Below are 111,730 nucleotides of genomic sequence, written 5' to 3' on the forward strand. Positions count from 1 at the left end.
TGGCACTCGTCCATCCGCTCGGAGGTGATCGTGTGAGGACGATCAGGAACATCGGCTACATCCTGGGGCTGCCCGTGCTGCTGGTCCTGGCCTGGTGGTTCTCCACCTTGGGCTCGGTCAATTTTTTTGTTCCCAAACCGGCCGACCTCGTGGAGACATTCGGTGAGGTCTGGTTCGGTGACCGCTTCTTTTCCGATGTCCTGCCCAGCCTGGGCCGGCTGGTGGTGGGCGTTGCCGTCGCCATCATCATCGGGGTGGTCGGCGGAATCCTGATCGGGTCCGTCCGCTGGCTGCGGGCCCTCCTGGAACCGACGCTCGAGTTTTTCCGCGCGATCCCGCCACCGGTCCTGGTGCCGGTCCTGATGCTGCTCATGGGCATCACCGATTCCATGAAGGTGATGGTGATCATTTCCGGCTGCGTCTGGCCGGTACTGCTGAACACCATCGAAGGCGTCCGCGCCGTAGACCCTGTCCTTTCCGACTCCGCCCACACGTACGGCATCGGCGGCTGGGCACGCGTCCGGTACCTGGTGCTTCCCTCCGCAAGCCCGCAGATCATGGCCGGCGTCCGCCAGTCGCTGTCCCTCGGGCTGATCCTGATGGTGATCTCCGAAATGTTCGCCTCGTCCTCCGGGCTGGGCTTCACGATCGTCCAGTTCCAGCGGTCCTTTGCCATCCCCGAGATGTGGTCCGGCATCGTGGTCCTGGGCCTGGTGGGCGTGGCCATGTCCTTCATCTTCCAGTGGGCCGAGCGGAACATCCTGCGCTGGTACCACGGCCAGAAAGAGGTAGAAAATGCAGCCTGACCCAACCCAGGCAGACACGGAGGCCACACTCTCCGTCAGGGGGCTGAAGAAGGTCTACCAGACCGACGGCGGAGACGTAGAGGCTGTCCGGAACCTCACCTTCGACCTGCGCGCGGGAGAGCTGGCCTGCCTGGTGGGGCCCTCCGGGTCAGGCAAGACCACGCTGCTCAAATGCATCTCCGGGCTCATGGCGCCCACCGAGGGAGAAGTGCTCCTTGACGGCAAGCGCGTAACCGGCCCGCCCAAGAAGATGGCGGTGGTCTTCCAGGAATACGGGCGTTCGCTGTTCCCGTGGATGCGGGTGCGGGACAACGTGGAACTGCCACTGAAGAACCAGGGTGTCCCCAAGGGCGAACGCGACCGTCTGGTGGACGACGCCCTCGAAGCGGTAGGCCTCTCCCACGTGCCGCGGTCCTACCCCTGGCAGCTTTCCGGCGGCATGCAGCAGCGCGTCGCAATCGCCCGGGCCATCGCCTACCAGCCCGAGGTCCTGCTGATGGACGAGCCCTTTGCCGCGGTGGATGCGCAGACCAGGGCCGACCTCGAGGACCTCATCCGGGTTGTCTGGAAGAAGCTCGGCGTGACGGTGCTGTTCGTGACCCACGACATTGACGAATCCGTCTACCTTGGCGAGCGGGTCATTATCCTTTCGAGCTCTCCGACGGTGATCCAGGAGGATATCCGGATCGACCTACCGGCGGATCGCGACCAGCTGAACACCCGTTCCCTGCCGCGCTTCACCGAGCTGCGCCACCACGTCTACGAACAGATCCAGCTGGCCAAGAAGGGGCACCGGCCAGCGGCCGCATCAGCGGGGGAGGAAACACGGCTCAAGGGGCAGCATGCCGGCTGACCCAGTCCACCAAGGGGCGCAGGTCCTCCCACAGCTCCGCGATTTCGTGGGCCGCGCCGGCGGTGGAAAGCCACTCCGGCCGGCCCAGGTGGACGCCGGCTGAGAGGGATTTGTGCTTCAGGAGTTCTGCCCGCGGATGCTCGCGTGAATAGCCCCGCGGCACTGTCTTCAGTTTCTCGCCCTCCACCGAAAAGCCGGCAGCGGCCACGTTCTCCACAATGTGGCGGAGTGCCTCGCCGGTGCCTGATGCATCCACCGAGTTGCGGTAGCGGGCCAGTTGCGCCGGGGTGTGCGAGTGGCAGCCGCCGCCCACCACCAGGCCATCGGCGCTTATCTGCAGGTAGTAGCCAACGCCCTCCTGGACGGACGCCACCGCACCCTGGGCCGTCTTGTACGGGGACTTGTCTTCGGAGAACCGGATGTCCCTGTTGGGCCGGAAGAGCTTCGCCGGTCCGAACCGGGGCTCAAGCTCTGCGAGCAGTGATGCCAGGGGTTCCTTGACCAGCGACTGGTACCCGGCCTTGTGCTCCTGCCACCACTGCCGGTTGTTGTTGTCCTGAAGCTTTTCGTAGAACCCGAATGCGCCGGACGGGATGCCCTGGAAAGTTGTCATGGTGCGAGCCTAGGGGCGTCCTGCAAGGGAGGACAGTTCCTGCACGCCCTATGTGCAAACAGTCCTCCATGTGCAAAAGAGTTCCCTATGCGCACATAGTCCCCTCTGCGGACGCGGAGGCGGAACCTGTGCGGAAAAAGAACCACCCCGCCACGGAATCCGTGACGGGGTGGTTCTTTGGGGCAAGCCCCAGGACAGGCTGGATCAGCCGATCTTGTTGGCCGATTCAGCGTCCGAAGTCGGAGCGGACGGTGCGTCAGCGGTACCGAGGTTGGCGCGCAGCTTGGCGCCGAGGTCGGCGTCAACGTTGGTCCAGTACTGGATGGCGCGTTCCTTGATGTCGGAGCGCTTGACGCCGCCCACGGCGCCGGTGATGGTCTCCAGGAAGCGTGCCTTGGCCGCTTCGTCGTAAACCTCGCGGTACAGGGCTCCGGCCTGGACAAAGTCGCTGTCCTCGGCGTGGAGGGAGTGCGCGGCGAGGGTCAGCTCGCCGTCGTTTTCCCAGCCGCCGGCCGGGTTCTGCGGCTCAAGCGCAGCCGGACCGCCGAAGGTGTTGGGGGCGTACACCGGAACGGACGGAGCGTTGAAGTGGTAACGCCCGGCGCCGTCCTGGCTGTAGTTGTTGACCTGGTTCTTGGGCTGGTTCACCGGGATCTGGGCGTGGTTGGTGCCCACGCGGTAGCGGTGCGCGTCGGCGTAGGAGAAGATGCGTGCCTGCAGCATCTTGTCCGGGGAAGCGGCGATGCCGGGCACGAAGTTCGACGGCGCGAAGGTGGCCTGCTCGATCTGCGCGAAGTAGTTCTCCGGGTTCCGGTTCAGCTCCATGGTGCCCACCTTGATCAGCGGGTAATCGCCGTGCGGCCACACCTTGGTCAGGTCGAACGGGTTGAAGCGGTAGGTTTTGGCGTCCTCGTACGGCATGACCTGGACGTGCAGGTCCCAGGACGGGAAGTTGCCGGCTTCGATGTTCTCGGACAGGTCGCGGATGTAGTAGTCCGCGTCCGAGCCTGCCAGCTGCTCGGCCTGCTCGCTGCTCATGGAGTTCACGCCCTGGTTGGACCTGAAGTGGTACTTGACCCAGAAGCGCTCGCCCTCGGCGTTGATCCACTGGTAGGTGTGCGAGCCGTAGCCCTGCATTTCACGCCAGGAGGCGGGCAGGCCGCGGTCACCCATCAGCCAGGTGACCTGGTGGGCGGATTCGGGGGACAGGGTCCAGAAGTCCCACTGCATGTCGGCGTCACGCAGGTGCGTGCCCGGGAGGCGCTTCTGGGAGTGGATGAAGTCCGGGAACTTGATGCCGTCGCGGATGAAGAAGACGGGGGTGTTGTTGCCCACGAGGTCGTAGTTGCCCTCGGAAGTGTAGAACTTCACGGCGAAGCCGCGGGGATCGCGCCAGGTGTCCGGGGAGCCGTTTTCGCCGGCCACGGAGGAGAAGCGGATCAGCATTTCGGTTTCGACGCCGGGCTGGAGGAAGGCTGCCTTGGTGTACCTGGACACATCCTCGGTGGCCTTGAACGTGCCGAATGCGCCGCCGCCCTTGGCGTGCACTACGCGCTCCGGAACCCGCTCGCGGTTGAACTGGGCGAGCTTTTCCACCAGGTAGTGGTCAGTCAGGATGATGGCACCGTCGGCGCCAACGGACTTGGAGTGCGCGTCGGACGTAACGGGGGCACCTGACTGGGTTGTTGAAATGGCAGTCATTGTTCTCCTATTTCTTTTATTTCTGTGTTTCTTCAGAGGGACGATTGGAAGGAAGTTGTTGGGACTGCTGGCAGTCCTGGCAGATGCCCTGGTACATAACGTCGGCGATCTGGATGGTCATCGGCTTGGCGTTCTCATCCCAGTGGGGAGTGAGGCAGGGGGCATGGCCCACTGCGCAGTCGACGTCCTCCACGCGGCCGCAGCTGATGCAGATTGCGTGGTGGTGGTTGTCTCCCACCCGTGTTTCGTACAGGGCCGGGGAGTGCGGGGGTTCAAACCGGCGCAGCATATGCAGGTCCGTCAGATCGCCCAGCACCACATACACGGACTGGGCCGTCAGCTCGGGCAGCTCGGCGCGGGCTGCGCTCAGGATGCTTTCGGCGGGGGAGTGGGGGTGGCGTTCGACGGCGGCCAGGACCGCCAGCCGCTGTTTGGTCACCCTGCGGCCGTGGGCGCGCAGGGCGGCAGCCCATGCTTCGTGGCCGTCAAGGTGTTCCGTCATGACACCATTGAAACACTTATTATGAACATCTCACAATAAGGCTGGGCTAACCTCTCAGGACCCAGCAGCCTCATCCGCACCACTAGGGTGGCAGGGTGGGGAAACTGCTCGCTGATATCACGCCGCTCCGGGAGAGTCCGGCATTCCGCAGGCTCTGGCTGGGCTCCGCCGTGTCCGCCGTCGGAAGCCAGCTCACCCTGGTGGCCGTGAGCCTGGAGGTCTACCGCCTGACCCAGGACAGCTTCTACGTGGGCCTGCTGGCAGTCTTCGCTCTGGTGCCGCTGGTGATCGGCGGGCTGCTGGGCGGGTCCATCGCCGACGCCCACGACCGCCGCCTGGTGGCGCTGCTCGCCACCTCTGTCCTGTGGCTGACCACCGGCGCGATAGCCCTGCAGTCCTGGCTCCAGCTGGGCAACGTCTGGGTCCTGTACCTTCTCGTGGCTGCACAAAGCGGGGCGCAGGCGATCAACCAGCCGGCCCGCAGCGCCATCCTTCCCATGCTGGTACGCAAGGAACTCCTGCCCGCTGCCAATGCCCTCAGCATGATGTCCTTCGGCCTTGCCATGACCGCAGGACCCTTGCTGGCCGGGGTACTGGTGGCCTGGGTGGGATTCGCCTGGACCTACACGCTCGATTTCGCGAGTTTCGGCTTTGTCCTGTGGGCCGTCTACCGGCTGCCGCCACTACCGCCGTCGGGAACCCCCCGCCGGCCCGGACTCCGCTCCGTCGTCGAGGGCTTCCGCTTCCTGGGCACCCGGCCCAACCTGCGGATGACGTTCATCATTGACCTCATCGCCATGATCCTTGCGCAGCCGCGGGCGCTGATGCCGGCCATTGGCGCGGTCATGATCGGCGGCGGCGAGGCCACCGTTGGCGTACTGCTGGCTTCCACGGCCATAGGCGCCTTCCTGGCCGGGCTGTTCTCCGGCCCGCTCGGCAATGTCCGCCGGCAGGGGAGCGCCGTGGTCTTCTCGGTGATGGGGTGGGGAGCGTCCATCGCCGGGTTCGGGCTGGTGGTGCTCCTGTCAGGGCGCGCCCCGGACGGGGCGGTGACGCCCTGGCTGCTTCCTGCGGCACTGTGCTGCGCGCTGGCCGGGATTGCCGATTCCATCAGCGGCGTCTTCCGCCACACCATCCTGCAGGCAGCAACGCCCGACCATCTCCGCGGGCGCCTCCAGGGGGTGTTCATCGTGGTGGTGGCGGGAGGCCCAAGGATCGGCGACCTGCTGGCCGGCGGCGCCACCAAAATCGTGGCCGAGGGCTGGGTACTGCTGGCCGGCGGTTTCCTCTGTGTCGCCGGCGCGTGGGTGGCCGCAAAGCTGCAGCCCGGCTTCAGGGAATACGACGCGCGGAACCCTGTTCCCTAGACAGCCGTTCCCATAGTGAGTAAGGAGGAGACGTGCACAAACACTACAACGGCCTCAAGACGGCGGCGCTCTTCGGTGTGCTGTGGGCGGTGCTCCTTGGCCTCGGGGCGCTGATCGGAATCAGCACCCGCAGCTCCGCACCCATCTGGATCATGGCCCTGGTGGGGGTGTTCACCACCGCCTACGGATACTGGAACAGCGACAAGATCGCCATCCGCTCAATGCAGGCAATCCCCGTGGCCGAGGCGCAGGCGCCGCAGCTCTACCAGATGGTCCGCGAGCTCTCCACCCGGGCCAACCAGCCCATGCCGCGCATCTACCTTTCGCCCACCCTGAACCCGAATGCCTTTGCCACTGGCCGCAATCCCCGCAACGCCGCCGTGTGCGTAACCCAAGGCATCCTGCAGCTGTTGGACGCCCGCGAGCTTCGCGGCGTCCTGGGGCACGAACTGATGCACGTCTATAACCGGGACATCCTCACCTCGTCAGTGGCCGCCGCCGTCGCAGGCGTGATCACCTCGGTGGGGCAGATGCTGCTGTTCTTCGGCGGCGGGGACCGCCGCAACTCCAATCCGCTGGCCATGATCGCCATGGCGCTGCTCGCCCCCTTCGCGGCGTCCCTGATCCAGCTCGCCATTTCGCGGACGCGGGAGTACGACGCCGACGAGGACGGTTCGCAGCTGACAGGCGATCCGCTGGCGCTCGCCTCAGCTTTGGCCAAGATTGAGCGCGGCGTCAGCTTAGCCCCGCTGCCGCAGGACCAGCGCCTGGTGAACGCCTCGCACCTGATGATCTCCAACCCGTTCCGCGGCGGCGCCATGAACAAGCTGTTCGCCACGCATCCGCCCATGCGGGACCGGATTGCGCGGCTGGAGCGGATGGCCGGCCGGCCGCCGGCGTAGCAACGACGCCGACGCGCACATTCCGCAGCGACGCGCAAAAAAGCCGGCGCGGCCCATATCCGGGCCGCGCCAGCTTATTTGCGTGGCGGCATAGTTGCTGCGCGTCGAGAAACGACGGGAAGGGCTAGCTGCGGAAGTTCACAAACTGCAGGTCGGCTTCGTCGAAGTCCTTCAGCAGGGCCATGGTGGCCTGCAGGTCATCACGGGACTTGGAGGTCACGCGCAGTTCGTCGCCCTGGATCTGTGACTTGACGGACTTCGGAGCTTCGTCACGGATGAGCTTGTTGATCTTCTTCGCCAGGTCCTGAGCGATGCCCTCCTTGATAGAGGCCTCGAGCCGGAACTCCTTGCCGGATGCGTACGGCTCGCCGGTGTCCAGGGACTTCAGCGAGATGCCGCGGCGGATCAGCTTGGACTGCAGGACATCCAGCACCGCCAGGACGCGTTCCTCAGAGTTGGCCTTCATCAGGATTTTTTCGCCGCTGAAGTCAACCTCGGCTCCCACGCCCTTGAAGTCGTAACGCTGCGCCAGTTCCTTCTGCGCCTGGTTCAGCGCGTTGGCCACTTCCTGCTTGTCCACTTTGCTTACGACGTCGAACGTTGACTCGCCTGCCATGACTCTCCTTATGCCGGTGGGACCCTGTGCGGGAACAGGGCTTGATCGCTGCCTAAAAGCCTAATACGGATGCCGGTGTTGGTGGGGGAGCGGGTTTCACAGTTCCCTCTCAGCGGACACCCGGAGGGAACGAAGGAGGCCGCCGCAGAGTTGGAACAGTTGGGAAACTGCACGAAGGGAACACCATGCACCGCAAGGCCGTCCGGTACGCCACACGGACCACCACTGCAGCAGCCGGCGCGGTTGCGGGCGCCGCCAGCTCCGTCGCCGCCGCCGCCGTTGCAGCGGCCATAGTCTTCAGTCCCGTGCCGGACGCCTCGGCCCGGATGGAAGGTGTCCACGAGGACCTGCTCCGGGCCGTCCAGCTGAACCAGATCACGGAGGAGCAGGCTTCGAAGTTCGAAGAACGGCTCGCCGGCAGGATCCTCGGCGGCGCCTGATTCCGTTAGTTTTCCCTGGAATTGCGGGGGTTTTGGCGGCGTCCACGGCCCGATTCGATTCTTCGGCGGAAGTTCTGTAAAGTTGTCTTGCCCGCGGTTACTGGAAGCGGAACGGCCCGGAAACGGACGGTTCGCAGACTGCATCGGCGGGTACTTCTTTTGAAGTTCGGCAGATTACCCGAGCGGCCAAAGGGGGCTGACTGTAAATCAGCTGGCAACGCCTACGGGGGTTCGAATCCCTCATCTGCCACCCAAGGAAAAGCCTCCGGAACCTTTTGGTTCCGGAGGCTTTTTTGTGCCCTGCACCGGATCCTGCCGTCCCGTCAGGGCCTTGTTCGCAGATCCTGCCCTTGAACGTTCTGAGCCGCGAAGAAGGCCAGGAGTCCCGGAAAACGGGCCGGCGCCCGGGCAGGAAGTTCGTCCTGAAGCCGTGGAAAACCGCCGTCGACATCAGCAGGGGCCCGGCGTAGGCTGGCAGCATCGGCGCATGTGCCCCGGTACCCTGCGTCGATATCCCCATCGATGAAGGAGGATCAATGAGTGCCGTACGTGAATTCATGACGACGGACGCGCAGTGCATTAAGGAAGACCAGTCCCTGGTGGATGCCGCCCGGATGATGATGGACCTGGACTGTGGGTCGCTGCCCATCTGCGGTGACGACGGCAAGCTGAAGGGCATGATCACCGACCGTGACATTGTGCTCAAGTGTGTGGCCGCGGGACGCGATCCCCGCGACATGATGGCCCGCGACCTCGCCTCGGGCAAGCCGCACTGGATCGACGCGGACGCAAACGTTGACGCGGCGATCGAGATGATGGAAGCCCACCAGGTCCGCCGGCTCCCGGTGATCGCCGACCACAAGCTGGTGGGCATCATCAGCCAGGGCGATATTGCCCGGAACTACTCCGAACAGCGTGTCGGTGAGCTCGTGGAACACATCTCGGAGCGCAAGCCGATGAACGCATAGGTGGGGTTTCCCGGCCAGGGAGCTCCCGCCATCAGCGCCACGGGGTCCCCTCCGTGGCGTTTCTTTGTGCCCGGTCATGGCCTTGTCCGCGGCTCCCCGCCATCAAGGCTAGGAACCGCGGACAAGCTTGGGAAACCTGGGCGCCCCCTGAACCGCACCAGCCAGGGGCCACCAAGAGTGCCGGTCAGTTCAGCGCAATCAGGAGCATCTGGCTGGTGCCGGGGATGCAGGTCTGGAGGATCGCGCGGGGGAACCCGCCGAAGACAGCGATGACGTCGTTGGTGGTTCCCGGGTTGGGCACCTGCCCCCGTGCTGAGACCGTGTAGGTTCCGTAGCCCGGGATGCTGACTGTTTCCCCCACCCCTATACCGGAGAACCGGGCCCAGCCGCCGCAGAAATCGTGCTCGGTGATAAACAGCGAGTAGCCATCGTTGGGGGTGTAGTGGATGGGCCCGATGCAGGCGTCCACCATCGACTGCCCGCCGGCGCCCGCCACGTAGATGGTGCGGATGGCCGGGGCGGCAGGGACAAAGGCGGGGGCGGGCGCCGGAGCCGCGGCCGGTGCGGGGGCGGCCGGCGCTGGAGCAAAGGCCGGTGCGGGTGCCGGTGCCGGTTCAGCGGAAGCTACCGCCACCGGTGGTCCCGTGAGGACCAGCGTCTGGCCCGGAACGATGATGCTGTAGTGGCCCAGGCCGTTCGCCGCGAGCATGGCGTTCATGTCCACACCGTGGCTGGCAGCGATTGCCCCGACTGTATCGCCCGGAACCACGGTGTACAGGTTCGGGTCGCCCGCCGGAGCCGGGGCCGGAGCCGGTGCCGGCTCAGGTGCAGGCGCTGGTTCGGGTGCAGCTGGTGGCGCCGCTTCGGCCGCGGGTGCTGCCGGGGCCTCGGAAACAGCCTGGGCAGCAGGCAGTCCTGCTCCGGAAGCGGCCTCGGCAGCAGGCTGCGCGTCGGTGCCTGCTGCGGCGTTCGGCACCTCCGGCAACGCTGCGGCGGCAACCTGCCCCACCGTCGTCGTGCCCTGGTCCACTGACGCGGGAGGCCCCGCCAGGGCGCCGACGCCAACCGCCGCCACCACGGCGGCCGTTGCCATGCCGGCCCACAGCCTGTTGCTGATAACCGGCCGTCCAGTGGTGATCTCGGTGCGGGGTTCATCCGTGGCGAAGCTCCTGCTGGGGCCTTCGGGGATGGAAAGGTATGGCTGGTTCATGGGTAGCCCGTCCAGGCTCGGTCCAGCCAGGCCGATGCAGTATGCTCCGGCGGGCGGGACGGATCGAGGGGAACGCGCCATGCGCCTCCGCTAATGCGGGGCCGCAGGAAAGGCGCGGGATGGAGGCATCCGCATACCCAGAAGATACGGAGGCTCCGCGAGGGACGGGACCCCGGGAAGCAACCCCCGGGGGACCGCCGGCACATATGTTCGGTCCTAGGAATCCCGAGTCTAGGAAGGGCGCACGGCAGGCGGCACCAGTAGGAATTACCCGAATATTTGAGTGCGGTACTTGGCGAGCGCGGAGCAGGCTACTCAAACGACGGTGGCCCGGTACTTGCCCGCAGGCAACGCTTTTTGGGCAGCCCGTGAACGGGTGTCCGGCTAGGGCGTGCGCCGCTCCTGGAGCGCGGCGATTTCACGCCTCAGTGAGGCAATTTCAGCGGTCAGTTCCGCCACTTCAGCGCGGACCGGCTCCTCGGCCTCGGACACGGCCTCGGCAGTGTCCTCCACCCGCTGAACCAGCCAGGAGGCGATGGAAGCCGTGACCACACCCAGGACGGCGATGCCGCTCATCATCAGGGCGGCCGCAACCATCCGCCCGATCGGCGTCACCGGGTACATGTCGCCGTAACCCACGGTGGTGATGGTGGTCATGGCCCACCACAAGGCATCGCCGAAGGTGATGATCTTCGCGTCCGGGGCCGACTGCTCCACGTCCAGGACGGCCAGGGCGCCCACGAACACCAGCATGGTGGCCGAGCCCGCCACATAGGTGACCACCCGGCCCCTCAGGGTGTCACCGAGCGTCCGGTGCAGCACGGACAACAGCGTCACGAGCCGCAGGAGGCGCAGCGGCCGGAAGAACGGCAGCGCCACAATCACCAGCTCGTGCAGGTTCCGGATAAACCAGCTGCCGCGGTTGGCCGCCAGCCACAGGTTGGCCAGGTAGTCCACGGCAAAGATGCTCCAGGTGGCCCACATAACAGCCTCAAGCGGGAAGGCTGCGCTGCCCTCGATCCGGCCGATCACCTGCCACGCGTAGGCTCCCAGGAAGACGAGTGCCGTCACCGTCAGCGGCCAGTCCGCCAGGTCCCGGTAGCGTTGTTGGGTCATGCAGGAAATCCTACTGTCAGCGCCAGGTACCCCAATGTTACTGACGGGTAGCATGGGGGGATGCACCTGCTCCTGAGAACCCTCCTTATGCTGGTCCGTTCGTCGCGCCGCCCGCCCCTGACCGTCTGGGACAGCTCCTCGCTCCCGCTGCGGGTCCTGCCCACGGACATCGACATCGCCATGCACGTCAACAACGGAATGTACCTGTCCCTCATGGACCTGGGCCGGTTCGACCTGATGGTGCGCAGCGGCGTTTGGAAGCGGATGCGCCGGCGGGGCTGGGGCCCTGTGGTGGCAGCGGAGACGGTTGCTTTCCGGAAGTCCCTCCAGCTGTGGCAGCACTACACCATCGAGACCCGCATCATTGGGCTGGACGCTAAAGCCATCTTCTTTGAGCAGCGTATGGTGGCCGACGGCGAGGTGTACGCCCGCGCGTACATCGCCACCCGGCTGGTCAGCAAAGGACGCCCGGTCAGCCAGGCGGACATCCTGAAGGAGTTCGGCGAACCGCCGGCTGACCTGGTGCTTCCCGACTGGATCCACGAGTGGCGGGCCTCCAGCACGCTGCCCGGAAGCCGGACCCCGGCGCCGCACAGCTGGGCGTAGCGGCCTAAGCCCCCACGTCCCGCCGTTCCAGGGCGACGGCGGCGAGCACCACCAGCGCGGCCGAGATACCCCAAAGCCACGCCGCTGCCGGCCAGTCCGCCCCGTTCGCCACCGGTGAGTTTCCATACGCCCAGTGGTAGGGGCTCACATCCAGCAGCCACTCCACGTCCTTGCTCTGCCGGCCCACCGCGTTGAACACATACCCCAGGACGGCAACGGCGGCGCCGGCGGCCAGTCCGTACGTGCGGCGGCCGGTGACAGCACCGACGCAGAGGGCAGCCGTTCCGCTGAGCAGTGCCAGCCCGGCGAACAGCACGGTGGCGCCCAGCAGGTTGCCCAGCTCGATGCCCAGCTGGGCAGGACCGTTCAGCAGCCACACCAGGACGCAGACTACGGCCGCCAGCAGCACCACGCGCAGCAGCAGGGCAAGGGCCCGCTCCAGCACCACCTGCACCCGGCGCACCCCGTGCGCCAGGGTCAGCTCAAGCTGGCCCGATTCCTCGTCTCCGCCCACGGCAGCGGCGCCCCAGGAAACAGACGCGATGGTCATCAGGAGGAAGCCGAGGAGCCCGAACAGCGTTGCCTGCGTATAGCCCGGGCCGGTGGCTATCTGGTCATAGTTCAGTGCCTTGGTCATCTCCGGGGGGAGGGCGTCGATCATGTCCTGCATCTGCGCGCTGCCCCCGATGGACGGGTACAGCGGCAGGTAGAGGAAGATCGCAGCGGACAGTCCCAGCGCCCAGCCCACGGTGGACCGCCACGTGTCAAAAAACGCCCGGCGGAACAGCGGCAGGGCCGTCACCGTGCCTCCTCCTGCGGGGCGGCGTACATCGTCAGCACTGCTTCCTCCAGGTCCGGCTCTTCCAGGACGAGGTCGGTCAGCCGGAGGGAAGCCAGCATGCGGACCAGCGGCTGGATGTCCCCGCCAATGGTGGCGGACAGCGTTGCCGTGCCGTCGGCCTCCAGTACCTCCACGTGTCCGACGCCGGGCACGCCAGTGAGCCGGGCAACGGCGTCGTGCGCTGCAATGCCGGAGGTGGTGAAGCGGACGCGGCGGACGGCACCTTCGCGGAGGCCGCTGACGGATTCGACGGCGATGATCCTGCCGTCGCGGAGGATGGCCACCGTGTCCGCTGTCTGCTGGACCTCGCTCAGGACGTGCGAGCTGAGGAAGATCGTCTGCCCGCGGTGCTTCGCCTCCCGCACCATGGCGTGGAACTCCTGCTGGACCAGCGGGTCCAGGCCGCTGGTGGGCTCATCGAGGACCAGCAGTTCGGGCTGGTGCATAAACGCCTGCACCAGCCCCAGTTTCTGTTTGTTGCCCTTGGACAGTTTCCTGATGTGGCGGGTGAGGTCCAGTCCCAGGCGCTCCGCCAGCTGGTCCACCCGGCCCGGCGGCACCGGCCCGCTGATGGCCTCATAGTGGGCCAGCAGGGTGCGGCCCGTTACCCGGCCCGCCAGGAACAGCTCCCCGGGAAGGTAGCCGATGCGGCGCCGGAGTTCCGGACCGCCCGCCCGGGGATCCGTACCCAGCACCCGGATGGTCCCGCTGGTGGGGCGGATGATGTCCAGCAGGCAGCGCATGGTGGTGGTCTTTCCCGCACCGTTCGGGCCGATCACCCCAAACACGGAGCCGGTTTCCACCTCGAAATCGACGCCGTGCAGCACCTCGCGGCGCCCGAATTCCTTGGTCAGGGACTTCGCTGAGATAGCGGTTGCCATAAGACCTCCTGGATGCGCACGCACGGCGATGACCCCAGACTAGGCGCCGCGGGCCGCGCTGTACATTGCGCCTGCCCGCGTTATTCCCGATGACGCGCGGAGCGAACAAAGCGGCTCCGGGCAGGACAGGCCGGGGGAGCGCCGCGTAACGTTGACACATGGCTACCCTAGACATCACAGGTGAACAGTTCGCATCCACCATCGAAGGCAACGACATTGTCCTGGTGGATTTCTGGGCGGAATGGTGCGGCCCCTGCAAGCAGTTCGGCCCCACGTACTCGGCCGTCTCGGAGAAGCACCCGGATGTCCTCTTCACCAAGGTGGACACCGAGGCGGAGCAGCAGCTCGCCGCTGAGGCCGGCATCTCGTCCATCCCCACCCTGATGGCCTTCCGCGAAAAGGTGCTGGTGTTCTCCCAGCCCGGCGCGCTGAACGCCCAGCAGCTCGAACAGGTTGTGGACGCGGTAAAGGCGCTGGACATGGAAGAAGTCCACGCCCACGTGGCGCGCCAGCGGGAAGAAGCCGCCGCAGCCACGGGCAAGCCGGCCGGCCCCCAGGACGGCACGCAGATCCCGGACGCCTAAGGCTTAGGAAATCAACAAAAATGCGGGACCTCCCACTGGGAGGTCCCGCATTTTCTGTTTCCGCGTCTTTTGGTCAGGCAGTCAGATCCGTTCCACCTTGACGGGCTCAGCCAGCAGCGCGCTCAGTGACTCGTTGAGGTCCTGCACTGCGATGCCCTTGGAATGCTTGGCCAAGTCCTCCTCCGACGCCCACTGCTCCGTCAGGACCAGCTTCTCTTCGCTGGCTTCCGTCAGCTCGTACCGGATGCAGCCGGGTTCGTTCACCACCTCGTCGATGGCGATTTCGAGGGCCAGCTTGACGCGGTGAAATTCGCCGTCGTTGGGGATGAACGTTGCCTGCAGGTCAATGGGTGAAGTCATGGATTTCACAATACCGGCACTTGCGGACGGCTTGCGTTCTGTCGGGCCGGACACCGCTTACGGTGGTGCTTTCATTGCCGGAAGCCACTTGGTAGCGTGCCAGCATGCGCGCCTACACAGCCGGGGACACTGACGTCCCGCTGCTCCATGAAACCATCGGCCGGAACTTTGAGCGGGTGGCGGCCCGGTTTCCCTTCCACGACGCGCTGATCGAGGCCGCGCCTGTTCCGGGCGCCGACGCCCGCCGCTGGAGTTACACAAAGATGAACGACGACGTCGACAGGCTGGCGCGTGCGCTCCTCGCCCTGGGGGTTGCCAAGGGGGACAGGGTGGGAATCTGGAGTCCCAACTGCGCCGAGTGGACCCTTCTCCAGTACGCCACCGCCAAGGCCGGGGCCATCCTGGTCAACGTCAACCCCGCCTACCGCAGCCACGAACTGGAATTCGTGGTGAAGCAAAACGGCATGCGGACGCTGGTTACCGCACCGTCGGACACCAACAGCGACTACGTGGGGATGGCACGGAAGGCGCTCGCGGAGTGCCCGGACCTGCGCGAGCTGGTTTTCCTTCCCGCGCCCGGCGGCGAGGGGTCCGGCGAGGACGGGTTCGACGCCGGCGTTCCCCTCGGTGATGCGGAGCTGACGTACGCCGAGCTGCTTCGGCGGGCGGACGACGTCGGACATTCCGGACTGCAGGCCCGCATGGCGGAACTCAGCCCGCACGATCCCATCAACCTGCAGTACACCTCCGGGACCACGGGGTTCCCCAAAGGGGCCACGCTGACCCACCACAACATCCTGAACAACGGGTTCTCGATCGGCGGACTGCTCGGATACACGGAGCACGACCGGGTGGTGATCCCGGTGCCGTTCTACCACTGTTTCGGCATGGTGATCGGCAACCTCAATGCCCTCAGCCACGGCGCAGCCACCATCATCCCCGGCCGCGGATTCAGCCCGGCTGCAGCCCTGGAGGCCGTCCAGGATTTCGGCGGGACCTCCCTGTACGGCGTGCCCACCATGTTCATCGCCGAGCTGGCGCTGCCGGACTTTGCCTCCTACGACCTGTCCACCCTGCGCACGGGGGTCATGGCCGGTTCGGTCTGTCCCGTCGAGGTGATGAACCGGGTGATATCGGAGATGAACATGTCGGACGTGGCCATTTGCTACGGCATGACCGAAACCTCGCCGGTCTCCACCATGACCCGGCAGGGCGACACCCTGCAGCAGCGCACGGAGACGGTGGGGCGCACCATGCCGCACCTGGAAAGCAAGATCGTTGATCCCGGATCAGGGGACGTCCTGGAGCGGGGGCAGATCGGGGAGTTGTGCACCCGGGGATATGCCGTGATGGAGGGGTACTGGAACCAGCCGGACAAGACGGCTGAAGCGGTCGACGCCGACGGCTGGATGCATACCGGGGACCTGGCCCGCATGGACAACGACGGCTATGTCATCGTCGAGGGCCGGATCAAGGACATGGTGATCAGGGGTGGCGAAAACATCTATCCGCGGGAAATCGAGGAGTTCCTCTTCGGCCACCCGTCCATCCAGGACGTACAGGTCATCGGGGTACCGGATGCCAGGTACGGCGAGGAGCTGATGGCGTGCATCATCCTCAAGCCCGGTGCCCAGCCGCTGGACGCCGGCTCGCTTGCCGAGTTCTGCCGGGGGAAGCTGGCCCACTACAAGATTCCCCGCTACGTCGAGGTTCGGGAGCGGTTTCCCATGACCGTGTCCGGGAAGGTCCGCAAGGTGGAGATGCGCCAGGAAGCCGTGGCCAGGCTGGGGCTGTGAAGCCAGCAGCCGTACCTAGCGGATGTTGCGGCTGATGGCCTTCACCCCGACAGCAAGGCCGACGGCGGCTGTCACCAGGGCGGCGGCCAGGCCCAGGAGGGTGTCAGTCCCGACGCTGCCGGCGAACAGTTCGCGCTCGGCGTTCACCAGGTAGGTCAGGGGGTTGAACAGGCTGGCCGTCCGCATCCAGCTGGGTCCGGCCTCGATGGGAAGCATGATGCCGGAGAGGATCATCAGCGGGAACAGCAACGTCTGCTGGACACCCCAGAAGATCCACTCCTTGCTCTGGGAAACCAGCGCCAGCGCATACGACAGGGCTCCGAGTCCTATACCGAAGATCCCCAGGATGACCAGCCCGAACAGCACGTGCAGGGGATAGAACACGAAGCCGAACGGGATGCAGACCAGTGCGATGAGAAGCCCCTGGACCACCAGTGGCGCCCACTCCTTCAAGGCCCGCCCGATCATCAGCGAGGACCGGGACAGCGGCGTTGCCAGGATGCGTTCGTACGAGCCCGTCATGAGCTCGTACTGCAGGTTTGAGCCGGTCATGGACGTTCCGAAGAGCGCGATCATCACCACCACGCCCGGGAGGAACCATTGGAGCGTGGACTGCCCGCCGAACGCCGGCGCGCCCACGGCCGCGCCCAGCAACGGGCCGAACAGTCCCAGGAAGACCAAGGGTTGGAGCAGCGAAAAAACCAGCGAGAACGGGTCCCGAAGCGGCAGCAGCATTTCCCGCCAGAACACGTACCGCGTGTCATGCAGGATCCTGGCCAGCCCGGGCTTCTCCCGGGTGCCGGCAGCGGTGCTGTGGGTAGCCATCAGCGGTTCGCCCCTTCCCGCAGGTTGCGCCCGGTCAGTTCCAGGAACACATCGTCCAGGGTGGGCGGCTTCAGCTCCAGGGACTGGGCAGGGGCCCCGGCGTTGTGCATCTCCAGCAGCAGCGCAGGCGCCAGCCGTGCACCTTCGGGGAGCCGGAGGCGGAAGCGCACAACGCCGTCGTGCGCATTCTCGCTGACCTCCCCGCCCGCCGCGGCGCGCCCCAACAGCCCCCGCACCCCGGCCGCGGAGGCCGCAGCTACTTCCACGCCCAACAGGTCGCCCGCGAGGTTCGCCTTCAGCCGCGCGGCGGTGTCATCGGCGATGATCCTGCCGTGGTCGATGATGATGACCCGTTCGGACATGGAGTCCGCCTCGTCCATGTAATGCGTGGTCAGCACAATGGTGGTGCCGTGTTCCTCGCGCATCCGCATGATGTGCTCCCACAGGTTGGCCCGGTTTTGGGGATCCATCCCGGTGGACGGCTCGTCCAGGAAGAGCAGCCGCGGCGAGTGCATCAGTCCCAGCGCCACGTCCATCCGCCGCCGTTGCCCGCCGGAGAGCTTGATGACTGTCCGCTTGGCGAGGTCCGTGAGGTCCAGGGATTCCAGGAGTTCCCCGGCCCGGGCAAGGGCGTCCGCGGAGTTCATGCCGTAAAAGCGGCCCTGCATGACCAGCTCATCGATCACGCGGAAACTGTGGCCGCCGCCGTTGCCCTGGCCGATGTAGCCAATCCTTGCCCGCACGCCGGCCGGATCCGCGGTGACGTCCACGCCGGCAACCCTGGCTGTCCCCGAGGTGGGTGTCAGCAGGGTGGTGAGCATCCGCAAGGTGGTGGACTTGCCGGCCCCGTTCGGGCCGAGGAAGGCCACGAGCTCGCCGGGCGCAACGTCGATGTCGACGCCCTTGACGGCTTCCACTGTTTCTTTTTTCACCGTGAACGTCTTGGTCAGGCTGTCCGTGTGGATCATGGGTGACTCCAGAGGATGCGGCGGGCCCGGGGCTCTGGAACGGGCTCCCTGGCGCCACGCTATACCCATCCCCGGCACGAGTCCACGGAAAGATCGTGCGCTTCCGTTGGGGGCCGTGTGCCCGGCGGGCGTCAGTGCCGGCGGTGGTCCTGGATGGTCATCCGCGGGCCGAACGTGGGTTTGCGGAAGCCGCTGCTTTGGATCATCCGCACCACGCGCTGGCGGTGTCCCTGCCACGGCTCCAGCAGCCGGAGCATGCCGGCGTCATCGGTCCGCCGGCCGGTCAGCGCGGCCCCGACGTAGGCGGCAAGGTGGTAGTCGCCCACCGAGATCGAGTCAGGGCAGCCGTGCGTGCGCTGCACTACCTCGGCGGCCGTCCAGATGCCGATGCCGGGGATCGTCTGCAGTTTTGCTGCCGCCTCCAGCGCCGGAAGCGCCGCCAGCCGTTCAAGCGCGACGGCGGAACGCAGCGCCCGCATCACCGTAGCGGAGCGCTGCGGGCCCACCCCGGCCTTGTGCCACTCCCAGCTGGGAACCTGCAGCCACTGCGCCGCCGTGGGCGGCAGCACCAAACCGGCGGGAGCCAACGTGCCAGCCATCGGTGCGGGGGAACCGTAGCGGTGCAGGAGGTACCGGTAGCCGCGGCGGGCCTCGATGACCGTGACCTTCTGTTCCAGGATGATGGGCACCAGCTGGTCCACCATGCGGCCGCTGGAGGGAAGCCGGACGGCCAGGCTGCGCCGCCGCGCTTCCCTGACCATGCGGGGGAGGGTGGCATGGAACGCCGGCTCGTCGAATCCCGACCAATCGTCGTGCGCCCCCAGGAGGCGCGGAACTGCCGCTACCGCCGCCGCGGCGCCCGGACCCCAGGCCTGGACGTCCACCCGGTGCTCCATCTCCGCGCTGCCGGCCGGGCTGAGCCGGAGGGTCGCGGGGCCCTCCGCTGTTGTGAACGCGTTCCAGATGACGCCGCCTTCGGCCGCGAAGGACGGATCGCTGTTGCCGCGCAGGAGGGGCCGGAGAGTCCGCGCAAGGTCGTAGGGGCCGCCCGGACACCACCGGAGGGAGGCGTCCGCGGCGGCTGCCAGCCGTGCGGGAACCTCTGCGATCGTCATGCCACCATCGTCCCACGGTGCCCCGACAGTCCGCCCGCCGGGTCCGCCGAGCCGATTTCGGGAGCCGGAGTTTTTGTCCACGTATGGCGGGTTGCGCGGCTCGGAAGTCTCCAGATCTGGACAAAAACTCCGGCTCGTTCGCGGCTCTTACCGGGCAGCGGAGAGAGGACTAGACTCCCAGGTGTGGCGCGGGGCGTCCGCGCTGTTCCCTTCGAGATTCCAGAGATTCCAGGTGAGCGCAATGGGTGGAGTAGTACATTTCGAAATCCCCGCGGACGATCAGGAGCGGGCCAGGAACTTCTACCAGCAGGCCCTCGGCTGGCGGATAGAACCTGTGCCTGGAATGGACTACAACATGGTGATTACCACGCCGATGGACGAGACCACCGGCCAGCCCACAACCGCGGGTGCCATCAACGGCGGCATGATGGCCCGGGAGGACCAGATCACCAACCCTGTCATCACGGTGGACGTGCCGGACATTGATGCCACGCTGAAGACCATAGAGGAACTGGGCGGTTCTGTTGTTATGCCCAAGAACGAGATTCCCGGGATGGGCTACTTCGCCTACTTCAAGGATCCTGAAAACAACATCATGGGACTGTGGGAGAACCTTCCCGCGGACCAGCAGGCCCAGTCCGCCGGGTAGCTTCAGGGCGTCCCGGACGCCAGCACAGAGCCACAACAGCGAGGGGGACGGTCAGGGCTGCCACCAGCAGCCCGGCCAAGGCGCGCTCCATTGGAGATCCGGTGCCCATGGCGGTGAAGCGGTAGCTTTGTATCCATGAAGTACGCCCAGTCCATCCTGGACCTCATTGGCAATACCCCGCTCATCAAACTCAACCACGTGACGGAGGGCATCAAAGCCGCCGTCCTGGTCAAGCTGGAGTACCTGAACCCGGGTGGGTCCATCAAGGACCGCATTGCGGTGAAGATGATCGAGGACGCCGAGCGGGACGGCAAGCTGCAGCCCGGCGGGACCATTGTTGAGCCCACCTCCGGCAATACCGGAGTTGGCCTGGCCCTGGTGGCCCAGCAAAAGGGCTACAAGTGCGTTTTCGTGGTTCCGGACAAGGTGGGGGAGGACAAGCGCGCCGTCCTCCAGGCGTACGGGGCTGAGGTGGTGGTGACGCCCACCGCCGTGCCGCCGGACAGCCCGCAGAGCTACTACGGCGTCTCGGACCGGATTGTCCGGGAGACCCCCGGTGCGTACAAGCCGGACCAGTTCTCCAACCCCGCGGCGCCCGGCAGCCACTACCAGACCACCGGCCCGGAGATCTGGCGCGATACGGACGGCAGGATCACCCATTGCGTCATCGGCGCGGGAACGGGCGGAACCATCACTGGCACCGGCCGCTACCTGAAGGAAGCATCGGCGCACCGGCCGGAGTCCGACGGCGGCGTGGTCCGGATCATCGGCGCGGATCCGGAAGGCTCGGTCTACTCCGGCGGCACCGGCCGCCCCTACTTCGTGGAGGGCGTGGGGGAGGACATGTGGCCCGGGAACTACGACAAGTCCATCCCGGACCAGGTAATCGCCGTGAGCGACGCAGATTCCTTCGCCATGACCAGGCGCCTGGCCCGCGAGGAGGGCCTCCTGGTGGGCGGCTCCTCCGGCATGGCCGTGGTGGCCGCCCTGAAGGCGGCGCGGGACCTGCCCGAGTCCGCCGTCGTCGTCGTGATCCTGCCGGACTCCGGCCGGGGCTACCTGGGGAAAATCTTCAACGACCAGTGGATGCGCTCCTACGGTTTCCTCTCCGGCGGCGAGGAAACCTCCGTGGGGGAGGTCATCAGCTCCAAGAACGGCGAACTGCCGGACCTGGTGCACATCCATCCCAACGAGTCCGTGCGCGACGTCATCAACATCATGAACGAGTTCGGCGTCAGCCACATCCCGGTCCTGTCCCAGGAGCCGCCGGTGGTGATGGGCGAGGTGCTCGGTGCCGTGGACGAACGCACCCTCACCGCCAAGCTGTTCCGCGGCGAAGCCAAACTGACGGACAAGATCTCCGAGCACATGGGCCCCAAGCTGCCCGTCATCGGATCGCTGGAAACCATTTCGGCGGCCAGGGAACTGCTCTCGGACGTGGACACGGTCATGGTCACGTTCGTAGGCGCGCCCGTGGGCATCCTCACCCGGCACGACCTCCTGGCCTACCTCAGCAACTGACCTGCTTCACCCTGATACGGCTTCACCCAGACAAGGAGCATCATGTCCGTCCCCGAAAACCAAGGTTTCAACACCCGCGCGGTCCACGCCGGACAGGCGTTCGAGCCCCGCACCGGCGCCGTGGTCCCGCCGCTGCACTTCAGTTCCACCTACGCCCAGGACGGCATCGGCGGGCTCCGCAGCGGTTATGAGTACGGCCGCGGCGGCAACCCCACCCGGGACGCCCTGCAGGAACAGCTCGCCGCGCTGGAAGGCGGCACCCACGCTTACAGCTTCAGCTCCGGGCTGGCCGCCGAGGATTCGCTCATCCGGGCGCTGACCCGCCCGGGCGACCACATCGTGCTGGGCAACGACGCCTACGGCGGCACCTACCGGCTCATCAGCCGGGTCCTCGGCGGGTGGGGGATCGGCAACACTCCGGTGGATATGGCGGACCTGGACGCCGTCCGGGCCGCGGTGGCCGCCAGCAGGACCCGCTTCGTCTGGGTGGAGACCCCGTCCAACCCGCTGATGAAAATCACGGACATCGCGGCGCTTGCAGGAATAGCGCACGACGCCGGGGCCCTCCTGGTGGTGGACAACACCTTCGCGTCCCCCTACCTGCAGAACCCGCTCGCCCTGGGTGCCGACGTCGTGGTCCACTCCACGACGAAGTACATCGGCGGGCATTCGGATGTGGTGGGCGGCGCCGTCGTGGTCAATGACGCGGAACTCGCGGAGAAGATCGGCTTTGTGCAGTTCGCCGTGGGCGCCGTCTCCGGTCCCATGGACGCTTTCCTCACCACCCGCGGCCTGAAGACCCTGGGCGTCCGCATGGACCGGCACAGCTTCAATGGCCAGGCCGTGGCTGAGTGGCTCCTGGAACGCCCCGAAGTGGAGGCCGTCCTGTACCCGGGCCTGCCGTCCCATCCGGGCCACGAGCTGGCGAAAAAGCAGATGCGGAGCTTCGGCGGCATGGTTTCGGTGCAGTTCAAGGGCGGCGAGGCTGCTGCCCGGAAGGTGGCGGAATCGACGTCCGTGTTCACCTTGGCGGAATCCCTGGGCGGCATCGAATCGCTGATGAACTACCCGTCCGAGATGACACACGCCTCGGTCAAGGGCACCGAACTGGCGGTCCCGGTAAACCTCCTCCGCCTGTCTTGCGGCATCGAGGACGTGGAGGACCTGCTGGCGGACCTGGACCAGGCGTTCGCCGCCATCCCTTAGCCCGGCCGTTAAACCGGGGACGGCACGTCCCGGCAGTCCCCGGGGCGGGGTTGCCGCGACGTGCCGTCCTGCTTGGGGAAGTTCCCTACTTCACGGAACCCTCGGTGAGGCCGCCGCGCCAGAAGCGCTGCAGGACCACCATGGCGATGCTGAGCGGGATGATCGACAGCAGCACGCCGCCGGTGGTCAGCTCGTAGAACTCGGGCAGCCGGTCCACCTGGCTCAGCCAGTTGTTCAGGCCGAGTGTGATCGGGTACAGCCCGGAGTCGGACAGCATCACGAGCGGCAGGAAGTAGTTGTTCCAGATCCCCACCAGCTGGAAGAGGAACACGGTGACCAGGGCCGGGGTGAGGACGCGCAGCCCGATGGTGTGGAAGATCCTGAGTTCGCTGGCGCCGTCCAGCCTGGCCGCTTCGATGAGTGAGCTGTCCACTGTGGCCTGCGAATAGATCCGGCACAGGAACAGTCCAAACGGCGACACCAGGGACGGCAGCAGGACGCTCCAGTACGTGTTGGCCAGGCCGAGCTGGCTGAAGAGCAGGAAGAGCGGCAGGGCTGTGGCCGTGCCGGGCACCAGCACTCCGCCCAGGATGGTCCCGAACACCAGGTTCCGGCCGCGGAACTCGTACTTGGCCAGCGCATAGCCGCCTGCCGCCGCAAAGTAGGTGGCCACGAGGGCGCCGACGCCGGCGTACAGTACCGAGTTCAGGAACCACCTGATGAAGATGCCGTTGTCGTAGCTGAGGACCTGGGCAAGGTTGTCCCACAGTGCCACCGTGGGGGCAAACCAGAATCCGTTGGTGGAAAACAGGTCCTCCGTGGACTTGGTGGCAGCGACAACAACCCAGTAGACGGGAATGAGGAAGTACAGGGCCACCACCACCAGCAGTGCGGTGACGATGATGGTGGACGGGGCGCTCTTGCCGCCCGGACGCCTGGACGCGGCTGCGGAAGAGCGGGGCGCGGTAGCTGATGCCGACGGCGGTGTCACGGTTGCGGTCATGATGACTTCCTGTTCGTGAATTTGAGGAAGGCGAAGGACAGGACGAAGGCGGCCACAGCGATCAGCACGGCCTGGGCAGCGGCCACGTTGTAGTCGTTGTAGGCGAACGCGGTGGTGTAGGCGCTGAGGTTGGGGGTGTACTGGCTGTCGATGGCGGGGGCGACAGTCTTCAGGACCTGGGCTTCGGCGAAGAGCTGCAGGGTGCCGATGATTGAGAACACTGTTGTCAGGACGAGGGCGGGCCGGATCAGCGGGAGCTGGATGCTGAGGGCCACCCGCAAGGTGGAGGCGCCATCCACCTTTGCCGCCTCATACAGTTCCCCGGGGATGGCCTTCAGCTGGGCCACGATGATCAGCATGTTGTAGCCGGTGTAGCTCCAGGTGACGATGTTCGCGATCGACCACAGGACGGTGTTCGCTCCCAGGAAATCCGGTGTCAGTCCCACCAGCGCCGCGACGTCGAACAGGGGACTCAGCCCGGGGACGTACAGGAAGGACCACAGGATGGTGGCAATCACACCCGGCACGCCGTAGGGGAGGAAGTACGCGGCCCGGAAGAAACCCGGCCACTTGGCCGACGCTGATTCCAGCATCAGGGCCAGCACCGTGCAGAGGGCAATCATCAGGGGCACCTGCACTATGCCGAACAGCAGCATCCGCCCGATCGAGGCGACGAAACTCCCGTCCGCCAGCGCCTGGGCGTAGTTGCTGAACCCGGCGAATTCGCTGGTGACCCCGGCCTCCCCGAAGAGCCCGCTCCGGGTCACTTTGGTAAAGCTCGATCCCACCGCAACGAAGATCGGCAGGATGAACGTGAGGATAAACAGCGCCAGGAAAGGGGCAAGCAGGATCCAGGGGGCACGGGCCGCGGCTCCCGTCCTGCCACCGGCCTTACGGGGGCCGGCATCCTGCCGGGCGGCCGCCGGCGGACCGCTTGGGACTGTTCGTGACGGCGTTGTCATGACGCTTCCTTTCGAATGCTGAGGCCCTTGTTCCTGAAGACGGTCATGATCTGTTGTTCCGCCGTCGCCACCGAATCCACCAGGCTCGTGCCGGACGCCTTCTTCCGGAAGCCATCGCTCAGGATGTTGAAGGACTGCTGGGTGACGGGCCACCAGGACCAGTCCTTGTTCTGCTGCTGTGCCGCCGGCACGAGGATCTCCTGGTGGTAGCTCTGGCCACTGAAGAAGTCCGAGGGCGCCTGCCGTGAGGTTCCGATGAAGTCCGGCGTGGGGGACCAGCCGATGCCGCTGTTGGAGATTTCGGCGTCGATGCCTTCCCTGGACGTGGTCATCCACACCGCGAACTCGAGTGCTTCACGGGGGTGCCTACTGTTGGCCAGGACCGCCGCGGTGGAGCCGCCAAGGTAGCTTGACCCGTACCCGGTGCCGCCCCACGTGGGCATGGGTGCCACCCGCCATTTGCCGCTGCCGCCGCTGACCCCTTCGATCAGGGCATCACCCCAGCTGCCCGTAACGACCGAAGCGATCGACCCTTTCGCAGCAGCCGCGAACCAGCCGGGGGAGTAGGCGCCGAAGGCAGTCTGGACAAGGTCCTCGTTGATGGCCTGGTCAAAGAAGCGGGCCACCTTCAGGGTGGCGTCGTCAGTCATGTTGATGACCCAACCGTCCTCCTCCGGGCGCAGCCACCGCGCACCTGCCTGCGTCGCGAAAGCAGTGAAAACTGACGCGTCAGCCAGCGGGAAGCAGTCCAGGTAGACATCATTGCGGCGGAGCTCACGGGCCAGCGCTGCCCAGTCGTCCCAGGTGCCGGGGCTGGTGCCGCCCACCTGGTCGAGGATGGCCGGCTGGTAGAACATCGCCATGGGCCCGGAGTCCTGGGGAATTCCGTAGACACCGCCGGAGAAGCTGACCTGGCCCCACAGGGTCTCGTCGTAGAGGCGGGCGTAGTCCTGGGCGCCATATCGCGCTACGTCGACAAGCCCGTTCACCAGCATAAATTCCGGAAGCGAACGCATCTCCACTTGGGCGAGGTCAGGTCCGCCACCCGCTGCCAGGGCTGAGTAGAGCTTCTGGTAACCCCCTGAATTGCCGCCGGGGATCCATACCACCTCCACCTGCACCTGGGGGTGGGAGGCGTTCCAGATGTCCGCGACCTTCTGGGCGTCCTTGAGCCAGCACCAGTACGTGAGGGTGACTTTTTCCCCGCTGGCGGCTGGGGCGAGCACCGGTGCAGTGTTGACGGAGCGCATGCCCGGGGTGGCGCAGCCGGACAGGAGCCCCATCGCTGCGGTGCCCAGGCCCACACCCAGGAGTTGTCTTCGCGTGAATTGGGACATTTGCCTTCACCTCGTTGTGTCGGTTATGTGCCTAAAAGTGTGAAGCATGGCACTTTTTGTTCGGTTCGAGACAGGCTAACACGAAAAGTCGAGTGAGCACTCGAGTTTTGATTCCCCGGGTAATACGGCGGGTACACTGGCTTGCCATGAGCACCAAGGAGGGGCCCCAGGCTTCCCGCCGGGGACCCTACGCGAAGTCCGCTGAGCGCCGCCAGGCCATCCTGACCGCAGCCCACGCCGTCTTCGCCGCCCGCGGATACCGCGGGGGCTCGCTGCAGGACGTTGCCGACCGGGCCGGCATGAGCCAGACGAGCCTCCTGCATTACTTTCCGTCCAAAAGCCAACTGCTGCTGGCGGTGCTTAACTGGCGCGACTCCATTACTGGAGACGGTACCGCGCCGCCGGACCCGGAGGAATCGCTTGTTGATGCCGTCCTCCGCCAGGCGCGCTTCAATGAGGACGTGCCGGGAGTCCTGGAGCTCTACACCGTGCTGTGCGGGGAAGCAGTCACGGAGGGGCATCCCGGGCGCCCGTACTTCACCAACAGGTTTGAAGAGCTGCGCCGCAGCTACACCCGGCAGTTACGGGAGCTTGCGGGGGAAGGGCGGCTGCGCCCGGGCGTGGACCCGGAGGTCGCCGCAGCGTCCTTGATCGGGCTGTGGGACGGGATCCAGACCCAGTGGCTCCTGGCGCCGGACAAGGTGGACATGGCCGGGTGCCTGCGCGGGTACCTGGAGCTGATCCTGCTTCCCGACTAACGGGGGGCCGGCGGTTTCGCGGCAGGGGTGCCTGCGCTACTAGGCTGACCCCATGGAATCTCCCCAAGCAGCCGTCCGCCCCGTCGCCCTCATCACAGGCGCCGGCAGGCTGGCCTCGATCGGCGCCGGCATTGCCCGGCAACTGGCCGCCGAGGGCTGGGACCTGGTGCTGGCCTACTGGCAGGACTACGACGCCCGGATGCCGTGGGGGACTGAACCGGACGACGTCGTACGCCTTACTGCCGAGCTCGAGGCCATCGGCGCCCAGGTCCACGTGCTGTCCGCGGACCTGCAGGACCCCGCCGTGCCCGGCCAGCTGGTGGCGGAGTCCATGCGGCTGGGCGGCCCGCTGCAGGGCCTGGTCCTGAGCCATGCCGAGTCTGTGGACTCGGGCATCCTGGACACCAGCGTGGAATCCTTTGAGCGGCACTTTGCCGTGAATACGCGGGCCAGCTGGCAGCTGATTGCCGCGTTCGCGCGGCAGGCAACGGACGACGGCGGCGCAATCGTTGCGCTGACCAGTGACCACACAGCGTTCAACCTTCCTTATGGCGCCTCGAAGGGCGCGCTGGACAGGATCGTGATTGCCGCCGCGCGGGAGCTCGGACCGCAGGGCATCTCGGCGAACGTACTGAACCCGGGCCCGGTGGACACGGGCTGGATGGACGATGAAATCCGGGAAGCGCTGACGGCCCAACAGCCTACCGGCCGGCTGGGAACACCGGCCGATGTCGCCGGGACTGTGGCGTTCCTGCTCTCGCCCGCAGGCCGCTGGGTCTCCGGCCAGCTCATCAAGTCCGACGGCGGCTTCTCGGCGTAGCCCACCTCAGCGCCCCCAGCCCAACTAGATAGCAGCAGATGCTGTTATGAGCCGCCAAAACGACATCAACTGCTACCCAGTTGGGAGGGGAAGCCAGGGTCAGCGGAACGCGTTGATGCCGGTGATGTGCTGGCCAAGGACCAGGGTGTGGACTTCGTCGGTGCCCTCATAGGTGCGTACCGATTCCAGGTTGGCGGCATGGCGCAGCGGGGAGTAGTCCAGGGTGATGCCGTTTCCGCCGAGAATGGAGCGTGCCTCCCGGGCCACGGCGATGGCCTCGCGAACGTTGTTCAGCTTGCCCAGGGAAATCTGTTCCGGCCGCAGCCTGCCGGCGTCCTTGAGCCGTCCCAGGTGCAGCACCAGGAGCGTGCCTTTCTGGATTTCCACGAGCATGTTGACCAGCTTCTCCTGGGTCAGCTGGTATCCGGCCAGCGGTTTGCCGAACTGCAGCCGCTCCTGCGAGTAGGCCAACGCCGCCTGGTACGAATCCCGGGCTGCGCCCATGGCCCCCCACGCAATGCCGTACCGGGCCTCGTTCAGGCAGGTAAACGGGCCGCGCAGGCCACGCGCCGCCGGCAACAGCGCCTCAGGTCCCAGCCGGACGTCGTCGAACACCACATCGCACTGGATGGACGCCCGCATCGACAGCTTCTGCGTGATGGGGACGGCAGTGACGCCGGGCGTTCCCGCCGGCACCAGGAAGCCGTGCACGCCGTCGTCGGTCATGGCCCACACCACCATCACCCCGGCCGCCGAAGCGAGGCCAATCCAGCGCTTGGCACCGTTGAGCACCCAGCCGGCGTCATCTCCTGGGCCGTCGCGGCGGGCAAAGGTGGTCATGGCCGCGGGGTCGGACCCTGCAGTCGGCTCGGTCAGGGCGAAACAGCCAATGACTTCACCGGCCGCCATCCGGGGCAGCCACTCCTGCTTCTGGTCCTCGGAGCCCCACTTGTGGATGGCGGTCATGGCCAGCGAGCCCTGCACCGAAACAAACGTGCGGATCCCGGAATCGCCGGCCTCAAGTTCCATTGCAGCCAGGCCATATTCGACGGCGGTGCGGCCGGGGCAGCCGTAGCCCTCCAGGTGCATTCCGAGCACCCCCAGCTCACCCAGTTCCTGCGCGAGCTCCAGGGGAAAGACAGCTTGGTCGTACCACCGCGCAATGTCCGGTTTGATCCGCTGGTCAGTGAAATCGCGGACCCGCTGCCGGATCCTCAGTTCCTCCGCGCCCAGGAGGCTGTCCAAGGCCAGGATGTCGGAAGGGTCGGCCGGGAATTCAGCCGGTGTAACAGGCGCGTTGGTCATGGGAGAACCCTAGCTGGACGTTCCCGGGGCTGCCGGGTGCGCAGGCTGCCGGCCGGTGAAGTAACCGGAGGTTGCCGGCAGGAACCGGCAAACCACAGCCAGCACCACACCCAGGGCCAGCAGCAGCACGCCGCTGACAAATGCCCCGCCGATCCCAAAGATCTGGGTGTCGCCGTAGGCCGGGTCCCACATCTGCACCGCCGAGATGAAGAAGGCGGCTGTCAGCAGGAGGGCGCCCACGAGCGGCAGGATGCCCCGGAACCACAGGTTGCGTGCCGAATCCCGCAGGGTGCCGCGGAAGAACCAGAAGCACGCGAAGCCGGTGAGTGCGTAGTAGAAGGCGATGAACAGGCTGATGGCGCTGATGGAATCGGAGAGCAGGTTCTCGCTCAGGAAACTCATGGCCACGTAATAGGCGATTGCGGCCGCGCCCATGACCTGGGTGGAGAACCCGGGGGTCTGGTTCTTCGGGTGCACCTCCCCGAACTTCGGCGGCAGGGCGCCGTGGACGCCCATGGACAGGGTGCCGCGTGCCGTGGGGAGGATGGTGGTCTGGGTGGAGGACAGGACGGACGCGAGGACCGCGACGACGATCAGCCAGCCCCAGGGGCCCAGCACCACGTCCCGCATGGCCAGGAAGACGTCGTCCTGGTTGGCCTCGTTGCCCAGGCCGATGCCTTCCGTGCCCACGGTGGCATACATCATCACCAGCAGCGCCACGGAGACGTAGATGGCCACCAGGATGAAGGCGGAGATCACCGCGCCGCGGCCGGGAGTGGTTGAAGGATTCTCGGTTTCCTCATTAACTGCCAGGCACGTGTCCCAGCCCCAGTAAATGAAGAGTGCCAGGAGCACGCCGTGCACCACGGCCCCGGGGTCCGCAAAAGCACCCGCCGGGTTGAACCACTCAAAGGAGAAAGCCTGGATGGTTGTGTCTCCGGCGGCAGCACCGGCAACGATCCGCACCACGATCGCCAAGGCAAAGACGCCCAGGGCGATGTACTGCACGTACGTCAGCACCCGCTGGACGTGTTCACCCAACCGGATGCCCCGGTAGTTGACCAGCGTCATGACGGCGATGAACAGCACGCCGGTGGCTGTGACCACTGCCTTGTTTTCCGCCAGGGAGCCGTCGCCCGCCAGGAGCCACAGGTACTGGCCCGCCACCTGCGCCAGGTTGGCGAGCACCACGATGCCGGCGAGCGCCACGCCCCAGCCTCCCAGCCAGCCCGCCCAGGGCCCGAACGCCCGGCGGGACCAGGTGAAGGTGGTGCCGCAGTCCGGAATGGCGCTGTTCAGCTCGCGGAACGCGTACGCGATGAACAGCACGGGGATGAAGCCGAGCAGCAGGATCAGGGGAGTGTAGTTCCCGTTCACGGCCACAATGAGGCCCAGGGTCGCAGCCAGCGAATACACCGGCGCAGTGGAGGCCAGCCCCAGCATCACGGAGTCTCCGAGGTCCAGGATCCCGGCCCGGAGCCCCTTGGCCGGGACGGTGGTGCCCGGCGCGCCGCCCGGGCCGCCCGTCGTCGTGGTTCCTGTGCTCATGCTGTCACCGGGTTCATAGTGCAATACCTGCTTTGTTGGAGGAGGCCTCAGCCGAGAGCGGCGCCGGCGCGTCAATAGTGTTGGGCACAAACCGGCAGAAGTAGTCCGTCACCGGACCGTCCGATTCCCGGATGCCGCAGCCGACAGACTCACCGTCCACCACCCACAGGCCCAGGACGGGATGGTTGCCGTCGAAGTCGGGCAGTTCCTGGTACTGCTGGTAGCACCAGCCCTCGCGGCCGTACCCGCCGGGCTGCTCCAGGCTGATTCCCTGGGCGTGGATCTTAATGTTGTCGCCCTCGCGGCCGTGCAGCGGCTTGGCCACCCACTCCTTGAGGGGGCCCGGCTCGTTGAGGTAGGCCGGCAGCAGGTTGGGATGCTGCGGGTACAGGTGCCAGAGTGCGGCGAGGAGCGCCTTGTTGGAGAGGAGCATTTTCCAGGCCGGTTCAACCCAGCGCGGATTGTGGGCGCGTTCCAGGAGCCGGTGCCCGAAGGGTTCCTTCATCATCAGCTCCCAGGGGTAGAGCTTGAAGATGGTGCTGATCATGAAGTTGTCCAGGTCCACAAACCGGTTGAGGTTGGGGTCCCAACCTATGTCCGACATGTTGATGCCGATGGTGGTCCAGCCTGCCTGGCCCGCCACATCCCGCATGTACGCGGCCGTCATCCAGTCCTCGCCGGATTCCTCCACCTCCGAGTGCGCCACGTGAAGGGTGCTCATGCCGGTGCGGTACTGCACCTTTTTCCACTGCCGGATCAGGGCCTCATGGATTCCGTTCCACTGGTCCTTTTCCGGGAAGACGTCCTGCAGCCAGAACCACTGCGCCACGGCCGCCTCGATGAGTCCGGTGGGGGTGTCCGCGTTGTATTCGAGCATCTTGGCGGGACCGCCCTGCCCGTCATAGATGAAGTCGAAGCGGCCGTAGACCTCCACGTCCCCGGCCTGCAGGGACTCCGCGGCGAGCTCCAAAGCCTGCGGACCGATGCCAATGTCTCCCATGGCGCCGGTGGCAAGAAACTTGGCCGCTTCCAGGCACATCCGGTGCATGTCCTCGGCTGCCAGCTCGAGAACCTCCACCTCGTCAGCGGTGAATTCGTAGTACGCGGACTCGTTCCAGTACTCGATCCGCCGCCCGTCGTCCATGGTGGTGGTGGAAAAGACCAGGCCCTGTTCCTGGATTTTCTGCTTCCAGTCGGGCCTGGGCTCAGACAACAGCCGCTTCACGCTCAGCCCCCCACTTTGCTGCCGCCGCCGCTTGTGCCGCTCTTCGCGGTGGTACCGAAGCCGCCGCGGCTGACGGTGCCGCCCTTGGTGCTGTACCCGGTGGAGGCTTCTGCCCCGCTGGGCACGGTCTTGGTGTAGGTGGGTGCCGTTGAGCGGTTCTGCCCTACGGCGGGGACGAATGCGCCGCGGGAGAAGAAGTACCAGGCGTAGATGCCGCCGCTACGGCCGGCGGAACTGTTGCACTTGGTGTCCTCCACGCGCTCGCCGGTTTCGTCGTTGAAGCACACCTGGGCGTACTCGGGGTCATCCTGGTTGCTGGCCACCACGGCCGTGATGGTGCCGGCGAGCAGCGCCGTCACACCGAGGCCCACCACCACGGTGCGCCGCTGCGAGCGTTTCTTCTTGGCCGCCGCCTCGTTGAGCTGCCTCTCCCGGTCGCGGGCAAACGGGTCCACCGGGGTGACGGGCTCGTTGAGGAGTTCAGGGCGCAGCTCCGGTTTGGGCACCTGCCAGGGAGGGGGCTTGGCGCCGGCCCCGCCGCCGGCGTTCCGGCCGGTGTCCCCGGCAGTGCCGTCACCGCCTGGCCGGTTGCCGCTTGCCCGCCCGTTATCCGGGTCTTGGTTCGGGTCCATGGCGTCCCCTTCAGTAGTCCACGTGAATTGGGCACAGCGCTGCACCCCCAATTGCAATCCTGAACTCAGCGTAGTGCCTGGCAGGGCCGGCTGCGAGTACCGCAGGGGATCGGGAACGGGGAGAAGTCCCCATGCCCGCAGCGGCCGCCTGCAGGGGATCGCGGCCCCTACACTGGTGCCATGGAAACCGCCTCCGTTGTTGCCGTCTGCCGCGTCCACCAGCTCCTGCCGGACGCGTCCAACGTGGGCGTGACTGCCATCGACAAACGGCCGGCAGAGGGCCCTGTCAAGGTTCACCGCCTGGGACTCCAGGGCGACATCCAGGCGAACCGGGTGCACCACGGCGGTCCGGACCAGGCCCTGTACGCCTATTCGCAGGAGGACGCGGAGTACTGGGCCGGCGAGCTGCAGCGGGACCTGCCGCCGGGAATCTTTGGCGAGAACCTCAGGGTGGCCGGCATCGACGCCACGGAAGCGGTGATTGGCGAGCGGTGGAAGATCGGCCTCAACCTGGAAGTCGAAGTCACCTCGCCGCGTACGCCCTGCGCCACCTTCCAGCGCCGGATGCGGGAGCCGCACTTCGTCAAGAGGTTCACGGCGGAGGGCCGCGTGGGCACGTACCTGCGCGTCATCAAAACCGGCAGCGTCCAGGCCGGGGACCATATCCACCGGATCTACGTTCCGACGCACGGCGTTACCGTGGGCAGGTGGTTCAGCGAACCGGACCGGGAGTCGATGGAGGCGTTGCGGGACGCGGACGCCGACGGCGAGATCCGCCTGCAGCAGCCCGAGTTCAAGCAGAAGTTCGAGGCGCTGGAACGGCAACTGGGCCGGTAGCTGCAGGCTGAAGCGGCTGGAAGGGGAGTGGTGTGCGCAAGCTCACCGCCGTCGTCGTACGTTCAATTTCCGCTGCGGCAGGTGCGTACCTTACACTTGAAACATCCCCCACTCCGGAAATCCCTTATTCCTGCCCAATTTTTGAGGCAGGACTGGCAAGTGTTGGGGCCCGCACAAGCGATGCGGGCATTTTCATAGGGAGAGCCGGCTAAAGAAAACGCTGTACAGACTGCTGGGATAGCAGCCAAGAGATGCAGCGGGAAGTCCTGCCACGGGATTGCGAAAGCGCCGGACTTCTGTGACCGGCCGGTCAATGTTTGCCCGGCACCCACGGCACACGTACTGCGGCTCCGCTCACCTCGGGTAGTGCCGCCTGGCCCCCTATGGATGAGGAATACTTCCCTATGCCCGAAAATCACAACGACGCCAACGCTGAAGCAGCAACTGCCAGCATCGAGTTCACCGAGCCCGCTGCCCCCGCAGCCGAGGCCGCACCGGCACCCGCCGAAGCTCCTGAAGCCAAGGCCGACGAAGCGCCCGCCACCACGGCTGAGGAAGCGCCTGCCGCTCCCGCCGCCAAGGCTGAGGAAGACGAAGAAGAAGGCATCAAGTTCGCCGATCTCGGCATCGACGGCCGCGTCCTCGCCGCCCTGCAGGATGTCGGCTATGAAAAGCCTTCCCCCATCCAGGCAGCAACCATCCCGCTGCTGCTCGAAGGCCGCGACGTCGTGGGCCTCGCCCAGACCGGCACCGGTAAGACTGCAGCATTCGCAGTACCGGCATTGTCCCGCCTGGCCGAGCTCCACGACCTCAATGGCCCCTCCCGCAAGACCCAGGCCCTGGTTCTGGCTCCCACCCGCGAGCTGGCACTCCAGGTTGCCGAGGCCTTCACCTCGTACGCCAAGCACATCGACGACTTCACGGTCCTGCCCGTCTACGGCGGCTCCGCTTACGGCCCCCAGCTCGCCGGCCTGCGCCGCGGAGCCCAGGTTGTCGTCGGTACCCCCGGCCGCGTGATCGACCACATCTCCAAGGGTTCCCTGGACCTGTCCGAGCTCCAGTACCTGGTGCTGGACGAGGCCGACGAGATGCTGCGCATGGGCTTCGCCGAAGACGTGGAGCAGATCTTCCAGCAGACCCCGTCGGACCGCCAGGTCGCGCTTTTCTCCGCCACCATGCCGAGCCAGATCCGCCGCATGTCCAAGCAGTACCTGAACAACCCGGCCGAGATCTCCGTCAAGTCCAAGACCACCACCGGCGCCAACACCCGCCAGCGGTACCTGCAGGTCATGGGCCCGCACAAGCTCGATGCCATGACCCGCATCCTCGAGGTTGAAGAGTTCGACGGCGTCATTGCCTTCGTGCGCACCAAGATGGCCACCGAGGACCTGGCTGACAAGCTGAAGTCCCGCGGCTTCCAGGCCGCCGCCATCAACGGTGACATCCCGCAGCAGCAGCGTGAGCGCACTGTGGACGCGCTGAAGGAAGGCCGCATCGACATCCTCGTGGCCACCGACGTCGCGGCCCGTGGCCTTGACGTGGAGCGCATCAGCCACGTCATCAACTACGACATCCCGCACGACACCGAGTCCTACGTGCACCGCATCGGCCGCACCGGCCGTGCAGGCCGCTCGGGCGACGCCATCCTGTTCATGACGCCGCGCGAGAAGTACCTGCTGCGTTCCATCGAGAAGGCCACCCGCCAGCCGGTGGAGCAGATGCACCTGCCCACGGCCGAGACCGTAAACACGCTGCGCCTGGGCAAGTTCGCCGAGAAGATCACCGAGACCCTGGCCTCCGAGGACGTTGCCCCGTTCCGCGACCTGATCGCCTCCTACGAGGAAGAGCACAACGTGCCGGCGGCGGAGATCGCCGCAGCCCTTGCCGTGATGGCGCAGGGCGGGCAGCCGCTGCTGGTGAAGGAACTGCCTGCAGCTCCCGAGTTCCAGAAGCGCGAGCGCTCCAAGGACGGCTTCGGCTCCCGTGGCCCCACCCGTGCGCTCACCGAGGGCAACGCTACCTACCGGATCGCAGTCGGACGCCGCCAGCGCGTCATGCCGGGTTCCATCGTGGGTGCCATTGCCAACGAGGGCGGTATTTCCTCGGCCCAGATCGGCGGCATCGACATCCGTTCGGACCACTCCCTGGTGGAGCTCCCGGCGGACCTGAGCCCCGAGCAGCTGCGCGCCCTGTCCCGCACCCGGATCGGCGGCGAGCTGATCCACCTCGAGCTGGACAACGGCCGCAAGCCGTCCGGCGACCGCGGCTCCTACCAGGGCAACCGCGGCGGTGACCGGGGAGGCAACTTCAAGGGCAACGGCGGGTTCAAGAAGGAATTCCGCAAGAACGACGGCGAGCGCTCCTCCGCTGACCGCGGCGGCCGCTCCTACAGCGAGCGTTCCTTCAGCGCCGACAGCGGTGCCAACCGCGGCCAGGCCAGCGACTCCCGCTTCGGCGGCCACGGAGACGGCTCCCGCAAGCCCCGCCACGGCAACGAGGGCGGCCAGCGGGACTTCAACCGCAAGGGCAAGTGGTAAACCCGTCAGCTAGCTGACACGTTCCCCTGGTGGGCCGGCTTTCGAGCCGGCCCACCGGCGTTTAAGGCGTGCTTTCAGTGAACGTCCGACGGCGGCCGGCGGCGGGGGAGTCTCTGGAACCTCCGGCCCGCCCCCCCTGCCTGCTCCGTCCTGTGAGTTTTTGTCTAGATATGCAGACTTCAGGTGCCTCGAAGCCTGCATATCTGGACAAAAACTCGACGGGGAGTGTGGGGATCGACACATCCTTGGCGCGGGTCCTCTGGAAAGGCCCTGGCCCGGGGCGCCCTTAAGGGCTTAAGGGGTTTCATTTTCCTTGATTTTCCGGCCTTTTCGGGCTGGTAGGGCGCCTGTCGGAGGCCTGTTCCAGCCCCTCCACGCCTGCCTGGACGCCGATTTGTTGGTGGGTAAATCTTCCGGTAGAGTATTTACTCGTTGCCCCCCTAGCTCAGTGGTAGAGCGCGTTCTTGGTAAGAACGAGGTCACCGGATCGATTCCGGTGGGGGGCTCTGGATGAGGGCCTGTGTCAAGGCGGTTTTGACCGGCTTGACACAGGTTTTTCTCATTCGTGGCGGTGTAGCTCAGTTGGTTAGAGCGCACGACTCATAATCGTGAGGTCGGGAGATCGAGCCTCCCCACCGCTACAGGCTAAGCCCCCGGAAATCCCTGTGATTCCGGGGGTCTTTTGCTTTAACTTCCTGGGTCCAGGCAAGCCGGCGCGCTCGATTACAGGATGGCGCCCCCAGGCAGCATCCACCCCGAGTCTCTTATCCGAGACTGCTGTGGCGTGCAGTCCATTGTTCCTGCCCGTGATTCACGGTGCGATGGATCTGTTCACAAAACGCCGGCCCGCACGGACCGGCCGCAGTCAGGAGACAGACCTTGGCCATCACCTCGCAAGCCCCGCGCACAGCGTCGCGCCACATGTGGAAGTTGTTTGTTTACAGCGGCATCGGTGCATTCATGTTCTTCGTGCCGGTAACGATAGTGGGCAAAAACACCATCATGCTGGACCACATCGTCTCGTTCCTCCAGGCGAACATCGGTCCGCTCCTGCCCTTCTATGCTCTGGCCGTGATTATTGCCGGTGCCGGGTACCCCTTCGTCGCGGGCACCTGGAAAAGGTCCGCGGTTGAGGTGGTCTTCTCCCTGCTGAAAGTCGTGGGGATGGTGGTGGGCTTCATGATGGTCTTCAAGGTAGGTCCCGCATGGCTGTTTGAACCGGGCATGGGGCCGTTCCTGTTCGAAAAGCTCGTCATTCCCGTGGGGCTGCTTGTCCCCATTGGCGCGGTGTTCCTGGCGCTCCTGGTCAGCTACGGCCTGCTGGAATTCATCGGAGTCATGGTCCAGCGCGTCATGCGCCCCATCTGGCGAACTCCCGGCCGGTCCGCGATCGACGCCGTCGCCTCCTTCGTGGGCAGCTACTCCCTTGGCCTGCTCATCACCAACCGCGTCTACAAGGAAGGCAAGTACACCGCCCGTGAGTCGGCCATCATTGCCACCGGGTTTTCGACCGTGTCCGCCACGTTCATGGTGATCGTGGCCAAAACCCTGGACCTGATGGGCCAGTGGACCGCCTACTTCTGGATCACCTTCCTGGTCACGTTCGTTGTCACCGCCATCACCGTCCGGATCTGGCCCTTGAACAGCATCCCGGACGAGTACCACCCCGAGGCCGTGCCACAGCCGGAGGAGGACGTTACCGGCCGCAGGCTCGCCGTCGCCTGGCGTGAGGCCCGGCAGACTGTGGAAGCAGCGCCCTCGCTGGCAGTGAACGTGTGGACCAACGTCCGGGACGGCGTCCTGATGGCCATGGCCATTCTCCCGTCCATCCTTTCCATCGGCCTGCTGGGACTGGTCCTTGCCACCTACACTCCCGTGTTCGACTGGCTCGGCTTCCTCTTCTACCCCTTCACCTGGGCGCTGCAGCTGCCCGAACCCATGCTGGTGGCCAAAGCCAGCGCCGTTGGTGTTGCGGAGATGTTCCTTCCCGCGCTCCTTGCAGCGGAGGCAGCCCCGGTGGTCAAGTTCGTTGTGGCTGTTGTGTCCGTATCCGGGATCATCTTCTTCTCCGCGCTGGTGCCCTGCATCATGGCCACCGACATCCCCATTCCGGTCTGGAAGCTGGTGGTCATCTGGTTCCAGCGCGTGGTCCTGACGTTGGTCCTCGTGACGCCCATGGCGTTCCTGCTGTTTCCCTCCTAAAAACCCGGCCGGGGAGGCAGAATGGGCGCATGGCTGACCTCATCTACACCGGCATCACCTCCCTGGACGGCTACCTTGCGGACAGCAGCGGGAACTTCGACTGGAGTGCGCCCGATGAGGAAGTGCACGCCTTCGTCAACGACCTGGAGCGCGACGCCGGGACCTACCTTCTGGGGCGGCGCATGTACGGCGTCATGTCCGTGTGGGAAACGCTGGGAGGGCCGGACGATCCGCCCGTGATCCAGGACTACGGCCGGATTTGGCGGGCGGCGGACAAGATTGTTTTCTCGGAAACCCTGCAGCTCCCGCCGACTCCGCGGACGGCGCTCCGGCGCTCCTTCGATCCCGCGGCCGTCAGGGAACTGAAAGCGGACACCAACAGCAGTATCGGTATTGGCGGTGCCACCCTGGCCGCCGCCGCGCTCCGGGCCGGGCTGGTGGACGAATGCCGGATCTTCCTCAACCCGGTGGCCGTGGGAGGCGGCCTGCGTTTCCTGCCGGACGGCCTGAACCTCCGGCTCGAACTCGTGGAGGAGCGCCGGTTCGGAAACGGTGTCATGTACCTGCGCTACCGCATTGCCGGCTAGGACGGGCAGCCGCCGACGCGCCGGTGGCGTGGCATCGGCGGGCCGGGGGAGCAGAATAGGGCCATGACCCGAATCGCAATCATTGGCGGCCACGGAAAAGTGGCCCTGCACCTGTCCAGCCTCCTCACGGACGAGGGACACGGCGTCACCTCGTTCATCCGCAACCCGGACCATGCCGGCGACGTTGCGGAAACCGGCGCAACGCCGTCGGTCCTCGATGTGGAGAACGCGACGACGGCGGAGATCGCCGCTGCGCTGAAGGGACACGACGCCCTGGTCTGGTCCGCAGGCGCAGGCGGCGGGGACCCGGAGCGGACCTACGCGGTGGACCGCGATGCTGCCATCAGGTCGATGGATGCCGCAGCGGAGGCCGGCGTGGGGCGCTACGTGATGGTCTCCTACCTGGGAGCCCGCAGGAACCATGGCGTGCCGGAAAGCAACAGCTTCTTTGCGTATGCCGAAGCGAAGGCCGCCGCCGACGACTACCTGCGCACCACGGGCCTCGCGTGGACCATCCTGGGCCCCGGAGCCTTGACGGACAAGCCGGGGAGCGGCCTGATCGACGTCGACCCCTCCCCGGAGGGCAGCCGCGAAACCTCCCGCAGCAACACCGCAAGCGTGGCCGTGGCCGTCCTGGAAATGCCGGAGACCGCGGGCAGGACCATTGAGTTCTGTGACGGCAGCCTGCCTATCGCCGCCGCCCTGCAGCCGCCCGCGTAACGTGAGGCTCTTCTAGGTAACGGGCTGGGCGGGTTTCGGGAACGAAGCGGGATACAGGTCCAGTGCGTGCTCTTCGACGTAATCCAGGGCGAGGCGGATGGCTCCGATGGAAACGATGCCGTCGCCAAGGGAGGAGGCCGCCACACGCGGCGGAGTGAAGGTAAAGTTCGGCAGCTGCTCTTCGATGGCGGGGATGAGGGTGCGCGCAGAGGCTGCGACGGCTCCCGCGAGGACGACGAGTTCAGGGTTTACCAGCGTGCTCACGGAACCGATCACACGGGCCATGCGGTGTGCCACCCGGTTGAGGACGTGCTGGGCGGCCTGGTCACCGTTCGCGGCCGCGGCAAACACCATTTCGGCCGTGAGGCGTTCCGCTGCGCCGCCGCAGAGCTTGTCGAGCTGCGTTTTGGCGCCGCCGGCGAGCGCTTCCTGGCCCCACAGCGCTACGTAGTGCGCGATGCCGAGGGTGTCGCCGACCCCTTCGACATTGCCCAGGTAGCCCAGCTCGCCGAAGCCGCCAAGCTGCCCGTGCAGCAGGCGGCCGGATTCCAGGATGCCGGCGCCAAGACGGTCCCCGGCAAGCATAACGACGAGGTTGTCGACGCCCTGGGCCATGCCCCGCCAGCGTTCAGCCAGCGCGGCAAGATTGGCATCGTTCTCCAGCAGCACGTGCCAGCCGTGCCGCTCGGACACCAGCCGGCGGACATCAAAAGACTTCCAGAATTCCTGGACGGTGAGGACTTCGCCGTCGCGGCTTACCGGTGCGGCGACCCCCACGGATACAGCCAGCACAGAGTCCGCGGACACCGCCGCCTTCTCCAGGGCCTCCGCGGCGATGCGGTCCAGCACGTCGGCGCGCTCATCAGCGGGCACGTTGTAGGCGCGGAAGGGCGTGGTCACCCTGGAGAGGGCCTTGCCCGCCATGTCGGCGACGATGGTCGTGATTTTGTTGGCCCCGATGTCGATGCCGAGAACGCTGGCCGCGCGGTCGTCAAAAACGAACCTGCGCGCCGGCCTGCCTTTGACATATCCCTCGGCGCCCCGCTGGTTTTCCAGTTCCTGGAGCCATCCGAGCCGGACAAGCTCATCGCAAATCGAGATGACCGTGGCCCGGGAGAGCCCGGTGGCCGCCATGAGGTCCGTGCCCGTCATGATGCCGGCCCCGCGCATTGCCTTGAGCATCGCACTCGCGTTGACCCGCCGCACCAACTGTGTTGACGGTGCAGTATCAGTCATCATCGCGCGCTCCCACTTCGGCCTGCTACAGGATGTATCCGCAGGTGATTCTAAATTTAGGTCATAAATATAGCCGAGGAAACTATTCCGCAGTCCTTGACCTCTGCGCGGTCCGCCCGCCATACTAACGATAGGAGCTAAATTTACCTCTTATATCAACTCGCGGTGACGCATCAGCCGTCCCCGCCGTGATCATGCGGCGTTCTGCCGCACCACGAAAGGACGAGGGTGTCTTTGAAACTGACTCGCACACCACGCACAGCAGTGCTGGGGCTATGCCTGGCCTTGCTTGCAGGCCTCCTCTCAGGCTGCACGGGAGACTCCGGCAAGGAGACGATCCGCTTCACGTTCAGCAAGCGGGAGGCCATCGGCTTCATGACGAAACTGGTGGCCGATTACAACGCCTCGCAGGACAGCACGGAGGTCGTCCTGGATACCTCCGGCGTCGACGTCGTCTCAGCGAGTTTTGTGCGGGGCAATCCGCCGGACATCGCCCTGGCGAACTACAACATGGAAACGGCAAGGTTTGTGCAGCGCGGTGCGTTGAGCGACCTGTCCGGAACGCAGGCCGCCACCCGCATCCGGAAGGACCTGCAGCCGCTGATGGATCAGTACGGCTCTTATCCAGGCCGGACCAGCGCCCTGCCGTACTCAGTGATGGCGTCCTCGGTGATCTACAACAAAGAGATCTTCGCCGCCCACGGTATCGAGGTGCCCAAGACCTGGAGCGAGCTGCTCGCAGCGTGTGAGGCCCTCAAGGCCGCCGGTGTGACGCCGTTCTATGCCACTTGGAAGGACGACTGGACGGTTGCCCAGGGGTGGTTTGACTACTCCGTGGGCGGCCAGGTGGACACCATCGACTTCTTTGGCAAACTTGCCGAGGCGGGCACGGATGTGGGACCGGACTCGACGGTGTCGTTTCAAAAGGACTTTGAACAGCCCGTCGAAAAGATGCTGAAGCTGGCGGGCAGCTATGTCAACAAAGACGCCGCCAGCAGGGGCTATGGCGACGGCAACCTCGCTTTTTCCCAGGGCAAGGCGGCCATGTACCTGCAGGGCCCGTGGGCATTCAGCGAGATCGCGAAGACCGCTCCCAATCTTCAGCTGGGAACCTTTCCGCTGCCGGTGACGGAGAACCCCGATGACCTGAGCGTGCGGGTCAATGTCGATCTCGCGGCGTGGATTCCGGAGGAATCCAAGCACAAGGACGCAGCGCGCGACTTCCTCGAGTATCTCTACCGGCCGGAAATCATTGAAGAGTACAACAAGTCGCAGCTGGGCTTCACGCCCACCATCGATGCCGCCGCGGCTCCGGACCCGCGAATCGAGGGCATGGTGGAGTACTACGAAAACGGCGATGTGTACCAAGGTCCGTCGGTGCTGGTGCCGCGCACCATCCCGATCATGAATTACACCCAGGCGCTCGTGTTGGGCGCAGATCCTGCAGCCACCTTCCGCACACTCGACGCAGACTGGGCGCGGCTGGCGTACCGCCAGTAGCGCAGAACAAGGGAGCCAGACACATGTCCACCACCACAGCAACCAGACGGGGGCAGGCCCGCCCCGAAAGCCGCCGCAGGCGGCGGGTCGAACCGATCTTCTACCTTTTCCTCTTGCCCAGCCTCGTTCTCTTTACCCTGGCGATCACGGTCCCCGGCCTTGTTGGCATCTTCTTCAGCTTCACGGACTCCATCGGAATCGGCGACTGGGAGTTCGCCGGCCTGACGAACTACATAGCAATTTTCAGCGATCCGGCCATTCTGCAGAGCTACCTGTTCACCTTCGGCTTCTCCATCGTCACCGTGCTGGTGGTGAACGTCATCGCCTTCCTCCTGGCGGTGGGGCTCACTTCGCAGATCCGCATGAAGACAGCGCTGCGGACCATCTTCGTCATCCCCATGGTGGTCTCCGGCATCATCATCGCCTATGTCTTCAACTTCCTGTTTTCCAACTCGCTGCCCGCCGCGGGTGCGGCGGCAGGCATCTCCTGGCTGGAAACGAGCCTCCTGGCAAACCCTGACCTTGCATGGATCGCCATCGTGGTGGTTACCGCCTGGCAGGCGGTGCCCGGGGCGCTGCTGATCTACATCGCCGGCCTCGTCTCGATCCCGGGGGACGTGTACGAGGCTGCGGAGATCGATGGCGCGAGCAAGTTCCAGCAGCTCCTGAAGATCACCGCTCCGCTTGTGGCCGGCTACGTGGTGATCAACATCATTCTCGGATTCAAGGGCTTCCTCAACGCTTACGACATCATCGTTGGACTCACGAACGGCGGCCCGGGAACCTCAACAAGAAGCATTGCGATGACCGTCATCGCCGGCTTCAACGGTGGCGATTACGCCTACCAGATGGCCAACGCGACGATCTTCTTTGTCGTCGCTGTCCTCATCTCTCTCCTGCAGCTGTCGCTGACTCGCGGACGGAACACACTCTAATGACCACTCCATCAACCCTCACCGCCGAGGAACTCCACCACGCCGAATCAACCCCTGCCGGAAACGGACGGCGACGCCCGGGCCTGAAGGTCGAGCGGGTGAACTGGCCGGGTACCACCATCCTGGTCCTCTGCGCTGTCACGGTCCTGCTTCCGCTCTACGTGACGGTGTCCATGGCCTTCAAAACCCAGGGGCAGGCCGTGGACGGCAATGCGTTCTCGTTCCCGGCCCCGTTCAGCATCGACGGCTTCGTCCAGGCGTGGACGCTGACGAACTTCCCCGTCGGCGCAGCAATGTCGCTGCTGGTCACGGCGGGCACCGTGGTGGCAACGATCGTGCTGGCCGCCTTTGCCTCGTATGCGATTGTGCGCAACTGGGAACGAAGGTTGTTCCGGTACTCCTTCTACTACCTGCTCGCTGCAATGTTCATTCCTTTCCCGGTGGTAGCGCTGCCGCAAATCCAAATGACCGGCCGCCTGGGCCTGGACAACCCGCTGGGCGTGATCCTGCTGGCCACCATGTTCCAGTTGAGCTTCAGCGTGCTGCTGTTCACCGCGTTCCTGCGGTCGATCCCCATGGAACTCGAAGAGAGCGCACGTATTGACGGCGCCAGCACCTGGCAAACGTTCTGGAAACTGATCTTTCCCCTGCTGGCGCCGATGAGCGCCACGGTCGGCATTTTTGCCTTCCTCTACGCCTGGAATGACTTCATGATGCCGTCGCTGATCATCTCCGATCCGGCACTGCAAACCCTGCCAGTGCGGCAGAACCTGTTCCAGACCCAATTCAGCAACAACTACCACGTGTCCTTTGCGTCCTATCTGATGGCCATGGCACCGGCTATCGTGGCTTACCTCTTTACCCAGCGGTGGGTCATGGCCGGCGTCACGCAGGGTGCCGTCAAAGGCTGAGGACAGCCGGCATGCACGCCATCAACAACTCCAGCACCCCGGAAAGGGGAAACCGCTTGTCCATCCTCGCCAGCCAGACGCACCACGCCGACAACGGACCCACGGACGCCACCAACTGGTGGCGCCAGGCCGCTGTTTACCAGATTTACCCACGCAGCTTCGCCGACTCGAACGGCGACGGTATCGGGGACCTCAAGGGCATTACCGCGAAGGTGCCGTACCTGAAGAGCCTGGGGATCGACGCCGTGTGGCTGAGCCCGTTTTATCCGTCCGCACTGGCTGACGGCGGCTACGACGTCGACGACTACCGCGACGTCGACCCCAAGATCGGCAGCCTGGCAGATTTCGATGCAATGGCCGCGGCCCTGCATGCGGCAGGCATCAAGGTGATCGTGGACATTGTCCCGAACCACTCCTCCAACCGGCACGCCTGGTTCCAGGAGGCCCTGGCCGCCGGCAAGGGGTCACCGGCCCGGGAACGTTACCACTTCAGGGACGGGAAGCGTGAGCACGGCGAACTGCCGCCGTCGGACTGGACGGCCGCTTTCGGCGGCCCGGCCTGGTCCCGGGTGGACGACGGCCAGTGGTACCTCCACACCTTCACTCCCGAACAGCCGGATTGGAACTGGGACAACCCGGAGGTCCGTGCGGACTTCCTCACGACGTTGCGCTTCTGGGCTGACCGTGGCGTGGACGGCTTCCGCGTGGACGTGGCCAACCTTCTGGTCAAGGACCTCCCCGCCGAGCTTCCCAGCAAGCAGGAACTGGACGCCATGGACCGCACCGCGGGGACGCACCCGCTCATGGACCGCGATGAAGTCCACGAGATCTACGCGGAGTGGCGCAAGGTCTTCAATGAATACAACCCGCCGCGGTTTGCCGTGGCGGAGGCCTGGGTGGAGACCGCAGCCCGGCGGGCCAAGTACGCCTCCCCTGAGGGGCTGGGCCAGGCTTTCAGCTTCGACCTGCTCCTGGCCGACTTCAACGCTTCCCAGTTCCGCACCATCATCACGGACAACCTCGAACAGGCCCGCCTCACCGGCTCCACCACCACCTGGGTCTTTTCCAACCACGACGTCACCCGCCACGCCACACGCTACGGTCTTGAACCGCTCAACGGCAGGCCTGGAAAGCCGGGGGTGGACTGGGTCAAAGCGGGCGGCCCCCGCGAGGCGCTGGACGTGGAAGGCGGCCTCCGCCGCGCCAAGGCCGCCACGTTGCTCATGCTCGCCCTTCCCGGCTCCGCGTACCTCTACCAGGGCGAGGAACTGGGGCTGCACGAGGTGGCGGAAATCCCCGCTGACCGGCGCCAGGACCCGTCATTCTTCCGGGGGGCGGAGTACGACGGACTGGGCCGGGACGGCTGCCGCGTGCCCCTGCCCTGGGAGCCCTTGGGACCATCCTTCGGCTTCGGTGCCAACGGCGCCCACCTGCCCCAGCCGGACTGGTTCGCAGAGTACGCAGCCAGCAGCCAGGAAGGCAGCAACACCTCAACCCTGAACTTCTACCGGCAGGCCCTGGCGCTGCGCCACGAACTCCAAGGCGCCGAAACCCTGGAATGGAGCGGCAGCGAAGACGAACAGGTGCTGCACTTCGTGCGCCCGGGAGGCTGGCACGTCGTCGCCAACTTCGGTCCCGCCGCCGTCGAACTTCCTGCCGGCAGGGTCCTGATCTCCAGCGGCGGGATCACAGGCGGCAAGCTCCCGGGAGAAACAACCGCCTGGCTGAAGGCCTGAGGCGGCGTCCACACGACGCCTGAAGCGCTGCTGTTGACCTTCCGCGCCCGGCCGGAGCATACTGGTCGGAAGAAAATTTAGATCCTAAATAAAGGAGTGTTGTGAGCAACACCGCCACCTTGGCAACCCTGTCCGAGTCCGACCCACTGTCCGATCCGAACTGGTGGCGCCAGGCCGCCGTCTACCAGATCTACCCGCGCAGTTTTGCCGACTCCAACGGCGACGGCATTGGCGACCTGAAGGGCATCACCTCGAAGGTGCCGTACCTGAAGGCACTGGGTATCGACGCCGTGTGGCTGAGCCCCTTCTACCCGTCGGCGCTCGCCGACGGCGGCTACGACGTCGATGACTACCGCGACGTCGATCCCAAGCTGGGCACCCTGGACGACTTCGACGAGATGGCCAAAGCGCTGCACGGGGCCGGCATCAAGCTCATCGCGGACATCGTCCCCAACCACTCCTCCAACCGCCACGAATGGTTCAAGGAAGCACTCGCCTCGCCCAAGGGCTCACCCGCCCGGGACCGCTACATCTTCCGTGACGGCAAGGGCCCAAACGGCGAGTTCCCGCCGTCGGACTGGGACTCCGTGTTCGGCGGGCCCGCCTGGGAGCGCATCACCGAACCGGACGGCACCCCCGGCCAGTGGTACATGCACATCTTCGCCAAGGAGCAGCCGGACCTGAACTGGTCCAACCGCGAGGTCCGCGACGACTTCCTCAAGACCCTGCGGTTCTGGTCAGACCGCGGCGTGGACGGCTTCCGGGTGGACGTGGCCCACGCCCTCACCAAGGACCTCACCGAACCGCTGCTGTCCAAGCTGGAACTGAGCGCTGCCAACACCGGCGTGGACGGGTTCGACGACGGCACGCACCCGTTCTGGGACCGCGACGAGGTCCACGAGGTGTACGCCGAGTGGCGTGAGGTCTTCAACGAGTACAACCCGCCACGGACCGCCGTGGCCGAAGCCTGGGTGCACGCCACCCGCCGGGCCCGCTACGCCAGTCCGCAGGGGCTCGGCCAGGCCTTCAACTTCGACCTGCTGCAGGCAGATTTTGACGCCGACGAGTTCCGCGAGATCATCACCCGCAACCTGGCTGAGGCCGCCGCCACCGGGGCCTCTTCCACCTGGGTGTTCTCCAACCACGACGTCGTCCGGCACGCCACCCGCTACGGGCTGCCGCAGGTTTCCAAGACCAAGGCAGGCGCCAAGGGCCAGGACGGCAAGGACTGGCTGCTTGCCGGCGGCCCCAAGGACCAGCTGGACGTGGAGCTGGGTGAACGCCGTGCCCGCGCGGCAACCCTGCTGATGCTGGCAGTGCCGGGGTCTGCCTACCTTTACCAGGGTGAGGAACTGGGCCTGCAGGAAGTGGCGGAGATCCCCGAATCCGAACGCCAGGACCCCTCCTTCTTCCGGAACAGGGGAGTGGAAATCGGCCGCGACGGCTGCCGCGTGCCCTTGCCCTGGAAGGTGGAAGGCACCTCCTTCGGCTTCGGCGACGGCGGGGCGCACCTGCCGCAGCCGGACTGGTTCAGCAAGTACGCCGTGGAGGCGCAGGACGGCACCGAAGGCTCCACCCTGGAGCTGTACCGCACCGCCCTGAAGCTGCGACACGAGCTGCAGGCGGATGAGGACCTGGAATGGGTGGAGAACGCCAACCCGGAGGTCCTGCACTTCCGCCGCCCCGGCGGCTGGCAGTCCGTGACCAACTTCGGGGACACCGCCGTCGAACTCCCCGCGGGGACCGTCCTGGCCAGCAGCGCACCGCTGGAAGACGGCAAACTGCCCGGCGGCACCACCGCATGGCTGCGCTGATGCCTGCACGCGTCCCGGAAGGGCGGCCAGCTTGATGCAGGAACTTATTTACGGGTGCATGGGCCTGGGCGGCAGCTGGTCTGACGAGCCGCATGGAACGGAACATGTGGACCAGGCCGCCGCCGCCGTCGAGGCAGCGCTGGATGCCGGGATCACCCTGTTCGACCACGCGGACATCTACCGCAGCGGCAAGTCTGAGGCAGTCTTTGGTGAGGTCCTGGCCGCTCAGCCGGGGCTGCGGGACCGCATCAGGCTCCAGACCAAATGCGGCATCCGGCTCAACGAACGCGGGCTGCAGACGCACTACGACCTCAGCCGCGAGGCCATCCTGGAGAGGGTCAACGGAAGCCTGAAGCGGCTGCGGACGGACTATGTTGACATCCTGCTGCTGCACCGGCCGGACCCGCTGGCGGACCCGGCGGAGGTGGCCGCCGCCGTCGGGCAGCTGATGGCGGAAGGCAAAGTCAGGCAGCTGGGTGTGTCCAATATGTCCGGGGCGCAGATCGAGGCGCTGCAGGACCGGCTGGAAACCCCGGTTGTTGCCAATCAGCTGGAGATGAGCCTGCTCAAGCGGGCGTGGCTGGAGAGCCAGGTGCTGGTCAACCACGCCGAGCACCTGGACTACAGCTTTCCGCACGGCACGCTTGAGTACTGCGTGCGCAACTCCATCACGCTGCAAGCCTACGGCTCGCTGGCGCGCGGCCTGTATACGGGGGCGGAGCCGGAAGGCCCGGCATCGGCCGATGCCGCCACCGCCGAGCTCGTGGCCCGGCTGGCGGGGGAGTACGGCAGCTCCGGGGAGTCCGTCCTGCTGGGCTGGCTGATGAAGCACCCGGCAGGCATCGCGCCGGTAATCGGGACGGTCAACCCGGAACGGATCCGTGCCTGTGCCGACGCCGCCCGCGTGGCCGGCACCATGACCCGGGCCGACTGGTACAAACTCTGGGTCACGGCGCGGGGCAGCAACATCCCCTGACCCGCCCCAACCAGGTAGCAGCAGGTGTCGTTTTGGGCCCCCAAAACGGCACCTGCTGCTACTTGCTTTCCGGCAAGTCCGGTCATATGGGGTTTAGTTCGTATTGATCCCCACAAGCAGGCCATTTTCTTCGGCGTCCGGGTTGCGGGGCGGATACGGTAGATACATGACGTCTACCATCGCCACCGAGACCGTAAGGCCGGAACGCAATATCCCAGCAGAAATCGCCCGTTCCTGGCTTCTGGTCAATGCCATGAAGACAGAGCTGTTCGACCAGTCCGCGGTGTCGCGCGCTGACTCGATCATCCTGGATATTGAAGATGCCGTGGACCCGTCGCAGAAGGACCACGCACGGAACAACGTTGTGGACTGGCTGACCGCCGGCGGCAAGGCCTGGGTCCGCATCAACGATGCCACCAGCCGCTTCTGGGCGGACGACCTGGCGGGCCTGCGCGGCACCCCGGGCCTCCTGGGTGTCATGCTGGCCAAGACCGAATCCGCAGACCAGGTGACCGAGAGCTTTCACCGCATGGACGGCAAGACGCCCGTCATCCCGCTGGTTGAGTCCGCGCTGGGCATTGAGGAAGCGAACAACATCGCCAAGGCACAGGGCGCCTTCCGCCTGGCATTCGGCTCCGGCGACTTCCGCCGCGATACCGGCATGGCTGCCACGCCCGAGGCCATGGCTTACCCCCGCGCCAAGCTGGTCGTCGCCAGCCGGGTGGGCAACCTTCCCGGCCCCATCGACGGTCCCACTGTGGGCACCAACCACCCCATCCTGCGCGAGCAGACGGGCATCACCGTGATGATGGGCATGACCGGCAAGCTCTGCCTGGCCATCGACCAGACCCCTGTGATCAACGAGGTCATCAGCCCCACGCCGTCGGACGTCGCCTGGGCCACGGACTTCATGGCGGACTTCGAAGCCAACGGGCGCGTTATCCGCGACGGCTCCGACCTGCCCCGCCTGGGCCGCGCCGAGAAGATCATGAAGCTCGCGGTAGCCTTTGGGGTGCAGCCCGCGCTGTAACACCCGCTCTTTCACTTCAGGAGACCCCGTGACCGATACGCGCTATCTGGTCCACGGGGTCTTCTGGCCTGCGCCTCCGGATGCAACCGTTGGCGCGGACGTCCAGACGCACCCGTTCCTCCGCCTCCAGGCGCCGGAGGGCACCTTCCACAACGTAACGCTCGACGCCGGCACGCGCCTGGGCTTCCGGCTCGCCGCCGAGGGGAAGTACTGCCTCGGCCACCACGTGGTGCACGGTCCGGCCCACCGGGACCACGTCCTCTGCGCCCAGCGGGCGCCCGCAGTCCGCGGACACCAGTGCGAACGGTGCTTTGTGGTGGACGAGTCCCGGCTCATCCACGACTTCCACCGGGACGGCCGGGTCCCGCCGGGGCTGCGCAGCTACCTGATGCAGCCACACTGGCTCTACGTCGCCACCTTCGCCAACGGCGCCAGCAAAGTGGGCACGGCCGCGGAGCTCCGCAAATGGCAACGGCTTGCCGAGCAGGGAGCCGTGGCTGCCAGCTACGTAGCGCATGCCGCCGACGGACGCGTGGTGCGGATCCTCGAGGACCTGGTCACGCGCGAGGCCGGTCTTCCGCAGCAGGTCCGGTCCGCAGCCAAGGCTGCCGCGCTGGCTGCCCCGGCCCCGGCCGGCCGGCTCAGCGGGCATAACGCGGCCCTCGCCGCTTCCGCCCGCGGAGTAGTCTCCCGGTCCGGGGCTGGGGGCTTCCAGGTGGTGGAGGAAGTGTGGAACAGGCCGGGACTGGCCGGCCCGCTGTGCTCTGCGAGCCCCCGGCACCCCTATCCGCACGCCCTCGGTGCCGGCTCGCACGGATTGACGCTTGGTTCCCTGTGCGGCAGCTTCGCCCTGGCAACCATCGACGGCACCGACCTGGAGTTCGTGGTGGATCTTGGCCAGCTCAAGGGCCGCAGCATCGAACTGGGCCACTTCACTTCCGAGGTCCCGGCCGTCCAGGAGGCGCTGTTCTGAGCCTGCGCCCCGGCAGCCGGCCCGTGCTGCAGGCGCACCCCCCGGTAGACTGGCAGGGTGCTGAACGAATTCTGGGCCACCGCGCCGACCCGCTATAAGGTCCTGGTTTTCAGTGCGATGGGGCTGATCGCCGTCGGGATTATCCTCAACCTGGTAGGCAACACCAGCGGCAACTCCGGCCTCGCCACCGCATCCCTTCCGGTAATCGGCCTGGGCCTCGTCCTGCACATCGCGGGAATTGTGGTCCGCGGCCAGGCGATCCGGAAAGGCTACAAGCGGTAGGCGGCGTTTCGGCGGACATGGCTGCGGGCGTGCTCCACAGCGTCACCGAGGTGCCCGAACAGGTGCTTGTGGTGCCGCAGGGAACGGATCACTCCCACGTTCGTCACCAGCTGCAGATGGTCCGGCCGGACGCCCTTGAGCAACACCGTGATGCCCCGGAGTTCGAGGGCGGAGACCACCTCCACCAGTGCATGCGCGCCCGTGGCGTCGAGCATCCGCAGCTGGGAAAGCCTGATGATGGCCACCTGGACGTCCTTGACCTGGCTGATCTCCTGCAGGATCCGTTCGGCGGCGCCGAAGAACATGGCCCCGTCCAGCCGGAGGACTGCGATGTGCTCGTCACCCTCGGCCCGGGGCCCGGGGATCTCCTCCCGCTGTACGCTGCTCAGCGAGGCGAACGTGCGGAGGGCAAAGAGGGCTGCGGCCGCGAGCCCGATCTGGATGGCAACGATCAGGTCGAACGCCACCGTAATGACCGCCGTCAGGATGAAGACGGCGGCGTCGGACCGGGTGGAGCGGAGGATCGCCGCAACGGTCCGCCGGGACACCATCCGCACCGCAGTGACCATCAGGACCCCGCCGAGGGCTGCCAGCGGAATACGGCTGACCATCCCTGACGCGAGGTAGACAATAGCCAGCAGCACCACAGCGTGGACAGCGGCAGCCAGGCGCGTTTTTGCACCCGAGCGGACGTTCACTGCCGTCCGCGCGATGGCCCCGGTGGCGGGCATGCCGCCGAACAGGCCTGCAGCGATGGACGCCAGGCCCTGGCCCGTCAGTTCCCGGTCCGGGCTGTACGGGCCTCCCGGCCTGCCGTCGGGGCCGGTCATTCCTGCCGCGACCCGGGCAGAGAGCAAGGACTCGATGGCTGCAAGGCAGGCGATCGCCACGGCGGGCATGGCCAGGCTGCCCACCAGCTCCACGTCAAAGGCCGGCACTGCCGGGGCAGGAAGCGAATGGGGCAGGGGGCCGATCCTGGGGATGTCCAGCGCGAACAGCTCGGCGGCCGCTGCGGCGAGCAGCACCGCGATCAGACTGGCCGGCAGGGCCCGGAACAGCTTCTGCACCAGGACCATCACGACGGCGACGCCCGCCACGAGCCCGAGTGTCAGCAACGCCGTCGGAACAGTTGCGGCGGAGGCAGCTTCCACGGCAGCGACAAGGGTGTTGTGTCCCGGGACGCCGGACGTGCCGGTGGCGAGCGGAACCTGTTGGAGGAAAATAATGGCGGCGATCCCCAGGGTGAAGCCTTCCACCACAGGCCACGGGATAAACGCAACGGCCCGGCCCAGGCCGCTGAAGCCAAGGACGCAGACCAGCAGCCCCGCCATCAGCGACAACGGGGCCACGCTGCCGGTGCCATGGACTGCCACCACGGGGGCAAGGACCACAACCATGGCGCCGGTGGGGCCGGACACCTGAACGGGTGATCCGCCCATCACAGCTGCCACGAGGCCGGCGACAATCGCTGTGATGAGCCCGGCCTCCGCACCAACCCCTGAGCTGACGCCGAATGCGAGCGCCAGCGGCAGGGCCACAATGCCCACCGTGATGCCGGCCAGCAGGTCGGTCCGCCATGACGTTCCCAGCCCTGCGTAGTCCAGTTTCGTTGGCAGGAACCTGTTGAAGTGCCGCCTTGGGGTGGTTACGCCCGTGTTCACGAGGCAGTCCCGCCAGCCAGGTGCCCTGCAGGCAGTTGCCGGGCCAGCCGGAGCTGTTCGTTGGAGTCGGCAAGGTTGTCCAGGAGGAAAGTCCGCGCGATGGCAAGCAGTTGGGAAATCCCGGGGTGCGCCAGCCGGTAGGTCACGGCATTGGCCGTGCGCACAGAGGTCACCACTTTGTGCTTGCGCAACGTGGCCAGGTGCTGGGAGAGGTGCGAGGCTTCAAGCCCTGTCTCCGCCAGGAGGTAACTCACAGCCGCGGTTTCCTCCGGCGCCGCTGCCAGCAATTCAAGGATGCGGATCCTTGCCGGGTGCGCCAGGCCCTTGAAGAGGTTGGCCTTGATCTCGTACAACGGAGCCTGGGCGGAAGGCAGCATGGAAAGCTCCTGGAAGTGGCGTTGGTAGCCGATCGCACGATGAGTGATAGGCAAGCGGCATGATGGATTGATGAATTCATCATATCAGGGCGGCACAAGCCCCTGGCCGGTACGGCAAGGATAGGCTTGAGGCCATGACTATCAATCCGGACCTGCAGGGCCGAAGCTTCCCTGCCGCAGAGGTGTACGACGTTGGCCGTGAGAAGATCCGCGAGTTCGCCCGCGCCGTGAAGGCAACCCATCCCGCGCACTTCGACGTCGACGCAGCCAAGGCCCTGGGCCACGATGACCTGGTGGCACCGCCGACCTTCGCCATCATCATTGCGCAGCGTGCCGATGCCCAGCTCATCGAGGATCCGGACGCCGGCATCGACTTCTCCCGCGTGGTCCATGCAGACCAGCGCTTCACCCACCACCGGCCGATTTTCGCCGGAGACCGCCTCGTGGCGGAGCTGCACGTGGACGGTGTCCGGGCCATGGGCGGCGGTGCGATGATCACCACGCGTTCGGAAATCTTCGCCCTCGGCGCGGACGATTCCCGCGAGCCCGTCACCACCACGTCGTCGTCCATCCTGGTCCGCGGAGAGGGACAGTAACCATGAGCCTCAGCATCCATGACATCAGCGCCGGCCAGGAGATCGGCAGCCGCACCATTGAGGTCACCCGCACCGACCTCGTCAAGTACGCCGGCGCCTCCGGCGACTTCAACCCCATCCACTGGAACGAGGCCTTCGCCACCAGTGTGGAGCTGCCCGGCGTCATCGCCCACGGCATGTTCACCATGGGCTCCGCCGTCCAGCTGGTCACCGACTGGGTAGGCGACCCGGCCGCCGTCGTCGACTTCCAGACCCGGTTCACCAAGCCGGTCCTGGTCACCGACACCACCGGCACCCCTGGCGCCGGCGCCACCATCGAGGTCAGTGGCATTGTTGGAAAGCTCGACGCCGAGGCGAACACTGCGCGGGTGGATCTTACCGTTATGGCCGCCGGCCAGAAGGTCCTGATGAAGGCCCAGGCGGTCGTCCGGCTTTCCTGAAGCCCCGCCGGCATCACGCCCGGCTGCCTGGAAAGTTGAGGGAGGCCGCCCCAAGGGGAAGCCTCCCTCAACCTTCTTAGTGGGTTGCGGCCGGGTCAGTAGGACGAAGCGGCGGCGTTGTAGGTCGACTGGATGACGGAGCCCCAGTACGGGCCGTACATTTTGGTGGAATTGCTTCCGTACCCGTAGCTGTTGACCGAGTTCTGGTACCCGCCTGAGGAAGTGCCGATGAACCAGGGGCCACCGGAGGAACCGCCTGTCATGTTGCACGGGATTCCCTGGCTGTAGAACTGCGGGTTGTAGGGATCGTTCGTTGCTGTGCCTGTGCAGCTTTTGAGTGATTCTCCATTGAAGGGTGAAGCTGCCGGGTAGCCGAATGCCTTGTAGCTGAGGCCGCGGGCGGCGTTGAACCTTACGCCGGAGGAACCGACGACGTCGGCCAGGTTGCGGCCGTTCAGCTGGGACATGACGGCGAATCCTGTGTCGTACTGCATGCTGCCTGACGAGCTCCACTGGGTGGGGGCGTAAAGCGCTTTGGCTGTCCACTTGCCATAGGGTGCGGCGCCGTTAAGGTAGGCCGGCACAAAGGTAAACCTGGTCGCGAACGCCCCAGGGCCTTCATTGAGGCAGTGGCCTGCCGTCGAAACTGTATTCCTGTTGGTGGACGCGACGGAGTTCGCCGAGCAGACATAGTCCGCTCCGCCCAGGGTGAAGAACACCTTGCCGATGTGGGGTACCGGATTTTCGCTGGCATTCGCCAACGGCTGGATGAACGGATCCGAGCCCTTGATCCTGGTTTCAGCTCCCTTGCCCGCTTCCTCCCCGGCGTGCGGGGCGGTGGCTGCTTGCCGTTGCAGTGCTTTTTTTGCCAGAACCTCGCCGGGTGTGGCCGCCCGCATCCGTTCCGGCGTCCAGTAGCCGGCGTCAACGGTACCGGAAATCCTGGTGCTGCTGACTCCGCGAACGTCCGTGTCCTCCGGGGCAGGCGGTGCCGCCATGGATCCCCCTGCCGAGGCGAGGGTGAACAATGCGGCCGTGGATAGGCTCATCAGGCTTGTGGCCAGAGTCCTGGAAATGGTCATAGCTGTCCTATGCGTTTGCGGGGAAGCGGACCCATATGTGAGATCCGCTGGGGTTGAAGGTACGCATGTATGACAGATTTGTAAATATCTAAAACAAATTTTGTTAGTTTAATTGTCGAAGTTGTTAAATGCGGGTGGAGTGGCAGGTGGCGGCGGGCTCCGCCGGGCCCCTCTGGTTTCACTAGTAAGGTGGTCTGGTGACACCCACGATGCTTTCCGAACTGACCACGGCCGCCGTTGGAGGCCCCGCCGGCACGTATATCGAGGCTCGCACCGAGACTGAGATCATCGACGCCGTCCAGGCGGCCGACGCGGCGGGGGAGCCACTGTTGATCATTAGCGGTGGCTCCAACCTGCTGGTTTCCGACGACGGGTTCCCGGGAACGGTTGTCAGAATCGCCTCCGAGGGGTTCACGGTCAACGCGGAGGACTCCTGCGGCGGCGTGGCCGTGGTGGTGCAGGCCGGGCACAACTGGGACAGGCTGGTGGACCACGCTGTCCGCCATGCCTGGTCTGGCCTGGAGGCCCTCGCCGGGATCCCAGGGTCAACCGGGGCCACGCCGGTGCAGAACGTGGGCGCCTATGGAGCCGACGTGTCCCAGACCATCGCGGCAGTGCGCACCTGGGACCGGGAGCGCAGCGCTGTCAAAACCTTCACCAACTCGGAGCTGAAGTTCGGTTACCGGGACTCCATCCTGAAGCAGACCACCGTGAACGGCTCCCCCCGCTATGTGGTGCTGACTGTGGAGTTCCAGCTGCCTTTGGGGCGGATGAGCGCGCCAATCCGTTATGCGGAGCTCGCCCGTGCCCTCGGGGTCGAGGCGGGCAAGCGTGCCTACGCGAACGATGTGCGCCGCGAGGTGCTCCGGCTGCGAGCTTCGAAGGGCATGGTGTGGGACCCACAGGACCGGGACACGTACTCCACCGGATCCTTCTTCACCAACCCGATTGTTCCGGCCGAGGTGGCTGCGGCCCTGCCGGAAGGTGCGCCACGCTACCCGGCAGGCCAGGACGGGCTGGTGAAGCTGTCCGCCGCCTGGCTGATCGACCAGGCCGGCTTTGCCAAGGGTTTCGGGCTGGAACCGGGCAGCGTAAGCGGCGGAAGGGCCTCCCTGTCCACCAAGCACACCCTCGCCATCACCAACCGCGGCTCAGCCACCGCCCAGGACGTGGCGGCGGTGGCACGCGAGGTGCGCGCCGGCGTCGAACAGCGCTTTGGTATCCGGCTGCACCCGGAACCGCTGCTTATCGGCCTGGAGCTGTAGCACCGGCGGGATCGGCCGCCAGGCCCGGGGCGGCGGCCCGGAAGGCGGCCGCCTGGCCCAGCAGCGCGGACGACCAGCCGGCGAGGACCAGGTAGATTCCCGTGAAAAGCCATACCAGCTGGCCCGGCAACAGGGGATTTGCGAGGCCTGCGAGGATGCAGGCCACCAGCCCGCCGAGGGCGACGGCGAGGGACAGGACCCAGAGGACCTTCGCCGCGGGCGGGTGGTACCGCCAGTCCCGGTACAGCCTGACTCCCTGGCGGCTGATGCTGATGCCCGGAAAAAGGACCGCATAGCCGCCGCCGAGGCTCAGGACGAGCGAGGGGAGCTGCAGCAGGGGATCGGACCGGCCATCCCCGAGGACGCTGGAGAACTGGAGCATCCCCAGGCCCGACCCTGCCAGGACGCAGGCCGTGCCGCCGGCCATCCACCACCTCGTTTTAAGCGCGAGCAACTGCCACAAACTCCCCAAAGTCATGGTTCTACCCTAGCGGTCTGTGACCGATGGGCAGTGGCGGCCCTAGGATAGGGCCATGGCTGCAGGCATGGGCCGTCCCGACGGCAGGATTGTGGGCAGGCTGAGGCTTGCCTCCCAAGGGCTTGCCGGTGGAACGGACGGCTTCGGATCCGTTGCCGAAGCTGTGCGCTGGATGACGGCGATGCAGGCCCAGGATCTGCAGGCAGCGATGTGGGCCGTGGGCGTGCGGGTGCCGGGATGCGGCCTCGCCGGTGTCCGCTCCGCCCTTGACACCGGTGCCGTGGTGCGGTCGTGGCCCATGCGCGGCACGCTGCATCTGGTGGCCCCTGAGGATCTGCGCTGGATGCTTGACCTCACGGCTGAACGGCTCACCAAAAGCATCGCGGCCCGGCACCGGGAGCTCGGCATCACGTGGGCGGACATTGAGAAGTGCCGGGACATTGCGCTGGAGCATATTGCCGCCAGCGGTCCCGTGAGCCGTGCCGGGCTGTTCCAGGTGTTTGACGCCGCCGGGCAGCCGACACAGGGGCAGCGGGGCATCCACATCCTGGGGACACTGTGCCGGCACGCGTGGCTGGTGCAGGGGCCGCTGGCAAAGAACCAACAACTGCTGATGGCCTTTGACGGCTGGATCCCGGTGTCACGGAACCTGGAACGGCAGGAGGCCCTGGCGGAGTTCATGTTCCGGTACTTCCGCAGCCACGGCCCGGCCACCCTTGCGGACTTCGCCTGGTGGACCCAGCTCCCGCTGACGGAGGTGCGGGCCGCGTTCGAAAACGTCCGCGGCCGGCTTGTGGAACACCAGTTCGGCGGCGCGGGGTACTGGATGTCGCCCGAGACCGCGGCCCTGCTTGATGGCGGGGTTCCTGGAGCCCGGTCCGTCCTGCTGCTGCCCGGGTTTGATGAGTTCCTGCTGGGGTACAAGGACCGGTCCGCCGTGCTGCCCCTGGAGCACTCGGACAGGATCGTGCCCGGCGGGAACGGGGTTTTCAAGAAGACCCTGGCGGCCGGGGGAGAGGTGATCGGCACCTGGGCCGTCGAGCGCGGGAGCGGGCCCGCCGCCGTCGTGCCCGAACTCTTTGAATCCGCCAGGCACCTTGGCCCCGCCGCCCAGGCCGCCTTGAGGAAGGCCGCAGGCCGCTACCTCAGCTTTCTGGAGAGCTGACATTGCCGCTCCCTCACTTAATGTCGGTTTTTCACGATGGCTCTTTCACATTCGCCGCTCAAGTGAAAGAGCGTCCCGGTTTAGCCCGCATCAAGTGAGAGAGCGTCCGTGCCAAGCAAAACGGCCCCGGCCCGCATGGACGGTGCCGGGCAGCACCGTTCGTGCGGGGCAGGGCCGCCGAAGTGAAAGCTGGAGGGTTACAGGTTCCCGGTGGCGATGTTCAGCATGCGGCGCAGCGGCTCGGCAGCACCCCACAGGAGCTGGTCACCTACGGTGAAGGCGCTGATGTACTCCGGGCCCATCTCCATCTTGCGGATGCGGCCCACGGGGATGTCCAGCGTGCCGGAGGCCGCCACCGGGGTCAGGTCCGCCATGGACGCTTCCTTGGTGTTGGGAACCACCTTAGCCCACTGGTTGTCTTCGGCCAGGAGCTTCTCGATCTCGGCCACGGACAGGTCCTCGCGAAGCTTGAGGGTCAGGGCCTGGGAGTGGGAGCGCATGGCACCGATGCGGACGCAGAGACCGTCCATGATCACGCGGTTTTCCGCGGAGGTGCCCAGGATCTTGTTGGTCTCAACCCCGGCCTTCCACTCTTCCTTGGACTGCCCGTTACCCAGGTCCGCGTCGATCCAGGGGATCAGGGACCCGGCCAGCGGCACGCCGAACTGTGTGGCATCGATGTCGGTGCGCTGGTGGGCCAGGACCTTGCGGTCGATGTCCAGGATGGCCGATGCGGGATCGTCCAGTTCCGTGCTGACCTCGGCATTGAGCGTGCCGAACTGGCTGAGGAGCTCACGCATGTGGCGTGCGCCGCCGCCGGAGGCAGCCTGGTACGTCATGGAGGTGCCCCACTCCACCAGGTTGTTTTTGAACAGCCCGCCGAGGCCCATCAGCATGCAGGAGACGGTGCAGTTGCCGCCGATGAAGTCCTTGGTGCCGTTGACCAGGCCCTTGTCAATAACGTCGCGGTTGATGGGGTCGAGGACGATGATGGAGTCGTCGTTCATGCGCAGGGTGGAGGCGGCGTCGATCCACAGGCCCTCCCAGCCGCGGCTGCGGAGCTCGCCGTGGACCTGCTTGGTGTAGTCGCCCCCCTGCGCGGTGACGATAATGGGCAGCTTTGCCAGGGTGTCGACGTCGAACGCGTTTTCAAGCTTGCCGGCGCCATCAGCAAAGGATGGCGCGGCACCTCCCGCGTTGGAGGTGGAGAAGAACACCGGGTTGATGTTGGCGAAGTCGCCTTCGTCCTGCATGCGTTGCATGAGGACGGAGCCGACCATGCCGCGCCATCCGACCAGGCCGACGGAAGGGGTAGCTGCTGTAGTCATTCGACTATTTTAGACGGCGCGACCGGAAGGGCGCAGTCGGTTACGTCACGCTGGACGGGTTACGGAAGGTACGACGGCGGCACGCACCTGGGGCGTTTAGTCCACAGGCCGCGGGAGGTTCTTGGTCCTGCGGAGCTTTTCGGCTTTGCGTTCCTTGGCATAACCGGCCCAGGCCGCCAGGAAAGGAAACAAGGTGGCGGGGAACACCCACCACACTTCGCCGAGAATATGCCACTGGTCTGTGAGGGCTACCTGGACTAAGGCATAGACGAGCCCACCCACGCAGGCCGTCAACAGGATGGCGAGGAACAGGAGGCCGCGGGACGAATTGACGGGTTTGGTGATGCCCGCGCCGCCGTCCTTGCGGACGCCATACTCTTCGTCTGTCTATGGAGTAATTTCGCCGTTCTCCGCCAGCCGGTGAATCAAGGGTTGTTCCGGCGGCCGGGAGGGGACGTAGCCCGGCTCCTGGGGCACGTCCCGGCTACGCCTGGTCATTATGGTCCTGACCCCCGTCGAGCTAACGAGCGCTGGGTTCAGGGATTCCACGTTCGGCGCGCAGACGTTTCGCCTTGGCTGCCACTGCGGCCATCCGCACGGCGTACACCGCGCCTCCCATTCCGGCGGCTGTCAGGAGCAGGGCAGCCCGCAACGGCTCATGACCACGGGCGGCCAATCCACCAGTTGCGTGCCCGGATCGCGGGTTGTTGGGGGATACCATTCGTTTCCTTTCTGCTGGCCCGGAAGTTGGATCTGATACCAGTCTTGGCTGCTCGAGCGGGCAAAAGTTCAAGGGTTCTTCCATTCGCTTTCCGAAGGCGCACGGCTTGCGTTCCTCTAGGTAGTAAGCCCATGAGCAGACCCAGTACAACCGCGCAGCCGAAAAAAGCTGCGGCCAGTTGGTGACCCGTTCGCCGGAACAGCTGAAGTGATCGGTTTGATGACGGGACCGTTTCCCATCATGATGGTTCGTCTGGGAACGAATGGCTGCTGTTCGGGAAGTTCTCCCGGGTGATCTCCACCGTTCCCGGACGTTCTTCGAACCAAGTGCGCGCCTGATCGTCCGTGACCGCGTACCAGGGCTTGGGCAGTCCACGGGCCCGCCTCAGCTTCCGTGCTCGAAGTTCCTGCCGAATGGTTTTCAGGATGAAAAACCAGCCACCTGTGAAGAGGACGGTGCAGAGCAGACACAGGAAGACAACGCCGATATTCAGCCGGATAGCCCCGATGACCAGCCAGATCGGGGCAAGAAGTGCCGGGACGGTGATGACGGCCCCAACAAGGATAAGAATCGCGAGGCTGTGGGTCGAGTTGCTGGCACTTGACGCCGACGAGCCTCCCAGGCCCCACTCTTCCGGGGTATAGGCATGAATGGCGTCTCCCTGCCCAAATCCGTAAAAGTAGGGACGCGACGGCGTGAAGGTCTTCTCAGTGGCTCTCATGGGCCAGGCCAGTCCTGTCGATGGAAAGTAAGAACTACTTCTTTGGGTCGAACGGTGTCTGCTTCCGGAAACCTGTGTGGCGAACGAGGCTTACGTGTCACTGGGAGACATGGCCAGCGCCAGGCTCAGGGGCGCCCCGCTCTTTGCGCAATTGATTGGCGCGGTGCTCGTCACGGGCCAGGCCAAAGGTGTACCAGGCGCCGAAACCACCCAGCACGATGGCGAACAGTGCGCCCCACTCCGGGTCTGCGCCCTGACCGAACGAGGCAAGAAACATCACCGAAGAACCAAGGAACAGGAGCCCCAAAAAGGCAGACACAATTCCCATGCCCCACCAGGACCGGACCTGTACCTGGCCTCGGCCGGGAGAAAAGCCGATTTCGTCACCAGGGTAGCTGTGTAGTTCGCCGGTGTCGGTTCGCCGTAGGACGCGCTTCTCTCCCCGGGCGAGCGCCGCCTTGTGCTCGGCATATACATCATCGTTGCGGCGTTCACGATCGCGATCGAATGTCATAGTCAGTCCTGACGGATGGTGCGGATCTGGTCAAGCAGGGCAGCGTCGTCAAGGCCTGTGGTTTCAACAATGTCCTTCTGCTGCGCGTTGGCGGTGCCGATGGTCCATGATCCGCCTCCGCCATTTTTCACGTAAAGGGTCTGCCCCGTGAGCTCCTCGCGGCGACGAATTGTTGCGCCCCCCTGCGGGTTATTGTGCAGGTGCTGCCTGATGACCGCGAAATTGGCCTCGGCAGCTGTGACGTCCGGTCTCTGCGCCATGGCCCACCAGGTGAAGTAGGAGCGCGGCTGGAACAGCAAGTGGATGTCCTCATTTTCCATGGCGATCACGCTGTCGCTCCCTTCTACGGTGAGCAGTGAGATCTCCATGCGGCGACTGGCTGAAGAGAGGACGGCGGCAACTGCCGCGGTGGGGCCTGCAACCGCGAGAAGCCCGTCGCTTTCGGCCGTTGCCAGGCCGCGGGCAACTAGGGAGGATGCCCCCGCGCTCACCATGTCCGTATCGCCAAGGTAGTTGCCCACCCGCAAGGCCTCCGCGCTGAGTACTGCTGCGTCACCGCCCCGCAAGCTCGCCAGGGCGGCCATCTCGGCAAATCCATAACCGATGGCGTCGGGGATGGCTTGTGATGTTGTTTCAGTCATCGTGAGTACCTCTCGTTGTGTGCTCAGAATCCGAAGAAATCGCCGACGTTTTCGGCCGCGTCCCCGGCACTTTCCCAAGCCGCCTCGGCACTATCAGCGATGGATTCGCCGATAGCATTGACAGTCTCCTTGACGATGGGGACGTTGTCGTAGATGGCCAGCGCGCCCGATGCGACCATTGCAGCAGTTCCAACGGGCGGCGGCACGAAGCCTGCTACGCCCAGTCCCGCCTTAACCGCCGAATACCAAGCGCCGCCGTTGTCATCCGGGTTGCCGTTGGTGAAGTTGTTAAACGCGTCGAGGGTATCGAGTCCAACCCCCACCACTCCGAGGGCCTTGCCGCCGAACTCGAAGAACGTGGCGGCTTTCCCGCCGTCGACGAGGTTCAGGGCTGTATCCCACCTGCCGTCGAACAACTCCGAGGACGTGTTGAAATACTGGCTCAGCATGTTGGTGTCCTGAAATGCCTTTGCCACGTCTCGGAAGTCCTTGGAGAAGAACTCGGCGAAGCTGTCTGCCCTCTTGATGAAGTGTGGCAGATCGAAGAGACCAGCCCGGAGGTTGGGCAACGCCTTGGTGAGGTTGTAGATGTCCCAGCCGTCCCGGAAGGGCGAGTCTGGGTCAGCAAGCCAGTCGAGCCCCCAAGGATTGTTGAATGGCGGGCGGCCCGTGCCTTGGCCACCGAGGCTGCCGGGCACCCCCGTACCGGGTCCGCCCCTGCCAGGCCCGGCGCTCCCGCCAGCACCGCCGGTGCTGCTCGCCCTGTCCTGTTCATCAGCGTTGGCGAGCAGGAGCTTGGATTCCTGCTTAAGACGGGTAGCCGTCTGCTGCAGGAGGGTCCGATGGTTGCCGTTCCAGTCGGACCGGAAATGTTCGGCGTCGCGGCCTTTCCAGGCAGGGCTGTTGTTGATCTGACCACTCAGCTGCGTGGACTGCTGCTGCAGCAGGTCCGCCGTCTTGCTGAACTGCTGCGCAAGAGTACGCAGCTGTGCCACGTCGGCGCCCCATACGTTTCCTGACACCAGGCTTCCCCCAAATATTCGAACAGCACCTGACTGCTGCAGCCCTAGCCTAAGTCCGGATCAGGCCGGTCCGCGATGGGGTGTCCTCCCCATGTCCCGGACGGTTACGCACGCTAGCCGCGCTCCGATTCCTCCAGGACCGCAGCCTTGCGCGCCCGCAGGGCGAAGAGCGCGCCGAAGGCAAACACCTGCGTCACCACCACCAGCACAATCGCTCCGGCGATCTTGTTGCCGCCCAGGATCATGGTGAGCCCAACAATCGCAGACAGGAGGGCCAGCAGTGGCAGCAGCATGTAGCCCAGCACAAAGAGGGTTTCCGGTTTTTTCAACATTCCTAGCCCTCAGTCCTTGACCATCTGGTGAATCGGTAACGCGTGCCATTGGCGGCCGTCAGCCAGCCGTCCGGCGGAACGGAGGCGGAGGCCTCCCAACTGGTGCCAAGCTCGGGGGCGAACGTGTCGCCGTCGGCCTTCACGTCGATCGTGGTGACCACAGCGACGTTGGCAAGTTCCGTGGACTGGCGGAAGATCTCCCCGCCGCCCAGGATCCAGACCGTGTCACCGCCGTCCACGAACTGGGACTCCAGCAGGGCGTCGTCCAAAGAGGGAACCACGACGGCGCCCTCCGCCTCAGGGGTATCGGCCCAGCTTTTCTGCCGGGTAATGACGATATTGGTCCGCCCGGGCAGGGGGCGGTACTTGTCCGGGAAGGACAGCCAGGTCTTCCGACCCATGATGACCGGATGCCCGGTGGTCAACCGGGTGAAGTGCCTGAGGTCCTCGGGAAGGTGCCAGGGCATGTCCCCGTCCTTGCCGATGACGCCGTCCGGGGTCTGTGCCCAGATGAGGCCGACGCCGGTGATGGAGGCGGCCAGTTCTTCGGTGAAGGACTGTGGATCCGTGGAGTTTTCGGTGCTCATACTGCGATCGGGGCCTTGATGGTGGGGTGGTGCCTGTAATCCACGACTTCGAAGTCTTCCAGCCTGTAGTCGAAGATGGACGCGGGCTTCCGGGTGATCCTCAGCTGCGGGTACTCGTAGGGCTCGCGCTCGAGCTGCTTGAGGACCTGGTCCATGTGGTTCTCGTAGATGTGCACATCGCCGCCGGTCCAGACGAATTCGCCGGGCTCCAGCCCCACCTGCTGGGCCACCATGCAGGTGAGCAGCGCGTAGGAGGCGATGTTGAACGGGACGCCCAGGAACATGTCCGCTGAGCGTTGGTACAGCTGGCAGGACAGTTTGCCGTCGGCCACGTAGAACTGGAAAAAGGCATGGCACGGGGGGAGGGCCATGTCCTGCAGTTCGGAAACATTCCAGGCCGAGACCACGTGCCGGCGCGAGTCCGGGTTGGACTTCAGGTTGTCGACCAGCTCCGCGATCTGGTCGATGTGGCCGCCGTCGGGGGTGGGCCAGCTGCGCCACTGGACCCCGTATACCGGTCCCAGGTCGCCGTCCGCGTCCGCCCACTCGTTCCAGATGGTGACGCCCTGGTCCTGCATCCACTTCACGTTGGTTTCACCGCGCAGGAACCACAGGAGCTCCACGGCCACGGACTTGAAGTGGACCCGCTTGGTGGTGATCAGCGGGAAGCTCTTCGTCAGGTCAAAGCGGATCTGGCGTCCGAAAACGCTGGTGGTTCCGGTGCCCGTGCGGTCCGATTTGTGCGTGCCGGAAGCCAGGACATCGCGCAGGAGGTCTTCATAAGGCGTTGGGATGCTCACGGCTCAAGTCTACTTGGACAAGGCCGGGAGGCTGGGCTCCTCATGGCGATGCGTCCCGTCGCAGTTTGCCGCGAAGCACATCAAGCAGGACCTCGTCGCTCAGGCGCGCTGCCCGGCCGGCTGCAATGTAATGGTCGACGGCGGCCTGCACCGCTGCAGGGACGGGAACCGTTCCCCGGCCCCCCGGCGTGCCGGCGGCCGGGGCGGTGACCACCGTTCCGCCCCGCCGCCGGGAATCCACGAGCCCGGCGGCCTCGAGCTCCTTGTAGGCCCGGGCGACGGTGCCCGTTGCAATGCCGAGGTCGGCCGCGAGGCTGCGGACTGTGGGCAGGCGGGTTCCGGGGGCGAGTGCACCCAAGGCGACCAGGGAGCTGATCTGGGAGCGTATCTGCTCGTACGGAGGTATCGCGGAGCGCAGGTCCACGGTAATCCCCGTACTCACGTGGCCGGTTCCTTTGCGGGCGTGCGGGCGGAGCCGGTGCTGCGGGCGAAGCTGCGCACGGGAATGACGGCGATAACGATCCCCGCGGCGCAGAGCAGGGCGCCGGTGAAGGGTGCGGCATCCCAGACCCAGGCCCAGGGGGCAGGTTCCAGTTCCAGTCCCCGGCGGATATCCGGCCCCGCTGCCAGCAACAGCACCCCGGCCTGCGCGGCGAAACAGGCCGCCAGCGTCCGGACAACCCTGTGCACGGTGATGGCGCGGAGCGCCGCGTCCAGGCCGGCGACCGCCGTCGAAATGCCCTTCCGGGCCTTCGCCGCACCCGCGGGAAGGACCGCGACGAGCACCACGGCAGCGCACGCCCAGAGAGTCGGGGACCACGAGGGCAGGATGCCGAGGCCGGCCTGGACGGAGGAGGTCACAATGACGGCTGCTGCCAGGATGGTGAGGGCTGCGATGCCTGTGGTAAGCATTGCGGGGCTCACCGGCTGGTGCGGCCATTCCCGCGGCGCTCCGGAGGTTCCGTAGTTGCGCTGGACCAGCAGTTCCCCCGCCGCGGTGACCAGCAGGACGGATACGGCGGCCAGCGCCACCACACGGGCGGGATGGCCGGCCAAGGCCCCCGGAACGAACACCGCCGCCAGGGCTGGAACGAAAGCGGCAAGCCCCGAAACTGCGCCCAAAGACACGGAAAGCCGCGTGGCGGGATGGGATGCCGCTGCAGGTCCACGGCGCCCTGGCATGGTGCCGTCTGCCCGGAGAGCAGGGAGCTTGGGTGGCGCCCACCACCACATGGCCAGCAGGACGGCGAGATTTACCGCCCCGGCAGCGTTCACCCAGCCGCCGGCAACAACGGAAGGATCGGGCCGCGCTGCGTGGTTGCCCGCGATTGCCGCCAGGCCGGAGGCTATGGTGGCCACGGTTCGGAGCAACCTGTTCATGGCGATGGTCCTCAGGAGGCTGTTCTCCACGGAGTCCAGCGCCTCAAGCCGGCGGCGCCGGGTCATCAGCACCAGCACCAGCCAGGTTCCCGCCGCCAGGACAAGAAGGGCAGGGCCGAGGTAGGAAGCCAGCTCGATGCCGGGGACCCGGCCGTCGCCGCCGTACGGCACAAAGCCGGCGGCGGGGTCCGGGCGGGACCCGTAGGGGACTGGTTCGTAGCCGGGAAGGGTTGCCATCCAGCCGATTTGCAGGGCGGCACCCGCAAACACAGCAAGGACGGTCCAGGCGAGCGGCCGGGGCAGGAAGTCGCGCATCCGCCGCACCTCCAGGTCCGCCTGGCGCCGGGGGAGGCGGGGGCCGGGATAACTCACTTGGCCGATGGCATGCACGGCCAGGGGCCCGAGTATCGGCCAGGCCAGGGCCGGCACGATTGCTGAGGTGCTGATGAGCGGCTGCGAATCCGGACTGGCGTAAAGGATGCCGGCATTTCCGGCCGGCTGCAGCGAACTGGCCAGCCACCCCATGATGCCCACCCAAAATGCGTGCTGGGAGGCAGTGGCCGCAGAGCCGCTGCCCGGTCCCCAGATGACCCAGCGCAGCAGGAGGTAGCTGCCCGCCGCCAGCAGGAACGGCCACACAAGGGCCATGGCCGGAATGTTGATAAAGACAGCGGCATCGGTAAACGGCACTTCATCCCCCCAGAATCGTGCATCAATGTACTAAGTCTTTGATACAAAACCTCTGGGGTCAAGCGCCACGGCAGAGCCGTTCCTAGTCGTCAAACGGCTTGAACTGCTCCACGGCCACGATCCGCCGTTTTCCGCCGGGAGCCACGTGGCACACCACCAGTTCGCCGGGCGAGAGGTAGGGCTCCTTTCCCGGCAGGAGCGCACGCAGGTGGTGCGGCATATGCTCCGCCAGCTGGCCGAACACGGTGGGCAGGGCCGGGCGGTGCGTGCAGACCGCCACCGCGCGCTGCTTATCGAACAGGCCTTCAATGACGGCGGCTGTCTTCTTCGGGCTGCGGGCATGCCGATGCTCCGTCAGCGCCTCCGCGAGCTTCACCTTGGCACCCGCGGCCTTGGCATAGGGCGCGACGGTTGCGGCGCACCGCAGCCAGGGGCTGGTCACCACCCGAAGCGGCTTCCAGGCGTGCAGGAGCCGGCTCACCGCCAGCGCCTGCCGCGTCCCCGTGGCCGCAAGCGGCCGCTCACCCTCGGCCTTGCTCCAGGACGAGCGCGGTTTCGCTTTGGCGTGGCGGAGCACCACGAGAGGCCACGTGTCCAGGTGCCCGCGCCCGTGGGCTTCCTGCAGGTATTGCAGGGGCACGACGTCGGACGGGTTGGACAGCAGCGCAGCGGCCTTTTCGGGGGCGCACCACATGACGCTGTCCACCTCCTTGCCGTCCGGAAGAAGCTTTGCCCCGTTGGCCTTGACGGCCCAGTAGTGGACCACCTTGAGGCCGGAGGCCACGTGGTAGTGGATGGGCGGCAGCGGGATGCCCAGCTGGGCGGTGAGGCCGATCTCCTCCTGGACCTCCCGGACCGCGCACTCGGGGATGGTTTCGCCGTCGTCGATCTTGCCCTTGGGCCAGGACCAGTCGTCATAGCGGGGCCGGTGGATCAGCAGGACTTCAAGCCTGTCCTTGACCATGCGCCATGGCACGGCACCGGCAGCCGTCACGGCGACTGGTTCCCCCGGGTGGTCTGTCTGGTCTGCTACGAGTGCATCGCTCGACAAAACAGGTGCCCTTAACGCCGGCTCAGGCTGCGCTGCCGGGGGCGGGAGGCCAGCAGCCAGGACTGGACGTCCTCAAGGGGCTTGCCGTCGTCGGACAGGTGGTGCCGGGTCCAGACTCCCTCATTATCCAGGTGCCAGCTGGAGGTTTCCGGGGCCATGTAGCGCCGCAGCAGGTCAAGGACGTAATTGATGTCATCCGTGCTGGACAGCTGGACCAGGGCCTCCACCCTGCGGTCAAGGTTGCGGTGCATCATGTCCGCCGAGCCGATGTACACCACGGGGTCCCCGCCGTTGGCAAAGGCGAACACCCGGGAGTGCTCCAGGAACCTGCCCAGGATGGAACGGACGGTGATGTTGTCGCTGAGCCCGGGTACTCCGGGACGGAGCGAGCAGATGCCGCGGACCACCACGTCAACCTTCACTCCGGCCTGCGAAGCGCGGTAGAGGGAATCGATGATTGCCTCGTCCACCATGGAGTTGACCTTGATCTGCACGCGGCCCGGGATTCCGGCGCGGGCGTTCCGGATTTCGGTCTCGATGCGGTCGATCAGCCCTGAACGCACGGAACGGGGCGCCACCAGCAGCCTCTTGAACGTGGACTTCGGCGCGTAGCCGGAGAGCTGGTTGAAGAGCTTGGACAGGTCCTCGCCCACCTGCTCGTTGGCGGTGAGCAGGCCCAGGTCCTCGTAGTAGCGGGCAGTCCGGGGGTGGTAGTTGCCGGTGCCGATGTGGCAGTAGCGGCGGAGCCCGTCAACCTCCTGGCGCACCACCAGCGAAAGCTTGCAGTGCGTCTTGAGGCCAACGATGCCGTACACCACGTGCACGCCGGCCTGTTCCAGCTTGCGGGCCCAGGAGATGTTCGCCTGCTCGTCGAACCGGGCCTTGATCTCCACCAGGGCCAGGACCTGCTTGCCGGCCTCGGCAGCGTCGATCAGGGCGTCAACAATGGGGGAGTCTCCGGACGTGCGGTACAGGGTCTGCTTGATGGCCTGGACCTTGGGGTCGGCGGCGGCCTGTTCCAGGAACGCCTGCACCGAGGTGGAAAACGAATCGTACGGGTGGTGGAGCAGGATGTCCCGGCGGCGCATGGCGGCGAACACGTTGGCGGCCTTGGACGTCTCTGACTCGTTCAGGTACCGGGACGTGTGCGGAACGTGCTTGGGGTAGTGGAGGTCTGCGCGGTCGATGCCGGCGATCACGGAGAGTCCCCGGAGGTCCAGCGGGGCAGGAACCGAATAGACCTCGGATTCCTCCACGCCGAGCTCGCGGATCAGCAGCGCGCGGATGTTCGGGTTGATGTCGTTGGTGACCTCAAGCCGGACGGGCGGGCCGAAGCGGCGGCGCAGGAGTTCCTTTTCGAGGGCCTGGAGGAGGTTTTCGGCGTCATCCTCTTCCACCTCCACGTCCTCGTTCCGGGTGACCCGGAAACTGTGGTGCTCCAGGACCTCCATCCCGGGGAACAGCTTGTCCAGGTGCACTGCGATGACTTCCTCCAGCGCAATGAAGCGCGCCACCCGTCCTGCCACGGCCCCGGCGCGGGGGCCGTCGATGGAAATAAGGCGCGGAAGCTGGTCCGGCACCTTGACGCGGGCAAAGAGTTCCTTGTCGCTGATCGGGTTGCGCACCACCACGGCAAGGTTGAGGGACAGGCCTGAAATGTAGGGGAAGGGGTGCGCCGGATCCACCGCGAGGGGCGTGAGGATGGGGAACACCTTCTCGGCGAAGATCACGCTCAGCTGCTGCTGCGCTGCGTCGTCCAGCTCGTCCCAGTGCATCAGGTGGATGTGTTCGTAAGCCAGGGCCGGGCGGATCTGCTCCGCGTAGACCTGCGCATGCCGCTGCTGGAGCCGGTGGGCTTCCCCGCTGATCCTCTCCAGCACCTCAACAGGGCTGAGGCCTGCAGGGGAGGGGACTGCGAGGCCGGTGGCGATACGCCGTTTGAGCCCTGCCACCCGGACCATGAAGAACTCGTCCAGGTTGGAGGCAAAGATCGAAAGGAAGCTGACACGTTCCAGCAGGTGGAGCGTGGGATCCTCAGCCAGTTCCAGGACGCGGGAGTTGAAGCTGAGCCAGCTCAGTTCACGGTCCAGGAACCGGTCCGGGCGGATATCGCCCTCGGGCTGCAGGTTCGGCGCGAACTCCGGGATGTCAATGCGGTCCTGGGTGGCGCGCGAGGCGGGAACCTCCGAGGAACCGAAACGGGCGCGTACCGGCACTGCGACGTCCTTGGACGTGACTGCTCCGGAAGGTTCCGGGTTCATGGCATCTCCTTTACCTGGCGGTTGATGCTGGCGCTTCCGGCCTGCGCGGGTTCTGCCTCAACCTTACAAGCATTCAGTGCGCCGAAGCCCGTGCATTTCCAGCCCGGGGGCCGTATGTCAGCCGGGTGGACTAGACGGTTGCCAGCTGTCCGTACATGACGTCCATATCCCAGCGCGTGAAGCCCAGGCTCCGGTACAGGGAAACAGCGGCTGCATTGTCGGCATCGGTGTACAGCATGACGGCATGCAGCCCCAGGCCCTGGAGGTGCCGGATACCCGCAACTGTGAGGGCTTTGCCAAGCCCCATACCCTGCGCTTCCGGGGCCACGCCGACAGCGTAGACCTCGCCGATGGCCGGGTGCGGGCCGTGCTTCGGATGGACCTTGGTCCAGTGGAAGCCCAGCAGGCGGCCCTGCCGGTCCTCAGCCAGAAGGAAGCCTGAGGGATCGAACCAGTCCTCGGCCATCCGGGCGTCCAGGTCGGCCCGGGTGAGGCTGCCCTGTTCGGGGTGGTGGGCGAAAGCGGCCCGGTTCGCGGCCAGCCAGGCGTCCTCATCCTTGCCGGGCACGAAGGTGCGGAGGGTGACGCCCTCCGGAAGCGTGGCCTCGGGAAGGTCCGCTCCCGCCGTCGTCATCCTCATTTTCCACAGCTCACGGACGGGGCCGAAGCCGTAGCGGGCCGCCAGGTCCGCGGCGGCCTCATGGTTGCCGTGGGACCAGGCCTTCAGCCCTTCCAGTCCGCGGCTGCCCTTGAGCTGTCCCACCAGGCGGTCTGCCACCCCCTGGTTCCGGTAGCTGGGATGGACGGCGATCTCCAGCACGCCAGTGCCATCGGGTTTCTCCACCACGACGGCGAACCCGGCCAGGTCCTGGCCACTGGCGGGGTCGGAGTCCTCGTCCGGGGCGTACAGGGCCAGGGTCAACGGTGACTGCCCGGCAGATCCGCCGGTCCGCATGGTCACCAGGGTCTGCTCCGATATGGAGGGGTTGCCGTCAGATTCTTCTGCCGCGGCCAGGAGGTCCCGGCAGTCCTTCAGGAGCTGCTGGTCAACCGCGCCCCGCTCCGTATGGACGGGCCACTTCTCAGGATGCGCTGGAGTCATGAGGCAAGGCTATACGGGAAGCGGCAAGGGCGCTCAGGCCTCGGTGAGCTCGTCTTCCTGCTGCCGCACCAGGGTAAGGCGGTATCCCACGTTGCGCACGGTGCTGATGAGGTTCTCGTGGTCAGCGCCCAGCTTCGCCCGCAGGCGCCTGACGTGGACGTCCACGGTGCGGGTGCCGCCGTAGTAGTCGTAGCCCCACACCTCTGTGAGCAGCTGCTGCCGGGTGAAGACGCGGCCGGGGTGCTGCGCCAGGTACTTCAGCAGCTCGAATTCCTTGAAGGTCAGGTTCAGCGGTGCGCCGTTCACGCGGGCGGTGTAGCTCGCCTCGTCGATAACCACGCCGGCTGCGCGGATCTCCGTCGGCGCATCCTCATGGTCCGGGACGGCGCGGGCAACTGAGAGCCTGATGCGGGCTTCCACCTCGGCCGGGCCCGCCGAATCGAGGACGATGTCATCCACGGCCCAGGCGGAGGAAACGGCCGCCATGCCGCCCTCGGTCAGGATCAGTACCAGGGGAGCGCTGAGGCCGGTGGCTTTGAGCAGCTGGGTGAGGGAACGGGCGCCCACCAGGTCTTTCCGGGCATCCAGCAGCACAATGTCGCAGGGATCGGTCTCCAGCAGGGCAGTCGGCTCGGCAGGAAGGATGTGGACCCGGTGGTTCAGCAGCTCCAAGGCAGGCAGGATGTCCACCGAAGAGCCAGTGCTGTTCGTCAAGAGCAGGATGTGCGACATTGTTCCTCCATGGGCCGTCCGCGCATCATTGGGCGACTGAACCGGGTTTTCACCGGCCGGTACTGGCTTCCTGCTCCGGCATTGGGCCAGCGGAAAAGGGCCGGCCTGCCACCTCAGCAGTGAGCTTAGCTGAGCTTTGAGTATACCCGCAGGCCTGTCCGGAGCCATGGATCCGGCCCGGATCAGGGGACGTTTTGCGACATATCCTGTTCATATAAGGCAGGATTGAGCCAGGGCCCCGACGCCCTCCGCGAAGGGCGGTCCCGCCCTTCCAGGTCGACGCCAGGATGGGATTGCAGCGCAGTGAGTGCAGAAACTAAATCCAGGCCGGGCTCCGCATGACCGCGGAGCTGCAGGCACCGGCGCGGTCGTTGGGCTCGTGGAGTATCGGCCTCGTGGGGATGGCCGGCCTCGCTGCGATCATCACCGGTGTCTACACCTCCCGCGAGGTGCTCGTGGCCGTCGCTGTTGCCATGGCCGCCGCCATCGGCATCGGGTGGCCGCACTTCCTCCGCATACCCGCCAAGAAGACACTCGCCGCGGTCATCGCCGTGCCGGGTGCCGGAGCCGCAGTTGCTGCCGGGCTGGCACCTGCCCCCGGCTACCTCGACTGGACCCCGGCATTTATTGCCCTGGGCATGATGGCCGTCTTCATCGTGCAGCTGCTCCGCGGAACGGGACAGGCCCAGCGGCTTGAATCCACCCTGGGCTGTTGCGCCGGCGTGCTGCTCTCCTGCCTGGGCTCAGGCTGGATAGCCGGCGCACGGTTCAACGGCGTCCGCGAAATGCTCCTGGTGGCAGCCATCAGCGCCGCGGTTGCCCTGCTGGCCGGGCTGATCCGCTGGCCGGACAGCGTCGTGGCGCCCCTGGGGATCGTGCTGGCAGGCCTTGCAGGACCGCTCGCCGGGCTGGTGCTCTCGGACATCGCCGTCCTGCCGGCAGCCATCTTCGGCGTCGTGGTAGGGGCGGTGCTGGCGAGCTTCCGGCGCCTGGCCACCCTGCGGGGTGCGCCCCTGAACGTCCCCGCTGCCCTTAGCATGGGCCTTGCCCCCGTCTCGGCGGTGGGTTCCCTCGCCTACTTCATAGACAAACTACTCATCTACTAACGCGTTAGGATGGCATCATGTCCGTACTTGCTTTTGAAATCTTCTTCCTTGTCCTGCTCGGCGTCGCCAGCCTCGCCATGGCCTGGTTCGCCGGATTCGTGGTCTACCGCCTGTTCAAGGGCCAGAAGTAGACGTCTTTTTCCGGAGCTTGCCGATTTCCAGAGGTAGTCGCTGTGCCCATTGAGATTCCTACAGACCTGACTCCAGAACTCGTTCCGCTTTCCTGGCTCATTGGTGAGTGGGAGGGCCGCGGCCGCCTCGGCAGCGGCGACGAGGACTCGGAGCACTTCCTGCAGCACGTGTCCTTCACGCACAACGGGCTGCCGTACCTTCAGTACCGCGCGGAGAGCTGGCTGACGGACGACGACGGCACGCGCCTGCGGCCGCTCACCGTCGAGACCGGCTTCTGGGCGCTGGAGCGCAAACAGCTTGATGCCGACGGCGGCCCGGGGCTGATCCCCGCGGACATCGTTCCGGCGCTGAAGAGTGCCGACGAGGTGGAGGCCCTGCGCAACAGCGAGGGAGGGTTCGACATCTCGGTGTCCATCTCCCACCCCGGCGGAATCTCCGAGCTGTACTACGGCCAAATCAAGGGTCCGCAGATCCAGCTCACCACGGATATGGTGATGCGCGGGAGCCATTCCAAGGACTACAGCGCCGCCACCCGCATCTTCGGGCTGGTGGACGGCAACCTCCTGTGGCGCTGGGATGTCGCTGTTGGCGGCAAGGAAGGCAAGGGCCTGGAAGCGCACGCCTCGGCCTTCCTGAAAAAGGTTTCCTGACTCCTCCCGGTCCTTCGGCATATAGATGCGGGCGGCCCGGATCCACTCCGGCCACAGCAATCCGGAATACCGCCGAGCCCCAAGGACTTCTACTACATATGACTACTCCCAGCCCCCTGCTGTCGCGCCCTGGCGCCGTTGAGGCGGCCGGCGCGGACGCCGGCGTTGCCGCCCACTATGGCGAGCCCCTGCGCGAGCAGCGCGCCCTCGCGGCCGGAACCGCCGTCGTCGACCTCTCCCACCGCGGTGTTGTTACGGTCACCGGTCCGGACCGCCTGAGCTGGCTCAACACCCTTTCCTCCCAGCAGGTTGCAGGCCTCCAGCCGAACGAATCCAGCGAACTCCTCCTCCTGAGCGTGCAGGGCAGGATCGATTTCGACGCCCGCGTGATCGACGACGGTGCCACCACATGGCTGATCGTCGAGGCTGCCGAGGCGGCGCCGCTGGCCGGATTCCTCAACAGGATGAAGTTCATGCTGCGGGTGGACATCGCCGATGTCTCCGCGGACTGGGCCGTTGTGGGCAGCACAAAGGCTGTCCCGGAGTGGTCCGGCCTGCTGTCGTGGCAGGACCCGTGGCCCAATGTGGGGGCCGGCGGCTACTCCTATGCGACGGTCCCGGAGGCCAGCCACCCGGGGCTCGACCGACCGTGGTTCGAATACCTCATTCCCGCCGGCGGCCTGGAGGAGAAGGTCGCTGGCAGGCCCCTTGCGGGCGTCTTGGCAGCCGAAGCACTGCGCGTCGCGGCCTGGCGTCCCAGGATCGGCGCGGAAACCGACGACAAAACCATCCCGCACGAGCTCGACCTGCTCCGGACCGCGGTGCACCTGGCCAAGGGCTGCTACAAGGGGCAGGAAACCGTAGCGCGGGTGCACAACCTGGGCCATCCGCCCCGCCGCCTTGTCTTCCTCCAGCTGGACGGGTCCCAGCACACCCTGCCGCAGGCAGGAAGCCCGGTCCTGGCGGGGGAGCGCAAAGTGGGAACGGTGACGTCCGTGGCGCAGCACTACGAGATGGGTCCGGTTGCGCTGGCAGTCATAAAGCGTTCCGTCGCGCCGGATGAAATACTGACGGTCCTGGACGGCGACGAGCCGTACCCTGCCGCCCAGGAACTCATCGTCGCCCCCGACGCCGGCCAGGTGGTGGGGCGCCAGACCGGATTCCTGAAAGGGCCCCGCCCATGACTGACAACGTCCAGCCCCATCCAGGGCCCGACGACGACGCCCTGGCTTTGGCGCACACGCTCTTCCAGGCTGCCAGGGAAGGGGACACGGCGCTGCTGCGTGCCTACCTGGACGCGGGCGCTCCCGCCACCCTGACCAATTCGGCAGGGGATTCGCTCCTGATGCTGGCCGCCTACCACGGCCATGCGGAAACCGTGCGGCTCATCCTGGAACACGGTGCCGAGCCCGGCACCGCCAATGACCGTGGCCAGACTCCGCTCGCGGGAGCTGCCTTCAAGGGCTACACCGATGTGGCCAGGGTCCTGCTGGATGCCGGCGCCGACCCCGATGCCGGTGCGCCGTCGGCCCGCGCCGCTGCCCAAATGTTCGCCCGCCAGGAGATCCTGGACCTCCTGGCGTAGCCGGGACGCAGCCGTTCACCCGGTCCCGCCCGGCAGCAACCACCTGACGAAGGATGACCGTGGAAAACGTAGCAAAACCCTGGCCGGCCCTGTGGTCCCTGGTGATCGGGTTCTTCATGATCCTGATCGACACCACCATCGTGTCCGTGGCGAACCCGCGGATCATGGAGGGCCTCGGCGCGGACATCAACTCGGTCATCTGGGTCACCAGCGCCTACCTCCTGGCCTACGCGGTCCCGCTGCTCATCACGGGCAGGCTGGGCGACCGCTTCGGGCCCAAGAAGCTCTACCTGTCAGGACTGGTCGTCTTTACGCTGGCTTCGCTGTGGTGCGGGCTGTCCGGCGATGTGGAGACGCTTATCGCAGCACGCGTGGTGCAGGGCCTCGGCGCCGCCATGATGACACCGCAGACCATGGCAGTCATCACCCGGATCTTCCCGCCGGACCGGCGGGGTGCAGCCATGGCCATCTGGGGCGCCACCGCCGGAATGGCCACCCTCGTGGGCCCTATCCTGGGCGGTGTCCTGGTGGACGGCCTCGGCTGGGAATGGATCTTCTTCATCAACGTCCCCATCGGTATTGCCGGTTTCATCCTTGCCCTGCGCAACGTGCCGGCCCTCAGCACCCACCCGCACCGGTTCGACATCCCCGGCGTGGTGCTCAGCGCCGTCGGACTTTTCCTCCTGGTGTTCGGCATTCAGGAAGGCGAAACCTACAACTGGGGCACCATCGCCGGACCCGTGACGGTGTGGGGCCTTATCATCGCCGGGCTTGCCGTGTTGGCTCTCTTTGTGCTCTGGCAGCGGTTCAACAAAGGCGAGCCGCTGCTGCCCCTGGCGCTTTTCCGGGACCGGAACTTCTCCCTGGCCAACATCGGAATCACCACCGTTGGCTTCACTGTGACCGCGTTCAGCCTGCCCCTGATCTTCTACTACCAGCTGGTCCGCGGCCTTACGCCCACCCAGTCCGCGCTGATGATGGTTCCCATGGCCCTGATCTCGGGCGGCCTGGCGCCGGTGGTGGGGAAAATCATCGACAAGGTCAATCCCAAGTTCATCACGGCAGCCGGCCTGGTGCTGATGGCCGTGGCCCTCGCCTGGAACTCGGCCCTGATGCAGCCGGACACGCCCATCCTGCTGTTCCTCCTGCCCAGCGCCATCCTGGGATTCGCCAACGCAGGAATCTGGGCTCCGCTCAGCACCACCGCCACCCGCAACCTCCCTCCGCGGCAGGCCGGGGCAGGGTCCGGCGTCTACAACACCACACGGCAGATCGGGGCCGTACTGGGCAGCGCAGCCATCGCGGTGCTTATCCAGGCGCGGCTCGCCGCCGAGCTTCCGTCCGGTGCGCCCGGCGGGGCTGCGGGTGAGGGCATGGGACTGTCTGGAAGCCTCCCTGAGGCCCTCCACAGCGGATTTTCGACGGCGATGGGGCAGTCCATCCTGCTGCCGGCCGGGGTCATCCTGGTTGGCGCAGCCGTGGCGTTGTTCTTCGCCAAGCCGCAGCCGGTTCAGGGCTGGGGCGGAGGCGTTCCGGGGTCAGCCAAGGTGGACGCTGGTCTGGATTCCGCCGGCTGACAAGCCCAGCTTCCGGGCCAATGCCAGGGAACCCGTGTTGCTGACGTCCGTCCGCCACTGGAGCGTGAGCCCCGCCGCAAGGGCCTCGTGGGCGGCGATCGAGGCTGCCAGGGACCCCAGGCCGCGCCGGCGCCAATCAGGATCCACCAGGACGCCAAGATGGGCCAGCAGCCCTTCCCACTCGGAGTACGCGCCGCAGGCCAGGGGCACCCGGCGCCCCTCCAGCTCATGCACAATGGTGTAGCGGTTCTCCAGGTCTGAGAGCCCCACCTCGTTGACGTCGTCCGGCGGGCAGCGGCCCTCAAGCTCGATCGCTTCGGCGTTGCCGTGCGAGACCGTCATTTCCTCCGGCGGCTGCCTGAGGGGAAGGTCGTCCGCGAAAAAGAGTGCGGCCGCCCCCATGCCGTGCCCGCCGTGCTCCCTGGTGAGCGTCAGGAGGGTGACGTGCTGCGCCATTTCCTCGTCGGGGAGCTCCGCCGCGGCGTCGATGACCCATTGCGGACCCACCAGCGCCGAGCTGCCGAACAGCCGGACGAACTCGACGGTCCGCGCCGACTCGTCGGCACGGACTATGCGTTCCCCGGAGGCAAGGGCGGAACTGAAGGCGCCATCATCCAGTCCCAGGCGCCGGGCCCATGCAAGCTGGATGATGGCGGCCGAACCGGGGTCGAGTGTCATGCTTCCAGCCTAGGACGGGCAGCCGGTCCAGCCGGACAGGACACTTCGGCGGCCAGCACACTTCAGGGGAACGGCTTAGCCGAACAGGACCGCAGCTTCGTCGTAGCGGTTCTGAGGGACGGTCTTCAGCTTGCCCAGGGCTTCCTGGAAGCCCACGTGCTCGATGTCCGTTCCCTTGAGCGCCACCATGGTGCCCCAGTAGCCCTCCACCACCGAGTCGATGGCTGCCATGCCCAGCCGGGTGGCCAGGACGCGGTCGAAGGCGGACGGCACGCCGCCGCGCTGGATATGGCCCAGGATGGTGGCGCGGGTTTCAATGCCGGTCCGGGCTTCAAGCTCCGGGGCGAGCTGGTCTGCGATGCCGCCGAGGCGGGGCCGGCCGAAGGTGTCCAGGCCGCGCTCTGAGTGCGGGGTTTCCATGTGCTCGGGCACGAACCCTTCAGCCACGACCACCAGGGGCGCGCGGCCGCGGGCGTGGGCCTCGTTCACCCATTCGGTGATCTGTTCGATGCTGACTTTCTGTTCCGGAATGAGGATGGCGTGGGCGCCCGCGGCCATGCCGGCGTGCAGGGCGATCCAGCCGACGTGCCGGCCCATGACTTCGGCAATCATGCAGCGGTGGTGCGATTCCCCGGTGGTCCGGAGCCTGTCGATTGCCTCGGTGGCGATCTGCACGGCGGTGTCGAAACCGAAGGTGTAGTCGGTGGCGTCGAGGTCGTTGTCCACGGTCTTGGGAACGCCGACGATCTTCAGCCCTGCGTCGGTGAGCCGCTTGGCCGCCGCGAGCGTGCCCTCACCGCCGATCGCGATGATGGCATCGATGCCCAGGCGCTCCATGTGGGCCTTGATGACGTCGGGGCCGCCGCCGTTTTCGAACGGGTTGGTGCGGGAGGTGCCCAGGATGGTGCCGCCCTGCTTGGCAATGCCGCGGACCATGGTCCGGGGGATGTCGATGACGTCGCCCTCAACAACGCCGCGCCAGCCGTCGAGGAAACCGACGAACTCGTGGCCGTGGATGGCAATTCCTTTAAGGACTGCACCGCGGATAACCGCATTCAGTCCGGGGCAGTCGCCACCGCTGGTAAGGATTCCAATTTTCATGTCTCGCTCAAATCCTGGGGAGAGGGTTTACAGGCAGAGCGCCACGCTGAGCTCACATAGAGTCTAGTGCGGTGTGTGCGGTACGACACAAACTGGTTACACGAAGGGCCCCGTTCCTTCGCGGAGGAACGGGGCCCTGTACGGCAGTGTTTACGGGCGGTTCAGTGACCGTCTGTCGAGGAACGCCTGCAGCGGGATGACGTTCCGCTGGTCCGGCAGGATTACCCAGGCCACAAGGTAGAAAACGAAGGCCGGGCCGGGGAGGAGCGCAAAGAGGAGGAAGGCAATCCGGACGTAGGCGACGTCCACGTTGAGCTTTGCTGCGATCCCTCCCAGCACGCCTCCGAGGATGCGCTGGGGTCCGCGTTTCAGGCCCAGGCCCCTGACGATGCTGAAGAATTTATCCATGGTTCAAGACTTCCGTGTTGCGGTGCTGTTGTCACCTTTCCGGGCGGAAAGGAGTCCTCCGACCACCAGGGCCGCACCCGCCCCGATCATGAGGCCGATCAGGACGTAGGTCCCGTTGAGGGTGACGATTCCGAGCTGGGCGATGATGATCAGGGCTGCGAGGGCCACCACGATCAGGCCCCATACGATGGTTCCCACCCGCGCCCCCGTGGGAGGCGCGGAATCGGTGTGCGCGGCCGGGGTGCTGCCCGGGATGTACGGGTCCGGTGCCGGTGTCTGGCTGCTCATGTCAGTTACCTTCCTCAATGGTGACGTTGCTGACGGTGCCGTCGATCTCGATGACCAGGTGGCTGCCGGGCTTGTCGGTGTTGTAGCTGCTTTCGCGTGTGGTTGTCCCGCCGCGCTGGTTCCCGCCTTCCGCGAGGTTGCCCAGCGTCATGTCGGCCCGGATGTCCACGGGGACGGAGTCCGGGATGACCACCGTGACGTTGCTGGCGGTGAAATCAAGGGGGACCAGCACCTCGGACTCAAGGGGTGCGTCCAGGTCGAGCGCGGTGAGGTCAACGGTGCCGCGTCCTGCCGTGATGTTCAGACCCTCGCTTGCCTGCTGGATGCTGGTGGGGGACCAGTCAACTTCCTGGAAGCGGACACGCTCGCCGTTGTTGCCCACCACGTTGAAGATTCCTCCCGTGATGAGGGCTGCCACCGCAAAGAACGACAGGATGCCCGAGGTCCGGCCGCGGAAGCCCAGGATGAGGATTCCGAGGCCCAGGACTGCAGCCGCGCTGGCCCAGGCGATGGCGTTTGTGGAGTCGCCGAGATCGATGATGTTGGTGACGTCCAGGGCTTTTAGTCCGGCGCCCACGATCAGCGCACTGCCGGCAGCGATCGCGACGGCGGGAGCGCCGGGACCTGCGGGACGCACCTTGGGTGCCGGTGGGGGTCCTTGCGGCTGCCAGGTGGTGCCCGCACCTCCGTTGTCCCATCCGCCGCTGCCGGATCCGCCGGTGCCGTACGGGCTGCCAGTGAACGGTCCGGTCCCTGCAACGTCGGAGTATGGGGGAGCGGTTGCACCAGAGGGTGCGGCCTGGTGCGTGGTGGTTCCGGGATAGGTGTTGCCGGCATAGGGGGTGGTTCCGGCTGCCGCTGCGCCTGCCGGTGTTCCAACCGCTGCTTTGTTGCGCTGCGCGAGGTAGTAGACCAGGTAGATGGCACCGCCAACCCAGAAGAGGGTCCAGAGGAAGGCGCCGAAGCCGTGGTTGCTCCAGCCCCAAAAATCGCCTCCCAGTCCGCTGAAACCGAGGATTACGGCGATCAGGGAACCGGTCATGCCGCTGGTCCAGCGCCCTGCGCCGGCTTCCTGGACATGGATCCTTCCATCGGGCTCTGGCAGGAAGGCCCACGCCAGGCCGTAGAAAAGTACACCGATGCCGGCGAACAGCGTCATCACGAGGAAGACGCCGCGGACGATCAGCGGGTCGATGCCCAGGCGCTGCGCGATGCCGCTGGAGACGCCGCCGATCCAGCGGTCCTGGCCGCGGGTGATCCCATGACTGCGCACCCAGCGGAAAAAGTCGGACTGTTGGTTGGGTGCTCCGGCATAGGCGTAGCCGCGGGAGCCCTGGCCAGGATTGCCGCCACCGGGATTGTCCTGGCCCGGGAAGTATCCGGCCGGCTGCCCGGCATAAGCCGCGCCGGCGCTGTCCCGCGCCCCCTGGTCCCGGGTGGATCCGGGGCTGAAAGCGTCCTGATCCTCCTGTTCCTGCTTTTGTTCCTGCTTGGGGTCCGGGCCTGACGTCGATGCGGGATCCGGTGAGCCGGCAGGCGCCTGCTGATCAGGCGGCAGGAGGGGCAACGTGGGGTTTTCGTTTTCCCGCTTGGGGATGGGCTCGGTGGGGTGGCCGTCGTCAGGGGTGGGGGTTTGCGAGTTCATGCTTCGATCCTTCCGCCTGCCGGGCTTCGGCTCTACTGGGGGACACCCTGAACGGCCCCTGAGCGGACCCCGGACCCGGGCGGAATGCGGGCTCGGTAACCCTGATCCGTGCTTGGATTGATCCATGACAACCGTCCCCGCCCGCCTCCCGCTGGTCCGCCGCAGCGACCGCTTCATCGCAGGCGTGTGTTCAGGCCTTGCCGCCCACCTCGGGGTGCCGGTGGGTCACGTGCGGGTGGCAATGGTCCTGGCCTCGCTGGCTGGCGGCGCCGGCGTCGTCTTCTACGCCTGGTTGTGGATCATGGTCCCCACTGCTGACGAAAGCGAACGGCGGCAGGCGCGCCGGCCGCCGTCGCCCATTGCACCGGCCGTCAGCCGTGATGGTGCGCCGGCCGCAGTTCCCTGGTACGCGGGCCCGTCCGGCGGCGTAATGGCTCCGTCCGTGACCGTTGCGCCCGCCGTTCCCGGCGGCGGCATTCGCGCAGATACTGCGGCGCCAGGAGGCCTTGGACACCCCGCCCCGGCGGACGCCGGAGAGCCCCTGTTCGAGGCCGTGCGGCCCCCCTGGTTCCGGTTCCGGGAGATGCGGTACGGCAAGGAAATTTTGCTTGGGGTCGGGCTGCTGCTGGTGGCGGGCATCCTGATCGCCCAACTGCTGGGCGTAAATGTGCCCCTGGGGACGCTTATACCGGCAGCGGCAGTGCTTGGCGGCGCCTCCATTGCATGGATGCAGCTGGACGAGACCCGGCGGGCGGGGCTGGTGGACAAAACCAAGGCGGACCAGGCAGGGGGCTGGGCACGGCTTGCGGCGGGCCTGGCGCTGGTGGTGGCCGGCGTCCTGGTGATGGTGTCCGGTTCCGGTTCCTGGGAGCAGACCTGGCTGGCGCTGCTGGCCTCGGTTGCCGTCCTCGGCGGGGTGGTGCTGGTCCTGCTGCCGTGGGCGCTGAAGTTCTGGCGCGACCTGGAATCCGAGCGGGCCGGCCGCATCCGGGAAACCGAACGGGCCGAGATCGCCGCCCACCTCCATGACTCGGTGCTGCAGACGCTGGCCCTGATCCAGCGGCGGGCGGCGAATGAGCACGATGTCCTCCGGCTGGCCCGTGCCCAGGAACGTGAGCTGCGGGGCTGGCTTTTCGCGGATCCCGGCAAGGACGCCGGGCAACTGTCGGACCGGATCAAGGCCGTGGCCGCCGAGGTGGAGGACCTGCTGGGCAACGCCGTCGAGGTGGTATGCGTAGGGGACACAGCCGTCACGGAAGGCCATGAGGCGCTGATCCAGGCCAGCCGGGAGGCAATGCTCAACGCGTCCCGCCACGGGGGAGGGACGGTCTCGGTCTATCTGGAGGTCTCCGGCGGCCGCACCGAAGTCTTCATCAAGGACCGCGGCCCTGGATTCGAGCTGCAGCATGTGCCGGAGGACAGGCTCGGGGTCAGGGAATCCATCATCGGACGCATGAACCGCCATGGCGGCACGGCCGCAATCACCAGCAGCAGCGACGGCACGGAGGTGCGGCTGGGCTTCCCCGCCACCACCCAGGACAGCACGGAAGGCAAGCCATGAATGCAACACAGGGACCGGGGTCGGCTCCGGCCGCAAGGTCCGCCCGGGTGGTCATTGTGGACGACCACGCGATCTTCCGCTCCGGCCTGAAAGCGGACCTGGACCCCAGTATCCAGGTGGTGGGTGAGGCGGCGACCGTGGAACAGGCCATCGCCGTCATTGCGCAGCAACGTCCGGACGTGGTGCTGCTGGACGTTCACCTGCCCGGCGGCCTTGGCGGCGGGGGCCGGGAGGTCATCGCCGGTTCCGCCGCCGTGCTGCCTGGCACCAAGTTCCTGGCCCTCAGTGTCTCGGACGCTGCCGATGACGTTGTGGCGGTGATCCGGGCGGGGGCCCGCGGCTACGTCACCAAGACCATCTCGGGAGCGGAAATCACTGACGCCGTGTACCGGGTTGCCGGCGGGGACGCGGTCTTCTCGCCGCGGCTGGCAGGCTTCGTCCTGGACGCTTTCGGTACCGCCCCCGCGGACATTGCCGACGACGAACTGGACAAGCTGTCCGCCCGGGAACTCGAGGTCATGCGCCTCATCGCCCGCGGCTACAGCTACAAGGAAGTGGCCAAGCAGCTGTTCATCAGCATCAAGACGGTGGAAACCCACGTCTCAGCGGTCCTGCGGAAGCTGCAGCTTTCCAGCCGGCATGAGCTTACCAAGTGGGCGGCCGAGCGCCGCCTCCTCTAGCCCGGTTCCCCCCGACGCTTATCACTTGATGCGCCTTAAACCGGAACGCTCTCTCACTTGATGCGCCTTAAACCGCAACGCTCTATCACCCTCCTGGTGGGGGGTGAACTGCTCCCCGGAAGTTGGACTGAGAAATTCAGTTCCGACTTCCGGGGAGCAGTTTTATGCATACACGTAGTTCATTGTCTGAAGCGCAGCGCGAGGCGGCTGTAGCGTTGTTTGAGAAGGGTGTCGGGTATGGGTCGGCGGCTCGGTCGCTGGATGCGCCTCGTGTGCCGGTCAGGGCGCTGTATGGGCGGTGGAGGATTCATGGGCAAGGAGTGCTGGTGGCCAGGCCGGTGAGGTCGTACTCGTTTGAGTTCAAGCGTGCCCTGGTCGAGCGGTTCCTCGCAGGCGAGTCCGGCCCGGATCTGGCAGTCGAGGCAGGTCTGGCCTCGCGTGAGCTGCTGCAAAAGTGGGTCCGGGCGTACCGGCGCGAAGGCGAGGACGGGTTGCGGCCCAAGCCCAAAGGCCGGCCGCGGAAACCCGATTCCCCGCCGCCTGCGGATTTGTCCGAGCTTGAGCGGTTGCGGCGGGAGAACGAACGGCTGCGCGCTGAGGTGGCGTACCTGGGAAAACTGCGGGCCTTGAGGGAACAGGGACGACGGTAAAGGTTCAAGCCGTCGTTTCCCTCAAGGCTGACTATCCGCTTGGTGTCCTGTTGAACGTCGCCGGGCTGGCCAGGTCGACGTTCTTCTATCACCAGCCCCGGCTGCAGGCGCCGGACCCGGAAGAGAAACTCAAAGCCGCGGTCACGGAGATTTTCGAAACGAACCATGGCCGGTACGGGCACCGGCGGGTCCATACTGAGCTGTCCAAGCAAGGGTGGACGGTCGCGAAGAAGACTGTGCTGAAGCTGATGCAGGAACTCGGGCTGGTCTGCAGAGTCCGGCGCCGGAAGCGCTACAACTCCTACCAGGGCGAACAGGGCGCGGTAGCGCCCAACGTGCTGAACCGGGAGTTCGACGCCGATGCACCGAACCAGAAGTGGGTTACCGATGTGACGGAGTTCAGCGTCGGGGACCGGAAACTTTACCTCTCACCGGTCATGGACCTCTTTGACCGGCAGATCATTTCCTACTCGCTGGGCTCATCCCCGAACCTGGCGCTCACCAACGATTCCCTGCGTGAGGCCCTGACCTGCCTGCAGCCCGGCGAGCAGCCGCTGGTGCATTCGGACCAAGGTTTCCAATACCGCCACCCCTCCTGGCGCACCCTGATCGCGGGCGCCGGTGCGGTCCAGTCAATGTCCCGCAAGGGCAACTGCTACGACAACGCCGTCATGGAAAACTTCTTCGGCCACCTCAAGGAAGAACTCTTCCACCGCGTCCGATTCCTCAACACCGACGCACTGGCCGCCGCCGTCGAGGAATACATCCACTGGTACAACACCAAAAGAATCTCAACAAAGCTCAAGGGCCTGAGCCCGGTCCAATACCGTGCCCAGGCCCTCGCAGCTTAGGATCCTATTTAGCCAGTCCAACTTCCGGGGAGCAGTTCAGGGTGATAGAGCGTCCTCGGTTTTGCGATGTGAAGTGATAGAGCGTCCGGAAATTTCTTGCGTTAAGTGAGAGAGCGTCCTACTGGGCCTTGCCCAGGAAGTCCTGCAGCCGCTGCACGCCGGTCGCGAGGTCGTCGTCGCCGAGGGCGTAGGAAAGGCGCAGGTAGCCGGAAGGGCCGAATGCCTCGCCCGGAACCACTGCCACCTCAACCTCATCCAGGATCAACGCCGCAAGCTCGGCAGAGGTCTGCGGCGTGGCGGTGCCGGACGCCGTCGGGAATTCCTTGCCCAGCAGCGCGCGGACGTCCGCGTAGACGTAGAAGGCGCCCTTCGGCGTCGGGCATTCCACTCCCTCAATCGCGTTCAGGCCGGCGACGATGGCCTTGCGGCGGCGGTCAAAGGCGACCTTCATCTCGTCAACGGCGGTCAGCGGCCCCGAAACAGCGGCCAGGGCAGCGATCTGCATGATGTTGGAGACGTTCGACGTGGCGTGCGACTGGAGGTTGGTGGCGGCCTTGATGACGTCGGCCGGACCGATCATCCAGCCCACTCGCCAGCCGGTCATGGCATAGGTCTTGGCAACGCCGTTGAGGATGACCACTTTGTCGCCCAGCTCCGGTGCGGCGGTGGCGATAGAGGTGAAGGGAACGCCGTCGTAGGTCAGGTGCTCATAGATCTCGTCGGTGACCACCCACAGGCCCTTTTCTGCTGCCCACTTGCCGATCTCCGCTACCTGCTCAGGCGAGTAGACAGAACCGGTGGGGTTCGACGGCGAGACAAACAGCAGGATCTTGGTCTTGTCCGTGACGGCTGCTTCAAGCTGTTCCACAGTCACCAGGTAGTCCTGTTCAGGGCCGGCGAAAACCTCGACGGGCACACCGCCGGCGAGGCGGATGGCCTCCGGGTAGGTGGTCCAGAACGGGGTGGGCACGATGACTTCGTCGCCCGGGTCAACAAGGGTGGCAAAGGTGTTGTAGACAGCCTGCTTGCCGCCGTTGGTTACAAGGACCTGGGAAGGGTCCACAGTGTAGCCGGAGTCCCGCAACGTCTTCTCCGCGATCGCTTTCTTCAGCTCGGGCAGCCCGCCGGCGGGGGAGTACCGGTGGTACTTCGGCTGGCTTGCCGCTTCGATCGCAGCCTGGACGATGTAGTCCGGGGTGGGGAAGTCGGGCTCGCCCGCGCCGAACCCAATGACCGGCCGGCCTGCTGCCTTTAGCGCCTTCGCCTTGGCGTCAACGGCAAGGGTTGCGGATTCGGCTATTGCGGAAATGCGCTGGGAAACGCGGGCGGCAGACATGGCAGGTCCGTTCTTCGCTTGCAGCCTGGCGGCTGGAATGTGGGATTCGACGAGTTCTACTCTATGCTGTTCACCGGACCCTCCGGGTTGCCGCTTTTGATTTGTGACTGTGTTCCGGTCAAACGTCAGGCAGGCCATCAGGGAGGGCCGGAAATGGGCCGGTTCGACGAACACGAAGTTGTTGCGTAGACTGGTTCACCGGTGTTGAAAACACGGATGATGACGTGCGCCCCAGTGCAAACTGGTGCTTCGTGGTCAGATGGTGGAATTCACTCCATAGGGTAGTGGCGCAATTGGTAGCGCAGCGGTCTCCAAAACCGCAGGTTGCAGGTTCGAGTCCTGTCTGCCCTGCGCAAGCGCCCCGGGCGAAAATCCGGGGCAAGCGCAGCAACCATGGTTCTGATCAGGGCCGGGTAATCCAACATTGCAAAGATGAGCGAGGACCAGGTGACCGAAACAGCTGCCAGCAGCTCCAAGGGCCGCCCAGCTAAGAAGGACGCCAAGGCAAACTTCTTCGCCCGCATTGCACTCTTCATCCGCCAGATCATCGGCGAACTGAAGAAGGTTGTTGCACCCACCCGCAAGGAACTGATCAATTACACGCTCGTGGTGCTGGTGTTCGTGGGCATCATGATGGTCATCGTCAGCCTGCTGGACATCGGTTTTGGAACCGCCGTCGGCTGGGTCTTCGGCGGGACCGGCACCACGGACAGCTAACGCTGCACAGTCCGCAGGCCGCGTGTTCCTCCGGGATTCCCGGACGGAACACCGGTGTGCGGAATTGAGCCATTTAAATAGGCATGTTAGGCAATGAGGAAGCAGGAGACCAAGTGTCTGAGCAGGAGCTCGAGGTAACCGAGACTGAGCTGGAAGAGTCCGCGGACGTCACGGCAGAAGCCGGTGACGAGTCTGAGGTTGAGTCCTCCGCGCCCGAATCCGATGACGCCGGTTCCGACTTTGACGCAGAGGCAGACGCCGGCTCCGAAGAGGAGTCCACTGACGCCCTCGCCGCTGCCGCCGCCAAAGCAGACGTTGACCCCGCAGAGGAGTTCAAGGCCAAGCTGCGCCGCCAGGAAGGTGACTGGTACGTCATCCACTCCTACGCCGGTTACGAAAACCGCGTGAAGGCCAACCTGGAAACCCGCATCCAGACCCTGGACATGGAAGATTACATCTTCGAAATCCAGGTGCCCATGGAAGAAGTCGTTGAGATCAAGAACGCTCAGCGCAAGGTCATCAACCGCGTCCGCATCCCCGGCTACGTACTGGTCCGCATGGACCTGACCGACGCCTCGTGGGGCGCCGTCCGCCACACCCCGGGTGTCACCGGCTTCGTGGGCAACGCCCACAACCCCGTGCCGCTGCGCCTGGACGAGGTCTTCTCCATGCTCGCCCCGGTCTTCGAGGAAGAGCAGGCCGAGAAGGGCAAGCCGGTCAACAAGCAGAACCAGGCCCCCGTGGACGTGGACTTCGAAGTTGGCGAGTCCGTCATCGTCAAGGAGGGCCCGTTCGAAACCCTTCCGGCCACCATCTCCGAGATCAAGGTCGAATCCCAGACCCTCGTGGTGCTGGTGTCCATCTTCGAGCGCGAAACGCCGGTTACCCTGGCGTTCAACCAGGTCACCAAGATCTGACCACCCAAGAATTCGTCCCGGGGCTGCCCGCTTAGCAGCACCGGAACGGCCGGCCGCCTCGCCATGGCGGCCACAAACCTGAGGCACGCTCCTGTGCCCCAGGACGTTATTGAGAGAAGGACCCTACATTGGCTCCCAAGAAGAAGGTCACCGGCCTCATCAAGCTGCAGATCCAGGCAGGTGCCGCTAACCCGGCCCCGCCGATCGGTCCTGCGCTTGGCCAGCACGGTGTCAACATCATGGAATTCTGCAAGGCGTACAACGCTGCGACGGAAGCCCAGCGCGGAAACGTCATCCCCGTGGAAATCACGGTCTACGAGGACCGTTCCTTCACGTTCATCACCAAGACCCCGCCGGCTGCAGAGCTCATCAAGAAGGCTGCAGGCGTCGCCAAGGGTTCAGCAACCCCGCACACCGTCAAGGTTGCGAAGCTGACCCAGGCCCAGGTCAACGAGATCGCCTCCACCAAGATGGAAGACCTCAACGCCACCAGCCTCGAAGGCGCAGCGAAGATCATCGCCGGCACCGCCCGCTCCATGGGCATCACCGTCGAAGGCTAATCGCCTTCGCTGCCTGTGCCGGGTCGGGTAACCGATCACGACGACGGGCGGCACCGCCGGGACACCGGCACCACCAAAACTGAGATGTTGGGAACCGGGCACGGATAACGAGCCCGTCCACCAACTGTGGCAGGGCCCAGCGCGGTCCGCAGACCACAACTGCACAAGGAGAAATAAGCAGCATGGCAAAGCGCAGCAAAGCATATGAGGCAGCAGCCGCCAAGATCGACGCGGAGAAGTTCTACGCGCCGTTCGAGGCAGTAACCCTCGCCAAGGACACCAACCCGTCCAAGTTCGACGCCACCGTTGAGGTTGCATTCCGCCTCGGCGTCGACCCCCGCAAGGCTGACCAGATGGTCCGCGGCACCGTCAACCTGCCCCACGGCACCGGTAAGACCGCCCGCGTCCTGGTTTTCGCCACCGGTGACAAGGCTGAAGCAGCAATCGCTGCCGGCGCCGACTTCGTTGGTTCCGACGACCTGATCGAAAAGATCGCCGCCGGCTGGACCGACTTCGATGCCGCCGTCGCCACCCCTGACCTCATGGGTAAGGTTGGCCGCCTCGGCAAGGTCCTGGGTCCGCGTAACCTGATGCCGAACCCGAAGACGGGCACCGTGACCCCCGACGTCACCAAGGCCGTCAACGACATCAAGGGTGGAAAGATCGACTTCCGCGTCGACAAGCACTCCAACCTGCACTTCATCATCGGCAAGGTCTCCTTTGACGCCATCAAGCTGGCGGAGAACTACGCAGCAGCACTGGAAGAGGTGCTTCGCCTGAAGCCGTCCGCTTCGAAGGGCCGCTACATCCAGAAGGCCACCGTTGCCACCACGTTCGGTCCCGGCATCTCCGTTGACCCGAACGTCACCAAGGTTCTCACCGAGGCCTAAATCCTCGTTTGAAGCCCCTGCAGCGGAATCTTCCGCCGCAATAAAACCGCCCGGCACCCGTGCCGGGCGGTTTTGTTTAAGCTCCGAGGCCTATCCCCGCGGCTGGAGCTTCTGCCTAAGCTGTAGGAATGGCTGACCCGACGCTGGATACCTTCCCAGCGAACCCCGCCGCACCAGCACTTTCGGCCGTTGAAGTGCTGCATGAACCGGGCAGCGGCACCATCGCCGGTTCTGCAGGATATACAGCAGACTTCGAGGAGTGCCACGCCCTGCGGGTGGAGCACGACCTTGCCCTGTGGGGCAACCTGGACCGTTGCCCCACCCTGCCGGAAGCTGCCGAGTTCTGGCGGGGCAGCGAGTACGAGGAGCGCCAGCTCTACCTGGCGAGGCTGAACGGGAAGGCCGTTGGTACGTGCTCCGTGGAACTCCCGCTCCGGGAGAACACGCACACTGCCGGCATCGACGTACTGGTTGGGTCGGCCTACCGGCGCCAGGGACTGGGCAGCACTCTTCTGTGGCATGCCGAATCCATTGCGAGGTCAGGGGGCAGGACATCCCTCTACGGCTACCACGAGGTTCCGCTTGCCGCCGCGGATAGCTCCGCCCTGGTCCCGGCCAAGTCCGGTGCCGGAGGCCTTCCATTGGCTGAACCGGCGGTGGCCTTCGCTGCCGCGTCCGGCTACGAGCTGGAGCAGGTGGAACGCTCCAGCCGGCTGGAGCTTCCCGTGGCGCCGGAACTGCTGGACCGGCTGGAAGCGGAAGCGTCAGCCGGGGCGCGGGACTACGGCATCACGGGATGGGACGACGCCTGTCCTGAAGACCTGGTGGATGCGTACGCGCTTCTCAAAACACGGATGAGCACGGATGTCCCCATCGCCGGGATGGACTGGGAGGGGGAGGACTGGGACGCTGCCCGGGTGCGGGATGAGGAACGGACGACGGCCCGCGGCGGCGTCCAGTCCGCCGTGACCGCCGCAGTGCACCGCGCTACCGGGGAACTGGTTGCCTACACGGTCCTCAATTGGCGGCCCGGAGTGCCTGCCTCCATCGCCCAGCAGGACACCCTGGTGACGGCGAGACACCGCGGACACCGGCTCGGCTTGCTCATCAAGGTTGCAAATCTGCGCCGTGCCCAGGCCAAATGGCCTTCGGCGCATTCTGTGTTGACATGGAACGCCAGTGAAAACCAACATATGCTGGCCATTAATGTTGCCCTTGGATTCAGGCCTGCTGGTTATGAAGGTGAGTGGCAGAAACGGCTGGGATGATGCGCCAATGGCACAAGACGTGAAGATCGAGCAGCTCTGGATCCCTGATTCACTTGAGGCACCGGACGCAGCGGACTTCCTTGCCGCCGTCGAAGTGGGACGAAAAGTCCGCATGCAGACCTGGGGCAGCGACGACCTTGCCTACGGCCCCTTGGAAAAGCTTCTTGAGTTCGCGGATCCCTATGAGCGGCAGCTGATCCTCGTAGCCAAGGTGGACGGGGAGATCGTGGGCACCGTTGATATCGCGCTGCCCCTCACGGACAACCTGGACCTCGCGGAGTTCACGCTGGACATCCTGCCCGAGTTCCAGCGCCAGGGCGTCGGTAGGCGGTTGCTCCAGGCAGCGGAGCAACTGGCCCGCAATGAGGGCCGCACCATGATCCTGGTGGATACCAACCATCCGGGCGCATCCCTTCACGAATTCGAGCGCGCCCAGCTGGTCCCCGGATCGGGGCAGGGCTTCGTGCCGCTGGAGAGCCGCGAAGTGGAGTTCGCCCAGCGCACCGGCTACACCCTGCAGCACATTGAGCAGTTCAGTTCGTGCCTGCTGCCACTGGACTCGAAGCTGGTGGCGGACCTGCAGGCCGAAGCGGAGGAAGCAAACAACGGCAGGTACCGGCTGCACCATTGGACGGACCGGTGCCCGGACCGCTGGCTGGAGGCCGTAGCTGTCCTTGAAAACCAGGCCGGGGCCGACGTCGATCCGTCACTGCACGTGCCGGTGGAGCAGGACATGGTGTTCGACGGCGCCATCCTCCGGGAGGCCGAAGATGTGGCCATTGCGCAGGGCAGGCGGACGGTGGTCACCGCCGTCGAGCATCTCGCCAGCGGGGCGCTGGTGGGCCTGACCACCATCACGGTGCTTGCTCACCGCGCGGACGTGGTTTTCCAGGACGATACGCTGGTCCTGCAGGAGCACCGCGGGAACAAGCTGGGGCTCCTGATCAAGGTGGCGAACATGGAGCGGCTGACTGAGCAGTTTCCGGACGCCCGGGTCATCTACACCTGGAACGCCCCGGAAAACCGGTACCTCCTGACCGTCAACCAGCAGTTGGGATTCCGGACCGCGGGCGTGACGGGGATATGGCAAAAGGAGCTTCCGCACCTTGGCACCAGCAACAGCTGACTGCCGATTTGGCGCAGCGGCGGGACCTCCCGTAGACTGGGATGACCAAAGACCGTCGGTTGTTGGAAATCCACTCCCTTGAACATAGCTCAACTCTGTAGTTGTGCGCGGGGGACTGAAGCGGATTTCCGGACGAAGGACCCTCAACGCAGGGCGGCCGGCGCAGGTGAACGAAGCAAAGCTCCACGGGATACCTGTGTTGAGCCAAGCCCCGTGCATCTGCGCGGGGCGTTTTTAGTTTTAGCTCATCCGAGCGGGGACCGTCGAATACCGGCACTATCCCCGGAAGGAGGGTTATGGCAACGCCTATCAAGGTTTCAGCAGTAGCTGAGATCACCAACGATTTCAAGGAATCGAACGCCGCTGTCCTGACCGAATACCGCGGGCTCACCGTTGCACAGCTCAAGCAGCTGCGTGTTTCTCTCGGCCAGGACACCAAGTTCGCGGTCGTCAAGAACACCCTGACCGCCATTGCAGCCAAGGAAGCCGGCGTTGAAGCATTCAACGACCAGCTCTCCGGCCCCACTGCAATCGCGTTTATCAAGGGTGACGCAGTTGCCGCTGCCAAGAGCCTGACGGATTTTGCCAAGACCAACAAGCAGCTGGTCATCAAGACCGGTTACTTCGAGGGCAAGGCACTGAACGCCAGCGAGGTTGCCGCCCTGGCAGCACTCGAGTCCCGCGAGCTGCAGCTCGCCAAGGTTGCAGGCGTCCTCAAGGCCCCTGCTGCCGCCGCTGCACGCATCATCGATGCCCTGCGCCTCAAGCTTGAAGAAGAGAACGGTGCACCGGCAGCTGCCGAGGCGCCCGCCGCTGAAGAAGCTCCGGCCGCAGAAGCAGCAGAGACCGAAGCTCCGGCCGAAGCCGCAGCCACCGAAGAGAACTAATTCTCTTTTAGACCAGACTCCGGTGTGAAGCACGGCCGCGTGCCGCTGAGCACCACAACAGGAAGGACGCCTACCATGGCGAAGCTCACCAACGAAGAGCTCATTGAAGCTTTCAAGGAACTGACCATCATCGAGCTCTCCGAGTTCGTCAAGCTCTTCGAAGAGACCTTCGAAGTTACCGCTGCTGCTGTTGCTGTTGCTGGCCCCGCCGGCGCTGCTGCTGAAGAGGTTGAAGAGAAGACTGACTTCGACGTCGTCCTCGAAGCTGCCGGCGACAAGAAGATCGCAGTGATCAAGGAAGTTCGCGCCATCACTTCCTTGGGCCTCAAGGAAGCCAAGGACCTGGTTGACAGCGCTCCCAAGGCTGTCCTCGAAGGTGCAACCAAGGAAGCTGCCGAGAAGGCCAAGGAGCAGCTCGAGGCTGCAGGCGCAACCGTTACCCTCAAGTAGTAACGCGCTTTTTCCTCAGGAAGCCCCGTCCACGTTTGTGGGCGGGGCTTCCTGCTTTAACCGGGGTCGCTGATGTCCGCGACGACGGCGTCCAGGGCAGCGGTCAGGGCGTCCGCGTCTACGAAGGCGCTGTACCCGTGGGCACCGGCACCCATCGAGATCCGCCGCCCGGTGATGCTGGCGTCCGCGTAGACCGGCCAGCTGCTGGTGCTGCCCAGCGGCGTGATGGTTCCGCGTTCGTAGCCCGTCGCTTCCAGCGCCACGTCGGCGGGCGGCAGGGACAGCTTGTTGACACCGACCAGGGTCCGCAGCTTGGGCCAGGAAATCTGGCGGTCGCCGGGGATCAGTGCAAAAAGGAACGTACCGTCCTTGTGCTTGACCACCAGTGACTTGACGATGTCTGCAGGGCTGATTCCGAGGATGCCGGCTGCTTCTTCGAGGCTTTTGGCGGCCGGCCTTTCCACGATGTCCACCGCCAGGCCGCGGGCCTCGGCATCGGCCAGGAAGCGTCCGTGTCCGGCGCCATCGGCCCCGTTCACAGGTGAACCGGCCATCAGTCGCGGTAAAGCAGGAGCGCTTCGCCCTGCCCCCCGCCACCGCACAAGGATACGGCGGCTTTGCCCGTTCCGCGGCGCTTCAACTCATGTGCGGCATGGACGGCCAGCCGTGCACCCGAGGCACCGATGGGATGGCCAAGGGCGATGGCCCCGCCGTGGATGTTGCACTTTTCCAGTGGGTAGTCCAGGTCCTTGAGCGACTGGACGGCCACGGACCCGAATGCTTCGTTAATTTCGATGAAATCAAGGTCAGCAACGGTCCAGCCGGCCCGTCCCAGGGCATTCTTGATGGCGTTGGACGGCTGTGAATGCAGTGAGTTGTCCGGTCCTGCAACCTGCCCGGGCTTTCCCAGGACGGCCAGGTACTCCAGGCCATGTTCCTCGGCGTAGCCGCGGGATGCCAGCACCAGGGCTGCGGCCCCGTCCGACAGGGGAGAGGAGTTCCCGGCGGTGATGGTACCGTCCGTCACGAAAGCTGCACGGAGCCCGGCCAGGGAGTCCACCGAGGTGTTCGGGCGCACGCCCTCGTCAGCGGACACCACGATGGGATCGCCTTTGCGCTGCTTGACGCTGACCGGAACGATTTCATCGTCGAACGTTCCATTCTTGGCGGCCAGCGCAGCCCGCTGATGGGACTGGGCCGCCACGTTGTCCTGCGAGGTGCGGTCAATGCCCAGGGCAAGATTCCGGGTCTCGGTGGACAGGCCCATTGACTGGCCGTCGAAGGCGTCCGTCAGGCCATCGTGCGCCGCAGCGTCCAGCGCCTGGATCGAACCGTAGGTCCAGCCCTGCCGCGAGCCGGGAAGCAGATGCGGGGCCCGCGTCATGGACTCCTGGCCGCCGGCCACCACCACTTCCGCTTCGCCGCCGCGGATCATCCGTGCGGCATCGATCACCGCCGTAAGCCCCGACAGGCAAACCTTGTTGATTGTCATCGCGGGGACGTCCCAGCCGATACCGGCACCTATTGAACTTTGCCGGGCCGGGTTCTGGCCGGCACCCGCCTGCAGAACCTGGCCCATGATGACAGCCTGCACGTCACCGGCGTCCACACCGCTGGCGTCCAGGGCGCCCTTGATGGCCCGGGAACCCAGTTCCACTGCGGTGAAGCTTGCCAGCTGCCCATTGATCCGGCCCTGCGGGGTGCGCACTGCTGCGAGGATGACAACGTCAGTGTTGTCACGGGAGTTGCCCATGGTTATCTCTTCCATTCCGTTTTCCGGTGTGTGCCACCAAGGCTATCGTGACCCTGGTCACCTAAGTATTCAAACGCCTGGCGCGCTGTGTGCATTCCGTCGCCACGGTGAAGCCTGCCCGCCGCGGCAGCCATACGGCAGGAGAGGCGGGGGAGGGGAGAGGTCCCCATTCTCTGAGCGTGCACGACGACGGCGGCGTGCGTAGGCTGGACCGCGGACATTATTGCAGGGGGAGCAGGTCCCTGCCCCGGAACGGTTGGAGCAGCAGCGTGAAAAAGATCCTCGCCACGGCGGCAACCGCGGCCCTCGCAGCGCTTACCGCGTGTTCCGTATCCGTGCCCGCCTCGGAGGCACCCTCCGCGGTGTCAACCCAGCCGGAGCCAAGCTCCACCCGCACAAGTGGTTCCGCCGGCGGCAGCGCCGGGCCGCCGTCGTCGTCCCCTGCCAATGGCACCAAGGTAGCGTGCGAGCTCTTCAACTCCCTGGTCGAAAGCTACGCGGCCGTCCCGCCCAACGACTCCGAAGCCTATGAGGACATCTACCTGCGGGCCGAAGAGGCCAAGGAGACGGTGTCCGGTGACCTGCGCGGCCTGTTCGCCTCCTTGAGCCTGCTGGCCATTGACCATTCGGGTGCGGCCGGTTCCGGCGGCGGTCCCGCGCAGGAATCACAGGACGCGGTCCGGGACGCCGTCTTTGCCAACGCCGGGACCTGCACGGACGCGGGAGTCACCCTGCGGCTGTAGTCCCGCTGCCCACAGCCCCACCCGAGCGGATCACGGGAGCGGCGTTCCGGATCGGCGCAAAACCGGTGCTTGCATTCCGGGCGGACATGGGGTAGACATGTAGGTTATTTTGCCGTATCGTAGATATTTGCGTCTTCCCTGTTTACCTTCAGCCTTCATATAGCGGTGGGCTTTGCCTTGCAGCTGACTATCAACGTGCCGTCAACAACGTCACAGCATGGTCAGCGCGGGCCCCGGGTCATATAGCGGAACCGGATGGTAGCACTGCGGAGCATTCCGCAGGGTGCACAGCGGGGGAGATCTGAAAACGCCTGAAGGTCTGTGGAAGGATCCCTCTTGGTCGCCTCGAGCACCTCTAATAACGAAACCGCTAACACTGCCGACAGCACTGATGGTGCCACTCGCCGGCTCTCATTCGCAAAGATTCACGAACCTCTTGACGTTCCGAATCTGCTTGCCCTGCAGACTGACAGCTTTGACTGGCTGGTCGGTAACGAACGCTGGCAGGCACGCGTAGCGAAGGCTGTCGAAGAAAACGATCTCAGCGTCGCCACGACGTCCGGCCTGTCGGACATCTTTGAAGAGATCTCCCCGATCGAGGACTTCCAGGGCACCATGTCCCTGAGCTTCTCGGATCCGGAGTTCGCTGATCCCAAGTACACCATGGCCGAGTGCAAGGACCGGGACGCTACGTACTCCGCTCCGCTGTACGTCAAGGCCGAGTTCATGAACAACAACACGGGCGAAATCAAGCAGCAGACCGTGTTCATGGGCGACTTCCCGCTGATGACCGAGAAGGGCACCTTCGTGGTCAACGGCACGGAGCGTGTCGTCGTCTCCCAGCTGGTCCGTTCCCCGGGCGCCTACTTTGAGCGCGCCGCCGACAAGACCAGCGACAAGGACATCTTCACCGCGAAGATCATCCCGTCCCGCGGCGCCTGGTTCGAGCTCGAAATCGACAAGCGCGACCAGGTCGGCGTCCGCCTCGACCGCAAGCGCAAGCAGTCCGTCACCGTGCTGCTGAAGGCCCTCGGCTGGACCGAAGGCCAGATCCTCGAAGAGTTCGGCCAGTACGACTCCATGCGCGCAACGCTGGAGAAGGACGCCACCGAGACCCGCGAAGACGCGTTGCTGGACATCTACCGGAAGCTGCGCCCGGGCGAGCCGCCCACCGTCGAGGCTGCCCAGTCTCTGCTGGACAACCTGTACTTCAACTCCAAGCGCTACGATCTGGCCAAGGTTGGCCGCTACAAGATCAACCGCAAGCTCGGAATTGACCGCTCCCTTGGCGACAAGGAAGCCTCGGTCCTGCACGTTGAAGACATCGTTGCCATGATCAAGTTCCTCGTTGCGCTGCACGCCGGCGAGAAGACCATCAAGGGCACCCGTGACGGCCAGGAAGTTGACCTGCGCGTCGAAATCGACGACATCGACCACTTCGGCAACCGCCGCATCCGCGCCGTCGGCGAGCTCATCGAGAACCAGGTCCGTACCGGCCTGTCCCGCATGGAGCGCGTTGTCCGCGAGCGTATGACCACCCAGGACGTCGAGGCCATCACGCCGCAGACCCTGATCAACATCCGCCCCGTGGTTGCAGCGATCAAGGAGTTCTTCGGAACCTCCCAGCTGTCGCAGTTCATGGACCAGAACAACCCGCTTTCGGGTTTGACCCACAAGCGCCGCCTGTCGGCCCTTGGCCCGGGTGGTCTGTCCCGTGACCGCGCCGGCATGGAAGTCCGTGACGTGCACCCGTCCCACTACGGACGTATGTGCCCCATCGAAACCCCTGAAGGCCCCAACATTGGTCTGATCGGTTCGCTGGCATCCTACGGACGCATTAACCCGTTCGGCTTCATCGAGACGCCGTACCGCCTCGTCAAGGACGGCGTCGTTTCCGACGACGTCCAGTACCTGACGGCCGACGACGAGGCTGAGGTGCTGATCGCCCAGGCCAACGCGCCGCTGGACGAGAACAAGAAGTTCGCCGAAGAGACCGTCCTGGTCCGTGCCCGTGGTGGTGGAGGCGAGCCCGTGCTCGTGCCCGCCGAGGACGTCGAGTTCATGGACGTTTCCCCGCGCCAGATGGTGTCCGTGGCTACCGCCCTGATCCCGTTCCTTGAGCATGACGATGCAAACCGCGCACTCATGGGTGCCAACATGCAGCGCCAGGCCGTGCCGCTGGTCCGTTCCGAGGCCCCCTTCGTGGGCACCGGCATGGAGCGCGCCGCAGCCGTCGACGCCGGTGACGTTGTCATCGCCAAGAAGGCCGGTGTGGTCACCGAGGTTTCCGCCGAGCTCGTCATCATGCTTAACGACGACGGCACGGAGACCAACTACCGCATCAACAAGTTCGCCCGGTCCAACCAGGGCAACTGCTACAACCACCGTGTCCTGGTGAACGAAGGCCAGCGCCTGGAAGTTGGCGGCATCATCGCCGACGGCCCGGCAACGGACCAGGGCGAACTCGCCCTCGGCAAGAACCTGCTCGTGGCATTCATGTCATGGGAAGGCCACAACTTCGAGGACGCCATCATCCTCTCGCAGCGCATTGTTGCCGAGGACGTTCTTTCCTCCATCCACATCGAGGAGCACGAGATCGATGCCCGCGACACCAAGCTTGGTGCCGAGGAAATCACCCGTGACATCCCCAACGTGTCCGAGGAAGTCCTAGCGGGCCTGGACGAGCGCGGCATCATCCACATCGGTGCCGAGGTTGAAGCAGGGGACATCCTGGTCGGAAAGGTCACCCCGAAGGGTGAAACCGAGCTGACCCCGGAAGAGCGCCTGCTGCGCGCCATCTTCGGTGAGAAGTCCCGCGAAGTGCGCGACACCTCCCTGAAGGTTCCCCACGGCGAGTCCGGCACCGTCATCGGCGTGCGCGTCTTCGACCGCGACAACGACGACGAGCTGCCCCCGGGCGTCAACCAGCTGGTCCGCGTCTACGTCGCTGCCAAGCGCAAGATCACCGACGGTGACAAGCTCGCCGGACGCCACGGCAACAAGGGTGTTATCTCCAAGATCCTCCCCGTTGAGGACATGCCCTTCCTTGCCGACGGCACCCCCGTTGATATCGTCCTGAACCCGCTGGGTGTCCCGGGCCGTATGAACGTGGGCCAGGTGCTCGAAACGCACCTCGGCTGGGTTGCCAAGACCGGCTGGAAGATCGAAGGCGAGCCGGAGTGGGTCAAGCAGCTGCCGAACCTGCCGCGCGAAAGTGGCCAGACCACTGTTGCAACGCCGGTGTTCGATGGCGCCCGCGAAGAGGAAATCACGGGCCTGCTGGACTCCACCAACGTGACCCGCGACGGCGAACGCCTGATCAACTCCTCCGGCAAGACCCGCCTGTTTGACGGCCGCTCCGGCGAGCCGTTCCCGGATCCGATCTCGGTCGGCTACATGTACATCCTGAAGCTCCACCACCTGGTGGACGACAAGATCCACGCGCGCTCCACCGGCCCGTACTCCATGATCACGCAGCAGCCGCTGGGTGGTAAGGCACAGTTCGGTGGCCAGCGCTTCGGTGAAATGGAAGTGTGGGCGCTCGAAGCTTACGGCGCCGCCTACACGCTCCAGGAACTCCTCACCATCAAGTCTGATGACATCCATGGCCGCGTGAAGGTTTACGAAGCCATCGTCAAGGGCGAGAACATCCCGGAGCCGGGTGTTCCCGAGTCCTTCAAGGTCTTGATCAAGGAAATGCAGTCGCTGTGCCTGAACGTGGAAGTCCTCTCCACGGACGGAACCACAATTGAAATGCGTGACTCTGATGACGCAGTCTTCACGGCTGCGGAGGAACTGGGTATCGATCTGTCCCGTGCAGAGCCCAGTTCCGTAGAAGAGGTCTAGCAGGTGGGCGTACCGGGAAAAGCGGCGCCACCCGCGCTGTCTTATTCCGGTACGCTCCCTCCCTCATCCCGCACCCAAGACTTCAGAATTTAGAGAACAAGAGAGAACAGGGACCATATGTCCAGCGAATCCTCCTTCGGCCTCATGCAGATCGGCCTCGCCACCGCGGAAGACATCCGCGGCTGGTCTTACGGCGAGGTTAAGAAGCCGGAAACCATCAACTACCGCACGCTCAAGCCCGAGAAGGACGGCCTCTTCTGCGAGAAGATCTTCGGCCCGTCCCGGGACTGGGAATGCTACTGCGGCAAGTACAAGCGCGTGCGCTTCAAGGGCATCATCTGTGAGCGTTGTGGCGTTGAAGTCACCCGCGCAAAGGTCCGCCGCGAACGCATGGGACACATCGAGCTTGCCGCTCCCGTTACCCACATCTGGTACTTCAAGGGTGTTCCCTCCCGCCTGGGCTACCTCCTTGACCTGGCACCGAAGGACCTCGAGAAGGTCATCTACTTCGCTGCCTACATGATCACCAGCGTCGATGAAGCTGCCCGCCACGAGGAACTGCCCAACCTGCAGGTTGAGCACGACATCGAGAAGAAGCAGCTGATCGACAACCGCGACTCCGACATCGCTGCGATCGCCCGCGACCTTGAGGGCGAAATTGCCCGCCTTGAGGGTGAAGGCGCGAAGGCTGCCGACAAGAAGAAGGCACGCGACTCCGCCGACCGCCAGATGGCCAACGTGCGCAAGCGTGCCGACGCCGACATCGAGCGCCTCGAGCAGGTCTGGGACCGCTTCAAGAACCTCAAGGTCGCTGACCTCGAAGGTGACGAAGGCCTGTACCGCGAGCTGCGCGACCGTTACGGCATGTACTTCGAAGGCTCCATGGGTGCCGAGGCCATCAAGAAGCGTCTTGAAAGCTTCGACATGCAGGCCGAGTCGGACCTGCTGCGCGACATCATCGCCAACGGCAAGGGCCAGCGCAAGACCCGTGCCCTCAAGCGACTGAAGGTGGTCAACGCGTTCCTCACCACCAACAACAGCCCGCTTGGCATGGTCCTCGACGCCGTCCCCGTGATCCCGCCGGAACTGCGCCCCATGGTCCAGCTGGACGGTGGCCGCTTCGCGACCTCCGACCTCAACGACCTGTACCGCCGTGTGATCAACCGCAACAACCGCCTCAAGCGCCTGCTTGACCTGGGTGCTCCGGAGATCATCGTCAACAACGAGAAGCGCATGCTTCAGGAAGCTGTTGACAGCCTCTTCGACAACGGCCGCCGCGGCCGTCCGGTCACCGGACCGGGCAACCGTCCGCTGAAGTCCCTGAGCGACATGCTCAAGGGCAAGCAGGGCCGTTTCCGCCAGAACCTCCTCGGCAAGCGCGTCGACTACTCCGGCCGTTCGGTCATCGTCGTCGGCCCGCAGCTGAAGCTGCACCAGTGCGGCCTGCCCAAGCAGATGGCGCTGGAGCTCTTCAAGCCGTTCGTGATGAAGCGCCTGGTTGACCTCAACCACGCCCAGAACATCAAGTCGGCCAAGCGCATGGTTGAGCGTTACCGTCCGCAGGTCTGGGACGTGCTGGAAGAGATCATCACCGAACACCCGGTGCTGCTCAACCGTGCACCTACCCTGCACCGCCTGGGCATCCAGGCGTTCGAGCCGCAGCTTGTTGAAGGCAAGGCCATCCAGCTGCACCCGCTGGTTTGTGGCGCCTTCAACGCTGACTTCGACGGCGACCAGATGGCAGTCCACCTGCCGCTGAGCCCCGAAGCCCAGGCTGAGGCCCGCATCCTGATGCTGTCCTCGAACAACATCCTGAAGCCCTCTGACGGACGTCCGGTCACCCTGCCCTCGCAGGATATGATCATCGGCCTCTACCACCTGACCACCAAGCGCAAGGGTTCAGCTGGCGAAGGCCGCATCTTCGGTTCGGTTTCGGAAGCCATCATGGCGTTCGACGCCCGCGAGCTGCACCTGAACTCGCAGGTCAAGATCCGCCTCGAAGGCTTCGTGCCGTACGCCGGCTGGGAAGCTCCGGAAGGCTGGGAGCAGGGTCAGCCCGCGCTCGTCCAGACCTCCCTGGGCCAGGTCCTCTTCAACGAGACCCTGCCCGAGGACTACCCCTGGGTTGAAGCTGTTGCCGACAAGGGTGAACTGTCCCGCATCGTCAACGACCTCGCCGAGCGCTACCCGAAGGTCGTCACCGCGGCAACGCTGGACAACCTGAAGGATGCCGGTTTCTACTGGGCCACCCGTTCAGGCGTCACCGTCGCCATCTCCGACATCGAGGTTCCGGCTGCCAAGCCGGAGATCCTTGCCGGGTACGAGGAGCGGGCCGCCAAGATCCAGGGCCAGTACGACAAGGGCCTGATCGACGACGACGAGCGTCGCCAGGAACTGATCGAGATCTGGAACAAGGCAACCAACGAGATCGCCCAGGCAATGCGCGACAGCCTGTCTCCGATGAACACCATCAACCGCATGGTGTCCTCCGGTGCACGTGGTAACTGGATGCAGGTCCGCCAGATCGCGGGTATCCGTGGCCTGGTGGCCAACCCGAAGGGTGAAATTATTCCCCGTCCCATCAAGTCCTCCTACCGTGAGGGCCTGTCGGTTCTGGAATACTTCATCGCCACGCACGGTGCCCGTAAGGGTCTTGCTGACACCGCTCTGCGTACCGCCAACTCGGGTTACCTGACCCGCCGCCTGGTGGACGTCTCCCAGGATGTCATCGTCCGCGAAGAGGACTGCGGCACCGAGCGTGGCCTGGTCACGCCCATCGCCGTCGCCGATTCCAACGGTGAGCTGGTCCTGGACGAGAACGTCGAGAACAGTGCCTACGCACGTACGCTCGCCGTTGACGTCGTGGACTCCGAGGGCAAGGTCCTCGCAGCCGCCGGCACCGACTGCGGTGACGTGGTCATCGACGAGCTGTTCAAGGCAGGCATCACCGAGGTCAAGGTCCGCTCCGTACTCACCTGTGAGTCCAGCGTCGGCACCTGTGCACTCTGCTACGGCCGCTCGCTGGCCACCGGCAAGACCGTGGACATCGGCGAAGCCGTGGGCATTATCGCCGCACAGTCCATCGGTGAGCCCGGTACCCAGCTGACCATGCGTACGTTCCACACCGGTGGTGCTGTTTCCGCCAGCGGCGGCGACGACATCACCCAGGGTCTGCCCCGTATCCAGGAGCTCTTCGAAGCCCGTACTCCGAAGGGTGTCGCACCGATTGCTGAAGCAGCCGGCCGCATCACCATCGAAGAGTCCGAGCGCCAGATGCGCCTGGTCATCACACCCGATGACGGAACCGAAGAGATCGCCTACCCGGTCCTGCGCCGTTCACGCCTGCTGATCGAGGATGGCGACCACGTCACCGTCGGCCAGAAGCTGATCAACGGACCGGTGGATCCCAAGCAGGTCCTGCGCATCATGGGTCCGCGTGCGGCACAGAAGTTCCTGGTGGACGAAGTCCAGGGCGTGTACCGCAGCCAGGGCATCGGTATCCACGACAAGCACGTCGAGGTTATCGTCCGCCAGATGCTGCGCCGCGTCACGGTCATCGAGTCCGGCGAATCGGACCTGCTGCCCGGCGAGCTCGCCGAGCGCAGCCGCTTCGAGGACGCCAACCGCCGTGTTGTGTCCGAGGGCAAGACTCCGGCTTCCGGACGTCCTGAGCTCATGGGCATCACCAAGGCGTCGCTGGCCACCGAGTCCTGGCTGTCCGCGGCTTCCTTCCAGGAGACCACCCGCGTCCTGACGCAGGCGGCCATGGAAGGCAAGAGCGACCCGCTGCTCGGCCTCAAGGAGAACGTCATCATCGGTAAGCTGATCCCGGCCGGCACGGGCCTCCCGCGCTACACCGAGGTCACCGTCGAGCCCACTGAGGAAGCAAAGGCCAACCTGTTCACCGGCCCCAGCGCATTCAGTGACTTCTCGTACGACACCCTGGGTGGGGACGGAGCTCCTGAGTTCCACGCCATCCCGCTGGATGACTACGACCTGGGCAACGACTTCCGGTAACAGGCAGTCTTAGCCACGGGATGGTCCTTCACCGCAAGGTGGGGGACCATCCCTGCTTAACCATCGGCTGCTCCGTAACTGTCGTTTTGGGCTGTCAAAACGACAGTTACGGAGCAATCGATGGGGGAGTACGGCTCCGATTAAGGGGCAGGGGCCGTCCATGCTAGACTTGTTACCAATTGTTATTGTGGCAGTGGATGAGTGCGCCGGTTCCAGCCTTAGGGCTTGAACCAGAGCGACGTTTCCGGTTTGCAGGGTTCTTGTGCAACGTATGCCACATTTTTGCATGCCTAGGGACCGTTGAAGACGCGAGTCAGGTCATTCCCTGCGTATGCGATCCGACTATTAAGGCTTCGCCTTCGCCGCCTTGGAGATCTTCTTCAAGGCCCAGGCGGCGGGGCAACGCAAAGGAGAGTGGCCGGAAGCGGCCACTCCGGATAAAACGGAGAACACGAGAGTGCCTACGATTAACCAGCTGGTCCGCAAGGGCCGCACGCCTAAGGTCTCAAAGACCAAGGCTCCCGCGCTTAAGGGCAGCCCCATGCGCCGCGGTGTTTGCACCCGCGTCTACACCACCACCCCGAAGAAGCCGAACTCGGCTCTGCGTAAGGTGGCGCGTGTACGCCTCAACGGCGGCGTGGAAGTAACCGCCTACATCCCCGGTGTTGGCCACAACCTGCAGGAGCACTCCATTGTGCTCGTCCGCGGTGGTCGTGTGAAGGACCTTCCGGGTGTCCGCTACAAGATCGTCCGTGGCGCCCTCGATACCCAGGGTGTCAAGAACCGTAAGCAGGCACGCAGCCGCTACGGCGCAAAGATGGAGAAGAAGTAATATGCCTCGCAAGGGTCCGGCCCCCAAGCGGCCGCTCGTACTAGATCCCGTTTACGGCTCCCCGCTGGTCACCCAGCTCATCAACAAGGTGCTCGTTGACGGCAAGAAGTCCACGGCAGAGCGCATTGTTTACGGTGCCCTCGAAGGCGCCCGCGCCAAGTCCGGCGGCGACCCCGTAGCAGCCCTCAAGAAGGCCATGGACAACGTCAAGCCTTCCCTTGAGGTCCGCTCACGCCGCGTCGGTGGCGCCACCTACCAGGTTCCGGTTGAGGTCAAGCCGGGCCGCTCCACCGCCCTCGCACTGCGCTGGCTGGTTGGCTACTCCAAGGCCCGCCGCGAAAAGACGATGACCGAGCGCCTCCAGAACGAAATCCTGGATGCATCCAACGGTCTCGGTGCCGCTGTGAAGCGTCGCGAAGACACCCACAAGATGGCCGAGTCCAACAAGGCCTTCGCACACTACCGCTGGTAATACTCCCGGGCGCCGCCGGCTCAACCGAGCCGGCGGCGAACGCGTAGTCAATCCCAAAAGGAGACCCCGTGGCACAGGACGTGCTTACCGACCTTAGTAAGGTCCGCAACATCGGCATCATGGCCCACATTGATGCCGGCAAGACCACCACCACCGAGCGCATCCTGTTCTACACGGGTGTGAACCACAAGATCGGCGAAACGCACGACGGCGCTTCGACCACTGACTGGATGGAACAGGAAAAGGAACGCGGCATCACCATCACGTCTGCCGCCGTGACCTGCTTCTGGGAAAACAACCAGATCAACATCATCGACACCCCTGGCCACGTTGACTTCACCGTTGAGGTTGAGCGCTCCCTGCGCGTCCTCGACGGTGCCGTTGCCGTCTTCGATGGCAAGGAAGGCGTTGAGCCGCAGTCCGAGACCGTTTGGCGCCAGGCTGACAAGTACAACGTTCCCCGCATCTGCTTCGTCAACAAGATGGACAAGCTGGGCGCTGACTTCTACTTCACCGTAGACACCATCATCAGCCGCCTCGGTGCCAAGCCGCTGGTCATGCAGCTCCCCATCGGCGCCGAGAACGACTTCATCGGCGTTGTGGACCTGCTCTACATGCGTGCACTCGTGTGGCCCGGCGACGCCAAGGGCGACGTGACCATGGGTGCGAAGTACGAGATCCGCGAGATCCCGGCTGACCTCCAGGAAAAGGCCGAGGAGTACCGCGCGAACCTCGTTGAGACCGTCGCCGAGTCCTCCGAGGAACTCATGGAGAAGTACCTCGAGGGTGAAGAGATCTCGATCGACGAGCTCAAGGCCGGCATCCGCAAGATGACGATCAACTCCGAGCTCTACCCGATCTTCTGCGGCTCCGCGTTCAAGAACCGTGGCGTTCAGCCGATGCTCGATGCAGTCGTCGACTACCTGCCGAACCCCCTCGACGTCCCCCCGATGGTCGGCCACGATCCTCGCGACGAAGAGAAGGAACTGACCCGCAAGCCTTCTTCCGAAGAGCCGTTCTCCGCACTGGCCTTCAAGATTGCCGCGCACCCCTTCTTCGGCCAGCTCACCTTCATCCGCGTGTACTCCGGTCACGTGGAAGCAGGCGCCCAGGTGGTCAACTCCACCAAGGGCAAGAAGGAGCGCATCGGCAAGCTGTTCCAGATGCACGCCAACAAGGAAATGCCTGTTGAAGGCGCTACCGCCGGCCACATCTACGCAGCCATCGGTCTGAAGGACACCACCACGGGCGACACCCTGTGCGACTCCGCCAACCAGATCGTCCTCGAGTCCATGAGCTTCCCGGAGCCCGTGATCTCGGTTGCCATCGAGCCGAACACCAAGGGTGACCAGGAGAAGCTCTCCACGGCCATCCAGAAGCTCTCCGCTGAGGATCCCACCTTCCAGGTGTCCCTCAACGAAGACACCGGCCAGACCATCATCGCCGGCATGGGCGAGCTCCACCTGGACATCCTGGTGGACCGCATGCGGCGCGAATTCAAGGTCGAGGCAAACGTGGGCAAGCCCCAGGTTGCCTACCGCGAAACCATCAAGCGCGCCGTCGAACGCCACGACTACACGCACAAGAAGCAGACCGGTGGTTCGGGCCAGTTCGCAAAGATCCAGATCGCGATCGAGCCGCTGGACACTGCCGAGGGCGAGCTGTACGAGTTCGAGAACAAGGTCACTGGTGGCCGCGTTCCCCGCGAGTACATCCCGTCGGTTGACGCGGGTATCCAGGATGCACTGAACGACGGCGTCCTGGCCGGTTACCCGGTGGTCGGCATCAAGGCGACGCTGGTTGACGGCGCCTACCACGATGTTGACTCCTCGGAAATGGCCTTCAAGATCGCCGGCCGTATGGCTTTCAAGGAAGCTGCACGCAAGGCAAACCCGGTCCTGCTCGAACCGCTGATGGATGTTGAGGTCCGCACCCCTGAGGAATACATGGGTGAAGTTATCGGTGACCTCAACTCCCGCCGTGGCCAGATGCAGTCCATGGAAGATGCACAGGGCGTCAAGGTCATCCGTGCGCACGTTCCGCTGTCCGGCATGTTCGGCTACATCGGTGACCTGCGCTCGAAGACCCAGGGCCGCGCTGTGTACTCCATGACGTTCAACAGCTACGCCGAGGTCCCGAAGGCAGTTGCCGACGAGATCATCCAGAAGACCCGCGGCGAATAGTCTTCCGGACTGTTCGTAGCGAACAACCTCGGGTGTGCTTTCCGATTCCGGCAAGCGCAGCCGGTGCAGGTGGCCGGGTCCCGGCCGGAGCCATCCGGCCAAGCCGGTTCCGGCCATCTGCACGAACAGGCTCGAGGGACTAGTATTAGTTCCTGAATCTGCAATTTCACCAATCCAAAGCCCCCCAAGTAGACTTACCTGAGTTTCCGCCGCGACAAGCGCGGCTGAAGGGTATGTCATTTGAAAACGTTCTAGGAGGAACCTGTGGCAAAGGCAAAGTTCGAGCGGACTAAGCCGCACGTCAACATCGGCACCATCGGTCACGTTGACCACGGTAAGACGACGCTGACGGCCGCCATTTCCAAGGTGCTGTACGACAAGTACCCGGATCTCAACGAGAAGCGCGACTTCGCGTCGATCGACTCTGCTCCCGAAGAGCGTCAGCGTGGCATTACCATCAACATCTCCCACGTGGAGTACCAGACCGAAAAGCGCCACTACGCACACGTAGACGCCCCGGGTCACGCTGACTACATCAAGAACATGATCACCGGTGCTGCCCAGATGGACGGCGCTATCCTCGTGGTCGCCGCTACTGACGGCCCCATGGCACAGACCCGCGAGCACGTCCTGCTCGCCCGCCAGGTTGGTGTTCCCTACCTGCTGGTCGCACTGAACAAGGCCGACATGGTTGACGATGAGGAACTGCTGGACCTCGTTGAAATGGAAGTTCGTGAGCTCCTGAGCTCGCAGGGCTTCGATGGTGACGAAGCACCCGTGGTTCGCGTTTCCGGCCTCAAGGCCCTGGAAGGCGACCCCGAGTGGGTCAAGTCCGTTGAGGACCTGATGGCCGCAGTCGACGAGTCCGTTCCGGACCCCGTACGTGACCGCGACAAGCCGTTCCTCATGCCCATCGAGGACGTCTTCACCATCACCGGCCGTGGCACCGTTGTTACGGGCCGCGCCGAGCGTGGCACCCTCGCCATCAACTCCGAGGTCGAGATCGTCGGCATCCGCCCGGTCCAGAAGACCACGGTTACCGGTATCGAGATGTTCCACAAGCAGCTCGACGAAGCATGGGCCGGCGAGAACTGTGGCCTCCTGCTCCGCGGTCTGAAGCGCGACGATGTCGAGCGTGGCCAGGTTGTCGTCAAGCCGGGTTCCATCACCCCGCACACCGACTTCGAAGCCAACGTCTACATCCTCTCCAAGGACGAAGGCGGACGTCACAACCCGTTCTACTCCAACTACCGCCCGCAGTTCTACTTCCGTACCACGGACGTAACCGGCGTTATCACCCTGCCCGAGGGCACGGAAATGGTTATGCCTGGCGACAACACTGAGATGACCGTTGCGCTCATCCAGCCGATCGCAATGGAAGAGGGCCTCGGCTTCGCAATCCGCGAAGGCGGCCGCACCGTTGGTTCAGGACGCGTTACCAAGATCATCAAGTAATTCTTGTTGAACTGAAGAACAGCCCCGCTGCTACTGCAGCGGGGCTGTTCTTTTTGGTTAACCCGTCCCTGATACTGTTGCTTGACCGAAAGGAGCTCATCATGGGCTGGCTTATTTTCCTGATCATCGCAGTTGCCGTCGTCGCCGGGGTGTTCTGGGCCAAGAAGCACTTCCGCCACGAGATCGACCGCGCCAAGCGGATCAACCGGGCAAACAAGAACCTGTAGCTCGCGCCTCGCAGGACCGGAGCTATGCGTTGCGGGCTTTCCGCGCGCGGCTGAGGGACTGGTACCAGTAGAAGGACTCTTTCGGGGTTCTCTCCTGCGTCTTGAAGTCGACATGGATTAATCCGAATCGTTGGGAGTACCCGGCGGCCCATTCGAAGTTGTCCATCAGCGTCCACACGTAGTATCCGCGCAGGTCCACACCTTCTGCGATCCCGCCAGGGGCAGTTGCATCGAGGGCAGCCCCCAGATGCGTCGCCAGGTATTTCACCCTTTCCTCGTCGGCCAAAGTTCCGGAAACCGTGTCCGGTTCCGGGAAGCTGGCGCCTCCCTCGGTGATGTAGACCGGGGGCAGGGCCTGGCCGTAGCGGTCCTGGAGTTCCTTCAGGAGGACCCCCAAGTGATCCGGAGCCACAGGCCAGCCGAACCCGGTGCTGCTGTATTCCGGATAACCCACCTCGTGGAAAGGCAGCCTCGCGACGGCCTTATGTACGTCCGCCGGAATTGACGCTGTGCCGCGCCCCAGGGCAACCTTCACCGGGAAGTAGTAGTTGAGACCGTAGAAATCCAAGGGCTGGTGGATGGTGCGAAGGTCGGCGTCGGAAATTTTACCGATGGACCGGAGCCACGGCCGGGCGTACAGCGGAAGGGCAGGATAGCGGCCCAGCAGAACAGGATCTGCATAGATCCTGTTCATGAGCAGGTCATAGAGGTGCGCCACCAGCCGGTCGCCGAGCTTTCGGCTTGCCGGCCGGACTGGGGCATGCAGGTTGGTTACGCCGATGCCCCCGGCGACGCCGGCGGCGCGCAGGGCCTGCGCGCCAAGGCCATGAGCCAGCAGCTGGTGATGGATGGACGGAAGCGCATCGAACATCAGCGCATGGCCCGGGGCGTGGACGCCGAGGGCGTACCCGTTCAGGGTTACCGAGACCGGTTCGTTGAGCGTAACCCACTGGGCAACACGGTCCCCAAAACGCTCGCCTGCGGCGCTGGCGTAGTCGCCGAAGCGCTCGGCTGTCTCCCGGTTCAGCCAGCCGCCGCGGTGTTCCAGCGGCAGCGGCGTGTCCCAGTGGTACAGAGTGGCCATGGGAGAAACCCCGGCGGCAAGCAGCTGGTCCAGCAGCCGGTCGTAGAAATCGAGCCCCTCCTTGTTGAAGGCCCCACGCCCGTCGGGCTGGATCCGAGGCCAGGACAGCGAGAAGCGGTAGGAGTCCACGCCGAGCTCCCGGAGCAGCGCGACGTCCTCCGGCAGCCTGTTGTAGTGGTCGCACGCGACGGCGGGGGAGTGGCCATCCATGATGGTGCCGGGTTTCTCGGCGAAGGCGTCCCACCCTGACGGACCACGCCCGCCGTCGGCCAGTGCTCCCTCGATCTGGAAGGCCGCGGCCGCGACCCCCAGGGTGAACGACGGCGGCATGCGGCCCGCCAGTTCGGTCGCCGAATCGGTGCTCTCCAAAGTCATCCCCCTATCATCCATTCGGAAATCACCCGGGGCAATGGGGTCAGGCAGGACCGCGTGCAGGGGAGTGCCGAGGTACCGATTCGCTTCTGTCGCTAAATTCCGGCATACTAGATGAGTTGTTCAAGCGCTTCTTCGTGTCCCGATCCGGATAATGCCGGGTGTCAGGGTCCAAGTGGAAGACCAAACATAACCCACTCCCCATGGAATAGCGGATGTGTATGCGCGCCAAGCGCGACACGCCCGACCGCGGGGGTCGGTTGCGCCGGCAAGGTGAGGAACCCGGATTCATCCGGATTCAGTTTGTGCGGCGGGTGGTAGTTACGACTTCAAATGCTTCGGCAGCCATACAACACGTAAGTAAACAGAGCAGCATTTACTGAAAGAGAGTCAGGCGACATGGCGGGACAAAAAATCCGCATCCGGCTGAAGTCATACGACCACGAGGTCATTGACGTTTCAGCACGGAAGATCGTTGAGACGGTCACGCGCGCAGGCGCAACGGTAGTGGGCCCCGTGCCGCTGCCTACGGAGAAGAACGTGTACTGCGTCATCCGCTCTCCGCACAAGTACAAGGACAGCCGCGAGCACTTTGAAATGCGCACGCACAAGCGTCTTATCGACATCATCGATCCCACGCCGAAGGCTGTTGACTCGCTTATGCGTCTCGACCTGCCGGCTGACGTGAACATCGAAATCAAGCTGTAGGGAGGTGCTGAGAGACTATGACCGCAACCCGTAACGTAAAGGGCCTGCTGGGCACGAAGCTCGGCATGACCCAGGTCTGGGACGAGAACAACAAGCTCATCCCCGTCACTGTGGTCCAGGCAGATTCGAACGTCATCACCCAGCTGCGCAACGCAGAAGCTGATGGCTACGTCGCCGTTCAGATCGGCTACGGCCAGATCGATCCCCGCAAGGTCACCAAGCCGCTGGCTGGTCACTTTGAAAAGGCAGGCGTCACGCCTCGCCGCCACGTCGTCGAACTCCGTACCGCAGATGCTGCTGAGTACGAGCTGGGCCAGGAGCTCTCCGTAGAGGTCTTCGAAGCCGGCCAGAAGATCGACGTCATCGGCACCACCAAGGGTAAGGGCTTCGCCGGTGTTATGAAGCGTCACGGCTTCCACGGCGTTGGAGCTTCCCACGGTGCCCACAAGAACCACCGTAAGCCCGGTTCAATCGGTGGCGCATCCACCCCGAGCCGCGTCTTCAAGGGCATGAAAATGGCCGGCCGCATGGGCGCCGTTCGTCACACCACGCTGAACCTCACGGTCCACGCGGTTGACGTCGAGAAGTCGCTGCTCCTTATCAAGGGTGCCGTCCCCGGCGCCCGCGGCCAGGTCGTCCTCGTACGCACCGCCGTGAAGGGAGCCTAGTCCAATGGCTAACACTGTCCAGGTTGACCTGCCTGCAGAGATCTTCGACGTTCAGACCAACGTGCCGCTGCTGCACCAGGTTGTCGTTGCCCAGCTCGCTGCTGCTCGCCAGGGTACCCACAAGACCAAGACCCGCGCTGAAGTTTCCGGTGCAGGACGCAAGCCGTTCAAGCAGAAGGGCACCGGCCGCGCCCGTCAGGGTTCCATCCGTGCTCCTCACATGACCGGCGGTGGCGTTGTCCACGGTCCCACCCCGCGTGACTACAGCCAGCGCACCCCCAAGAAGATGATTGCTGCTGCACTTCGCGGCGCTCTGTCTGACCGGGCACGCAACGGCCGTATCCACGTCGTCGCAGAGCTGGTTGAAGGCACCAAGCCCTCCGCCAAGGCTGCACTCGCAGCACTGCGCGTTGTTTCCGACCGCAAGAACCTGCTGGTCGTCATCGAGCGCGCCAACGATGTTGCTGCACTGTCCGTGCGCAACCTCGCCGGAGTTCACGTTCTGTACGCAGACCAGCTGAACACCTACGACGTTCTCGTCTCTGATGACGTTGTCTTCACCAAGGCTGCCTACGACGCATTCGTTGCCGGCAAGGCAGTGGCAAAGAATGAGGAGGATGCCAAGTGAGTGCAGCCACCATCAAGGATCCCCGCGACGTCGTGCTTGCACCCGTCGTGTCGGAAAAGAGCTACGGCCTGATCGACGAGGGCAAGTACACCTTCCTGGTGGACCCCCGTTCGAACAAGACCGAGATCAAGCTGGCCGTGGAGAAAATCTTCTCCGTCAAGGTCGACTCGATCAACACCATCAACCGTGCCGGTAAGCGCAAGCGCACCAAATTCGGATGGGGTACCCGCAAGAACACCAAGCGTGCGATTGTCACCCTCAAAGAAGGCACCATCGACATCTTCGGCGGTCCGCTCTCGTAGCGGAGACCACTTTAACGAGGAAATAAATTATGGGAATCCGTAAATACAAGCCGACTACCCCGGGCCGTCGTGGCTCGAGCGTAGCGGACTTCACCGAAATCACGCGGTCGACGCCGGAA

Annotated in this window: 110 protein-coding genes and 4 tRNA genes (2 of these 114 running past the window's edge); 67 read left to right on the plus strand and 47 right to left on the minus strand. The window is 65.3% G+C overall.

Features of this window, described 5'->3' with window-relative positions; all coding sequences use genetic code 11:
* The 3 genes in view from ACIQF4_RS00260 to ACIQF4_RS00270 are tightly spaced (each overlapping or abutting the next) and all read left to right on the plus strand, a layout consistent with a single transcriptional unit that may run on beyond the window.
* Positions 1-36, plus strand: the end of a protein-coding gene (locus tag ACIQF4_RS00260) for an ABC transporter permease (RefSeq protein WP_400516237.1). It extends 807 nt beyond the left edge of the window; only the last 36 of its 843 coding nucleotides appear in the window; the start codon falls outside the window, past its left edge; the stop codon is at positions 34-36.
* Positions 33-806 (plus strand): ABC transporter permease, encoded by a 774-nt coding sequence (locus tag ACIQF4_RS00265; RefSeq protein ID WP_400516238.1) that lies wholly within the window; start codon positions 33-35, stop codon positions 804-806. Before ACIQF4_RS00260 ends, ACIQF4_RS00265 begins: the two co-directional genes overlap by 4 nt.
* Entirely contained in the window at positions 796-1,659 is an 864-nt protein-coding gene (locus tag ACIQF4_RS00270) for an ABC transporter ATP-binding protein (protein WP_400516239.1), read from the plus strand. The genes ACIQF4_RS00265 and ACIQF4_RS00270 overlap by 11 nt, the downstream gene beginning before the upstream one ends.
* Here the strand turns inward: ACIQF4_RS00270 and ACIQF4_RS00275 are convergent.
* The 3 genes from ACIQF4_RS00275 to ACIQF4_RS00285 all read right to left on the minus strand — a co-directional run bounded on the left by ACIQF4_RS00275 (position 1,637) and on the right by ACIQF4_RS00285 (position 4,475).
* The gene (locus ACIQF4_RS00275) at positions 1,637-2,272 is read right to left on the minus strand and encodes a DUF2461 domain-containing protein (protein WP_400516240.1); all 636 of its coding nucleotides are present in this window, start codon (positions 2,270-2,272) and stop codon (positions 1,637-1,639) included. The genes ACIQF4_RS00270 and ACIQF4_RS00275 overlap by 23 nt on opposite strands.
* Before the next feature lie 204 nt (positions 2,273-2,476).
* The gene (locus tag ACIQF4_RS00280; protein ID WP_400516241.1) at positions 2,477-3,973 is read right to left on the minus strand and encodes a catalase; all 1,497 of its coding nucleotides are present in this window, start codon (positions 3,971-3,973) and stop codon (positions 2,477-2,479) included.
* A 16-nt stretch (positions 3,974-3,989) separates the two neighbouring features.
* Positions 3,990-4,475: a Fur family transcriptional regulator gene (locus tag ACIQF4_RS00285; protein WP_350005885.1), complete on the minus strand. Its 486-nt coding sequence runs from the start codon at positions 4,473-4,475 to the stop codon at positions 3,990-3,992.
* 95 nt (positions 4,476-4,570) lie between these two features.
* On the opposite strand from ACIQF4_RS00285, the gene ACIQF4_RS00290 reads away from it, so the two are divergent.
* Together ACIQF4_RS00290 and htpX are read left to right on the plus strand one after the other, a co-directional pair.
* A complete protein-coding gene (locus ACIQF4_RS00290) occupies positions 4,571-5,842 on the plus strand; it encodes an MFS transporter (protein WP_400516242.1) in 1,272 nt (423 codons plus the stop codon).
* Positions 5,843-5,874: 32 nt separating this feature from the next.
* A complete protein-coding gene (gene htpX, locus ACIQF4_RS00295) occupies positions 5,875-6,744 on the plus strand; it encodes a zinc metalloprotease HtpX (protein ID WP_400516243.1) in 870 nt (289 codons plus the stop codon).
* A 124-nt stretch (positions 6,745-6,868) separates the two neighbouring features.
* Here htpX and ACIQF4_RS00300 read toward each other — a convergent pair whose 3' ends face one another.
* On the minus strand, positions 6,869-7,360 hold the full coding sequence (locus ACIQF4_RS00300) for a YajQ family cyclic di-GMP-binding protein (protein WP_050054209.1): 492 nt from the start codon (positions 7,358-7,360) through the stop codon (positions 6,869-6,871).
* Positions 7,361-7,545: 185 nt separating this feature from the next.
* Between ACIQF4_RS00300 and ACIQF4_RS00305 the strand changes: the two genes are divergently transcribed.
* From ACIQF4_RS00305 to ACIQF4_RS00315, 3 genes are all read left to right on the plus strand, one after another.
* Positions 7,546-7,800, plus strand: a complete 255-nt coding sequence (locus tag ACIQF4_RS00305) for a hypothetical protein (RefSeq protein ID WP_231455122.1) — start codon at positions 7,546-7,548, stop codon at positions 7,798-7,800.
* Positions 7,801-7,968: 168 nt separating this feature from the next.
* A tRNA-Tyr gene (locus ACIQF4_RS00310) sits at positions 7,969-8,050 on the plus strand.
* A gap of 286 nt (positions 8,051-8,336) precedes the next feature.
* Entirely contained in the window at positions 8,337-8,768 is a 432-nt protein-coding gene (locus ACIQF4_RS00315; protein ID WP_350005893.1) for a CBS domain-containing protein, read from the plus strand.
* 184 nt (positions 8,769-8,952) lie between these two features.
* Here the strand turns inward: ACIQF4_RS00315 and ACIQF4_RS00320 are convergent, their stop codons facing one another.
* Both ACIQF4_RS00320 and ACIQF4_RS00325 read right to left on the minus strand, forming a co-directional pair.
* A complete protein-coding gene (locus tag ACIQF4_RS00320) occupies positions 8,953-9,978 on the minus strand; it encodes a LysM peptidoglycan-binding domain-containing protein (protein ID WP_350005895.1) in 1,026 nt (341 codons plus the stop codon).
* Positions 9,979-10,362: 384 nt separating this feature from the next.
* The gene (locus ACIQF4_RS00325; protein WP_400516244.1) at positions 10,363-11,094 is read right to left on the minus strand and encodes an ion channel; all 732 of its coding nucleotides are present in this window, start codon (positions 11,092-11,094) and stop codon (positions 10,363-10,365) included.
* A gap of 60 nt (positions 11,095-11,154) precedes the next feature.
* On the opposite strand from ACIQF4_RS00325, the gene ACIQF4_RS00330 reads away from it, so the two are divergent.
* Positions 11,155-11,700 carry an acyl-CoA thioesterase gene (locus ACIQF4_RS00330; protein ID WP_231455126.1) on the plus strand — a complete coding sequence of 182 codons (546 nt, stop codon included), beginning with the start codon at positions 11,155-11,157 and terminating at the stop codon, positions 11,698-11,700.
* A gap of 4 nt (positions 11,701-11,704) precedes the next feature.
* On the opposite strand, the gene ACIQF4_RS00335 is transcribed toward ACIQF4_RS00330, so the two are convergent.
* The gene (locus ACIQF4_RS00335) at positions 11,705-12,502 is read right to left on the minus strand and encodes an ABC transporter permease subunit (protein WP_400516245.1); all 798 of its coding nucleotides are present in this window, start codon (positions 12,500-12,502) and stop codon (positions 11,705-11,707) included.
* The gene (locus ACIQF4_RS00340; RefSeq protein WP_400516246.1) at positions 12,499-13,422 is read right to left on the minus strand and encodes an ABC transporter ATP-binding protein; all 924 of its coding nucleotides are present in this window, start codon (positions 13,420-13,422) and stop codon (positions 12,499-12,501) included. Before ACIQF4_RS00340 ends, ACIQF4_RS00335 begins: the two co-directional genes overlap by 4 nt.
* A gap of 158 nt (positions 13,423-13,580) precedes the next feature.
* Between ACIQF4_RS00340 and ACIQF4_RS00345 the strand changes: the two genes are divergently transcribed.
* Positions 13,581-14,006 (plus strand): co-chaperone YbbN, encoded by a 426-nt coding sequence (locus tag ACIQF4_RS00345; protein WP_231455129.1) that lies wholly within the window; start codon positions 13,581-13,583, stop codon positions 14,004-14,006.
* An 81-nt stretch (positions 14,007-14,087) separates the two neighbouring features.
* Here ACIQF4_RS00345 and ACIQF4_RS00350 read toward each other — a convergent pair whose 3' ends face one another.
* Positions 14,088-14,366, minus strand: a complete 279-nt coding sequence (locus tag ACIQF4_RS00350; protein ID WP_350005903.1) for an antibiotic biosynthesis monooxygenase — start codon at positions 14,364-14,366, stop codon at positions 14,088-14,090.
* 104 nt (positions 14,367-14,470) lie between these two features.
* Between ACIQF4_RS00350 and ACIQF4_RS00355 the strand changes: the two genes are divergently transcribed.
* Positions 14,471-16,162, plus strand: a complete 1,692-nt coding sequence (locus tag ACIQF4_RS00355) for an AMP-binding protein (protein WP_400516247.1) — start codon at positions 14,471-14,473, stop codon at positions 16,160-16,162.
* A 15-nt stretch (positions 16,163-16,177) separates the two neighbouring features.
* On the opposite strand, the gene ACIQF4_RS00360 is transcribed toward ACIQF4_RS00355, so the two are convergent.
* The 3 genes from ACIQF4_RS00360 to ACIQF4_RS00370 form a co-directional block, all read right to left on the minus strand.
* Positions 16,178-16,987: an ABC transporter permease gene (locus ACIQF4_RS00360; RefSeq protein ID WP_400516248.1), complete on the minus strand. Its 810-nt coding sequence runs from the start codon at positions 16,985-16,987 to the stop codon at positions 16,178-16,180.
* Positions 16,987-17,955 (minus strand): ATP-binding cassette domain-containing protein, encoded by a 969-nt coding sequence (locus ACIQF4_RS00365; RefSeq protein WP_400516249.1) that lies wholly within the window; start codon positions 17,953-17,955, stop codon positions 16,987-16,989. The genes ACIQF4_RS00360 and ACIQF4_RS00365 overlap by 1 nt, the downstream gene beginning before the upstream one ends.
* A 131-nt stretch (positions 17,956-18,086) precedes the next feature.
* Positions 18,087-19,070: a DNA-3-methyladenine glycosylase family protein gene (locus ACIQF4_RS00370; RefSeq protein ID WP_400516250.1), complete on the minus strand. Its 984-nt coding sequence runs from the start codon at positions 19,068-19,070 to the stop codon at positions 18,087-18,089.
* 241 nt (positions 19,071-19,311) lie between these two features.
* Here ACIQF4_RS00370 and ACIQF4_RS00375 point away from each other — a divergent pair, with 241 nt between their 5' ends.
* The 3 genes from ACIQF4_RS00375 to ACIQF4_RS00385 all read left to right on the plus strand — a co-directional run bounded on the left by ACIQF4_RS00375 (position 19,312) and on the right by ACIQF4_RS00385 (position 22,446).
* Complete coding sequence (locus ACIQF4_RS00375) at positions 19,312-19,719, plus strand: VOC family protein (RefSeq protein ID WP_400516302.1); 408 nt, start codon at positions 19,312-19,314, stop codon at positions 19,717-19,719.
* A 135-nt stretch (positions 19,720-19,854) separates the two neighbouring features.
* Positions 19,855-21,240 carry a cystathionine beta-synthase gene (locus ACIQF4_RS00380; protein WP_400516251.1) on the plus strand — a complete coding sequence of 462 codons (1,386 nt, stop codon included), beginning with the start codon at positions 19,855-19,857 and terminating at the stop codon, positions 21,238-21,240.
* A 42-nt stretch (positions 21,241-21,282) separates the two neighbouring features.
* Positions 21,283-22,446, plus strand: coding sequence for a cystathionine gamma-synthase (locus ACIQF4_RS00385; RefSeq protein WP_400516252.1), 1,164 nt, complete (start codon positions 21,283-21,285; stop codon positions 22,444-22,446).
* Between the two features lie 85 nt (positions 22,447-22,531).
* Here the strand turns inward: ACIQF4_RS00385 and ACIQF4_RS00390 are convergent, their stop codons facing one another.
* From ACIQF4_RS00390 to ACIQF4_RS00400, 3 genes are read right to left on the minus strand one after another with little or no spacing between them, the layout of a single operon-like run.
* Complete coding sequence (locus tag ACIQF4_RS00390; protein ID WP_400516253.1) at positions 22,532-23,449, minus strand: carbohydrate ABC transporter permease; 918 nt, start codon at positions 23,447-23,449, stop codon at positions 22,532-22,534.
* Positions 23,446-24,411 carry a carbohydrate ABC transporter permease gene (locus ACIQF4_RS00395; RefSeq protein ID WP_400516254.1) on the minus strand — a complete coding sequence of 322 codons (966 nt, stop codon included), beginning with the start codon at positions 24,409-24,411 and terminating at the stop codon, positions 23,446-23,448. Before ACIQF4_RS00395 ends, ACIQF4_RS00390 begins: the two co-directional genes overlap by 4 nt.
* On the minus strand, positions 24,408-25,748 hold the full coding sequence (locus ACIQF4_RS00400; RefSeq protein WP_400516255.1) for an ABC transporter substrate-binding protein: 1,341 nt from the start codon (positions 25,746-25,748) through the stop codon (positions 24,408-24,410). The genes ACIQF4_RS00395 and ACIQF4_RS00400 overlap by 4 nt, the downstream gene beginning before the upstream one ends.
* Positions 25,749-25,894: 146 nt before the next feature.
* On the opposite strand from ACIQF4_RS00400, the gene ACIQF4_RS00405 reads away from it, so the two are divergent.
* Both ACIQF4_RS00405 and ACIQF4_RS00410 read left to right on the plus strand, forming a co-directional pair.
* Complete coding sequence (locus tag ACIQF4_RS00405) at positions 25,895-26,506, plus strand: TetR/AcrR family transcriptional regulator (RefSeq protein WP_231455141.1); 612 nt, start codon at positions 25,895-25,897, stop codon at positions 26,504-26,506.
* Positions 26,507-26,558: 52 nt separating this feature from the next.
* Positions 26,559-27,326, plus strand: coding sequence for an SDR family oxidoreductase (locus tag ACIQF4_RS00410; protein ID WP_400516256.1), 768 nt, complete (start codon positions 26,559-26,561; stop codon positions 27,324-27,326).
* 99 nt (positions 27,327-27,425) lie between these two features.
* On the opposite strand, the gene ACIQF4_RS00415 is transcribed toward ACIQF4_RS00410, so the two are convergent.
* Genes ACIQF4_RS00415 through ACIQF4_RS00430 form a run of 4 tightly spaced genes read right to left on the minus strand, consistent with a single transcriptional unit; the run spans position 27,426 to position 32,036 of the window.
* On the minus strand, positions 27,426-28,631 hold the full coding sequence (locus tag ACIQF4_RS00415) for an acyl-CoA dehydrogenase family protein (protein ID WP_400516257.1): 1,206 nt from the start codon (positions 28,629-28,631) through the stop codon (positions 27,426-27,428).
* Positions 28,632-28,640: 9 nt separating this feature from the next.
* Positions 28,641-30,179, minus strand: a complete 1,539-nt coding sequence (locus ACIQF4_RS00420) for an APC family permease (protein WP_400516258.1) — start codon at positions 30,177-30,179, stop codon at positions 28,641-28,643.
* A 13-nt stretch (positions 30,180-30,192) separates the two neighbouring features.
* On the minus strand, positions 30,193-31,404 hold the full coding sequence (locus ACIQF4_RS00425) for a glutathionylspermidine synthase family protein (RefSeq protein ID WP_400516259.1): 1,212 nt from the start codon (positions 31,402-31,404) through the stop codon (positions 30,193-30,195).
* A gap of 2 nt (positions 31,405-31,406) precedes the next feature.
* Positions 31,407-32,036 (minus strand): Tat pathway signal protein, encoded by a 630-nt coding sequence (locus tag ACIQF4_RS00430; protein WP_400516260.1) that lies wholly within the window; start codon positions 32,034-32,036, stop codon positions 31,407-31,409.
* A 180-nt stretch (positions 32,037-32,216) separates the two neighbouring features.
* On the opposite strand from ACIQF4_RS00430, the gene ACIQF4_RS00435 reads away from it, so the two are divergent.
* The 7 genes from ACIQF4_RS00435 to ACIQF4_RS00465 all read left to right on the plus strand — a co-directional run bounded on the left by ACIQF4_RS00435 (position 32,217) and on the right by ACIQF4_RS00465 (position 38,919).
* Positions 32,217-32,873 (plus strand): MOSC domain-containing protein, encoded by a 657-nt coding sequence (locus tag ACIQF4_RS00435; RefSeq protein ID WP_400516261.1) that lies wholly within the window; start codon positions 32,217-32,219, stop codon positions 32,871-32,873.
* Positions 32,874-33,277: 404 nt separating this feature from the next.
* Complete coding sequence (locus ACIQF4_RS00440) at positions 33,278-35,410, plus strand: DEAD/DEAH box helicase (RefSeq protein ID WP_350005935.1); 2,133 nt, start codon at positions 33,278-33,280, stop codon at positions 35,408-35,410.
* Between the two features lie 434 nt (positions 35,411-35,844).
* Positions 35,845-35,916 (plus strand) — tRNA-Thr (locus ACIQF4_RS00445).
* A 61-nt stretch (positions 35,917-35,977) separates the two neighbouring features.
* Positions 35,978-36,051, plus strand: a tRNA-Met gene (locus ACIQF4_RS00450).
* Positions 36,052-36,289: 238 nt separating this feature from the next.
* A complete protein-coding gene (locus ACIQF4_RS00455) occupies positions 36,290-37,612 on the plus strand; it encodes a YjiH family protein (RefSeq protein ID WP_400516262.1) in 1,323 nt (440 codons plus the stop codon).
* A gap of 29 nt (positions 37,613-37,641) precedes the next feature.
* Positions 37,642-38,199, plus strand: a complete 558-nt coding sequence (locus ACIQF4_RS00460) for a dihydrofolate reductase family protein (RefSeq protein ID WP_400516263.1) — start codon at positions 37,642-37,644, stop codon at positions 38,197-38,199.
* A 63-nt stretch (positions 38,200-38,262) separates the two neighbouring features.
* A complete protein-coding gene (locus ACIQF4_RS00465; protein WP_400516264.1) occupies positions 38,263-38,919 on the plus strand; it encodes an SDR family oxidoreductase in 657 nt (218 codons plus the stop codon).
* A 12-nt stretch (positions 38,920-38,931) separates the two neighbouring features.
* On the opposite strand, the gene ACIQF4_RS00470 is transcribed toward ACIQF4_RS00465, so the two are convergent.
* A complete protein-coding gene (locus tag ACIQF4_RS00470; protein WP_400516265.1) occupies positions 38,932-40,158 on the minus strand; it encodes an ROK family protein in 1,227 nt (408 codons plus the stop codon).
* Positions 40,159-40,383: 225 nt separating this feature from the next.
* On the opposite strand from ACIQF4_RS00470, the gene ACIQF4_RS00475 reads away from it, so the two are divergent.
* From ACIQF4_RS00475 to ACIQF4_RS00515, 9 genes are all read left to right on the plus strand, one after another.
* On the plus strand, positions 40,384-41,655 hold the full coding sequence (locus ACIQF4_RS00475; protein WP_350006095.1) for an extracellular solute-binding protein: 1,272 nt from the start codon (positions 40,384-40,386) through the stop codon (positions 41,653-41,655).
* Between the two features lie 23 nt (positions 41,656-41,678).
* Positions 41,679-42,590, plus strand: coding sequence for a carbohydrate ABC transporter permease (locus ACIQF4_RS00480; RefSeq protein ID WP_400516266.1), 912 nt, complete (start codon positions 41,679-41,681; stop codon positions 42,588-42,590).
* The gene (locus ACIQF4_RS00485) at positions 42,590-43,501 is read left to right on the plus strand and encodes a carbohydrate ABC transporter permease (RefSeq protein ID WP_400516267.1); all 912 of its coding nucleotides are present in this window, start codon (positions 42,590-42,592) and stop codon (positions 43,499-43,501) included. The genes ACIQF4_RS00480 and ACIQF4_RS00485 overlap by 1 nt, the downstream gene beginning before the upstream one ends.
* 56 nt (positions 43,502-43,557) lie before the next feature.
* Positions 43,558-45,237: a glycoside hydrolase family 13 protein gene (locus tag ACIQF4_RS00490; protein ID WP_400516303.1), complete on the plus strand. Its 1,680-nt coding sequence runs from the start codon at positions 43,558-43,560 to the stop codon at positions 45,235-45,237.
* 101 nt (positions 45,238-45,338) lie between these two features.
* Positions 45,339-47,051 (plus strand): alpha-amylase family glycosyl hydrolase, encoded by a 1,713-nt coding sequence (locus ACIQF4_RS00495; RefSeq protein WP_400516268.1) that lies wholly within the window; start codon positions 45,339-45,341, stop codon positions 47,049-47,051.
* A 34-nt stretch (positions 47,052-47,085) separates the two neighbouring features.
* The gene (locus ACIQF4_RS00500) at positions 47,086-48,027 is read left to right on the plus strand and encodes an aldo/keto reductase family oxidoreductase (protein ID WP_400516269.1); all 942 of its coding nucleotides are present in this window, start codon (positions 47,086-47,088) and stop codon (positions 48,025-48,027) included.
* 166 nt (positions 48,028-48,193) lie between these two features.
* Positions 48,194-49,057: a CoA ester lyase gene (locus ACIQF4_RS00505; protein WP_066278004.1), complete on the plus strand. Its 864-nt coding sequence runs from the start codon at positions 48,194-48,196 to the stop codon at positions 49,055-49,057.
* A gap of 28 nt (positions 49,058-49,085) precedes the next feature.
* A complete protein-coding gene (locus ACIQF4_RS00510; protein WP_400516270.1) occupies positions 49,086-50,030 on the plus strand; it encodes a DUF2797 domain-containing protein in 945 nt (314 codons plus the stop codon).
* Between the two features lie 57 nt (positions 50,031-50,087).
* Positions 50,088-50,312 carry a DUF3188 domain-containing protein gene (locus ACIQF4_RS00515; RefSeq protein ID WP_174176805.1) on the plus strand — a complete coding sequence of 75 codons (225 nt, stop codon included), beginning with the start codon at positions 50,088-50,090 and terminating at the stop codon, positions 50,310-50,312.
* Here ACIQF4_RS00515 and ACIQF4_RS00520 read toward each other — a convergent pair.
* On the minus strand, positions 50,300-51,973 hold the full coding sequence (locus ACIQF4_RS00520) for a SulP family inorganic anion transporter (protein ID WP_400516271.1): 1,674 nt from the start codon (positions 51,971-51,973) through the stop codon (positions 50,300-50,302). The genes ACIQF4_RS00515 and ACIQF4_RS00520 overlap by 13 nt on opposite strands.
* Positions 51,970-52,350 carry a metalloregulator ArsR/SmtB family transcription factor gene (locus ACIQF4_RS00525; protein ID WP_350006109.1) on the minus strand — a complete coding sequence of 127 codons (381 nt, stop codon included), beginning with the start codon at positions 52,348-52,350 and terminating at the stop codon, positions 51,970-51,972. Before ACIQF4_RS00525 ends, ACIQF4_RS00520 begins: the two co-directional genes overlap by 4 nt.
* A 134-nt stretch (positions 52,351-52,484) precedes the next feature.
* Between ACIQF4_RS00525 and ACIQF4_RS00530 the strand changes: the two genes are divergently transcribed.
* A complete protein-coding gene (locus ACIQF4_RS00530) occupies positions 52,485-52,946 on the plus strand; it encodes a MaoC family dehydratase N-terminal domain-containing protein (protein ID WP_350006111.1) in 462 nt (153 codons plus the stop codon).
* A gap of 2 nt (positions 52,947-52,948) precedes the next feature.
* Positions 52,949-53,386 (plus strand): MaoC family dehydratase, encoded by a 438-nt coding sequence (locus ACIQF4_RS00535; protein ID WP_350006113.1) that lies wholly within the window; start codon positions 52,949-52,951, stop codon positions 53,384-53,386.
* Between the two features lie 95 nt (positions 53,387-53,481).
* Here ACIQF4_RS00535 and ACIQF4_RS00540 read toward each other — a convergent pair whose 3' ends face one another.
* On the minus strand, positions 53,482-54,468 hold the full coding sequence (locus ACIQF4_RS00540) for a hypothetical protein (protein ID WP_350006115.1): 987 nt from the start codon (positions 54,466-54,468) through the stop codon (positions 53,482-53,484).
* Between the two features lie 197 nt (positions 54,469-54,665).
* Between ACIQF4_RS00540 and ACIQF4_RS00545 the strand changes: the two genes are divergently transcribed.
* Positions 54,666-55,733 (plus strand): UDP-N-acetylmuramate dehydrogenase, encoded by a 1,068-nt coding sequence (locus ACIQF4_RS00545; RefSeq protein WP_350006117.1) that lies wholly within the window; start codon positions 54,666-54,668, stop codon positions 55,731-55,733.
* On the opposite strand, the gene ACIQF4_RS00550 is transcribed toward ACIQF4_RS00545, so the two are convergent.
* Complete coding sequence (locus ACIQF4_RS00550) at positions 55,714-56,211, minus strand: hypothetical protein (RefSeq protein WP_400516272.1); 498 nt, start codon at positions 56,209-56,211, stop codon at positions 55,714-55,716. The genes ACIQF4_RS00545 and ACIQF4_RS00550 overlap by 20 nt on opposite strands.
* Positions 56,212-56,266: 55 nt before the next feature.
* Here ACIQF4_RS00550 and ACIQF4_RS00555 point away from each other — a divergent pair, with 55 nt between their 5' ends.
* The gene (locus ACIQF4_RS00555; RefSeq protein ID WP_400516273.1) at positions 56,267-57,376 is read left to right on the plus strand and encodes a winged helix DNA-binding domain-containing protein; all 1,110 of its coding nucleotides are present in this window, start codon (positions 56,267-56,269) and stop codon (positions 57,374-57,376) included.
* Positions 57,377-57,573: 197 nt separating this feature from the next.
* Here ACIQF4_RS00555 and asd read toward each other — a convergent pair whose 3' ends face one another.
* The 14 genes from asd to ACIQF4_RS00625 all read right to left on the minus strand — a co-directional run bounded on the left by asd (position 57,574) and on the right by ACIQF4_RS00625 (position 71,258).
* The gene (asd, locus tag ACIQF4_RS00560; RefSeq protein ID WP_400516274.1) at positions 57,574-58,704 is read right to left on the minus strand and encodes an aspartate-semialdehyde dehydrogenase; all 1,131 of its coding nucleotides are present in this window, start codon (positions 58,702-58,704) and stop codon (positions 57,574-57,576) included.
* 959 nt (positions 58,705-59,663) lie between these two features.
* Positions 59,664-60,146, minus strand: a complete 483-nt coding sequence (locus tag ACIQF4_RS00565) for a hypothetical protein (RefSeq protein WP_400516275.1) — start codon at positions 60,144-60,146, stop codon at positions 59,664-59,666.
* 97 nt (positions 60,147-60,243) lie between these two features.
* On the minus strand, positions 60,244-60,660 hold the full coding sequence (locus tag ACIQF4_RS00570; protein ID WP_231457597.1) for a hypothetical protein: 417 nt from the start codon (positions 60,658-60,660) through the stop codon (positions 60,244-60,246).
* A 2-nt stretch (positions 60,661-60,662) separates the two neighbouring features.
* Positions 60,663-61,301, minus strand: coding sequence for a hypothetical protein (locus tag ACIQF4_RS00575; RefSeq protein ID WP_231457596.1), 639 nt, complete (start codon positions 61,299-61,301; stop codon positions 60,663-60,665).
* Between the two features lie 23 nt (positions 61,302-61,324).
* Entirely contained in the window at positions 61,325-62,323 is a 999-nt protein-coding gene (locus tag ACIQF4_RS00580; protein ID WP_400516276.1) for a WXG100 family type VII secretion target, read from the minus strand.
* Between the two features lie 113 nt (positions 62,324-62,436).
* Positions 62,437-62,655 (minus strand): NF038396 family protein, encoded by a 219-nt coding sequence (locus ACIQF4_RS00585; protein ID WP_231457594.1) that lies wholly within the window; start codon positions 62,653-62,655, stop codon positions 62,437-62,439.
* A gap of 2 nt (positions 62,656-62,657) precedes the next feature.
* Entirely contained in the window at positions 62,658-63,242 is a 585-nt protein-coding gene (locus ACIQF4_RS00590) for a dihydrofolate reductase (RefSeq protein ID WP_400516277.1), read from the minus strand.
* Complete coding sequence (locus tag ACIQF4_RS00595) at positions 63,239-64,042, minus strand: thymidylate synthase (protein ID WP_400516278.1); 804 nt, start codon at positions 64,040-64,042, stop codon at positions 63,239-63,241. Before ACIQF4_RS00595 ends, ACIQF4_RS00590 begins: the two co-directional genes overlap by 4 nt.
* Before the next feature lie 40 nt (positions 64,043-64,082).
* Positions 64,083-64,484 carry a GntR family transcriptional regulator gene (locus tag ACIQF4_RS00600; protein WP_400516279.1) on the minus strand — a complete coding sequence of 134 codons (402 nt, stop codon included), beginning with the start codon at positions 64,482-64,484 and terminating at the stop codon, positions 64,083-64,085.
* Positions 64,481-66,070 carry a hypothetical protein gene (locus ACIQF4_RS00605; RefSeq protein WP_400516280.1) on the minus strand — a complete coding sequence of 530 codons (1,590 nt, stop codon included), beginning with the start codon at positions 66,068-66,070 and terminating at the stop codon, positions 64,481-64,483. The genes ACIQF4_RS00600 and ACIQF4_RS00605 overlap by 4 nt, the downstream gene beginning before the upstream one ends.
* A 124-nt stretch (positions 66,071-66,194) precedes the next feature.
* Positions 66,195-67,163, minus strand: a complete 969-nt coding sequence (locus ACIQF4_RS00610; protein ID WP_400516281.1) for an NUDIX domain-containing protein — start codon at positions 67,161-67,163, stop codon at positions 66,195-66,197.
* An 11-nt stretch (positions 67,164-67,174) separates the two neighbouring features.
* On the minus strand, positions 67,175-69,424 hold the full coding sequence (locus ACIQF4_RS00615) for an RNA degradosome polyphosphate kinase (RefSeq protein WP_400516282.1): 2,250 nt from the start codon (positions 69,422-69,424) through the stop codon (positions 67,175-67,177).
* Positions 69,425-69,554: 130 nt separating this feature from the next.
* Entirely contained in the window at positions 69,555-70,526 is a 972-nt protein-coding gene (gene mshD / locus ACIQF4_RS00620) for a mycothiol synthase (protein ID WP_400516283.1), read from the minus strand.
* Between the two features lie 33 nt (positions 70,527-70,559).
* A complete protein-coding gene (locus tag ACIQF4_RS00625; protein WP_066277942.1) occupies positions 70,560-71,258 on the minus strand; it encodes a response regulator transcription factor in 699 nt (232 codons plus the stop codon).
* Positions 71,259-71,596: 338 nt separating this feature from the next.
* Between ACIQF4_RS00625 and ACIQF4_RS00630 the strand changes: the two genes are divergently transcribed.
* From ACIQF4_RS00630 to ACIQF4_RS00650, 5 genes are all read left to right on the plus strand, one after another.
* Positions 71,597-72,364 (plus strand): permease, encoded by a 768-nt coding sequence (locus ACIQF4_RS00630; protein WP_350002100.1) that lies wholly within the window; start codon positions 71,597-71,599, stop codon positions 72,362-72,364.
* Positions 72,365-72,537: 173 nt separating this feature from the next.
* Positions 72,538-73,146, plus strand: coding sequence for an FABP family protein (locus ACIQF4_RS00635; RefSeq protein WP_104998656.1), 609 nt, complete (start codon positions 72,538-72,540; stop codon positions 73,144-73,146).
* A 98-nt stretch (positions 73,147-73,244) separates the two neighbouring features.
* Positions 73,245-74,330 (plus strand): glycine cleavage T C-terminal barrel domain-containing protein, encoded by a 1,086-nt coding sequence (locus ACIQF4_RS00640; protein WP_350002098.1) that lies wholly within the window; start codon positions 73,245-73,247, stop codon positions 74,328-74,330.
* The gene (locus ACIQF4_RS00645) at positions 74,327-74,731 is read left to right on the plus strand and encodes an ankyrin repeat domain-containing protein (RefSeq protein ID WP_400516284.1); all 405 of its coding nucleotides are present in this window, start codon (positions 74,327-74,329) and stop codon (positions 74,729-74,731) included. Before ACIQF4_RS00640 ends, ACIQF4_RS00645 begins: the two co-directional genes overlap by 4 nt.
* A 59-nt stretch (positions 74,732-74,790) precedes the next feature.
* Entirely contained in the window at positions 74,791-76,308 is a 1,518-nt protein-coding gene (locus ACIQF4_RS00650) for a DHA2 family efflux MFS transporter permease subunit (protein WP_400516285.1), read from the plus strand.
* Here ACIQF4_RS00650 and ACIQF4_RS00655 read toward each other — a convergent pair.
* From ACIQF4_RS00655 to ACIQF4_RS00675, 5 genes are all read right to left on the minus strand, one after another.
* Positions 76,270-76,986, minus strand: a complete 717-nt coding sequence (locus ACIQF4_RS00655; protein WP_350002093.1) for a GNAT family N-acetyltransferase — start codon at positions 76,984-76,986, stop codon at positions 76,270-76,272. The genes ACIQF4_RS00650 and ACIQF4_RS00655 overlap by 39 nt on opposite strands.
* A 75-nt stretch (positions 76,987-77,061) precedes the next feature.
* Positions 77,062-78,087: an ATP-dependent 6-phosphofructokinase gene (locus tag ACIQF4_RS00660; protein ID WP_400516286.1), complete on the minus strand. Its 1,026-nt coding sequence runs from the start codon at positions 78,085-78,087 to the stop codon at positions 77,062-77,064.
* Positions 78,088-78,237: 150 nt separating this feature from the next.
* Positions 78,238-78,495, minus strand: a complete 258-nt coding sequence (locus ACIQF4_RS00665; RefSeq protein WP_231454789.1) for a PspC domain-containing protein — start codon at positions 78,493-78,495, stop codon at positions 78,238-78,240.
* Between the two features lie 3 nt (positions 78,496-78,498).
* Complete coding sequence (locus ACIQF4_RS00670; RefSeq protein ID WP_350002091.1) at positions 78,499-78,783, minus strand: hypothetical protein; 285 nt, start codon at positions 78,781-78,783, stop codon at positions 78,499-78,501.
* Between the two features lies 1 nt (position 78,784).
* Complete coding sequence (locus ACIQF4_RS00675; protein ID WP_400516287.1) at positions 78,785-80,428, minus strand: PspC domain-containing protein; 1,644 nt, start codon at positions 80,426-80,428, stop codon at positions 78,785-78,787.
* Between the two features lie 124 nt (positions 80,429-80,552).
* On the opposite strand from ACIQF4_RS00675, the gene ACIQF4_RS00680 reads away from it, so the two are divergent.
* From ACIQF4_RS00680 to ACIQF4_RS00695, 4 genes are all read left to right on the plus strand, one after another.
* Complete coding sequence (locus ACIQF4_RS00680; protein WP_400516288.1) at positions 80,553-81,989, plus strand: PspC domain-containing protein; 1,437 nt, start codon at positions 80,553-80,555, stop codon at positions 81,987-81,989.
* A complete protein-coding gene (locus tag ACIQF4_RS00685) occupies positions 81,986-82,669 on the plus strand; it encodes a response regulator transcription factor (RefSeq protein ID WP_350002085.1) in 684 nt (227 codons plus the stop codon). The genes ACIQF4_RS00680 and ACIQF4_RS00685 overlap by 4 nt, the downstream gene beginning before the upstream one ends.
* A 326-nt stretch (positions 82,670-82,995) precedes the next feature.
* Positions 82,996-83,319 carry a helix-turn-helix domain-containing protein gene (locus tag ACIQF4_RS00690; protein WP_400516289.1) on the plus strand — a complete coding sequence of 108 codons (324 nt, stop codon included), beginning with the start codon at positions 82,996-82,998 and terminating at the stop codon, positions 83,317-83,319.
* A 50-nt stretch (positions 83,320-83,369) separates the two neighbouring features.
* A complete protein-coding gene (locus ACIQF4_RS00695) occupies positions 83,370-84,170 on the plus strand; it encodes an IS3 family transposase (RefSeq protein WP_374152861.1) in 801 nt (266 codons plus the stop codon).
* A gap of 118 nt (positions 84,171-84,288) precedes the next feature.
* Here the strand turns inward: ACIQF4_RS00695 and ACIQF4_RS00700 are convergent, their stop codons facing one another.
* Positions 84,289-85,506 (minus strand): pyridoxal phosphate-dependent aminotransferase, encoded by a 1,218-nt coding sequence (locus tag ACIQF4_RS00700; RefSeq protein ID WP_400516290.1) that lies wholly within the window; start codon positions 85,504-85,506, stop codon positions 84,289-84,291.
* A gap of 278 nt (positions 85,507-85,784) precedes the next feature.
* On the opposite strand from ACIQF4_RS00700, the gene ACIQF4_RS00705 reads away from it, so the two are divergent.
* The 9 genes from ACIQF4_RS00705 to rplL all read left to right on the plus strand — a co-directional run bounded on the left by ACIQF4_RS00705 (position 85,785) and on the right by rplL (position 92,321).
* Positions 85,785-85,857, plus strand: a tRNA-Trp gene (locus tag ACIQF4_RS00705).
* Positions 85,858-85,938: 81 nt separating this feature from the next.
* Positions 85,939-86,223, plus strand: coding sequence for a preprotein translocase subunit SecE (gene secE, locus ACIQF4_RS00710; RefSeq protein WP_231454783.1), 285 nt, complete (start codon positions 85,939-85,941; stop codon positions 86,221-86,223).
* 113 nt (positions 86,224-86,336) lie between these two features.
* Positions 86,337-87,140 (plus strand): transcription termination/antitermination protein NusG, encoded by an 804-nt coding sequence (gene nusG, locus ACIQF4_RS00715; RefSeq protein ID WP_231454782.1) that lies wholly within the window; start codon positions 86,337-86,339, stop codon positions 87,138-87,140.
* Between the two features lie 128 nt (positions 87,141-87,268).
* Positions 87,269-87,700, plus strand: a complete 432-nt coding sequence (rplK, locus tag ACIQF4_RS00720; RefSeq protein ID WP_003803853.1) for a 50S ribosomal protein L11 — start codon at positions 87,269-87,271, stop codon at positions 87,698-87,700.
* A gap of 182 nt (positions 87,701-87,882) precedes the next feature.
* Positions 87,883-88,590 (plus strand): 50S ribosomal protein L1, encoded by a 708-nt coding sequence (rplA, locus tag ACIQF4_RS00725; RefSeq protein ID WP_163161877.1) that lies wholly within the window; start codon positions 87,883-87,885, stop codon positions 88,588-88,590.
* Positions 88,591-88,718: 128 nt separating this feature from the next.
* A complete protein-coding gene (locus ACIQF4_RS00730; protein WP_400516291.1) occupies positions 88,719-89,858 on the plus strand; it encodes a GNAT family N-acetyltransferase in 1,140 nt (379 codons plus the stop codon).
* A 7-nt stretch (positions 89,859-89,865) separates the two neighbouring features.
* Complete coding sequence (locus ACIQF4_RS00735) at positions 89,866-90,984, plus strand: GNAT family N-acetyltransferase (RefSeq protein WP_231454779.1); 1,119 nt, start codon at positions 89,866-89,868, stop codon at positions 90,982-90,984.
* A gap of 296 nt (positions 90,985-91,280) precedes the next feature.
* A complete protein-coding gene (gene rplJ / locus ACIQF4_RS00740; protein ID WP_231454778.1) occupies positions 91,281-91,871 on the plus strand; it encodes a 50S ribosomal protein L10 in 591 nt (196 codons plus the stop codon).
* Positions 91,872-91,946: 75 nt separating this feature from the next.
* Positions 91,947-92,321: a 50S ribosomal protein L7/L12 gene (gene rplL / locus ACIQF4_RS00745; protein WP_066277893.1), complete on the plus strand. Its 375-nt coding sequence runs from the start codon at positions 91,947-91,949 to the stop codon at positions 92,319-92,321.
* Between the two features lie 56 nt (positions 92,322-92,377).
* Here rplL and ACIQF4_RS00750 read toward each other — a convergent pair whose 3' ends face one another.
* Both ACIQF4_RS00750 and ACIQF4_RS00755 read right to left on the minus strand, forming a co-directional pair.
* Positions 92,378-92,875, minus strand: coding sequence for an aminoacyl-tRNA deacylase (locus ACIQF4_RS00750; RefSeq protein WP_400516292.1), 498 nt, complete (start codon positions 92,873-92,875; stop codon positions 92,378-92,380).
* Complete coding sequence (locus ACIQF4_RS00755; protein ID WP_350002144.1) at positions 92,875-94,074, minus strand: acetyl-CoA C-acetyltransferase; 1,200 nt, start codon at positions 94,072-94,074, stop codon at positions 92,875-92,877. The genes ACIQF4_RS00750 and ACIQF4_RS00755 overlap by 1 nt, the downstream gene beginning before the upstream one ends.
* A 269-nt stretch (positions 94,075-94,343) precedes the next feature.
* Between ACIQF4_RS00755 and ACIQF4_RS00760 the strand changes: the two genes are divergently transcribed.
* The 8 genes from ACIQF4_RS00760 to ACIQF4_RS00795 all read left to right on the plus strand — a co-directional run bounded on the left by ACIQF4_RS00760 (position 94,344) and on the right by ACIQF4_RS00795 (position 107,849).
* Positions 94,344-94,817: a hypothetical protein gene (locus tag ACIQF4_RS00760; RefSeq protein WP_350002078.1), complete on the plus strand. Its 474-nt coding sequence runs from the start codon at positions 94,344-94,346 to the stop codon at positions 94,815-94,817.
* A gap of 336 nt (positions 94,818-95,153) precedes the next feature.
* On the plus strand, positions 95,154-98,663 hold the full coding sequence (gene rpoB / locus ACIQF4_RS00765) for a DNA-directed RNA polymerase subunit beta (RefSeq protein ID WP_231454775.1): 3,510 nt from the start codon (positions 95,154-95,156) through the stop codon (positions 98,661-98,663).
* Positions 98,664-98,780: 117 nt separating this feature from the next.
* Positions 98,781-102,680 (plus strand): DNA-directed RNA polymerase subunit beta', encoded by a 3,900-nt coding sequence (locus ACIQF4_RS00770; RefSeq protein ID WP_174176741.1) that lies wholly within the window; start codon positions 98,781-98,783, stop codon positions 102,678-102,680.
* Between the two features lie 457 nt (positions 102,681-103,137).
* On the plus strand, positions 103,138-103,512 hold the full coding sequence (rpsL, locus tag ACIQF4_RS00775; protein WP_009358312.1) for a 30S ribosomal protein S12: 375 nt from the start codon (positions 103,138-103,140) through the stop codon (positions 103,510-103,512).
* Position 103,513: 1 nt separating this feature from the next.
* A complete protein-coding gene (gene rpsG, locus ACIQF4_RS00780; RefSeq protein WP_026531948.1) occupies positions 103,514-103,984 on the plus strand; it encodes a 30S ribosomal protein S7 in 471 nt (156 codons plus the stop codon).
* A 68-nt stretch (positions 103,985-104,052) separates the two neighbouring features.
* On the plus strand, positions 104,053-106,167 hold the full coding sequence (gene fusA, locus ACIQF4_RS00785) for an elongation factor G (protein WP_102975114.1): 2,115 nt from the start codon (positions 104,053-104,055) through the stop codon (positions 106,165-106,167).
* A gap of 264 nt (positions 106,168-106,431) precedes the next feature.
* Positions 106,432-107,622 (plus strand): elongation factor Tu, encoded by a 1,191-nt coding sequence (gene tuf, locus ACIQF4_RS00790; protein ID WP_056334246.1) that lies wholly within the window; start codon positions 106,432-106,434, stop codon positions 107,620-107,622.
* 101 nt (positions 107,623-107,723) lie between these two features.
* Positions 107,724-107,849, plus strand: a complete 126-nt coding sequence (locus ACIQF4_RS00795; RefSeq protein ID WP_350002075.1) for a hypothetical protein — start codon at positions 107,724-107,726, stop codon at positions 107,847-107,849.
* Between the two features lie 22 nt (positions 107,850-107,871).
* Here the strand turns inward: ACIQF4_RS00795 and ACIQF4_RS00800 are convergent, their stop codons facing one another.
* The gene (locus ACIQF4_RS00800) at positions 107,872-109,308 is read right to left on the minus strand and encodes a GH1 family beta-glucosidase (protein ID WP_400516293.1); all 1,437 of its coding nucleotides are present in this window, start codon (positions 109,306-109,308) and stop codon (positions 107,872-107,874) included.
* A 396-nt stretch (positions 109,309-109,704) separates the two neighbouring features.
* On the opposite strand from ACIQF4_RS00800, the gene rpsJ reads away from it, so the two are divergent.
* The 5 genes in view from rpsJ to rplB are tightly spaced (at most 29 nt apart) and all read left to right on the plus strand, a layout consistent with a single transcriptional unit that may run on beyond the window.
* Positions 109,705-110,013, plus strand: a complete 309-nt coding sequence (rpsJ, locus tag ACIQF4_RS00805) for a 30S ribosomal protein S10 (RefSeq protein ID WP_003803825.1) — start codon at positions 109,705-109,707, stop codon at positions 110,011-110,013.
* 17 nt (positions 110,014-110,030) lie between these two features.
* Positions 110,031-110,681 (plus strand): 50S ribosomal protein L3, encoded by a 651-nt coding sequence (gene rplC / locus ACIQF4_RS00810; RefSeq protein WP_013601833.1) that lies wholly within the window; start codon positions 110,031-110,033, stop codon positions 110,679-110,681.
* 4 nt (positions 110,682-110,685) lie between these two features.
* Positions 110,686-111,309: a 50S ribosomal protein L4 gene (rplD, locus tag ACIQF4_RS00815; protein WP_400516294.1), complete on the plus strand. Its 624-nt coding sequence runs from the start codon at positions 110,686-110,688 to the stop codon at positions 111,307-111,309.
* Positions 111,306-111,611, plus strand: a complete 306-nt coding sequence (gene rplW / locus ACIQF4_RS00820) for a 50S ribosomal protein L23 (RefSeq protein WP_102975110.1) — start codon at positions 111,306-111,308, stop codon at positions 111,609-111,611. The genes rplD and rplW overlap by 4 nt, the downstream gene beginning before the upstream one ends.
* 29 nt (positions 111,612-111,640) lie before the next feature.
* Positions 111,641-111,730 carry the 5' portion of a 50S ribosomal protein L2 gene (gene rplB, locus ACIQF4_RS00825; RefSeq protein WP_400516295.1) on the plus strand. Its footprint extends 750 nt past the window's final position, so 90 of the gene's 840 nt are visible here — the first part of the coding sequence; it begins with the start codon at positions 111,641-111,643; its stop codon lies off the right edge, out of view.

Origin of the sequence: Pseudarthrobacter sp. NPDC092202, assembly GCF_044755505.1 — a bacterium.
Classification (GTDB): Bacteria; Actinomycetota; Actinomycetes; order Actinomycetales; family Micrococcaceae; genus Arthrobacter.

Coding starts and splice junctions, on each gene's coding strand:
- ACIQF4_RS00270 (WP_400516239.1), top strand. CDS start 796: ATGCAGCCTGACCCAACCCAGGCAGACACGGAGGCCACACTCTCCGTC.
- ACIQF4_RS00275 (WP_400516240.1), bottom strand. CDS start 2,272: ATGACAACTTTCCAGGGCATCCCGTCCGGCGCATTCGGGTTCTACGAA.
- ACIQF4_RS00280 (WP_400516241.1), bottom strand. CDS start 3,973: ATGACTGCCATTTCAACAACCCAGTCAGGTGCCCCCGTTACGTCCGAC.
- ACIQF4_RS00285 (WP_350005885.1), bottom strand. CDS start 4,475: ATGACGGAACACCTTGACGGCCACGAAGCATGGGCTGCCGCCCTGCGC.
- ACIQF4_RS00300 (WP_050054209.1), bottom strand. CDS start 7,360: ATGGCAGGCGAGTCAACGTTCGACGTCGTAAGCAAAGTGGACAAGCAG.
- ACIQF4_RS00305 (WP_231455122.1), top strand. CDS start 7,546: ATGCACCGCAAGGCCGTCCGGTACGCCACACGGACCACCACTGCAGCA.
- ACIQF4_RS00315 (WP_350005893.1), top strand. CDS start 8,337: ATGAGTGCCGTACGTGAATTCATGACGACGGACGCGCAGTGCATTAAG.
- ACIQF4_RS00320 (WP_350005895.1), bottom strand. CDS start 9,978: ATGAACCAGCCATACCTTTCCATCCCCGAAGGCCCCAGCAGGAGCTTC.
- ACIQF4_RS00325 (WP_400516244.1), bottom strand. CDS start 11,094: ATGACCCAACAACGCTACCGGGACCTGGCGGACTGGCCGCTGACGGTG.
- ACIQF4_RS00330 (WP_231455126.1), top strand. CDS start 11,155: ATGCACCTGCTCCTGAGAACCCTCCTTATGCTGGTCCGTTCGTCGCGC.
- ACIQF4_RS00340 (WP_400516246.1), bottom strand. CDS start 13,422: ATGGCAACCGCTATCTCAGCGAAGTCCCTGACCAAGGAATTCGGGCGC.
- ACIQF4_RS00345 (WP_231455129.1), top strand. CDS start 13,581: ATGGCTACCCTAGACATCACAGGTGAACAGTTCGCATCCACCATCGAA.
- ACIQF4_RS00350 (WP_350005903.1), bottom strand. CDS start 14,366: ATGACTTCACCCATTGACCTGCAGGCAACGTTCATCCCCAACGACGGC.
- ACIQF4_RS00355 (WP_400516247.1), top strand. CDS start 14,471: ATGCGCGCCTACACAGCCGGGGACACTGACGTCCCGCTGCTCCATGAA.
- ACIQF4_RS00360 (WP_400516248.1), bottom strand. CDS start 16,987: ATGGCTACCCACAGCACCGCTGCCGGCACCCGGGAGAAGCCCGGGCTG.
- ACIQF4_RS00365 (WP_400516249.1), bottom strand. CDS start 17,955: ATGATCCACACGGACAGCCTGACCAAGACGTTCACGGTGAAAAAAGAA.
- ACIQF4_RS00370 (WP_400516250.1), bottom strand. CDS start 19,070: ATGACGATCGCAGAGGTTCCCGCACGGCTGGCAGCCGCCGCGGACGCC.
- ACIQF4_RS00375 (WP_400516302.1), top strand. CDS start 19,312: ATGGGTGGAGTAGTACATTTCGAAATCCCCGCGGACGATCAGGAGCGG.
- ACIQF4_RS00380 (WP_400516251.1), top strand. CDS start 19,855: ATGAAGTACGCCCAGTCCATCCTGGACCTCATTGGCAATACCCCGCTC.
- ACIQF4_RS00385 (WP_400516252.1), top strand. CDS start 21,283: ATGTCCGTCCCCGAAAACCAAGGTTTCAACACCCGCGCGGTCCACGCC.
- ACIQF4_RS00390 (WP_400516253.1), bottom strand. CDS start 23,449: ATGACCGCAACCGTGACACCGCCGTCGGCATCAGCTACCGCGCCCCGC.
- ACIQF4_RS00395 (WP_400516254.1), bottom strand. CDS start 24,411: ATGACAACGCCGTCACGAACAGTCCCAAGCGGTCCGCCGGCGGCCGCC.
- ACIQF4_RS00400 (WP_400516255.1), bottom strand. CDS start 25,748: ATGTCCCAATTCACGCGAAGACAACTCCTGGGTGTGGGCCTGGGCACC.
- ACIQF4_RS00405 (WP_231455141.1), top strand. CDS start 25,895: ATGAGCACCAAGGAGGGGCCCCAGGCTTCCCGCCGGGGACCCTACGCG.
- ACIQF4_RS00410 (WP_400516256.1), top strand. CDS start 26,559: ATGGAATCTCCCCAAGCAGCCGTCCGCCCCGTCGCCCTCATCACAGGC.
- ACIQF4_RS00415 (WP_400516257.1), bottom strand. CDS start 28,631: ATGACCAACGCGCCTGTTACACCGGCTGAATTCCCGGCCGACCCTTCC.
- ACIQF4_RS00420 (WP_400516258.1), bottom strand. CDS start 30,179: ATGAGCACAGGAACCACGACGACGGGCGGCCCGGGCGGCGCGCCGGGC.
- ACIQF4_RS00430 (WP_400516260.1), bottom strand. CDS start 32,036: ATGGACCCGAACCAAGACCCGGATAACGGGCGGGCAAGCGGCAACCGG.
- ACIQF4_RS00435 (WP_400516261.1), top strand. CDS start 32,217: ATGGAAACCGCCTCCGTTGTTGCCGTCTGCCGCGTCCACCAGCTCCTG.
- ACIQF4_RS00440 (WP_350005935.1), top strand. CDS start 33,278: ATGCCCGAAAATCACAACGACGCCAACGCTGAAGCAGCAACTGCCAGC.
- ACIQF4_RS00460 (WP_400516263.1), top strand. CDS start 37,642: ATGGCTGACCTCATCTACACCGGCATCACCTCCCTGGACGGCTACCTT.
- ACIQF4_RS00465 (WP_400516264.1), top strand. CDS start 38,263: ATGACCCGAATCGCAATCATTGGCGGCCACGGAAAAGTGGCCCTGCAC.
- ACIQF4_RS00470 (WP_400516265.1), bottom strand. CDS start 40,158: ATGATGACTGATACTGCACCGTCAACACAGTTGGTGCGGCGGGTCAAC.
- ACIQF4_RS00480 (WP_400516266.1), top strand. CDS start 41,679: ATGTCCACCACCACAGCAACCAGACGGGGGCAGGCCCGCCCCGAAAGC.
- ACIQF4_RS00485 (WP_400516267.1), top strand. CDS start 42,590: ATGACCACTCCATCAACCCTCACCGCCGAGGAACTCCACCACGCCGAA.
- ACIQF4_RS00500 (WP_400516269.1), top strand. CDS start 47,086: ATGCAGGAACTTATTTACGGGTGCATGGGCCTGGGCGGCAGCTGGTCT.
- ACIQF4_RS00505 (WP_066278004.1), top strand. CDS start 48,194: ATGACGTCTACCATCGCCACCGAGACCGTAAGGCCGGAACGCAATATC.
- ACIQF4_RS00525 (WP_350006109.1), bottom strand. CDS start 52,350: ATGCTGCCTTCCGCCCAGGCTCCGTTGTACGAGATCAAGGCCAACCTC.
- ACIQF4_RS00530 (WP_350006111.1), top strand. CDS start 52,485: ATGACTATCAATCCGGACCTGCAGGGCCGAAGCTTCCCTGCCGCAGAG.
- ACIQF4_RS00535 (WP_350006113.1), top strand. CDS start 52,949: ATGAGCCTCAGCATCCATGACATCAGCGCCGGCCAGGAGATCGGCAGC.
- ACIQF4_RS00540 (WP_350006115.1), bottom strand. CDS start 54,468: ATGACCATTTCCAGGACTCTGGCCACAAGCCTGATGAGCCTATCCACG.
- ACIQF4_RS00550 (WP_400516272.1), bottom strand. CDS start 56,211: ATGACTTTGGGGAGTTTGTGGCAGTTGCTCGCGCTTAAAACGAGGTGG.
- ACIQF4_RS00555 (WP_400516273.1), top strand. CDS start 56,267: ATGGCTGCAGGCATGGGCCGTCCCGACGGCAGGATTGTGGGCAGGCTG.
- asd (WP_400516274.1), bottom strand. CDS start 58,704: ATGACTACAGCAGCTACCCCTTCCGTCGGCCTGGTCGGATGGCGCGGC.
- ACIQF4_RS00565 (WP_400516275.1), bottom strand. CDS start 60,146: ATGAGAGCCACTGAGAAGACCTTCACGCCGTCGCGTCCCTACTTTTAC.
- ACIQF4_RS00570 (WP_231457597.1), bottom strand. CDS start 60,660: ATGACATTCGATCGCGATCGTGAACGCCGCAACGATGATGTATATGCC.
- ACIQF4_RS00575 (WP_231457596.1), bottom strand. CDS start 61,301: ATGACTGAAACAACATCACAAGCCATCCCCGACGCCATCGGTTATGGA.
- ACIQF4_RS00585 (WP_231457594.1), bottom strand. CDS start 62,655: ATGTTGAAAAAACCGGAAACCCTCTTTGTGCTGGGCTACATGCTGCTG.
- ACIQF4_RS00590 (WP_400516277.1), bottom strand. CDS start 63,242: ATGAGCACCGAAAACTCCACGGATCCACAGTCCTTCACCGAAGAACTG.
- ACIQF4_RS00605 (WP_400516280.1), bottom strand. CDS start 66,070: ATGGCCCTTGTGTGGCCGTTCCTGCTGGCGGCGGGCAGCTACCTCCTG.
- ACIQF4_RS00615 (WP_400516282.1), bottom strand. CDS start 69,424: ATGAACCCGGAACCTTCCGGAGCAGTCACGTCCAAGGACGTCGCAGTG.
- mshD (WP_400516283.1), bottom strand. CDS start 70,526: ATGACTCCAGCGCATCCTGAGAAGTGGCCCGTCCATACGGAGCGGGGC.
- ACIQF4_RS00625 (WP_066277942.1), bottom strand. CDS start 71,258: ATGTCGCACATCCTGCTCTTGACGAACAGCACTGGCTCTTCGGTGGAC.
- ACIQF4_RS00630 (WP_350002100.1), top strand. CDS start 71,597: ATGACCGCGGAGCTGCAGGCACCGGCGCGGTCGTTGGGCTCGTGGAGT.
- ACIQF4_RS00640 (WP_350002098.1), top strand. CDS start 73,245: ATGACTACTCCCAGCCCCCTGCTGTCGCGCCCTGGCGCCGTTGAGGCG.
- ACIQF4_RS00645 (WP_400516284.1), top strand. CDS start 74,327: ATGACTGACAACGTCCAGCCCCATCCAGGGCCCGACGACGACGCCCTG.
- ACIQF4_RS00655 (WP_350002093.1), bottom strand. CDS start 76,986: ATGACACTCGACCCCGGTTCGGCCGCCATCATCCAGCTTGCATGGGCC.
- ACIQF4_RS00660 (WP_400516286.1), bottom strand. CDS start 78,087: ATGAAAATTGGAATCCTTACCAGCGGTGGCGACTGCCCCGGACTGAAT.
- ACIQF4_RS00665 (WP_231454789.1), bottom strand. CDS start 78,495: ATGGATAAATTCTTCAGCATCGTCAGGGGCCTGGGCCTGAAACGCGGA.
- ACIQF4_RS00670 (WP_350002091.1), bottom strand. CDS start 78,783: ATGAGCAGCCAGACACCGGCACCGGACCCGTACATCCCGGGCAGCACC.
- ACIQF4_RS00675 (WP_400516287.1), bottom strand. CDS start 80,428: ATGAACTCGCAAACCCCCACCCCTGACGACGGCCACCCCACCGAGCCC.
- ACIQF4_RS00680 (WP_400516288.1), top strand. CDS start 80,553: ATGACAACCGTCCCCGCCCGCCTCCCGCTGGTCCGCCGCAGCGACCGC.
- ACIQF4_RS00685 (WP_350002085.1), top strand. CDS start 81,986: ATGAATGCAACACAGGGACCGGGGTCGGCTCCGGCCGCAAGGTCCGCC.
- ACIQF4_RS00700 (WP_400516290.1), bottom strand. CDS start 85,506: ATGTCTGCCGCCCGCGTTTCCCAGCGCATTTCCGCAATAGCCGAATCC.
- secE (WP_231454783.1), top strand. CDS start 85,939: ATGAGCGAGGACCAGGTGACCGAAACAGCTGCCAGCAGCTCCAAGGGC.
- rplA (WP_163161877.1), top strand. CDS start 87,883: ATGGCAAAGCGCAGCAAAGCATATGAGGCAGCAGCCGCCAAGATCGAC.
- ACIQF4_RS00730 (WP_400516291.1), top strand. CDS start 88,719: ATGGCTGACCCGACGCTGGATACCTTCCCAGCGAACCCCGCCGCACCA.
- ACIQF4_RS00735 (WP_231454779.1), top strand. CDS start 89,866: ATGGCACAAGACGTGAAGATCGAGCAGCTCTGGATCCCTGATTCACTT.
- rplJ (WP_231454778.1), top strand. CDS start 91,281: ATGGCAACGCCTATCAAGGTTTCAGCAGTAGCTGAGATCACCAACGAT.
- rplL (WP_066277893.1), top strand. CDS start 91,947: ATGGCGAAGCTCACCAACGAAGAGCTCATTGAAGCTTTCAAGGAACTG.
- ACIQF4_RS00750 (WP_400516292.1), bottom strand. CDS start 92,875: ATGGCCGGTTCACCTGTGAACGGGGCCGATGGCGCCGGACACGGACGC.
- ACIQF4_RS00755 (WP_350002144.1), bottom strand. CDS start 94,074: ATGGGCAACTCCCGTGACAACACTGACGTTGTCATCCTCGCAGCAGTG.
- ACIQF4_RS00770 (WP_174176741.1), top strand. CDS start 98,781: ATGTCCAGCGAATCCTCCTTCGGCCTCATGCAGATCGGCCTCGCCACC.
- rpsG (WP_026531948.1), top strand. CDS start 103,514: ATGCCTCGCAAGGGTCCGGCCCCCAAGCGGCCGCTCGTACTAGATCCC.
- ACIQF4_RS00795 (WP_350002075.1), top strand. CDS start 107,724: ATGGGCTGGCTTATTTTCCTGATCATCGCAGTTGCCGTCGTCGCCGGG.
- ACIQF4_RS00800 (WP_400516293.1), bottom strand. CDS start 109,308: ATGACTTTGGAGAGCACCGATTCGGCGACCGAACTGGCGGGCCGCATG.
- rpsJ (WP_003803825.1), top strand. CDS start 109,705: ATGGCGGGACAAAAAATCCGCATCCGGCTGAAGTCATACGACCACGAG.
- rplC (WP_013601833.1), top strand. CDS start 110,031: ATGACCGCAACCCGTAACGTAAAGGGCCTGCTGGGCACGAAGCTCGGC.
- rplD (WP_400516294.1), top strand. CDS start 110,686: ATGGCTAACACTGTCCAGGTTGACCTGCCTGCAGAGATCTTCGACGTT.